109 protein-coding genes (2 of these 109 running past the window's edge) are annotated in these 108,499 nt (G+C 69.3%); 49 read left to right on the top strand and 60 right to left on the bottom strand.

The window, feature by feature from the left end:
* The 6 genes from ACYQ0J_RS07190 to ACYQ0J_RS07165 all read right to left on the bottom strand — a co-directional run.
* Nucleotides 1–505 carry the start of a cation:proton antiporter domain-containing protein gene (locus ACYQ0J_RS07190; protein ID WP_460171485.1) on the bottom strand. Its footprint begins 1,028 nt before the window's first position, so only the first 505 of its 1,533 coding nucleotides appear in the window; the start codon lies at nt 503–505; its stop codon lies off the left edge, out of view.
* A 148-nt stretch (nt 506–653) separates the two neighbouring features.
* Nucleotides 654–1,313 (bottom strand): DsbA family protein, encoded by a 660-nt coding sequence (locus tag ACYQ0J_RS07185; RefSeq protein ID WP_460171484.1) that lies wholly within the window; start codon nt 1,311–1,313, stop codon nt 654–656.
* Between the two features lie 35 nt (nt 1,314–1,348).
* Nucleotides 1,349–2,293, bottom strand: coding sequence for a polyamine aminopropyltransferase (speE, locus tag ACYQ0J_RS07180; protein WP_460171483.1), 945 nt, complete (start codon nt 2,291–2,293; stop codon nt 1,349–1,351).
* Between the two features lie 3 nt (nt 2,294–2,296).
* Nucleotides 2,297–2,698 carry an S-adenosylmethionine decarboxylase gene (speD, locus tag ACYQ0J_RS07175; protein ID WP_460171482.1) on the bottom strand — a complete coding sequence of 134 codons (402 nt, stop codon included), beginning with the start codon at nt 2,696–2,698 and terminating at the stop codon, nt 2,297–2,299.
* Between the two features lie 22 nt (nt 2,699–2,720).
* Nucleotides 2,721–5,336, bottom strand: coding sequence for a DNA translocase FtsK (locus tag ACYQ0J_RS07170; protein ID WP_460171481.1), 2,616 nt, complete (start codon nt 5,334–5,336; stop codon nt 2,721–2,723).
* A 40-nt stretch (nt 5,337–5,376) separates the two neighbouring features.
* Nucleotides 5,377–5,868 (bottom strand): OmpH family outer membrane protein, encoded by a 492-nt coding sequence (locus ACYQ0J_RS07165; protein WP_460171480.1) that lies wholly within the window; start codon nt 5,866–5,868, stop codon nt 5,377–5,379.
* 98 nt (nt 5,869–5,966) lie between these two features.
* Here ACYQ0J_RS07165 and ACYQ0J_RS07160 point away from each other — a divergent pair, with 98 nt between their 5' ends.
* A complete protein-coding gene (locus ACYQ0J_RS07160) occupies nt 5,967–6,404 on the top strand; it encodes a hypothetical protein (protein ID WP_460171479.1) in 438 nt (145 codons plus the stop codon).
* A gap of 82 nt (nt 6,405–6,486) precedes the next feature.
* On the top strand, nt 6,487–7,119 hold the full coding sequence (locus ACYQ0J_RS07155) for a CBS and ACT domain-containing protein (protein WP_460171478.1): 633 nt from the start codon (nt 6,487–6,489) through the stop codon (nt 7,117–7,119).
* On the opposite strand, the gene pheA is transcribed toward ACYQ0J_RS07155, so the two are convergent.
* Nucleotides 7,116–7,937 carry a prephenate dehydratase gene (gene pheA / locus ACYQ0J_RS07150; protein WP_460171477.1) on the bottom strand — a complete coding sequence of 274 codons (822 nt, stop codon included), beginning with the start codon at nt 7,935–7,937 and terminating at the stop codon, nt 7,116–7,118. The genes ACYQ0J_RS07155 and pheA overlap by 4 nt on opposite strands.
* 53 nt (nt 7,938–7,990) lie before the next feature.
* Here pheA and ACYQ0J_RS07145 point away from each other — a divergent pair, with 53 nt between their 5' ends.
* Genes ACYQ0J_RS07145 through ACYQ0J_RS07125 form a run of 5 tightly spaced genes read left to right on the top strand, consistent with a single transcriptional unit; the run spans nt 7,991 to nt 12,190 of the window.
* Complete coding sequence (locus tag ACYQ0J_RS07145) at nt 7,991–8,740, top strand: response regulator (protein ID WP_460171508.1); 750 nt, start codon at nt 7,991–7,993, stop codon at nt 8,738–8,740.
* Between the two features lie 3 nt (nt 8,741–8,743).
* A complete protein-coding gene (locus ACYQ0J_RS07140) occupies nt 8,744–9,766 on the top strand; it encodes a lipid II:glycine glycyltransferase FemX (protein ID WP_460171476.1) in 1,023 nt (340 codons plus the stop codon).
* Nucleotides 9,767–9,811: 45 nt separating this feature from the next.
* On the top strand, nt 9,812–10,369 hold the full coding sequence (locus ACYQ0J_RS07135; protein ID WP_460171475.1) for a hypothetical protein: 558 nt from the start codon (nt 9,812–9,814) through the stop codon (nt 10,367–10,369).
* Nucleotides 10,366–11,223, top strand: coding sequence for an LptA/OstA family protein (locus ACYQ0J_RS07130; protein WP_460171474.1), 858 nt, complete (start codon nt 10,366–10,368; stop codon nt 11,221–11,223). The genes ACYQ0J_RS07135 and ACYQ0J_RS07130 overlap by 4 nt, the downstream gene beginning before the upstream one ends.
* Nucleotides 11,224–11,239: 16 nt before the next feature.
* Entirely contained in the window at nt 11,240–12,190 is a 951-nt protein-coding gene (locus ACYQ0J_RS07125) for a hypothetical protein (RefSeq protein WP_460171473.1), read from the top strand.
* A gap of 37 nt (nt 12,191–12,227) precedes the next feature.
* Here ACYQ0J_RS07125 and ACYQ0J_RS07120 read toward each other — a convergent pair whose 3' ends face one another.
* Both ACYQ0J_RS07120 and ACYQ0J_RS07115 read right to left on the bottom strand, forming a co-directional pair.
* Entirely contained in the window at nt 12,228–13,718 is a 1,491-nt protein-coding gene (locus ACYQ0J_RS07120; RefSeq protein WP_460171472.1) for an ABC transporter ATP-binding protein, read from the bottom strand.
* Nucleotides 13,719–13,773: 55 nt separating this feature from the next.
* A complete protein-coding gene (locus tag ACYQ0J_RS07115) occupies nt 13,774–14,898 on the bottom strand; it encodes a BMP family lipoprotein (protein ID WP_460171471.1) in 1,125 nt (374 codons plus the stop codon).
* A 60-nt stretch (nt 14,899–14,958) separates the two neighbouring features.
* Here ACYQ0J_RS07115 and ligA point away from each other — a divergent pair, with 60 nt between their 5' ends.
* The gene (ligA, locus tag ACYQ0J_RS07110; protein ID WP_460171470.1) at nt 14,959–16,983 is read left to right on the top strand and encodes an NAD-dependent DNA ligase LigA; all 2,025 of its coding nucleotides are present in this window, start codon (nt 14,959–14,961) and stop codon (nt 16,981–16,983) included.
* On the opposite strand, the gene thyX is transcribed toward ligA, so the two are convergent.
* Nucleotides 16,980–17,786: an FAD-dependent thymidylate synthase gene (gene thyX, locus ACYQ0J_RS07105; protein ID WP_460171469.1), complete on the bottom strand. Its 807-nt coding sequence runs from the start codon at nt 17,784–17,786 to the stop codon at nt 16,980–16,982. The two genes, ligA and thyX, sit on opposite strands and share 4 nt — an antisense overlap.
* Nucleotides 17,787–17,966: 180 nt before the next feature.
* Here thyX and trpB point away from each other — a divergent pair, with 180 nt between their 5' ends.
* Together trpB and trpA are read left to right on the top strand one after the other, a co-directional pair.
* Nucleotides 17,967–19,184 (top strand): tryptophan synthase subunit beta, encoded by a 1,218-nt coding sequence (gene trpB, locus ACYQ0J_RS07100; protein ID WP_460171468.1) that lies wholly within the window; start codon nt 17,967–17,969, stop codon nt 19,182–19,184.
* Nucleotides 19,181–19,960: a tryptophan synthase subunit alpha gene (gene trpA / locus ACYQ0J_RS07095; RefSeq protein ID WP_460171467.1), complete on the top strand. Its 780-nt coding sequence runs from the start codon at nt 19,181–19,183 to the stop codon at nt 19,958–19,960. Before trpB ends, trpA begins: the two co-directional genes overlap by 4 nt.
* A gap of 43 nt (nt 19,961–20,003) precedes the next feature.
* Here trpA and mqnC read toward each other — a convergent pair whose 3' ends face one another.
* Entirely contained in the window at nt 20,004–21,146 is a 1,143-nt protein-coding gene (gene mqnC, locus ACYQ0J_RS07090) for a cyclic dehypoxanthinyl futalosine synthase (protein WP_460171466.1), read from the bottom strand.
* A gap of 31 nt (nt 21,147–21,177) precedes the next feature.
* Between mqnC and ACYQ0J_RS07085 the strand changes: the two genes are divergently transcribed.
* From ACYQ0J_RS07085 to metG, 4 genes are all read left to right on the top strand, one after another.
* Complete coding sequence (locus ACYQ0J_RS07085; RefSeq protein ID WP_460171465.1) at nt 21,178–21,663, top strand: adenosine diphosphatase; 486 nt, start codon at nt 21,178–21,180, stop codon at nt 21,661–21,663.
* A gap of 73 nt (nt 21,664–21,736) precedes the next feature.
* Nucleotides 21,737–22,201, top strand: coding sequence for a thioredoxin-dependent thiol peroxidase (gene bcp, locus ACYQ0J_RS07080; RefSeq protein ID WP_460171464.1), 465 nt, complete (start codon nt 21,737–21,739; stop codon nt 22,199–22,201).
* Nucleotides 22,201–22,884 carry a ribose-5-phosphate isomerase RpiA gene (gene rpiA / locus ACYQ0J_RS07075; RefSeq protein WP_460171463.1) on the top strand — a complete coding sequence of 228 codons (684 nt, stop codon included), beginning with the start codon at nt 22,201–22,203 and terminating at the stop codon, nt 22,882–22,884. The genes bcp and rpiA overlap by 1 nt, the downstream gene beginning before the upstream one ends.
* 91 nt (nt 22,885–22,975) lie before the next feature.
* The gene (gene metG / locus ACYQ0J_RS07070) at nt 22,976–24,835 is read left to right on the top strand and encodes a methionine--tRNA ligase (protein WP_460171462.1); all 1,860 of its coding nucleotides are present in this window, start codon (nt 22,976–22,978) and stop codon (nt 24,833–24,835) included.
* A 56-nt stretch (nt 24,836–24,891) separates the two neighbouring features.
* Here metG and ACYQ0J_RS07065 read toward each other — a convergent pair whose 3' ends face one another.
* Nucleotides 24,892–26,211 (bottom strand): S41 family peptidase, encoded by a 1,320-nt coding sequence (locus tag ACYQ0J_RS07065; protein WP_460171461.1) that lies wholly within the window; start codon nt 26,209–26,211, stop codon nt 24,892–24,894.
* A gap of 77 nt (nt 26,212–26,288) precedes the next feature.
* Between ACYQ0J_RS07065 and ftsE the strand changes: the two genes are divergently transcribed.
* Both ftsE and hpf read left to right on the top strand, forming a co-directional pair.
* Nucleotides 26,289–27,017, top strand: coding sequence for a cell division ATP-binding protein FtsE (ftsE, locus tag ACYQ0J_RS07060; RefSeq protein WP_460171460.1), 729 nt, complete (start codon nt 26,289–26,291; stop codon nt 27,015–27,017).
* The gene (gene hpf, locus ACYQ0J_RS07055; RefSeq protein ID WP_460171459.1) at nt 27,014–27,574 is read left to right on the top strand and encodes a ribosome hibernation-promoting factor, HPF/YfiA family; all 561 of its coding nucleotides are present in this window, start codon (nt 27,014–27,016) and stop codon (nt 27,572–27,574) included. Before ftsE ends, hpf begins: the two co-directional genes overlap by 4 nt.
* A gap of 63 nt (nt 27,575–27,637) precedes the next feature.
* On the opposite strand, the gene ACYQ0J_RS07050 is transcribed toward hpf, so the two are convergent.
* On the bottom strand, nt 27,638–28,879 hold the full coding sequence (locus ACYQ0J_RS07050) for a murein hydrolase activator EnvC family protein (RefSeq protein WP_460171458.1): 1,242 nt from the start codon (nt 28,877–28,879) through the stop codon (nt 27,638–27,640).
* 1 nt (nt 28,880) lies between these two features.
* A complete protein-coding gene (locus ACYQ0J_RS07045) occupies nt 28,881–29,735 on the bottom strand; it encodes a cell division protein FtsX (RefSeq protein ID WP_460171457.1) in 855 nt (284 codons plus the stop codon).
* Between the two features lie 108 nt (nt 29,736–29,843).
* On the opposite strand from ACYQ0J_RS07045, the gene ACYQ0J_RS07040 reads away from it, so the two are divergent.
* On the top strand, nt 29,844–30,104 hold the full coding sequence (locus ACYQ0J_RS07040; protein ID WP_460171456.1) for a hypothetical protein: 261 nt from the start codon (nt 29,844–29,846) through the stop codon (nt 30,102–30,104).
* 10 nt (nt 30,105–30,114) lie between these two features.
* On the opposite strand, the gene ACYQ0J_RS07035 is transcribed toward ACYQ0J_RS07040, so the two are convergent.
* The 6 genes from ACYQ0J_RS07035 to ACYQ0J_RS07010 are packed head-to-tail and all read right to left on the bottom strand — an operon-like array spanning nt 30,115 to nt 36,006.
* Nucleotides 30,115–31,047, bottom strand: coding sequence for a vWA domain-containing protein (locus ACYQ0J_RS07035; protein WP_460171455.1), 933 nt, complete (start codon nt 31,045–31,047; stop codon nt 30,115–30,117).
* Nucleotides 31,044–31,964, bottom strand: a complete 921-nt coding sequence (locus ACYQ0J_RS07030) for a vWA domain-containing protein (protein WP_460171454.1) — start codon at nt 31,962–31,964, stop codon at nt 31,044–31,046. The genes ACYQ0J_RS07035 and ACYQ0J_RS07030 overlap by 4 nt, the downstream gene beginning before the upstream one ends.
* Nucleotides 31,931–32,800: a DUF58 domain-containing protein gene (locus ACYQ0J_RS07025; protein ID WP_460171453.1), complete on the bottom strand. Its 870-nt coding sequence runs from the start codon at nt 32,798–32,800 to the stop codon at nt 31,931–31,933. The genes ACYQ0J_RS07030 and ACYQ0J_RS07025 overlap by 34 nt, the downstream gene beginning before the upstream one ends.
* Nucleotides 32,760–33,797: an AAA family ATPase gene (locus ACYQ0J_RS07020; RefSeq protein ID WP_460171507.1), complete on the bottom strand. Its 1,038-nt coding sequence runs from the start codon at nt 33,795–33,797 to the stop codon at nt 32,760–32,762. Before ACYQ0J_RS07020 ends, ACYQ0J_RS07025 begins: the two co-directional genes overlap by 41 nt.
* A gap of 56 nt (nt 33,798–33,853) precedes the next feature.
* A complete protein-coding gene (locus ACYQ0J_RS07015) occupies nt 33,854–34,948 on the bottom strand; it encodes a zinc-dependent alcohol dehydrogenase (RefSeq protein WP_460171452.1) in 1,095 nt (364 codons plus the stop codon).
* Nucleotides 34,945–36,006 carry a class II aldolase/adducin family protein gene (locus tag ACYQ0J_RS07010; RefSeq protein WP_460171451.1) on the bottom strand — a complete coding sequence of 354 codons (1,062 nt, stop codon included), beginning with the start codon at nt 36,004–36,006 and terminating at the stop codon, nt 34,945–34,947. Before ACYQ0J_RS07010 ends, ACYQ0J_RS07015 begins: the two co-directional genes overlap by 4 nt.
* A gap of 44 nt (nt 36,007–36,050) precedes the next feature.
* Between ACYQ0J_RS07010 and ACYQ0J_RS07005 the strand changes: the two genes are divergently transcribed.
* Complete coding sequence (locus tag ACYQ0J_RS07005; protein ID WP_460171450.1) at nt 36,051–37,028, top strand: P1 family peptidase; 978 nt, start codon at nt 36,051–36,053, stop codon at nt 37,026–37,028.
* An 86-nt stretch (nt 37,029–37,114) separates the two neighbouring features.
* Here ACYQ0J_RS07005 and ACYQ0J_RS07000 read toward each other — a convergent pair whose 3' ends face one another.
* The 7 genes from ACYQ0J_RS07000 to ACYQ0J_RS06970 all read right to left on the bottom strand — a co-directional run bounded on the left by ACYQ0J_RS07000 (nt 37,115) and on the right by ACYQ0J_RS06970 (nt 41,123).
* The gene (locus ACYQ0J_RS07000) at nt 37,115–38,119 is read right to left on the bottom strand and encodes a S1C family serine protease (RefSeq protein ID WP_460171449.1); all 1,005 of its coding nucleotides are present in this window, start codon (nt 38,117–38,119) and stop codon (nt 37,115–37,117) included.
* A 50-nt stretch (nt 38,120–38,169) separates the two neighbouring features.
* On the bottom strand, nt 38,170–39,267 hold the full coding sequence (locus ACYQ0J_RS06995) for a YwiC-like family protein (protein ID WP_460171448.1): 1,098 nt from the start codon (nt 39,265–39,267) through the stop codon (nt 38,170–38,172).
* Nucleotides 39,268–39,299: 32 nt separating this feature from the next.
* Nucleotides 39,300–39,677 (bottom strand): hypothetical protein, encoded by a 378-nt coding sequence (locus ACYQ0J_RS06990; protein WP_460171447.1) that lies wholly within the window; start codon nt 39,675–39,677, stop codon nt 39,300–39,302.
* Nucleotides 39,674–39,970 (bottom strand): cupin domain-containing protein, encoded by a 297-nt coding sequence (locus ACYQ0J_RS06985; RefSeq protein ID WP_460171446.1) that lies wholly within the window; start codon nt 39,968–39,970, stop codon nt 39,674–39,676. Before ACYQ0J_RS06985 ends, ACYQ0J_RS06990 begins: the two co-directional genes overlap by 4 nt.
* Nucleotides 39,967–40,164 carry a DUF542 domain-containing protein gene (locus tag ACYQ0J_RS06980; RefSeq protein ID WP_460171445.1) on the bottom strand — a complete coding sequence of 66 codons (198 nt, stop codon included), beginning with the start codon at nt 40,162–40,164 and terminating at the stop codon, nt 39,967–39,969. The genes ACYQ0J_RS06985 and ACYQ0J_RS06980 overlap by 4 nt, the downstream gene beginning before the upstream one ends.
* A gap of 46 nt (nt 40,165–40,210) precedes the next feature.
* Nucleotides 40,211–40,636: an RrF2 family transcriptional regulator gene (locus ACYQ0J_RS06975; RefSeq protein WP_460171444.1), complete on the bottom strand. Its 426-nt coding sequence runs from the start codon at nt 40,634–40,636 to the stop codon at nt 40,211–40,213.
* Between the two features lie 88 nt (nt 40,637–40,724).
* Complete coding sequence (locus tag ACYQ0J_RS06970; RefSeq protein WP_460171443.1) at nt 40,725–41,123, bottom strand: YbaN family protein; 399 nt, start codon at nt 41,121–41,123, stop codon at nt 40,725–40,727.
* 192 nt (nt 41,124–41,315) lie between these two features.
* Between ACYQ0J_RS06970 and ACYQ0J_RS06965 the strand changes: the two genes are divergently transcribed.
* The 6 genes from ACYQ0J_RS06965 (at nt 41,316) to ACYQ0J_RS06940 (ending at nt 48,207) form a co-directional block, all read left to right on the top strand.
* Nucleotides 41,316–42,677 carry a plastocyanin/azurin family copper-binding protein gene (locus ACYQ0J_RS06965; protein ID WP_460171442.1) on the top strand — a complete coding sequence of 454 codons (1,362 nt, stop codon included), beginning with the start codon at nt 41,316–41,318 and terminating at the stop codon, nt 42,675–42,677.
* A 115-nt stretch (nt 42,678–42,792) separates the two neighbouring features.
* Complete coding sequence (locus ACYQ0J_RS06960; protein WP_460171441.1) at nt 42,793–43,458, top strand: c-type cytochrome; 666 nt, start codon at nt 42,793–42,795, stop codon at nt 43,456–43,458.
* Nucleotides 43,459–43,468: 10 nt separating this feature from the next.
* Complete coding sequence (locus ACYQ0J_RS06955; protein WP_460171440.1) at nt 43,469–44,899, top strand: cbb3-type cytochrome c oxidase subunit I; 1,431 nt, start codon at nt 43,469–43,471, stop codon at nt 44,897–44,899.
* Nucleotides 44,892–45,188: a hypothetical protein gene (locus ACYQ0J_RS06950; RefSeq protein WP_460171439.1), complete on the top strand. Its 297-nt coding sequence runs from the start codon at nt 44,892–44,894 to the stop codon at nt 45,186–45,188. The genes ACYQ0J_RS06955 and ACYQ0J_RS06950 overlap by 8 nt, the downstream gene beginning before the upstream one ends.
* A 148-nt stretch (nt 45,189–45,336) precedes the next feature.
* Complete coding sequence (locus tag ACYQ0J_RS06945; RefSeq protein ID WP_460171438.1) at nt 45,337–46,920, top strand: cytochrome D1 domain-containing protein; 1,584 nt, start codon at nt 45,337–45,339, stop codon at nt 46,918–46,920.
* Nucleotides 46,921–47,076: 156 nt separating this feature from the next.
* Nucleotides 47,077–48,207 (top strand): TIGR04053 family radical SAM/SPASM domain-containing protein, encoded by a 1,131-nt coding sequence (locus ACYQ0J_RS06940; RefSeq protein WP_460171437.1) that lies wholly within the window; start codon nt 47,077–47,079, stop codon nt 48,205–48,207.
* Between the two features lie 78 nt (nt 48,208–48,285).
* On the opposite strand, the gene ACYQ0J_RS06935 is transcribed toward ACYQ0J_RS06940, so the two are convergent.
* Nucleotides 48,286–48,837, bottom strand: coding sequence for a MarR family winged helix-turn-helix transcriptional regulator (locus ACYQ0J_RS06935; protein ID WP_460171436.1), 552 nt, complete (start codon nt 48,835–48,837; stop codon nt 48,286–48,288).
* A gap of 9 nt (nt 48,838–48,846) precedes the next feature.
* Entirely contained in the window at nt 48,847–49,293 is a 447-nt protein-coding gene (locus ACYQ0J_RS06930) for a cytochrome P460 family protein (protein WP_460171506.1), read from the bottom strand.
* 224 nt (nt 49,294–49,517) lie between these two features.
* Between ACYQ0J_RS06930 and msrA the strand changes: the two genes are divergently transcribed.
* The gene (gene msrA, locus ACYQ0J_RS06925; protein WP_460171435.1) at nt 49,518–50,048 is read left to right on the top strand and encodes a peptide-methionine (S)-S-oxide reductase MsrA; all 531 of its coding nucleotides are present in this window, start codon (nt 49,518–49,520) and stop codon (nt 50,046–50,048) included.
* Here the strand turns inward: msrA and ACYQ0J_RS06920 are convergent.
* From ACYQ0J_RS06920 to ACYQ0J_RS06905, 4 genes are all read right to left on the bottom strand, one after another.
* Nucleotides 50,026–50,388: a DUF488 domain-containing protein gene (locus tag ACYQ0J_RS06920; protein ID WP_460171434.1), complete on the bottom strand. Its 363-nt coding sequence runs from the start codon at nt 50,386–50,388 to the stop codon at nt 50,026–50,028. The two genes, msrA and ACYQ0J_RS06920, sit on opposite strands and share 23 nt — an antisense overlap.
* A gap of 13 nt (nt 50,389–50,401) precedes the next feature.
* Complete coding sequence (locus ACYQ0J_RS06915) at nt 50,402–50,797, bottom strand: hypothetical protein (RefSeq protein WP_460171433.1); 396 nt, start codon at nt 50,795–50,797, stop codon at nt 50,402–50,404.
* A 179-nt stretch (nt 50,798–50,976) separates the two neighbouring features.
* Complete coding sequence (locus ACYQ0J_RS06910; protein WP_460171432.1) at nt 50,977–51,423, bottom strand: type II toxin-antitoxin system VapC family toxin; 447 nt, start codon at nt 51,421–51,423, stop codon at nt 50,977–50,979.
* Nucleotides 51,420–51,710: a CopG family transcriptional regulator gene (locus ACYQ0J_RS06905; RefSeq protein ID WP_460171431.1), complete on the bottom strand. Its 291-nt coding sequence runs from the start codon at nt 51,708–51,710 to the stop codon at nt 51,420–51,422. The genes ACYQ0J_RS06910 and ACYQ0J_RS06905 overlap by 4 nt, the downstream gene beginning before the upstream one ends.
* A gap of 122 nt (nt 51,711–51,832) precedes the next feature.
* Here ACYQ0J_RS06905 and ACYQ0J_RS06900 point away from each other — a divergent pair, with 122 nt between their 5' ends.
* The gene (locus tag ACYQ0J_RS06900; protein ID WP_460171430.1) at nt 51,833–52,102 is read left to right on the top strand and encodes an indolepyruvate ferredoxin oxidoreductase subunit alpha; all 270 of its coding nucleotides are present in this window, start codon (nt 51,833–51,835) and stop codon (nt 52,100–52,102) included.
* Here the strand turns inward: ACYQ0J_RS06900 and ACYQ0J_RS06895 are convergent.
* From ACYQ0J_RS06895 to ACYQ0J_RS06875, 5 genes are all read right to left on the bottom strand, one after another.
* Entirely contained in the window at nt 52,099–52,326 is a 228-nt protein-coding gene (locus ACYQ0J_RS06895) for a hypothetical protein (RefSeq protein WP_460171429.1), read from the bottom strand. The genes ACYQ0J_RS06900 and ACYQ0J_RS06895 overlap by 4 nt on opposite strands.
* Nucleotides 52,320–54,386 (bottom strand): ferrous iron transport protein B, encoded by a 2,067-nt coding sequence (feoB, locus tag ACYQ0J_RS06890; RefSeq protein ID WP_460171428.1) that lies wholly within the window; start codon nt 54,384–54,386, stop codon nt 52,320–52,322. The genes ACYQ0J_RS06895 and feoB overlap by 7 nt, the downstream gene beginning before the upstream one ends.
* Nucleotides 54,383–54,610 carry a FeoA family protein gene (locus tag ACYQ0J_RS06885; RefSeq protein WP_460171427.1) on the bottom strand — a complete coding sequence of 76 codons (228 nt, stop codon included), beginning with the start codon at nt 54,608–54,610 and terminating at the stop codon, nt 54,383–54,385. The genes feoB and ACYQ0J_RS06885 overlap by 4 nt, the downstream gene beginning before the upstream one ends.
* A gap of 89 nt (nt 54,611–54,699) precedes the next feature.
* Complete coding sequence (locus ACYQ0J_RS06880) at nt 54,700–55,353, bottom strand: Crp/Fnr family transcriptional regulator (RefSeq protein WP_460171426.1); 654 nt, start codon at nt 55,351–55,353, stop codon at nt 54,700–54,702.
* Nucleotides 55,354–55,356: 3 nt separating this feature from the next.
* Nucleotides 55,357–57,156, bottom strand: coding sequence for a GAF domain-containing protein (locus ACYQ0J_RS06875; RefSeq protein ID WP_460171425.1), 1,800 nt, complete (start codon nt 57,154–57,156; stop codon nt 55,357–55,359).
* 95 nt (nt 57,157–57,251) lie between these two features.
* On the opposite strand from ACYQ0J_RS06875, the gene ACYQ0J_RS06870 reads away from it, so the two are divergent.
* From ACYQ0J_RS06870 to ACYQ0J_RS06810, 13 genes are all read left to right on the top strand, one after another.
* Entirely contained in the window at nt 57,252–58,046 is a 795-nt protein-coding gene (locus ACYQ0J_RS06870; RefSeq protein WP_460171505.1) for a c-type cytochrome, read from the top strand.
* Between the two features lie 2 nt (nt 58,047–58,048).
* Nucleotides 58,049–61,639, top strand: coding sequence for a nitrate reductase subunit alpha (locus ACYQ0J_RS06865; protein ID WP_460171424.1), 3,591 nt, complete (start codon nt 58,049–58,051; stop codon nt 61,637–61,639).
* An 11-nt stretch (nt 61,640–61,650) separates the two neighbouring features.
* On the top strand, nt 61,651–63,186 hold the full coding sequence (narH, locus tag ACYQ0J_RS06860; RefSeq protein ID WP_460171423.1) for a nitrate reductase subunit beta: 1,536 nt from the start codon (nt 61,651–61,653) through the stop codon (nt 63,184–63,186).
* Between the two features lie 9 nt (nt 63,187–63,195).
* Nucleotides 63,196–63,711 carry a nitrate reductase molybdenum cofactor assembly chaperone gene (locus ACYQ0J_RS06855; protein WP_460171422.1) on the top strand — a complete coding sequence of 172 codons (516 nt, stop codon included), beginning with the start codon at nt 63,196–63,198 and terminating at the stop codon, nt 63,709–63,711.
* A gap of 3 nt (nt 63,712–63,714) precedes the next feature.
* Nucleotides 63,715–64,392 carry a respiratory nitrate reductase subunit gamma gene (gene narI, locus ACYQ0J_RS06850; RefSeq protein WP_460171421.1) on the top strand — a complete coding sequence of 226 codons (678 nt, stop codon included), beginning with the start codon at nt 63,715–63,717 and terminating at the stop codon, nt 64,390–64,392.
* A 3-nt stretch (nt 64,393–64,395) separates the two neighbouring features.
* A complete protein-coding gene (locus ACYQ0J_RS06845; RefSeq protein WP_460171420.1) occupies nt 64,396–65,727 on the top strand; it encodes an MFS transporter in 1,332 nt (443 codons plus the stop codon).
* Nucleotides 65,721–67,052: an MFS transporter gene (locus tag ACYQ0J_RS06840; protein ID WP_460171419.1), complete on the top strand. Its 1,332-nt coding sequence runs from the start codon at nt 65,721–65,723 to the stop codon at nt 67,050–67,052. Before ACYQ0J_RS06845 ends, ACYQ0J_RS06840 begins: the two co-directional genes overlap by 7 nt.
* Before the next feature lie 135 nt (nt 67,053–67,187).
* A complete protein-coding gene (locus ACYQ0J_RS06835; protein WP_460171418.1) occupies nt 67,188–67,406 on the top strand; it encodes a DUF2249 domain-containing protein in 219 nt (72 codons plus the stop codon).
* Complete coding sequence (locus ACYQ0J_RS06830) at nt 67,379–68,200, top strand: DUF2249 domain-containing protein (protein WP_460171417.1); 822 nt, start codon at nt 67,379–67,381, stop codon at nt 68,198–68,200. Before ACYQ0J_RS06835 ends, ACYQ0J_RS06830 begins: the two co-directional genes overlap by 28 nt.
* Entirely contained in the window at nt 68,200–68,634 is a 435-nt protein-coding gene (locus tag ACYQ0J_RS06825; RefSeq protein ID WP_460171416.1) for a hypothetical protein, read from the top strand. Before ACYQ0J_RS06830 ends, ACYQ0J_RS06825 begins: the two co-directional genes overlap by 1 nt.
* A gap of 2 nt (nt 68,635–68,636) precedes the next feature.
* A complete protein-coding gene (locus ACYQ0J_RS06820) occupies nt 68,637–69,476 on the top strand; it encodes a protoglobin domain-containing protein (protein WP_460171415.1) in 840 nt (279 codons plus the stop codon).
* A 71-nt stretch (nt 69,477–69,547) separates the two neighbouring features.
* Nucleotides 69,548–70,699: a hypothetical protein gene (locus ACYQ0J_RS06815; protein ID WP_460171414.1), complete on the top strand. Its 1,152-nt coding sequence runs from the start codon at nt 69,548–69,550 to the stop codon at nt 70,697–70,699.
* Nucleotides 70,696–71,007, top strand: coding sequence for a metal-sulfur cluster assembly factor (locus ACYQ0J_RS06810; RefSeq protein ID WP_460171413.1), 312 nt, complete (start codon nt 70,696–70,698; stop codon nt 71,005–71,007). Before ACYQ0J_RS06815 ends, ACYQ0J_RS06810 begins: the two co-directional genes overlap by 4 nt.
* Here the strand turns inward: ACYQ0J_RS06810 and ACYQ0J_RS06805 are convergent.
* From ACYQ0J_RS06805 to hemE, 9 genes are read right to left on the bottom strand one after another with little or no spacing between them, the layout of a single operon-like run.
* Nucleotides 71,004–75,155 (bottom strand): PAS domain S-box protein, encoded by a 4,152-nt coding sequence (locus ACYQ0J_RS06805; RefSeq protein WP_460171412.1) that lies wholly within the window; start codon nt 75,153–75,155, stop codon nt 71,004–71,006. The two genes, ACYQ0J_RS06810 and ACYQ0J_RS06805, sit on opposite strands and share 4 nt — an antisense overlap.
* Nucleotides 75,106–77,937 (bottom strand): PAS domain S-box protein, encoded by a 2,832-nt coding sequence (locus ACYQ0J_RS06800; RefSeq protein WP_460171411.1) that lies wholly within the window; start codon nt 77,935–77,937, stop codon nt 75,106–75,108. Before ACYQ0J_RS06800 ends, ACYQ0J_RS06805 begins: the two co-directional genes overlap by 50 nt.
* On the bottom strand, nt 77,930–78,922 hold the full coding sequence (locus tag ACYQ0J_RS06795) for an HD-GYP domain-containing protein (RefSeq protein WP_460171410.1): 993 nt from the start codon (nt 78,920–78,922) through the stop codon (nt 77,930–77,932). The genes ACYQ0J_RS06800 and ACYQ0J_RS06795 overlap by 8 nt, the downstream gene beginning before the upstream one ends.
* A complete protein-coding gene (locus ACYQ0J_RS06790) occupies nt 78,915–80,600 on the bottom strand; it encodes an ATP-binding protein (RefSeq protein ID WP_460171409.1) in 1,686 nt (561 codons plus the stop codon). The genes ACYQ0J_RS06795 and ACYQ0J_RS06790 overlap by 8 nt, the downstream gene beginning before the upstream one ends.
* A gap of 15 nt (nt 80,601–80,615) precedes the next feature.
* Nucleotides 80,616–83,171 carry a bifunctional diguanylate cyclase/phosphodiesterase gene (locus tag ACYQ0J_RS06785; protein ID WP_460171408.1) on the bottom strand — a complete coding sequence of 852 codons (2,556 nt, stop codon included), beginning with the start codon at nt 83,169–83,171 and terminating at the stop codon, nt 80,616–80,618.
* 50 nt (nt 83,172–83,221) lie between these two features.
* Nucleotides 83,222–85,462, bottom strand: a complete 2,241-nt coding sequence (locus ACYQ0J_RS06780; protein ID WP_460171407.1) for a diguanylate cyclase — start codon at nt 85,460–85,462, stop codon at nt 83,222–83,224.
* Between the two features lie 35 nt (nt 85,463–85,497).
* Nucleotides 85,498–86,853: a protoporphyrinogen oxidase gene (gene hemG / locus ACYQ0J_RS06775; protein WP_460171406.1), complete on the bottom strand. Its 1,356-nt coding sequence runs from the start codon at nt 86,851–86,853 to the stop codon at nt 85,498–85,500.
* Nucleotides 86,841–87,794 (bottom strand): ferrochelatase, encoded by a 954-nt coding sequence (gene hemH, locus ACYQ0J_RS06770; protein ID WP_460171405.1) that lies wholly within the window; start codon nt 87,792–87,794, stop codon nt 86,841–86,843. Before hemH ends, hemG begins: the two co-directional genes overlap by 13 nt.
* A complete protein-coding gene (hemE, locus tag ACYQ0J_RS06765) occupies nt 87,791–88,816 on the bottom strand; it encodes a uroporphyrinogen decarboxylase (RefSeq protein WP_460171504.1) in 1,026 nt (341 codons plus the stop codon). Before hemE ends, hemH begins: the two co-directional genes overlap by 4 nt.
* A gap of 13 nt (nt 88,817–88,829) precedes the next feature.
* On the opposite strand from hemE, the gene ACYQ0J_RS06760 reads away from it, so the two are divergent.
* Nucleotides 88,830–89,747, top strand: a complete 918-nt coding sequence (locus ACYQ0J_RS06760) for a peptidylprolyl isomerase (protein ID WP_460171404.1) — start codon at nt 88,830–88,832, stop codon at nt 89,745–89,747.
* Here the strand turns inward: ACYQ0J_RS06760 and ACYQ0J_RS06755 are convergent.
* The 4 genes from ACYQ0J_RS06755 to ACYQ0J_RS06740 are packed head-to-tail and all read right to left on the bottom strand — an operon-like array spanning nt 89,742 to nt 93,480.
* A complete protein-coding gene (locus ACYQ0J_RS06755) occupies nt 89,742–90,590 on the bottom strand; it encodes a nitrilase-related carbon-nitrogen hydrolase (RefSeq protein ID WP_460171403.1) in 849 nt (282 codons plus the stop codon). The two genes, ACYQ0J_RS06760 and ACYQ0J_RS06755, sit on opposite strands and share 6 nt — an antisense overlap.
* Nucleotides 90,591–90,599: 9 nt before the next feature.
* The gene (locus tag ACYQ0J_RS06750; RefSeq protein ID WP_460171402.1) at nt 90,600–91,343 is read right to left on the bottom strand and encodes a sulfite exporter TauE/SafE family protein; all 744 of its coding nucleotides are present in this window, start codon (nt 91,341–91,343) and stop codon (nt 90,600–90,602) included.
* Nucleotides 91,340–91,999 (bottom strand): rhodanese-like domain-containing protein, encoded by a 660-nt coding sequence (locus tag ACYQ0J_RS06745; RefSeq protein ID WP_460171401.1) that lies wholly within the window; start codon nt 91,997–91,999, stop codon nt 91,340–91,342. The genes ACYQ0J_RS06750 and ACYQ0J_RS06745 overlap by 4 nt, the downstream gene beginning before the upstream one ends.
* 44 nt (nt 92,000–92,043) lie before the next feature.
* Complete coding sequence (locus ACYQ0J_RS06740; protein WP_460171400.1) at nt 92,044–93,480, bottom strand: MBL fold metallo-hydrolase; 1,437 nt, start codon at nt 93,478–93,480, stop codon at nt 92,044–92,046.
* A gap of 169 nt (nt 93,481–93,649) precedes the next feature.
* Between ACYQ0J_RS06740 and pdo the strand changes: the two genes are divergently transcribed.
* From pdo to ACYQ0J_RS06725, 3 genes are read left to right on the top strand one after another with little or no spacing between them, the layout of a single operon-like run.
* On the top strand, nt 93,650–94,339 hold the full coding sequence (gene pdo, locus ACYQ0J_RS06735) for a protein disulfide oxidoreductase (RefSeq protein WP_460171503.1): 690 nt from the start codon (nt 93,650–93,652) through the stop codon (nt 94,337–94,339).
* 1 nt (nt 94,340) lies between these two features.
* A complete protein-coding gene (locus ACYQ0J_RS06730; RefSeq protein WP_460171399.1) occupies nt 94,341–94,715 on the top strand; it encodes a rhodanese-like domain-containing protein in 375 nt (124 codons plus the stop codon).
* A complete protein-coding gene (locus ACYQ0J_RS06725) occupies nt 94,715–95,506 on the top strand; it encodes a TlpA family protein disulfide reductase (protein ID WP_460171398.1) in 792 nt (263 codons plus the stop codon). Before ACYQ0J_RS06730 ends, ACYQ0J_RS06725 begins: the two co-directional genes overlap by 1 nt.
* Here the strand turns inward: ACYQ0J_RS06725 and ACYQ0J_RS06720 are convergent.
* The 6 genes from ACYQ0J_RS06720 to ACYQ0J_RS06695 form a co-directional block, all read right to left on the bottom strand.
* Nucleotides 95,503–96,873 carry a SpoVR family protein gene (locus ACYQ0J_RS06720; protein WP_460171397.1) on the bottom strand — a complete coding sequence of 457 codons (1,371 nt, stop codon included), beginning with the start codon at nt 96,871–96,873 and terminating at the stop codon, nt 95,503–95,505. The two genes, ACYQ0J_RS06725 and ACYQ0J_RS06720, sit on opposite strands and share 4 nt — an antisense overlap.
* A gap of 3 nt (nt 96,874–96,876) precedes the next feature.
* Nucleotides 96,877–97,920, bottom strand: a complete 1,044-nt coding sequence (locus tag ACYQ0J_RS06715; protein ID WP_460171396.1) for a DUF444 family protein — start codon at nt 97,918–97,920, stop codon at nt 96,877–96,879.
* A complete protein-coding gene (locus ACYQ0J_RS06710) occupies nt 97,917–101,108 on the bottom strand; it encodes a serine/threonine protein kinase (protein ID WP_460171395.1) in 3,192 nt (1,063 codons plus the stop codon). Before ACYQ0J_RS06710 ends, ACYQ0J_RS06715 begins: the two co-directional genes overlap by 4 nt.
* Before the next feature lie 104 nt (nt 101,109–101,212).
* On the bottom strand, nt 101,213–101,761 hold the full coding sequence (locus ACYQ0J_RS06705) for a CPBP family glutamic-type intramembrane protease (protein ID WP_460171394.1): 549 nt from the start codon (nt 101,759–101,761) through the stop codon (nt 101,213–101,215).
* A gap of 5 nt (nt 101,762–101,766) precedes the next feature.
* On the bottom strand, nt 101,767–102,045 hold the full coding sequence (locus ACYQ0J_RS06700) for an Lrp/AsnC family transcriptional regulator (RefSeq protein ID WP_460171393.1): 279 nt from the start codon (nt 102,043–102,045) through the stop codon (nt 101,767–101,769).
* Between the two features lie 23 nt (nt 102,046–102,068).
* Nucleotides 102,069–102,758, bottom strand: a complete 690-nt coding sequence (locus ACYQ0J_RS06695) for a metallophosphoesterase (RefSeq protein WP_460171392.1) — start codon at nt 102,756–102,758, stop codon at nt 102,069–102,071.
* A 23-nt stretch (nt 102,759–102,781) separates the two neighbouring features.
* Here ACYQ0J_RS06695 and ACYQ0J_RS06690 point away from each other — a divergent pair, with 23 nt between their 5' ends.
* The 6 genes from ACYQ0J_RS06690 to ACYQ0J_RS06665 all read left to right on the top strand — a co-directional run bounded on the left by ACYQ0J_RS06690 (nt 102,782) and on the right by ACYQ0J_RS06665 (nt 106,537).
* A complete protein-coding gene (locus tag ACYQ0J_RS06690) occupies nt 102,782–103,216 on the top strand; it encodes a regulatory protein RecX (RefSeq protein WP_460171391.1) in 435 nt (144 codons plus the stop codon).
* Between the two features lie 9 nt (nt 103,217–103,225).
* Nucleotides 103,226–103,663: a type II toxin-antitoxin system RatA family toxin gene (locus ACYQ0J_RS06685; protein ID WP_460171390.1), complete on the top strand. Its 438-nt coding sequence runs from the start codon at nt 103,226–103,228 to the stop codon at nt 103,661–103,663.
* A 91-nt stretch (nt 103,664–103,754) separates the two neighbouring features.
* Nucleotides 103,755–104,027: a stage V sporulation protein S gene (locus ACYQ0J_RS06680; protein ID WP_014515944.1), complete on the top strand. Its 273-nt coding sequence runs from the start codon at nt 103,755–103,757 to the stop codon at nt 104,025–104,027.
* Entirely contained in the window at nt 104,024–105,223 is a 1,200-nt protein-coding gene (locus ACYQ0J_RS06675; protein ID WP_460171389.1) for an RsmB/NOP family class I SAM-dependent RNA methyltransferase, read from the top strand. Before ACYQ0J_RS06680 ends, ACYQ0J_RS06675 begins: the two co-directional genes overlap by 4 nt.
* Nucleotides 105,220–106,005 (top strand): pyrroline-5-carboxylate reductase, encoded by a 786-nt coding sequence (gene proC, locus ACYQ0J_RS06670; RefSeq protein WP_460171388.1) that lies wholly within the window; start codon nt 105,220–105,222, stop codon nt 106,003–106,005. Before ACYQ0J_RS06675 ends, proC begins: the two co-directional genes overlap by 4 nt.
* Before the next feature lie 4 nt (nt 106,006–106,009).
* A complete protein-coding gene (locus ACYQ0J_RS06665) occupies nt 106,010–106,537 on the top strand; it encodes a hypothetical protein (protein ID WP_460171387.1) in 528 nt (175 codons plus the stop codon).
* Here ACYQ0J_RS06665 and ACYQ0J_RS06660 read toward each other — a convergent pair.
* The 3 genes in view from ACYQ0J_RS06660 to dxr are tightly spaced (each overlapping or abutting the next) and all read right to left on the bottom strand, a layout consistent with a single transcriptional unit that may run on beyond the window.
* Nucleotides 106,534–107,163, bottom strand: coding sequence for a glycosyltransferase (locus ACYQ0J_RS06660; protein WP_460171386.1), 630 nt, complete (start codon nt 107,161–107,163; stop codon nt 106,534–106,536). The two genes, ACYQ0J_RS06665 and ACYQ0J_RS06660, sit on opposite strands and share 4 nt — an antisense overlap.
* Complete coding sequence (locus ACYQ0J_RS06655; RefSeq protein ID WP_460171385.1) at nt 107,164–108,174, bottom strand: M50 family metallopeptidase; 1,011 nt, start codon at nt 108,172–108,174, stop codon at nt 107,164–107,166.
* A protein-coding gene (gene dxr, locus ACYQ0J_RS06650) for a 1-deoxy-D-xylulose-5-phosphate reductoisomerase (RefSeq protein ID WP_460171384.1) crosses the window boundary here: on the bottom strand, nt 108,171–108,499 show its end. 775 nt of this gene lie beyond the right edge of the window; the window shows 329 of its 1,104 coding nt (coding positions 776–1,104); its start codon lies off the right edge, out of view — the gene reads right to left on this strand; its stop codon occupies nt 108,171–108,173. The genes ACYQ0J_RS06655 and dxr overlap by 4 nt, the downstream gene beginning before the upstream one ends.

Here is a 108,499-nt window from a genome sequence, read left to right as displayed (position 1 = left end):
CCATCCCGTGGCGCAAGAGGGGGAAGAGGAGGAGTAAAGCCGCCCACGGGCTCACCGCCCCACCCCCATAGAGGGTGATCAGCCCCACGGCCACCAGGTCCTGCAGGACCAGGATGCCGAGGCTCAGGCGGCCGTGGTAGGTGGTGAGCTCCTTCTTGTCCTCCAGGAGCTTGGCCACCAGCACCGTGCTGGAAAAGGCCAGGACCAGGGCCAAGGGCAGGTTCTTGTAGAGGAGGAAGGCCAGGGCGCTGAAGAGGAAGAGGTGAAGCCCCCCCGCTCCCAGCACCCGGGGGTCCAGGAAGTCCTGGAGCCGGAGCTTGAGCCCCACGCTGAAGAGGAGGAGGAGGACCCCGATCTCGGCGGCGTGGTGCAGGAACTCCGTCTCCCTTAGGCCCATTCCGTGGAGGCCGAACCCCGCCCCCAGGTACCCCACCAGGGGAGGCAGGCCCAGGCGGCTGGCCAAAAGGCCCAGGGCAAAGGCCACGGCTACCCAGAGGGCCTCCATGCCCCAAGGGTAGCAGAGATACCCCCTAGGTGCCTGCGGGCTCGCGGAGCGAGGTTAAGGGGCGGGCGCTCATACCACCCCAGGCTGGCACGCGCCAGCCTGGGGGCCCCGGAAAAAGGACCCGGTGGGGGGAACGAAACAGGGAAACTCAGTAGGTGGGCTGGGAGGGGAGGCGTTCCTTTTCCGCCAGGGCCTTGTCCAGAAGGGCCTTCCACTCCTCGTAGGGGAGGAAGCCCGTGCGCTTCTCCCCGGCGATGAAGAAGGTGGGGGTCCCGGTGAGGCCCAGGTCGGTGGCCAGCTTCTGGTCCGCCAGGACCCCATCCCGGTGCTTGCCAGAAGCCAGGCACTGGGCGAAGGTCCCCTCCTCCAGGCCCATCTGCCCCGCCAGGTCCACCAGGTAGCGGTCCAACACCGCCCCTTGCAGGTTGCCCCAGGAGCCTGCGGCGCGGAAGAGGACCTCGTGGTACTCGGAGTAGCGGCCCTGGTCGGCGGCGCAGGCGGCCGCCTCGCTGGCCCGGATCACGTTCGCCTGGCCGGGGAAGGGGAAGTCGCGGAAGAGGTAGCGCACCTTCCCGGTGTCCACGTACTCGGCCTTAAGCCGGGGCAGGACGTTCAGGGCGTGGTTCTGGCAGTGGGGGCAGAGGTAGTTGGAAAAGTCCACCACCACCAGGGGCGCATCCTCCCTTCCCAGGGCGAAACGGGCCCCCTGGGCGGGGTCCAGGCCCGCCCGGCCCTTGGGCCCCCAAAGGATCCAGCCCAGGCCCAAGAGGGCCAGGGCCACCACTACGAGAACTATAGCGCGCGGCATGGGCTCACTTTACCACGGCCCAAGGTGAGAAGGCTTCAGCCCCTATAGGGGGCCTGGCGGGCCTCCCCCTCGGGGGTGACGTAGAAGGGGTTTTGGTCGGTGGAGATCAGGGTTTCCCTTTCCACCGCCTCCTGGATGTCCTTGGGCAGGACGAACATGGCCTCCAGGTACGGGGCGGACAGGTGGCGCAGGGCGAGGCCCCGCTCCCGGATCCGGGCCTCCATGACCCCCTCGGAGAAGGCGGCGGGGTCGAAGGCGTCGGAGGCCAGGAGGAAGCCGAAGTTGAGGAAGAAGCCGGGGATGTGGTTCTTGTAGCTCCGCACGTAGCGGAAGGCCTCCCGCACCGTGCGGTGCACCACGGGGTGGACCCGGTGGTGGGTGAGCATGATCATCCCCGCCTGCATGCCCATGACCCCGCCCGGGTTCAGGCGGCTCTTCACCAGGCGGTAGAACTCCACGGTGTAGAGGAGCCTGGCGGGGTTGTCCTCCCCCACGGGGTCGGTGAGGTCGATGAGGATCACGTCGTAGGTGCTGGGGTTCTGCTCCAGGTAGGCCCGGGCATCCTCAATGACCAGGAGGGTGCGGGGGTCGTCGAAGGCTCCCTGGTGCCACTCGGGCATGTGTTGCTTGGCCACCTCCACCAGCTCCCCGTCTATGTCCGCCATGACCGCCCTTTCCACGGTGGGGTGCTTGAGCACCTCCCGCAGGGTGGCCCCCTCCCCACCCCCCACGATGAGGACCGTCCTGGGCTCGGGGTGGGCCAGCATGGCCGGGTGGACCAGGGTCTCGTGGTAGACGTACTCGTCCCGCTCCGTGCTCTGCACGTCCTTGTCCAGGACCAGCACCTTGCCGAAGCCCTTGGTCTCAAAAAGGAAGTAGTCCTGGTAGCGGGTGCGGCCCGAGGCGATGACCCGCTCCATCCGCCGCACCATGGTCTCGTAGGGGGTGATGTGCTCAAAGAAGTACATGCCGTAGTCCATGGCCTAACCTCCTTGCCCCGCGCCGAAGGCCCGGCGCTTGATGGCGTGCTCCGTGCCCCGCCAGTAGCGGAAGGCGGATTCCTCCTTGGCCCCGAAGGCCCGGGAGAGGCCTTTAAGCACCACCTCGGGGTCCACGCCGTCCCGGTAGAAGTAGAGGTCCAAGGTGGCGGAGGCGTTGTCCTCTGGCCAGGTGTGGATCATCACCGCGGCCACCGGGCTCACCACCGCGGCGGACAGCCCCTGGGGATGGAACTTGTACACCACGGACTGGGCCGAGCCCCTGGGGGCCCCCAGGCGCATGACCGCATCCAGGAGGGCCGCCTCCACCATCCTGGGGTTTTCCAGCACCTCCAGGTCGCAGCCGTAGATCTCCGCCACCCAGCGCCCGCCCGGCACCGTTTCCACAGAGGGCCATGATAGCACACCCCTAACCGAAGAAGTCCTTGAGCTGTTCCTTGGTGATGAGCACCTCCCGGGGCTTGGAGCCCTTGGAGGGGCCCACGATGCCCATGGCCTCGAGGGCGTCCATGAGCTTGCCGGCCCGGGCGTGGCCCACGGAGAGCCTCCTCTGCAGGCGGCTCACGGAGCCGTAGCCCTCCTCCACCACGATCTCCGCCGCCTTTCTCAGGAGGGGATCGGAGAAGTCCACCTCCCCCACGGCCCCTTCCGGGCCCTTTGGGGGCTCAAAGTCCGCCCCGTAGGCCTCGGCGAAGCGGTCCTCGTGGCTTTGTCCCCGCAGGAAGCCCGCCAGGCGCTGGACCTCTTCCTCGGACAGGTAGGGCACCTGCAGGCGCACGGGCTTGGTGAGGCCCGGCTGGTAGAAGAGGGCATCCCCTTGGCCGATGAGCTTCTCCGCCCCCTGGGTGTCCAGGATGGTGCGGGAGTCAAAGCCGCTGGAGACGGCGAAGGCCAGGCGGGCGGGGATGTTCACCTTGATGAGGGAGGTGAGGATGTCCACGCTGGGGCGCTGGGTGGCGAGGATGAGGTGCATGCCCGTGGCCCGGGCCATCTGGGCGAGGCGGAGGATGGCCGACTCCACCTCCTTGGGGGCGGTCATCATGAGGTCGGCGAGCTCGTCCACCACGATGACCAGGTAGGGCAACGCCTCCTCGGGCCCCACCTTGGCGTTGTACTGCTCCAGGTTCCGGGCCCCCACCTGGCTCATCAGGCGGTAGCGCCGTTCCATGTGGGCCACCGCCCCCTGCAAGACCCCCGCCGCCTCCTCCGGGCTCGTGACCACGGGGCGCACCAGGTGGGGGATGCCCTCGTAGGGGGTGAGCTCCACCATCTTGGGGTCTATGAGGAGGAGGCGCAGGGCGGTGGGCAGGTGCTTGAAGAGGAGGCTTGCGATGAGGACGTTGATGGCCACGCTCTTGCCGCTTCCCGTGGAGCCGGCGATGAGGAGGTGGGGCATCTTGGCGAGGTCCCTGACCCAGATCTCCCCCTCAATGCTCTTCCCCAGGACCAGGGGCAAAAGGGCCCGGGCGTTCTGGAAGGCGGGGGAGAGGACCGCCTCGGAGAAGCGCACCAGCTCCCGCTTGGGGTTGGGCACCTCCAGGCCCACGGTGTTCTTCCCGGGGATGGGGGCCTCAATCCGCACCGCCCCCACCGCCAGGGCCCGGGCCAAATCGTTCTGCAGGCTCTGGATGCGGCTGATCTTCTCCCCGGGGGCGGGCAGGAGCTCGTAGCGGGTGACGCTGGGCCCCCGGGCGTGGCCCACCACCTCGGCCTGGACGCCGAACTGCCTTAAGGTCTCGCCGATGGCCCGCTTGAGGCGCTCGGCCTCCTCCTCCAGGGACCGGGAGGTCCCCTTGGGCTCCGGGGGGTCCAGGAGGTCGGGGGTGGGGAGGGCCAGGGCGGCGCTCGGGCGCTTGACCGCCAGGGCCTTCCCGGCGGGCTCGGGCCTGGGGGGCGGGTCCTCGCGGCGGGAAGGGGGTTCGGGGAAGACCAGGTCCAGGTCCAGGGGTTCAGGCTCCGGCGGGGCAGGGGGCGGGGCGGCGCTCGGCCTGGGGGGCGGGCTTCCCGTGAGGAGGGCGCGCAGGGCTTCCCCTTGGGCCTCCAGGGGGAGGTCCAGGAAGGGAAGCCACCCGGCGAGCTCCCCTTGGCGCCTCTCCAGGTCCTCCAGGAGGCCGGAAAGCTCTTCCCAGCGGGCCTTGCGGGCTTCCCTCAGCCGCATCCCTTGAAGGAGCCCGCCGAGGGTGGGCCGGAAGGGGGGCAGGGGGAGGAGGGCTTTAAGGCGTGCGGAGAGGGCCTGGGCCTCGAGGAAAAGGGCCGCCCGCCGCTCCTCCAGGGCATCCCGCAGGGGGCCTTCCCCGGGAAGGGGCCGCGATAGCCCCTGGAGGAGGGCGCTCAGGCGGGGCTCCAAGGGGCGGTTATCCTCCTCCATCTGCCGCCTAAGCTCCGCCACCCGCTCCTCCAGGAAGGCCCGGAGGGCCTTTTCCACCCCCGGGAGTTCGGCGGGGGAGAGGCCTTGGGCCAGGGCCTTGAGGGCGGTGTGCCCGGGGTAGAGGCGGGCCAGCAGGGCGATGCGGCGGCGGACGAGGAGGGCCTTCAGGCGGTGCCGGGTGCGCCTTACCCCTTCCACCCCCAGGCGCAGGCCGGTGAGGAGGAGGTGAAAGGGGGGTTTACGCCGCCACAGGTCCAGGACCAAGGAGGCCAGGAGCAGGGGCAAGAGGAGGCCAAAGGCCCCGGCCCCGGCCACGAGGGCCTCCCGCCAGGCCCTTCCCAGGTGCCCCGAAAGGGGGCCCAGGAGGGGCAGGAGGGCGAAGGCCAAGAGGAAGAGGAAGAGGAGGTGGCGGAGGAGGGGCCCAAGGGGCTTGGCCCGGAAGAGGAAGCCCGCCAGGAGGAAGAGGCTTGGGGGAAGGAGGTAGGCGGGAAGGCCCACCTCCCCGTAAAACCGGGTTCCCAAGAACTCCCCCAGGGCCCCCGTCGTCCACGGGTAGTGGGGGGCCAGGAGGAAGAGGCCCGCCCCCACGGCCACGGCGCCCAAAGCCTCCAGGTCCCCCTTGGCGGGGGCAGGCTTCGCCGGCTTCCGCTTGCCCATCGGAAGAATTATAACCTAAATTGCAAGCGTGGCCCGACGCTCAGCGCTTGAGCTCGCGGATCACCGCCTGGGTGAGGTCGGTGTCCTCGTCCGCGTAGACCACCAGGCCCGACTGGGCCGCCACCTGACGGCTCATGACCACGGCGAAGCCCTGGGCCTTGGCCACCTTGGCGATGGCCTGGTCCACCTCCTCCAGGATGGGCTTCAGCACGGGGTTCTGCCGGTCCTGCCACTTCTTCAGGGTGTCCTGGTAGGTCTTCAGGAGGGCCTCGTAGTCCTGCCGCTCCTTGGCCGTGGCCTGGCCGGAGCGCACCTTCTGGTCCAAGGGCTTTAGCTTCTCCTCCAGGGGGGCGAGCTCCTTGCGGGCCTGGGCCTGGAGGTCCTGCACCTTCTTGTAGTCGGGGTGGGCCTGGACCAGGGCGTCCGCGTCCACGAAGCCCACGCGGCTGGCCACGTTCCTGTTCTGGGCCAGCATGGGGGTGAGGAGGGCGCCGAGGGCCAGGAGGAGGGCGGCTAAGGGGAAGCGCTTCATGGGAAGAAGCCTAACGCCCCCGGGTGAAGCGTACGTGAGAGAAAAGCCGCTTTCCCTTTGGCCTAAGAAGGGGTATCCTCGCCCGAGGAGGTGAGGCTATGCGTAAAGCGGTGTTGCTTCTTCTGCTGGCCGTTTTGGGGACAGGGGCCTTGGCCCAACGGGCGGTCTCCTTCCGCCTCTCCTTGCCCCCGGCGGGGCTGGGGTTGGGCCTCGAGGCGCCCCTGGAGCGCAACCTGGCCTTCCGCGGCTTCGTGGACCTGTTCCCCGGGGGACCCAGCTTCCTGGCCGCGGGGGAGGTCCTCTTCAAGCCCGACCTGGGCCAGGTGGACCGGGACCTGAGGGGGATCCGGCCCTACTTCGGCGGGGGGCTCGCCGGGCACTTCGCGGGCGCGGGAGAGGTGGGCCTCCACCTCTCCTTGGGGGTGGAGGTGCTTCTGGATCCCCGCACCGGGCTTTTCCTGGACGGGGAGTACTTCTACCCCTTCGGGGGGCCGGGCCGCTTCGGGCGCACGGTGATCGGGGCCAACCTGCGCTAAGCGCTTTCCCCCGCCCAGGCTCTCTGGGCGGGGGACATTCTTCTCCCGCCCTTGGGATAGACTGAGGCCCGGAGGTGAACCCATGCTGGTCAGGGACTGGATGACCAAGGACCCCCTCACCGTGGGCCCGGATACCCCGGTATTAGAGGCCATCAACCTGTTGAAGCAGAAGGGCTTCCGCCGCCTGCCCGTGGTCAAGGACGGGCGGCTTTTGGGCCTGGTCACCGACAAGGACCTCAAGGACGCCATGCCCTCCAAGGCCACCACCCTCTCGGTGTGGGAGATGAACTACCTCCTCTCCAAGCTCACCGTGCAGGAGGTGATGGCCAAGCCGGTGATCACCGTGGGGGCGGACGAGCCCTTGGAAAAAGCCGCCTTGGTCATGGAGGAGCGGAAGATCGGCGGCCTTCCGGTGATGGAGGGGGAGAGGCTGGTGGGCATCATCACCGTGACCGATGTGCTGCGGGCCTTCATTGAGGTTTTGGGCCTGCGGCTTGGGGGGCTACGCGTCACCGTGGACATCCCCGACGTGCCCGGGGCCCTGGCCCAGATGGCCCAGGCGGTCCCCCCGGCCAACATCGTCTCCATCGCCACCGCGGCCCACCTGGCGGGCTACCAACGCCTGGTCATGCGGGTGGTGGGCGAGGGGGTGGAAGGGGTGCCGGACCGGTTAAGGGCCGCGGGGGAGCGGGTGGTGGACGTCCGGCCCGGCTAGACCCCGTTGCGGTAGGCGGGGTAGGAGCCCAGGACCTTCAGGAAGGCGGCCCGCCGCAGGAGGCCCAGGAGGGCCTGGGCGGGGCCGGGGTCCTCCAGGTGCCCCTCGAGGTCCAGGTAGAAGAGGTAGCTGAAGGGTTTGTCCCGCCTTGGTCTGGACTCCAGCTTGGTGAGGTTGACCCCGGCCTCGGCGAAGACCCGGAGGGCCTCCAAGAGCCCCCCGGGGCGGTGGCGCACCGCGAAGACGATGCTGGTCTTGTAGGGCCCCTCCCCGCGGCGCGCCTCCTCCCGCCCGATGACGAAGAAGCGCGTGTAGTTGTGGGCGTAGTCCTCAATGTTCTCCGCCAGGACCTCGAGGCCGTAGAGCTCTGCGGCGCGCCGGCTGGCGATGGCCCCCACCCCGGGCTCGGGGTTCTCCGCCAGGGCCCGGGCCGCCCCGGCGGTGTCGTACACGGGGATGGGGGAGAGGCGCATCCGGGCCAGGAAGCCATCGCACTGGGCCAGGGCTTGGGGATGGCTTTTCACCGCCTTTAGGTCCTTGAGCTCGGTCCCCGGGGGGGCCAGAAGGCAGTGCTTCACCCGGTGGACGATCTCCCCCACCACGTGGAGGTCGCTCTCCAGGAGGAGGTCGTAGGTCTGGTTGATGCTCCCGGCGGTGGTGTTCTCCACGGGAACCACCCCCAGGTCGGCTTCCCCGCCCTCCACCGCCTCAAAGACCTGGTGGAAGGTGGGAAAGCCCACGGGAGTTGCTCCAGGAAAGGTCTTAAGGAGGGCCTCCTCGCTGTAGGCCCCCTCCGTGCCCTGGAAGGCGATCCTCATGCCCTTCATGGTACATGAAACCCCGTAGACAGGACCGGGCCCTCTCCCTTAGCATGGCCTCCGTGGCAAGGCTGCTCGTGGTGGACGACGATCCCCGCATCCGGCGCCTCCTGGAGGTGGTCCTCTCCGGCGCGGGCCACGAGGTGGTTCTGGCCGAGTCGGCCAAGGCCGCCCTGGCCTACCTGCGCCGGGAAACCCCCGATCTGATCCTCCTGGACATCATGATGCCCGATATGGACGGCCTCACTCTCCTGGGCCGCATCCGGGCCGTGCGCCGCCTGAGCCGGGTGCCGGTGATCATGTTCACCGGCGGGGGGCGGGAGCTGGAGGGGCCAAGCCGCGCCCTGGGGGCGGACCTCTTCCTGGAAAAGCCCATCAGCGGCCGTCGCCTCAAGGAGGCGGTGGAGAACCTGCTGGCCCGGGAGGGGTACGTCCTGCCCGAGGGGGACCGGGTGGCCTCCTTGGCGGAGGTGGGGGCCCGCCTGCGGCAGGCCCTTCCGGAGGAGGAGCGGTTTAAGGCCCTGTGGCTTAGGACCCAAAGCCGCCGCGCCCTCCTCGGCAACCTGGTGGCCAAGGGCTGGACGGAGGCCTTGTTGCGGCGGGTTCTGCCGGGAGCCTACGACCTCTACGACCTGATCGGCCACCTGGCCTACGGCTGGCCCCTCCTTCCCCTCTCGGAGCGGGCGAAGCGGGCACAGGACCCGCGCTTCCACCCCTTGGTGCAGGCCTACCTCGAGGCCCAGCGGCTTCCCCTGGAGGGGGACGGCCTCCTGGAAGAGCTGGCCCGCGCCCTGTACGCTTAGGGGGTGTCGGAGCTAGTGGTCTATACCGAGCCCGAGGCCTGGAACCATCTGGTGGCCCGCTTCCCCATCACCAGCGCCCTGCAGTCCTGGGGCTGGGGGGAGGTGAAGCGGACCACGGGCTGGGAGCCCAGGCGCTTCGCCGTCTACGGCCAGGAAGGGCTTCTGGGGGCGGCCCAGGTGCTCCTAAAGGCCCTTCCCGGGGGGCTTCGGGTGGCCTACGTGCCTAGGGGCCCGGCCCTCCACCGCCTCGAGGACCTCCCGGAGGTGGCCCGGCGCCTGGCCCGGGGGGTGCGGGGAACCCACCTCCTCCTGGAGCCGGAGGCGGGGCTTTCCGCCGGGGAGGAAGCCCCCCGCTTCCAAGGCCTTCTCCCCGAGGAGCCCATCCAGCCGGGCCACTCCCTCTGGCTGGACCTAACCCAGGGGGAGGAGGCGCTCCTCCGGGGCATGAAGGAGATGCACCGCAGGAACGCCCGCCTGGCCCTGAAGCGCACGGAGCTTTCCGTGGAGGGGGAGGAGGCCTTCGGCGACTTCTTCCGCCTCTTTGAGGAGACGAACCGCCGCGCCAAGCTCCTGCAACACGCGGAGGCCTACTACCGGGCGGTCCTGCGGGAGATGAACCAGCCCCTGGGGGAGGCCTTCCTCGCCTTTGCCCGCAAGGAGGGGGAGGCCCTGGCCGCGGGGCTCTTCGTGGCCTTCGCGGGCAAGGTGGACTACCTCTACGGGGGGAGCAGCCGCAAGCACCCCGAGGCCAAGGCCCCCATGGGCATGCACCTGGCGGCCATCCGCCACGGCCTGGAGAGGGGCTACCGGATCTACGACCTCTGGGGCGTGCCCCGGACCCCCGAGGGGAGCCACGCCGAGGGCATCTGGCGCTTCAAGGAGGGCTTTGGCGGCCAAAGGGTGCAGTTCCCCGCCTACGCCCTGCCCCTCTCCCCCTTGTACCGGCCCCTTAGAGCCCTCCTGCGCCTGCGCAAGACCTGGGTGAACCTCCGGGTGCGGGGCAACCCCCGGGACGTTCTGGGGTGAAGCCTCCTGTCATCTTTCTCAAGGGCCTCTGGGTAAGGTAAGGGCGTGGCGCGCCTGGTCCTCCTCCTCGCCCTCTTGCTCCTCGCCTCCTTGGGCCTTTTCCTGCGCCGTGCCCCGGAGGCCTCCGGGGAGCCTGCGGGGGTTCGGCTTAGGGGGGTGGAGTTCTTCCTCTTCCCCGAGGAGGAGGGGGTGGAGTGGCGGTTTCGCGCCCAGGAGATGGTGGAGGAAGGCGGGGTCTTCCGCATCCGGGGCGGCCTTATGGGGGAGCGGTACGCGGAGGGGAGGCTCGACCTGCGCCTCCTCGCCCCCGAGGTGGCGGTGGAGCCGGGGGACAACCTCAGGGCCCCCCACGCCCGGGTGGAGATCCTAAAGGGGTGCTACCGCCTGGAGCTCTCCGCCCCCGGCAAAGGGGAGGTGCTGATCCGCCAGAAGGAGGGTTTCATCGCCCCCTGGGTGCGGATTGAGGCCCCCAACCTGCGGGGCGAGGCCCAGGCCTTCCGCGCGGACTTCGCCCTGCAGCACATCGAGGCCGAGGCCCCCCGGTTCGCCTTCCCTGCCGGGGGGGCTTTCGGCCCCTGCACCGTGGAAGGAGGGAGTTCATGAAGCGATGGGTTTTTCTTTCCCTGCTGGGTTTGGCCCTGGCGGCCTCGGGGGTTCGCGTGATCCAGGTGGAGGGCGGGAGGCTTTCCGGGGACCTCCGCTTTGGCCCCTGGACCTTTGAGGGGGAGGTGCGGGGCCGGGTGAAGGACCTGGAGATCCGCGCCCCCAAGGCCACCCTCACCGCCCCCAAGGGCAAGACCATGCAGGAGGCGGAAGGAGAAAGGGAGGCCCGCTTTGAGGGGGGGGTGGTGGTGCGCCGGGGCCGGGTGGAGGCCAGGGGGCCCACCCTGGTCTACCGGGAGCGGACGGGGGAAGGGGAGCTTTTGGGCCCGGCCCGCATGCGCCAGGAGCCCAAGCCCGGGGAGGACCCCGTGGAGGTGGAGGCCAGCCGCATGACCTTCCAGGTGGACACCGACACCTCCACCAGCGAGGGCGCCCTCCTCCGGAGCGGGAACCAGGAGGGGCGGGCGGGTTTCGTCTACTACGAGGAGGAGCGGGGCCTTGCCGTCTTCACCGACCCCAAGGAGGTGGTCCTCACCCGCAGGCGCAAGGACGGGGACCTGGTGATCCGGGCCAAGGAGGTGCGGAGCCTCACCGGGTCCAAGCGGCTCATCGCCACGGGGGGGGTGCGCCTGGTGGACGGGGATCTGGTGACCACCGGGGAGAGCCTCTACTACGACGACACCACGGGCGAGGCCATCGTCCTGGGGAAGCCCGCGGTGAGCGAGAACAAGAAGGAGGGCTTTAGGCTTTCGGGAAGCACCCTCCAGCACAACGTGAACCGCCACCAGGTGCGGGTCTACGCCCGGGCCTTCCGCCTGCCGGTGGAGGAGTTCAGGAGGCTGGGGGAGCGGTGAGGGGGGCTTGAGGGCCATGGGCCCTTTCCCGGGCGGCCTGGCGTGGCGGGCCTTGGGCCTGGGGGTGGCCCTGGCCCTCCTCCTCGGCTGGGCCCAGGAGGCCTTCCGCCCCCAGGTGGAGCTGGTCCGGAAGGACAAGAAGGTGGTGGCCTGGGTCTCGGGAGAGGAGGGAAGCCTCTTCTACGCGGACTACGGGGACCTCCTGGTGGGGGAGCTCGTGGCCCTGTCCCCGGAGAGGGTCCAGGTGGGGGAGCGGGCCTTTTACCGGGATGCGGGGAGCGCGGTGGAGGAGGGCCTCGAGGTGGGGACGAGGGTGGAGGCGGCCTTCAACCCCGACCTGGAGCGGGATGGCCTGGCCTACCTCATGCGCCTGCGGCGCGCGGGGGAGGGGCGGGCCGAGCGCTACCTGCGCCTGGTCCTCGCCGACCCCAAGGGGGTGGGGGTGCGCCTGGGGGAGGAGGTGGCGGCCCGGGGGCCCTTGGCGGTGGTGGAAAGGGGGGGGCAGGAGGAGCTCTTCCTCTCCGGGGGGGAGGCCCGCTTCTTGGAGGAGGAGGGGCGCCTGGAGCTCCGCCCGGGCCCGGGGGAGGTCTGGGTCACGCAGGGGGCGGTGCGGGCCCAGGGAAGCCGCCTCCGCTACCGCAACGACACCGGCGAGGCCCTGCTGGAAGGCCCCGTGGCGGTGCAGCGGGAGGGGGAGAAGCCCCTACGGGGCCAGGCGGGAAGCCTCCGCTACCTCCTGGACGAGGACCGGCTCTGGCTTTTGGGCAGGGTGGAGTTCACCCAGGGGGGGCGGACCACCCGGGCGGAGCGGGCGCTCCTTAGGGAAAAGGAGGGGTACGCCTACCTCTACGGGGGCGTGGAAAGCCGGGACGAAAAGGGTTTCGTCCGCGGGGAGCGGGTGCGCTACGCCTTGAAGACCGGGGAGGTCCTGGTCCTAGGCCAGGTGGCGGGGGAGTTTAAGGAGTAGTACCCCCCGGGCCGGCAAGGGCCGGGATGGGGTGGCCTCAGGCGGTGACCCCGGCCATGAGGAGGCCGAGCCTTTCCTCCGTGGCCTCCTCCGGGGTGAGCTCCCCCACGATCCGGCCCTCGTACATGACCAGGATGCGGTCGGCGAGGCTTAGCACCTCGGAGAGGTCGGCGGAGACCAGGAGGACCGCCAGGCCCTGGTCCCGGGCCGCGATGAGGCGCTGGTGGATGAACTCGATGGCCCCCACGTCCACGCCCCGGGTGGGCTGGGCGGCGATGAGGAGCCTGGGGCCCCTAAGGAGCTCCCGGCCCACCACGATCTTCTGCTGGTTGCCCCCGGAGAAGCGCCGGGCGGAAAGCTCCGTGGAACGGGGGCGCACGTCAAAGCCCTCCACCAGCCTCTTGGCGTGGGCCTCCACCGCCTCGCCGTCCAGGAAGCCCAGGAAGCCCCGGAAGGGCTTGCGGTGCTGGTCGCCCAGGATGGCGTTTTCCCGCACGGAGAAGTCCAGGACGAGGCCGCGGGCGTGCCGGTCCTCGGGGATGTGGCTTACTCCCGCCTCCCGTACCTTGCGGGCCAGGGGGGGGAGGGGCTGGCCCAGGTACCGGACCACGCCCCGGTGGGGGCGGAGCCCGGCCAGGGCCTCCACCAGCTCCGTCTGGCCGTTGCCCTCCACCCCGGCGATGCCCACGATCTCCCCGGAGCGCACCTGGAAGCGCACCCCCTTGAGCCTGGGGGGGGCCTCGAGGTCCTCCACCTCCAAGACCACCTCCCCGGGCCGGGCGGGCCCCTTTTGCACCCGCAGAACCACCTCCCGGCCCACCATCATCCGGGCCAGGGCCTCGAGGGAGGTCTCCCGCGTCCCTACCGTGCCCACCACCTTCCCGTCCCGGATCACCGTGACCCGGTCCGAGACGGCCAGCACCTCCTTCAGCTTGTGGCTGATGAAGATGGCGGCGTTTCCCTTGGCCACGTAGGCCCGGAGGAAGCGGAAGAGCTCCTCGGCCTCCTGGGGGGTGAGGACCGCGGTGGGCTCGTCCAGGATGAGGATCCTGGCCCGGCGGTAGAGGGCCTTCAGGATCTCCACCCGTTGCTGGAGCCCCACGGGGAGGTTCTCAATCCGCTCGTCCAGGGGCACCTGGAAGCCCAGCTCCTCCATGAGGGCTTCGGCCCGCTTCCTCGCCTCCTCCAGGGTGAGGCGGAGGGGGCTTCCGGGCTCCAGGCCCAGGACCAGGTTCTCCAGCACGGTGAAAGGCTCCACCAGCATGAAGTGCTGGTGGACCATGCCGATGCCGTGGGCGATGGCGTCCAAGGGGCTCCTGGGGTGGTAGGGCTTCCCGTCCACCCACATCTCCCCCTCGTCCGGGGGCTGCAGGCCGTAGACGATCTTCATGAGGGTGGACTTGCCCGCGCCGTTTTCCCCCACCAGGGCCAAGACCTCGCCCCATTCCAGGTCCAAGGAGACGTGGTCGTTGGCGAGGACGAGGGGAAAGCGCTTGGTGATGTTTTTGAGGACCAGGGCCTTCTCCACGCCCGGAGTATACAAAAGGGCCGGGGGAGACCCCCCGGCCCTTCCCAGCGCTTCTTCAGCGCTTCTCCGGCACCTTGATCTGGCCCTTGATGATCTGCTGCTTGAGCACCTCCAGCTTGCTCACCACGGCGGAGGGAATCAGGGCCTTGTTGTAATCGTCCAAAGCGTAGCCCACGCCGTTGTTGCTGAGGCCAAACTCCCGCACCCCGCCCTTGAAGGCCTTCTGCACCACGCTCTTGATGACCTCGTAGGTGGCCACGTCCACCCGCTTCATCATGGAGGTGAGGCCGTGGTTCAGGGTGGCGGGGTTGTTGTCGGTGTCGCCCAGGTAGTTCTGGTTGGCGTCCACACCGATGAAGAAGAGGGGCGTAACCTTGGTGCCATCGGTGCCGCAGGCCTTGGTGTACTCGGCGTACTTGGGCACCTTGGCGTAGGGGTCCGCCTTGCGCACGAAGCGGACGGCCCCGCCTTCCTTCAGGCACTTGGTCTGCTTCACGTAGTCAATGAGCCCCAGGCCCGAGCCGCCGGCGGCCGCGTAGATGATGTCCGCCCCCTGGCGCACCTGGGCGGCGGCGATCTCCTTGGCCTTGGCGGGGTCGTTCCAGGCGGCGGGGGTGTTGCCCACGTAGCCCACCAGGACCTTGCCCTGGATCTTGTCCTCCTTGAAGGCGTACTCGGCCCCGGCGCGGAAGCCCGCCTCAAACTTGTGGATGAGGGGGATGTCCATGCCGCCGATGAAGCCCACCACCCCGGTGCGGCTCATCTTGCCGGCGATGTAGCCCACCAGGAAGCTCCCCTCGTGCTCGCGGAAGACCAGGCCCACGGCGTTAGTAAGCTTCCCCTCGCCGGGGACGGCGTCGATGACGGCGAAGTTGACCTTGGGGAACTCCTTGGCGGTGGCGGTGATGGCGGGTTCGTTGGCGAAGCCCACGCCGATCACCAGGTCAAAGCCCTCCTCGGCGAAGGTGCGAATGCCCTGCCCCACCTGGGAGGGGTCGGCGGGCTCGAAGTCAAAGAGCCTCACCCCGAAGTCCTTGGCCGCCTTCTGGGCGCCTTCCCAGGCGGACTGGTTGAAGGAGCGGTCAAACTTACCCCCCGCGTCAAAGGCGATGCCCACGCGGACTTGGGCCAGGCTCAGGCCCAGGGCCAACATACCCACCAGCGCAACGATACGTTTCATGCTTCACCTCCTGCGGCAGTTCGCCGGGAGGCATTATACCCGGTCCGGTAAACTCAAGGCATGACCTTGGAGGAAGCGAGAAGGCGGGTGAACGAGCTACGGGACCTCATCCGCTACCACAACTACCGCTACTACGTCCTGGACGCCCCGGAGATCTCCGACGCCGAGTACGACCGGCTTCTAAGGGAGCTTAGAGAGCTTGAGGAGCGCTTCCCCGAACTCCAAAGCCCTGACTCCCCCACGCTTCAGGTGGGGGCGAGGCCCCTCGAGGCCACCTTCCGCCCCATCCGCCACCCCACCCGCATGTACTCCCTGGACAACGCCTTCAGCCTCGAGGAGGTGGTGGCCTTCGAGGACCGGCTTGCCCGGGCCTTGGGGCGGGAAGGCCCATTCGCCTACACGGTGGAGCACAAGGTGGACGGGCTTTCCGTAAACCTCTACTACGAGGGGGGGATCCTGGTGTGGGGGGCCACCCGGGGGGACGGGGAGACGGGGGAGGAGGTGACGCAGAACCTCCTCACCATCCCCACCATCCCGAGGAGGCTAAAGGGGGTGCCGGAGCGCCTGGAGGTCCGGGGGGAGGTGTACATGCCCCTGGAGGCCTTCCTCCGTCTGAACGAGGAGCTGGAGGAGAAGGGGGAGAGGATTTTCAAAAACCCCCGGAACGCCGCTGCCGGGAGCCTGCGCCAGAAGGACCCCAGGGTCACGGCCAAGCGGGGCCTCAGGGCCACCTTCTACGCCCTGGGTTTGGGCCTCGAGGAGGCCGGGTGCCAAACCCAGATGGACCTCCTCCTCTGGCTCAGGGAGAAGGGCTTTCCCGTGGAGCACGGTTTCACCCGGGCCTTGGGGGTAGACGGGGTGGAGGCGGTCTACCAGGACTGGCTTAAGAAGCGGCGGGAGCTTCCTTTTGAGGCGGACGGCGTGGTGGTGAAGCTGGACGATCTGCAACTTTGGCGGGAGCTCGGCTACACGGCCCGCGCCCCCCGCTTCGCCATCGCCTACAAGTTCCCCGCCGAGGAGAAGGAGACGCGCCTCTTGGAGGTGGTCTTCCAGGTGGGGCGCACCGGGCGCGTGACCCCCGTGGGCGTCCTGGAGCCCGTTTTCATGGAAGGAAGCGAGGTCTCCCGGGTCACCCTGCACAACGAGAGTTACATCGAGGAGCTGGACATCCGCATCGGGGACTTTGTTTTGGTGCACAAGGCGGGCGGGGTCATCCCCGAAGTCCTCAGGGTGCTCAAGGAAAGGCGCACCGGGGAGGAGCGGCCCATCCGGTGGCCCGAAGCCTGCCCCGAGTGCGGCCATTCCTTGCTCAAGGAGGGGAAGGTCCACCGCTGCCCCAACCCCCTGTGCCCCGCCAAGCGCTTTGAGGCCATCCGCCACTACGCCTCCCGCAAGGCCATGGACATCCAGGGCCTGGGGGAGAAGCTCATCGACAAGCTTTTGGAAAAGGGCCTGGTGAAGGACGTGGCCGACCTCTACCGCCTTAGGAAGGAAGACCTCGTGGGCCTGGAAAGAATGGGGGAGAAGAGCGCGCAAAACCTCCTCCGCCAGATAGAGGAGAGCAAGCACCGGGGCCTGGAGCGGCTCCTCTATGCCTTAGGGCTTCCCGGGGTGGGGGAGGTGCTGGCCCGAAACCTGGCGGGCCGCTTCGGCTCCATGGACCGGCTCCTGCAGGCCTCTCCCGAGGAGCTTTTGCAGGTGGAGGAGGTGGGGGAACTCACGGCCAGGGGCATCTGGGAAACCCTCCATGACCCCGCCTTCTTGGACCTGGTGCGTCGCCTGAAGGAGGCCGGGGTGGAGATGGAGGCCAAGGAACGGGGCAGCGAGGCCTTGAAGGACCTCACCTTTGTCCTCACCGGGGAGCTCTCCCGGCCCCGGGAGGAGGTGAAGGCCCTTCTAAGGCGTCTCGGGGCCAAGGTGACGGACTCCGTGAGCCGCAAGACGAGCTACGTGGTGGTGGGGGAAAACCCGGGGAGCAAGCTGGAGAAGGCCAGGGCCCTAGGGGTGCCCACCCTCACGGAAGAGGAGCTTTACCGCCTCCTGGAGGAGCGCACGGGGGAGGGGCGGGAAGCCCTCCTCGCCTAGCCCTCCGGGCCGAAAACCTTCTCCAGGGCTTCCCGGACCCGGGAGCCGGAGAGCCCCAGCGCCCTTAGGGCCTTCTCGTAAAGCTCCGGGGTGAGGAGGCCCCGGAGGGCCTTGAGCTCGGTTTGGGAAAGGGTGGCCCCGTGGAGGACGTGCTCCGCAAAGGCCCGCCAGGCGAGGGGCACCCACTGTTGCACCATCTGGGCGATGGCCTGGGCGTACTGCCTTATCTCCCACTGAGCGTGGCGGTCCAAGCGGAGGGCCAGGAAGTGGAAGAGGTTGTGCAGGTCCTGCTTCCAGTAGAACTCGGTATAGAGGTTGAGGGGGAGGACCACCCGGGCCAGCTCCCGGGCGATGCCCTTTTGCAGCAGGGCCTGGTATGCCCGGTAGGCCTCCTCCTCCACGCCCCGGAGGAGGCCCTGGGCCTCCTCGTCGGGGAAAGCTCCCTCTGAACCTTGCTTGTTGTCCTTGGCCTGGTACCGCCAGGCCTCGGGCTCGTAGAACTCCTCCTTGAGGACGGAGTAGCGGCCCGAGACCTCGTTGACGCTGGCCGTGCGGTGGCGGAACCACTGGCGCACCACGAAGATGGGGGCCTTCACGTGGAACTTGAACTCCACCATCTCAAAGGGGGAGGTGTGGCGGTGGCGCATGAGGTAGTCGATGAGAGCCGCGTCCTCCCGCACCGTCTTGGTGCCCTCCCCGTAGGACACCCGGGCGGCTTGGACGATGGCGCGGTCGTCCCCCATCACGTCCACCAGGCGCACGAAGCCCTTGTCCAGGACGGGGATTTCCTTGGGAAGCTCCATGGCCCAAGTCTACTTGCCCTTTGCCGGAAAAGGCCCTACCCTAAGCGTATGCGGGCCAGAACCCCCTTTGCCTTCAAGCGGAGGCACGGGCGCTTCCGAGGCTAGGGCCGCTTTGCGCCGGGGCTTGGAGGCTTTAGGATGAGTGGGCCTGGGGCGCCTAGCGCCCCCTTGGAGTCAGATATGCTGAGGTTGCCGGATTTTCCTCTGCCCGACGAGCGGGGGCGGTTTGGCCCCTACGGGGGGCGGTATGTCCCCGAAACCCTGATTCCCGCCTTGGAGGACGTGGAGGCCGCCTACAAGGAGGCCAGGAAGGACCCGGATTTCCTGGAGGAGCTCTTCTACTACCTGAAGACCTTCGCCGGACGTCCCACGCCCCTTTTTTACGCCCGGCGGCTTTCCGAGTACTGGGGTGGGGCCCGGGTGTACCTGAAGCGGGAGGACCTCCTGCACACCGGGGCCCACAAGATCAACAACACCCTGGGCCAGGCCCTCCTAGCCAAACGCATGGGCAAGCGGCGGGTCATCGCCGAGACGGGGGCGGGTCAGCACGGGGTTTCCGTGGCCACGGTGGCCGCCCTTTTCGGCATGGAGTGCGTGGTCTACATGGGGGAGGAGGACGTGCGGCGGCAGGCCTTGAACGTCTTCCGCATGAAGCTCCTGGGGGCCGAGGTTAGGCCCGTGGCCGCGGGAAGCCGCACCCTTAAGGACGCCACCAACGAGGCCATCCGGGACTGGCTGACCCACGTGCGCACCACCTTTTACATCCTGGGCTCGGTGGTGGGCCCCCACCCCTACCCCATGATGGTGCGGGAGTTCCAAAGCGTCATCGGGGAGGAGGTGAAGGCGCAAAGCCTGGAGCTTTTCGGCCGCTACCCCGATGCCCTCATCGCCGCGGTGGGCGGGGGGTCCAACGCCATCGGCCTCTTCGCCCCCTTCGCCTACCTACCAGAGGAAAAGCGCCCCAGGCTCATCGGGGTGGAGGCCGCCGGGGAGGGGCTTGCCACCGGGCGGCATGCGGCCAGCATCGGGGCGGGGAAGCGGGGCGTTCTGCACGGGAGCTACATGTATCTTCTCTACGATCACGATGGCCAGATCACCCCGGCCCACTCGGTTTCGGCGGGCCTGGACTACCCGGGGGTGGGCCCGGAGCACAGCTACTATGCCGACACGGGCCTCGCCGAGTACGCCAGCGTCACGGACGAGGAGGCCCTCGAGGGCTTCAAGCTCCTGGCGCGGCTTGAGGGCATCATCCCGGCCCTGGAGTCGGCCCACGCCATTGCCCACGCCGCCAAGGTGGTGCCGGAGATGGACAAGGACCAGGTGGTGGTGATCAACCTTTCGGGCCGGGGGGACAAGGACGTGACCGAGGTCATGCGCCTTCTGGGGGGGGAGCTATGACCACCCAGGAAGCCTTCGCCAAGGCCAAGGCCGAGGGCCGCGCCGCCCTCATCCCCTACCTCACCGCAGGCTTCCCCAGCCGGGAAGGCTTTTTGGAGGCGGTGAGGGAGGTCTTGCCCTATGCGGACCTCTTGGAGATCGGCCTCCCCTACTCTGACCCCTTGGGGGACGGCCCCGTGATCCAGCGGGCCAGCGAACTGGCCCTGAGGAAGGGGATGAGCGTTCAGGGCGTCCTGGAACTCTTCCGCGAGGTGCGCTCCCTCACCTCTAAGCCCCTCTTCCTCATGACCTACCTGAACCCCGTTCTGGCCTGGGGGCCGGAGCGCTTCTTCAGCCTCTTCAAGCAGGCGGGGGCCACGGGGGTGATCCTCCCCGACCTCCCCCCGGACGAGGACCCAAGCCTCGTGCGCCTGGCCCAAGAGATCGGCCTGGAGACGGTCTTCCTCTTGGCCCCCACCTCCACGGACCGGCGGATAGCGACCGTGGTGCGCTACGCCACGGGCTTCATCTACGCGGTTTCGGTCACGGGGGTCACGGGGGAAAGGGAGCGCCTTCCCGAGGAGGTGCGGGACCTGGTGGGGCGCATCCGGGCCCACACCCCCTTGCCCGTGGCCGTGGGCTTCGGGGTTTCTAACCGGGAGACGGCGGCCCAGGCGGCGGTGGCGGACGGGGTGGTGGTGGGGAGCGCCCTGGTGCGGGCCCTCGAGGCGGGCCGTCCCCTAAGCCCCCTCCTGGAGGAGATCCGGCAAGGACTCTTCCCGAAGAAAACGGCCTGATCCCCCGCGCGCGGGAAAGCCGCTGCCTTTTAGGGGGGCGGCCCTAGGCCATGGGGAGCTCCGCAGGCTCGGGCTCCTTGAGGATGGCCTCGGGGTCCGGGTAGCGGAGGATGCGGTAAAGGGGGTCCCGCTCCGCGGGTTTAAACCCCGCGTCCACGATGTGGCGCACGATCTGGCGCACCGTGGCGTGGGTGCGGCCGTGCCCCCCCGCCGCCGAGACCACGTTCTCCTCCAGCATGGTGCTCCCGAAGTCGTCGGCCCCGTAGTAGAGGGCGGCCTGGGCCACCTTGAACCCCAGGGTGGGCCAGGAGGCCTGGAGGTGGGCGAAGTTGTCCAGGGCCAGGCGGGCGATGGCGAGGGTCTTCAGGTACTCGTGGGCCGTGGCCCCCGGGGCCTTGCCCTTGAGGCGCGTGTGCTCCACCTGAAGCGTCCAAAGGGCGAAGGCGGCAAAGCCGTTTTTGTGGCGCTTTAGGGCCTTATCCTGCTGGGTCCGGAGGCCGAAGAGGTGGGCGGCGCGCTCCCTAGGGCCCTCCCCAAACCCGATCACCATGCTGGCCAGGGTGTAGAGGCCCAGGGCCTGGGCCGCGTCCACGATGCGGTACCAGTCGGCAGTCTTGATGCGGGCGGGGGCTGCTTTTTGCCGCACCTCGTCCACCAGGATCTCCGCCCCCGCCCCCGGCATCCCGTCAAGGCCCGCCTCCTTCATCTTTTCCAGGATGGCCTCGGCCCTGAGCCCGGTGAGCCTTTCCAGCCCCAGGATCTCCTCGGGGCTGAAGGCGTCTATGCGCAGGTCGGGGAAGCGGCCTTTGAGGTAGCGGAGGAGGTCCAGGTACCACTCCAGGGGGAGTTCCGGGTTCACGCCCCCCTGCATGAGGATGCGCCTTCCCCCCACCTGGTAAAGCTCCTCCACCTTCCTCGCGATCTCCTCGTAGCTCAGGGTGTAGGCGTCTTGCTGCCTCTTGGTGCGGTAGAAGGCGCAGAAGGCGCAGGCCACGGTGCAGACGTTGGTGTAGTTGATGTTGCGGTCTATGAGGAAGGTGACCACCTGGGGATCGGTCTTCTGCAGGCGCACCGCGTGGGCGGCGGCGGCGAGCTCGGGGAGGGGGAGGTGGAAGAGGCTTAGGACCTCGGCCTGGGAAAGCCTCTCCCCGGCCACGGCCTTCTCCAAGACGTCCATGCCTCCCATGCTACACCCCATGCCCCGGTAAAATCGGGGCATGGAGCTCAAGCTCGTCCCCATTGAGAAGCCCGAGAACCTGAACGTCATCCTGGGCCAGGCCCACTTCATCAAGACGGTGGAGGACCTGCACGAGGCCTTGGTGACCGCGGTCCCCGGGATCAAGTTCGGCCTCGCCTTTTCCGAGGCCAGCGGCAAGCGCCTCATCCGCCGCTCCGGGACGGACCCCGAGCTCGTGGAGCTTGCGGTGAAGAACCTCCAGAACCTGGCCTCCGGGCACGCCTTCCTCATCGTCTTGGGGGAGGGGTTCTACCCCATCAACGTCCTCCACGCGGTGAAGGCCTGCCCCGAGGTGGTGCGGATCTTCGCCGCCACCGCCAACTCCCTCAAGGTGGTGGTGGCCGAGGAGGGGGAGCAGAGGGCCATCCTCGGGGTCATGGACGGCTTCACCCCCTTGGGGGTGGAGGACGAGGCCGAGGTGGCCTGGCGCAAGGACCTGCTTCGCCGCTTCGGCTACAAGCTCTAATCCTACCCCATGCTGGCGCAAGCCAGCATGGGGGCCCCGGTAAAGGGGGCGGGGGCCGGGTATAATCCCGCATATGGAAGGTTCTTTGGCCCCGGATTTCGCCCTTCCCGACCAGGAGGGCCGCCTCCACCGCCTCTCCGACTACCGGGGGCGGTGGGTGGTCCTCTACTTCTACCCCAAGGACGACACCCCAGGCTGCACCAAGGAGGCCTGTGGCTTCCGCGACCACATGGGAAGCCTAAAGGTCCTGGACGCGGTGGTCCTCGGGGTTTCGGCGGACGACGTGGCAAGCCACAAGCGCTTCGCCGAAAAGTACGGCCTGAACTTCCCCCTCCTCGCCGACCCCGAGCGGAAGGCCATCGGGGCTTACGGGGCCTGGGGGAAGAAGAACCTCTACGGCAAGGAGTACGAGGGGGTTTTGCGCCAGACCTTCCTCATAGACCCGGAGGGGCGCATCGCCAAGGTGTGGCGCAAGGTCTCCCCCGAGGGGCACGCCCTCGAGGTGGCCGAGGCCCTGAAGGCGCTCAGGGGGGCCTGATGGAGCGTCCCTTGGAGGCCTACAAGAAGGAGGCGGCCCACGCCGCGGTGGCCTACGTGCAGGACGGGATGGTGGTGGGCCTGGGCACGGGTTCCACGGCCCGCTACGCCGTCCTCGAGCTCGCCCGCCGCCTCAGGGAGGGGGAGCTTAAGGGGGTGAGGGGGGTCCCCACCTCCGAGGCCACCCGGGACCTGGCCCTAAGGGAAGGCATTCCCCTCGTGGACCTTCCCCCCGAGGGAGTGGACCTGGCCATTGACGGGGCGGACGAGATCGCTCCCGACCTCTCCCTCATCAAGGGGATGGGCGGGGCGCTCCTCCGGGAGAAGATCGTGGAGGCCACGGCCCGGGAGTTCATCGTCATCGCCGACCACTCCAAGAAGGTGCCCGCCCTCGGCCGGGGGCCGGTGCCGGTGGAGCTGGTGCCCTTCGGCTACCGGGCCACCCTCAAGGCCATCGCCGCTTTGGGGGGGGAGCCCGAGCTCCGCATGGACGGGGACGAGTTCTACTTCACCGACAGCGGCCACCTCATCGCCGACTGCCGTTTCGGCCCCATCGGCGACCCCCTGGGCCTCCACCGGGCCCTCTTGGAGATCCCCGGGGTGGTGGAGACGGGGATCTTCGTGGGCCTGGCCACCCGGGCCCTGGTGGCGGGGCCTTTGGGGGTGGAGGAGCTTCTGCCGTAGAATGGGGGCCATGAAGGGCATGCCCTGGGCCTAGGGCGGGGAGGCCTCCCCGCCCGGGGCGCATGCCCCGGTTTTTTTTGGAGGAGGGCGCATGGAAAAGGTCTTTTACATCACCACTCCCATCTACTACGTGAACGCCGAGCCCCACCTGGGCCACGCCTACACCACGGTGGTGGCGGACTTCCTCGCCCGGTGGCACCGCCTGGACGGCTACCGGACCTTCTTCCTGACGGGCACCGACGAGCACGGGGAGACCGTGTACCGGGCGGCCCAGGCGGCGGGGGAGGACCCCAAGGCCTTCGTGGACCGGGTGTCCGAGCGCTTCAAAAGGGCCTGGGAGCTTCTCGGCATCGCCTACGATGACTTCATCCGCACCACGGAGGAGCGCCACAAGAAGGTGGTGCAGCTTGTCCTGCAGAGGGTCTACGAGGCCGGGGACATCTATTACGGGGAGTACGAGGGGCTTTACTGCGTAAGTTGCGAGCGCTTCTATACGGAAAAGGAGCTCGTGGAGGGCCTCTGCCCCATCCACGGGAGGCCCGTGGAAAGGCGCCGGGAGGGGAACTACTTCTTCCGCATGGAGAAGTACCGGGAATGGCTTGTGGATTACCTCCGGGACAATCCCGACCTCATCCGCCCCGAGGGGTACCGGAACGAGGTGCTGGCCATGCTCGCCGAGCCCATCGGGGACCTCTCCATCTCCCGGCCCAAGTCCCGGGTCCCCTGGGGCATTCCCCTGCCCTGGGACCCGGACCACGTGACCTACGTGTGGTTTGATGCCCTCCTCAACTACGTCTCCGCCCTGGGCTACCCCGAGGGGGAGGCCTACCGGACCTTCTGGCCCCACGCCTGGCACCTCATCGGCAAGGACATCCTTAAGCCCCACGCGGTCTTCTGGCCCACCATGCTGAGGGCGGCGGGGCTTCCCATGTACCGCCACCTGAACGTGGGAGGGTTTTTGCTGGGGCCGGACGGGCGGAAGATGAGCAAGACCCTGGGGAACGTGGTGGACCCCTTCGCCCTCTTGGAGAAGTACGGCCGGGATGCGGTGCGCTACTACCTCCTCCGGGAGATCCCCTACGGCCAGGACACCCCCGTGAGCGAGGAGGCCCTAAAGACCCGGTACGAGGCCGACCTGGCGGACGACCTGGGCAACCTGGTGCAGAGGACCCGGGCCATGCTCTTCCGCTTCGCCGAGGGGCGCATCCCCGAGCCCGTGGCGGGGGAGGAGCTTGCGGAGGGCACGGGGCTTCCCGCCAGGCTCCGTCCCCTGGTGCGGGAGCTGAAGTTCCACCTGGCCCTCGAGGAGGCCATGGCCTACGTCAAGTCCCTGAACCGCTACATCAACGAGAAAAAGCCCTGGGAGCTTTACCGGAAGGACCCCGAGGCCGCCCGGGCCGTCCTCTACCGGGTGGTGGAGGGCCTGAGGATCGCCTCCATCCTCCTCACCCCGGCCATGCCGGGCAAGATGGCCGAACTCCGGCGGGCCCTGGGCCTCGAGGAGAGGGTAAGCCTGGAGGAGGCGGAGCGCTGGGGCCTGGCCGAGCCCCATCCCGTTCCCCAGGAGGCCCCCGTCCTCTTTCCCAAGGAAAGGGAGGCCAAGGGGGAGGCCAGGCCCAAGGAGGAAGCCTGGATCGGTATTGAGGACTTCGCCAAGGTGGAGCTCCGGGTGGCGGAGGTGCTTTCGGCGGAGCGGCACCCGAACGCGGACCGGCTTTTGGTCCTCAGGCTCTCCCTGGGGAACGAGGAGCGCACCGTGGTCTCCGGCATCGCCAAGTGGTACCGCCCCGAGGAGCTCGTGGGCAAGAAGGTGGTGCTGGTGGCCAACCTCAAGCCCGCCAAGCTCCGGGGCATAGAGAGCCAGGGCATGATCCTGGCGGCCCAGGAGGGGGACCGGCTGGCCCTGGTGACGGTGGAAGGGGAAATCCCCCCCGGGGCGGTGGTGCGGTAGGGCCCCTGGTGAGGGACGAGAAGGGGCCGGTGCACCCGGCCCCTCGCCCTTGGGGCCTAGCGGTTCAGCTCCTCCAGGGCCCGCTTCAGGATGGCATCGTTTTCCAGGTCCAGCACCGCCTGGCCCCGCTCCTCGGGGAGGGGACGGCTCCGCTGGGGCTCGGCGTAGCTGAACTTACCCTCGGCGTCGGCCTTCACCTTCACGGTCTTGCCGTTTAGAGTGACGGTCACCTCGGCCCCGGGGGGCGCCCCGGCCCCTTGCAGGGAGAAGGGGGTGGGGAAGCGGGTGTCCTTGACCTCTATGTCCGGCCTCAGCCCCTCCTTGTTGATGGCCCGGCGCTTGGGGGTGAGCCACTCAAAGGTGACCAGGGTGAGCTCGCCGCCGTTCGCCAGGGTGTAAGGGGTCTGGCCTACCCCCTTGCCGAAGGTCTTTTCCCCGAGGACCTTGGCCCGGCCGTAGTCCTGGAGGGCCCCGGCCACGATCTCGCTGGCGGAGGCGGAGTTGCCGTTCACCAGGACCACCATGGGGCCGTCCCAAAGGGGCCTGCCCGAGGCCTCGCACCAGACCCGGGTGAGGTTCTTGGTGCGGGTGTAGACGATGGGACCCTCCTTGAGGAAGGCGCTGGCCACGGCGCACCCCTGGTCCAGGAGGCCGCCCCCGTTGTCCCGGAGGTCAAAGATGAGCTTCCTCACCCCCTGGGCCTTGAGCCCGTCTATGGCCTTTTTGAGCTGGTCCTCCACCTTGAAGTTGGCGAAGGTCTCCAAGGCGATGTAGCCCACGTCCCCGATCTTGCCGGTGGAGACGGAGATGATCTCCACCTTCTCCCGCACGAGCTCAAAGACCAGGGGGGAAGGGGTGCCCTCGCGGCGCACCTTGATGGTGACCTTGGTGCCCTCGCGGCCCCGGATCCGGGCCACCACCTCCTGGAGGGGGAGGCCCGTCACGTCCTCCCCGTCCACCTCCAGGATCACGTCCCCTGCCCGCATCCCGGCCCGCTGGGCGGGAAGGCCCTTCATCACCCCTTCAATGCGGGCCCCGGTGCCATCGGGGTTGGCGGGGGTTAGGGTGGCCCCGATGCCGAAAAACTCGCCCCTAAGGTCCTCTTGGCGGAGGCTCGCCCGCTCTGGCGGCGAGTAGCTGGTGAAGGGGTCCTTAAGGGCGGAGATCATGCCCCCGATGGCCCCCTCCAGCAGGGCGTTGAGCTTCTCCTTGGGCAGGGGCTCCAGGTAGTCCTGCTGGATTCTTTGGTAGACCTCCAGAAGGGCCTGGCCGTTGGGGTTTTGCAGAAGGTTTTCCGCCTGGGGGCGGGGTAGCTGGGCGTAGACCAGGGCCGCCAGGACCCCGAGCCCCACGATGAGCCATGCGCGTCTTTTCATCCTCTCCCTCACCTGAACTCCACTATAGCGCTTTTCCATGAGAAGAAACCCCGGCCTCCTTTCCTTATAGTGGGGGCATGATCGCCTTTCACCGGGTGGGCTTGGAGTACCCGCGCACGGGGACCAAGGCGCTTTACAACGTGAGCCTCGAGGTCAAGAAGGGGGAGTTCGTCTACGTGGTGGGCCACTCGGGGGCGGGCAAGTCCACCCTCCTCTCCCTCATCCTGCGCCGGCTTTTGCCCACCCACGGGGCGGTCTACTTCTCCGGGCAGAACCTGAAGCACCTCCGGGGCGACCAGGTGGCCCTCCACCGCCGCCGCATCGGCATGGTCTTCCAGGACCACCGGCTCCTTTCCGACATGACCGTGGAGGAGAACCTGGCCTTCGTCCTCCAGGTGCAGGGGGTGCCGCGGAAGGAGTGGCCCGAGCGCATCGCCACCGCCCTGCGCCGGGTGGGGCTCGCCCACAAAAAGCGGGCCTTCCCCGAGGAGCTCTCCGTGGGCGAGGCCCAGCGGGTGGCCATCGCCCGCGCCCTCCTCCTGGACCCCCCCGTGATCCTGGCGGACGAACCCACGGGCAACCTGGACCTGGAGAATGCCCTCGCCGTCTTAGACATCCTGAAGGCGGCGCACCAGCGGGGGGCCACGGTGGTGGTGGCCACCCACAGCAGGGAACTCCTCGAGGCCTACCCGGCCCGGGTGGTGGTCCTGAAGGCGGGCCAGGTGGTGCGGGACGAGCGTCCCGGGGAGGGTAGTAGCATAAGGGTAAGGGAAAGCCCTGACCGGGGCGGAAAGGAGGAGGCATGAACGTCTACAAGCTCATCGGCCGCAACCTGGAGATCACCGACGCCATCCGGGACTACGTGGAGAAGAAGCTTTCCCGCCTGGACCGCTACCAGAACGGGGAGCTCATGGCCAAGGTGGTGCTTTCCCTGGCGGGTGGCCCCCGCGTGGAGCGCAAGGCCAAGGCCGAGGTGCAGGTGGACCTCCCCGGGGGGCTCGTGCGGGTGGAGGAGGAGGACCCGGACCTTTACGCGGCCATCGACCGCATGGTGGACCGGCTCGAGGTCCAGCTCAAGCGCTTCAAGGAGCGCCGCTACGTGGGCAAGCGCCACACCTACCAGGGGCCCCCGCCCCCCGAGGTGCGGGACCTGGAGGCCCTGCGGAAGCCCGAGGAGGAGGAAGGCCCCAGGATCGTGCGGGTCAAGCGCTTTGAGATGAAGCCCATGGACCCCGAGGAGGCGGCCTTCCAGATGGAGGCTCTGGGGCACGACTTCTTCGTCTTCCGCAACGCCAAGACCGAGGAGATCAACGTCATCTACCGCCGCAAGGACGGCAACTACGGCCTCATTGAGCCCGCCTAGCCCTGGGGCCTTGGGGTTCCCTACCGGGGCCCCCATGCTGGCGCAAGCCAGCACGGGGTGGGGTCAGTAGTAGGCCGCGGGGTCCACGAAGCGGGTCTCCTCCCCCAGGCGCACCGCCACCCGGAACTCCAGCTCCTCGGGGCGGATGAGGAGGCCCCCTCCCGTGTAGCCCAGAAGCTGGCCGCGCCGGACCCGCTCCCCCTCCTGCACCAGGGGTTCTTGGAGGTTGGTGTAGACGGTGGAGAGGGCTTCCGTGTGCACCAGCATCACCGTGTAGCCCAGGTTGGGCAGGTAGAGGATGCCGGCCACGTACCCCTCCGCCGCCGCCTGCACCGGGCTTCCGGGCGCGGGGCCCTGGATGACCTGGAAAGGCCCCTCCTGCCCGTAGGGGACCAGGATCCGCCCCCCCGGGATGGGGAAGGCCAGGCGGCCCACGGTGGCGGGCAGGGGGGGTGGGGGCACCACCACCGCCTGGGGCCTCTGCGCCTCCCGGCGCCTCCGCTCTTCTTCCCGGCGCCTTTCCTCCTCCTGCTTTAGGGCCAGGAGGCGCTGTCTTTCCCGGATGACCCGGGCTTGGAGCTCGGCCAGGGTGTTTTGCAGGCGCTGGCGCTCGGCGAGGGCATCGCGCAGGAGGGCTTTTTTCCCCTCCGCCTCCTGGCGCAAGGCGGCCAGGGTGGCCTCCAGGTTCTGGCGCTCCCCCTCGAGCCGGGCCTGGGTCTCGCCCAGGGCCTTTTCCTTGGCGGAGAGGTCGGCGAGGAGGAGGCCCAGGCGTTCCCGCTCCTCCCGGAGGGCCTTCAGGGTGGCCTGGAGGCGGCGCACCAGCTCGGCGTCCTGCTGGGAGATGTAGCCTACCCAGCGGGCCCGCACCGCCAGGTCCGTGAAGGACTGGGCCCTGAGGAGGGGGAGGTAGCGCCCCGCCTTCTCCCGGTGGAGGCTTCGCATGAGGGCCCGCAGCCGCTCCTTCAACCCCTCCAGCTCCCCCTCCAGCTTGGCGATGCGCCCCTCGGTCCGGCGCACCTCCTCCTGGAGCCGGGCGATCTCCCGCCTCAGGGCGGCCCGTTCCCCTTCCAGCCGGGTGATCTCCGCCTCGAGGCGGGCCTTTTCCCGCAACAGGTTTTGCACCCGCTGGGAGAGGCGGGAAAGCTCTTGGTTCAGGGCCTGGATGCGCCTCTGGCTTTGCTCCTCCAGGGCCTTGGCCCGGGTGGCCTCTTGCTCCAGCTGGCGCACGGTGCGTTCCTGGGTGGCCACGTCCTGCCCCTGGGCAAGGGGAAAGAGGAGAAGGATGGCCCACACCCAGAGGTGCACCCTAGACCTCCTTGAGGTAGGCCCTGCTGGCCACGAAGGCCCCCCCTGCCCCCAGGACCAGGGCCAGGGCCAGGACCAGGGCGCCCGTCTGCCAAAGGTCCTTGGGGCCCAGGACCGGGAGGAAGGGGAGGAGGCCCTGGAGGGCCTGGGCCAGGGCCCGGTAGAGCAGGCCCCCGAAGGCCACCGCCAGCGCCCCCGCCCCCAGGGTGAGCAGGGCCCCTTCCGCCACGAAGGGCCCCTGGATGAAGCGCCGGGTGGCCCCCACCAGGAGCATGATGGCCAGGGCTTCCTTGCGGCTTTCCACGGAAAGGCGGATGGAGCCCATCACGCTGAAGAAGGTGTTGAGGAGGAGGAGGCCCACCAGGAGGACCATGGCCAGGCGGCTTCCCGCGAGCACGCTCACCAGCCGTTCGGTGAGCTGCCCGCCGTACTCCACCTCCGCCACCCCGGGAAGCCTCCGCAGCTTCTCCGCCACGGCCCGCACCGCCCCGGGTTCCCTTAACCGCAGGCGCAGGGTGTCGGGCAGGGGGTTTTCCACCAGGTCCTTGGCCTCGGCCAGGTAGGGGTAGTCCAGGACCAGCTGGGCCAAGGCCTCCTCCTTGGGCACCAGGCGCACCTCCCCCACCTCGGGCCAGGCCTGGATTTCCGTGAGCAGGGCCTCCACGTTGGCGCCCCCTTGCAGGAAGGCGGCCACCTCCAATTCCCGCTCCAGGGTGGCCACCACCCGCTCCAGGTTCCAGAGGAGGAGTCCGAGGAAGTAGAGGAGGGCAAAGGACACGAGGGCGGTGAAGAAGGTGGCGAGGCTTGCGGTGGGGTGGCGCAGGATCTGCCTTAGCCCCTCGCGGAAGGCGTACACGCCCTATATCTTACGGCCCTTGGGTGAGAGGGGGCTTTGGCGGAGGGCCTCCTCCGGGGATGGTGGGTTTCCTCCTGCACAGGGGGAAAGCCCTGCTAACTTAAGGGCATGAAACCCTTCCTCTTGGGCCTGGCCTTGGGGGGGCTCGTGGGGGCCGGGGTGGCCTGGGTGGCCCAGGGGCCTAAGGGCGGGGAGGTGGCCGCCTTGGCGGTGCCCGCCCAGCTCCCGCCCCAGGGGGGCGAGGGCTGCGAGCCCCAGGTCTTCCTCTTCCTGAACGGGCAGTTCTTCCGCATGCTCCCCGGGCCCGGGGGAGAACCCCAGGAGCTTTTCCCCGTGGAGCCGGTCCCCAATCCCTTTGGGGGGTCGTGAGGGGCTCGTTCTAAGCGGGGCTCAGGTAGCGCCTGAGGGCCATCCCCAGGAGGGCCAGGAGCCCCCCTAGGGCGCCCAAAAGCCCCGTGGCCTCCTCTGGCTTCAGCTCCAGGCGCACGCTTTGGGCCAGCTCCCGGTAAAGGGCAAGGAGCTCCTTCTCCGAGGCCACCAGGAAGTAGCGCCCCTTGGTGAACTCGGCCAGGGACCAGAGGAGCTCCTCGTCCACCTCGTAGGCCCCGGCGAAGAACCCAAAGGCGCTCACGGGGTCCTCGGGGCCGGGGGTCCAACCCGGCACCCCCACCCCCACGGCGAAGATGCGCACCCCCATGCGGGCCGCCTCGGCCGCGGCCTCCAGGGGCTCGGTGCCGGTGCGGTTGCGCCCGTCGGTGAGGAGGAGGATGTCCCCCTTGCCCCCGGCCTCCCGGATGTTGCGCAAGGCCTCGAGGATCCCCTCCCCGATGGCGGTGGAGCGGCCGAACTCCAGGCTTTCCAGGCTTTCCAGGAGGCGCCGCCGGTCAGCGGTGGGGGGGTGGACCGTCTGGGCGTGGCCGCTGAAGGCCACCAGGCCCACCCTCAGGCCCCTGGGGGCCTCGCGGAGGAAGACCCGGGCGGCCTCCTTGGCGGCCTCGAGGCGGTTCGGCTTCAAATCGGCGGCCATCATGCTCCGGCTCACGTCCACGACCAGCACGGCCACGTTCTCGCTGGCCCGCCCGGGGAGGGGGAGGAGGGGACGGGTGGCGGCCAGGGCCAGGACGAGAAGGCCCAGGGCGAAAAGGGCCGTGGGGAGCCAGGGCCAGGGCCCCCTGGCCTCCCGGGCCGCCTCCTTGAGGAGGGGGGCCAGGGGGTGGGGCAGGCGGGCCCTGGGGCGGCGGCGGTAGAGGCCGAGGAGGAGGAAGGCCAAGAGGATGAGGAGGCTCAGGGCCTCGGGGGCCTGCAGGCTCACGGCCACCTCCCCTCGCGGGCCAGGTTCAGGTACGCCCCGAACCCCAAGAGGAGCATCCCCGCCACCACCAGGGCCTGGGTGAGGTCCTGGACCCGGAGGGTCCAGACATGGTGGGGCCTGAGCGCCCGGTAGAGGGGGCGGAAGTCCTCCTTTAATACCTCCCCTCCCGTGGCCTGGGCCAGGCGCAGCAGGCGCAAGGGGTCGGCGGGCACGAAGAAGAGGCCTTCCCCGATCCGGCTCACCGCCCCCCTGGGGTCCCCCAGGGGGCGCACAAAGACGGGAAGCCCCGCCCGGGCCAGGTCCACCGCCACCTCCAGGGGGTCCTGGCCGACGTTGGCCGCCCCGTCGGAGAGGAGGAGGATGGCGGCCGGGGGCTTGGCCTCGGGCAGGTCCCGCTCGGGGCCCTGGGGGCGCAGGGCGCGCTTGGCCTGGAGGAGCCCCTGCCCCAGGGGGCTTGTCCCGCCGGGCCGCAACCCTTCCAGGGCCTGGAGGAGGCTTGCCCGCTCCCGGGTGGGGGTGAGGACCAGGACCGCCTGCGGCCCGAAGCTCACGAGCCCCACCCGCACCGAGGGGTCCAGGCCCTTGAGGAAGGCCTGGGCCAAGGACCGGGCCTTGGCCAGGCGGCTTGGGGACTCGTCGTCCGCGGCCATGGAGTGGCTGGTGTCCACCACCAGGACCACCTGGGTCAGGTTCTCCCGCCAGGGCAGGGTGGCCTCGGGGCGGCCCGCGGCCAGGAGGAGGAGGAGGGGGGCGAGGAGGAAGGGCAGGCCCAGGGGCCTGGGCTTGGGGGCGAAGGCCGGGTCCAGGGCGCAGAGGAGCCGCCGCCTCCCCGCCCACTCCCCCAAGAGGAGGAAAAACCTTCCTGCCCCCAGGAGGACGAGGCCTAGGAGAAGGCCCTCGAGGCTTTGCAGGTGCACCTCCGCCTCCTTTCCACGAACCCGAGGAGCAGGGGGACCAGGTCGTCCTCCGTGGAGGCCAGGAGGAGGTCGGCCCCCGCCCGGCGGATGTCCCGCACCCGGGCCTGCCGTAAGGCCTCGGCCCGCCTGGCGTAGGCCGCCCGCACCCTCCCGTCCAGGGCGTTCACCTCCACCGTTTCGCCCGTCTCCGGGTCGTAAAACGCCACCACCCCCGCCTCGGGCAGGGACCGCTCCAGGGGGTCTTCCACCAGGACCGCCACCAGGTCGTGCCGGGCCGCCAGGCGGGCCAGGGAGGGATAAAAGGGGTCCAGGAAGTCCGAGAGGACGAAGGCCAGGCTCCGCCGCCTCGCCACCCGCCCGAGGAGGTCCAGGGCCTCCCCCAAGGGGGGGCCTGCCCCCGGCTTCAGGGCCTCCCGGGCCAGGGCCAGGGCCTGGGCCTTGCCCCCCCGGGGGGGCAGGAGGCCGGAGGGGAGGAGGGCCCCCACCCGGTTCCCGTGGCGCAGGGCGATGTAGGCCACGGCGAGGGCCAGCTCCAAGGCCAGGGCGTACTTCTCCCGCCGCCTGCTCCCGAAGCGCATGGAGGGGCTTCCGTCCAGGTAGAGCCACAGGGTGAGCTCCCGCTCCTCCCGGTAGCGGCGCACGTGGACCTCCCCGGTGCGGGCGGTGGCGGGCCAGTCTATGCGCTCCGCCTCGTCCCCGGGGGCGTAGGGGGCGATCTCGGCCAGCTCCAGGCTCTTCCCGTAAAACACCCCCCGGTAGTCCCCGAAGAGGAGCCCGTCCAGGGGACGCACCACCTTAAGCTCCAGGCGGGCCAAGAGGGCTTCGGGCGTCTCCATAGGGGTCATGCAGGGGCACGAAAGGCGGGGGGAAGCCTTGGAGCAGGGCTTCCAAGATGGCCTCCACGCCCACGCCCTCCGCCAGGGCCTGGTAGGAGAGGACCAGGCGGTGGCGGAGGACATCGGGGAAGAGGTCCCGCACGTCCTCGGGCAGGGCGTGGGCCCGGCCCCGCACCAGGGCCAGGGCCTTGGCCCCCTGGACCAGGGCGATGGAGGCCCGGGGGCTGGCGCCATAGGCCACGAAGGGGTGCAGGTCCTTAAGCCCCGCCCTTTCCAGGTTCCGCGTGGCCCGGACCAGGGTCACCGCGTACTCCGCCACCTTGGGGTGCACGTAGACCCGGTCCGCCAGGCGGGAAAGGGCGAGGAGCTCTTCCAGGGAGAGCACCTTCTCCACGGGAATCGCCTCGGCCGTGGCCATGCGGGCCACGATCTCTAGCTCCTCGTGGAAGGCGGGGTAGTCCACCACCACCTTGAAGAGGAAACGGTCCAGCTGGGCCTCGGGAAGGGGGTAGGTGCCCTCGCTCTCAATGGGGTTTTGCGTGGCCAGGACCAGGAAGGGCCGGGGCAGGGGGTAGGTTTCCTTGCCCAGGGTCACCTGCCGTTCCTGCATGGCCTCGAGGAGGGCCGACTGCACCTTGGCGGGGGCGCGGTTGATCTCGTCCGCCAGGAGGAGGTGGGTGAAGACGGGGCCGAGCTCGGTGCGGAACTCCCCCTCCTTGGGGTTGTAGATCCTGGTCCCCAAGAGGTCCGCGGGCACCAGGTCGGGGGTGAACTGGATGCGCTTGAAACTTCCCCCTATGGCCTCGCTCAGGGTCTTCACCGCCAGGGTCTTGGCGAGGCCGGGAACCCCCTCTATGAGGAGGTGGCCCCGGGCCAGAAGGGCCACCAGCATCCGCTCCAGCAAGCGGTCCTGGCCCACGATGACCCGCTTGACCTCCTTGAGGAGCGCCCGGAGCTTTTCCCCCGCCTCTAAATAAGCTTCCTCCTCCCAGGCCACGCCCACCCCCTGCGGTTTCCTCCCAGTATAACCCCGTAGGGGGCGGGCCTTTTCCCCTAAGGCACATTTGGCCGGAAGAGGGCCTTGCCCCGGGCGGCCAGGGCCTCCCGCCAGGCCTCCAGGGGGTAGGTGCCCCCCACCAGGCCCTCGAGGCCCTCTAGCTCCGGGAGAAGCCCCACGGCCTCCCCGAAGTCCTCCCGGGTGTAGGTGTAGCTCCCGAGAAGCCCCACCTCCTTGAACCAGAAGGGGGAGAGGTCCGCCCACTCCAGTCCCGGGGCCCCCAGGAGGAGGACCCTTCCCCCCTCCTGGGCCAGGGTGAGGGCCTGCCGGAAGCCCAGGCCGCTCCCCGAGGCCTCCACCACCGCCTGGTACCCGCCCCTATAGCCCTCAAAGAGGAGGTAGCGGTAGCTTCGGGCCCGCGCCAGAAGGGCCTCCTTGGCGCTGGGGAAGACCGCATCGGCCCCGAAGGCCCTGGCCCTCTCCGCCTGGTGGGGGTACTTGGCCACGGCGAGAAGCCTTCCCCCGTAGCCCAGGGCCCTTAGGAGCTTGACCGCCAGGAGGCCGAGGGTCCCCATGCCCAGGACCAGCACCTCCCCCGGCCAGGGCCTGAGCTTCTTGAGGCCCCTTAGGACCACCGCCAAAGGCTCGGCGAGGACGGCCCTTTCCTCGGGGACGCCCGGGGGAACGGGGTAGAGCCTTTCGGGCCGGGCCAGGACCCACGCCCCCCACCCCCCGGGGAGGTCCCGGTTGTAGCCCAGCATCCCCGGGGCCAGGGCGCCCTCCGCCACGTTCTGGCAGAGCCCTTCCTCCCCCCGCTGGCACATGGGGCAGGGGGGAAGGCCCCGGTCGGCGCAGGCCAGGAGGGGGTTCACCGCCACTAGAGCCCCCTCCACCTCCCCCAGGATCTCGTGCCCGAGGACGGCGGGGAAGGAGAAGAAGGGGCTGATGGATGGGGGGCTTTTCCCGTAGAGGAGGGCGAGGTCCGAGCCGCAGACCCCGCTCAGGCGGACCCTCACCCGCACGAAGCCTTCCCGCTCAGGCAGGGGGACCTCCGCCAGGCGCAGGGGCAAGAGCCCCTTGGGAAAGCGCTTGCCCAGAAGCCTCGCGCCGAAGAAGCGGGGGAGGGAGGGGGTGTAGAGGAGGGCCTTCATGTCATGGGCACGGTGCGGATGAGCTTGCCCTCAATGCGCTCCAGGATCTCGTCCAGGCTATGCCCGGTGATGGTGAGGCCGTGGTTCTTGAGGCCCACCACCGCCCGGGTGGGGTCGGGCGCTTGGCGCACCTTCTCCGCCACTGCCTGGGCGAGCTCGTACGTGCCGCAGGGGTAGTTGAAGGGGGTGGCGGGGACCCCTTCCATCCAGGCGTGCACGTGCAGGATGGCCCCCACCCCCGGGTGCTCCCGGTAGATCATCCAGTGCTCGATGGCGTCCACGCTCACCCGCCTGGGCTCCACGTGGGGGGGCACGGAGAGGAGGATGGCGTTTCGCTCGGGGTCGTAGTCCTTCACCATGAGGATGTCCCGGCCGATCTCCCGTAGGTTCGCCTTGTCCACCCCGCTCGCCGACATCCAGAAGCGCCTTTCGTCCTTGCGCACGGAGAGGTTGCCGTAGGAGAGCCCCCCGATGCCGTAGAGCCTCTTCACGTGCCTCAGGTCCTCGGGGGAGAGGATCTCCTCAATGGGGAAGGGGGCGGGGAGGAGGTCCCAGGCCTTGAGCTTCTTCCCCGCCCGGTACATGCTCTCCGTGAGCGCGTCCCCTTGCCAGAGCTCGGGCTCGAGGTCGGGCTCGAAGACGTTGTTGATGACCAGGCGGCTGCAGGCGATGGGCCTTAGGCGCGCCGCCACCCGCCCGTGGAACCCGTCCCCTTCGGGCTCGTCGTAGTGGCCGAGCTCCAGGGTGAGGAACTTGACCCCCTGTCCCGGGACGTAGGCCAAGAGGACGTTGGAAAGCGCCCGGACCAGGTAAGGGTAAAGCTCCCGCAAGGGGTCTTCCGGAAACGCGGGAAGCTCAAGGACCGAGGCCACGAAGGTGGCCTGGGCCCGCCGGCGGTAGGGTTTGGGGTTTTCCGGGGCGATGGCGTTTAGGACCAGGTTGGGGGCCTCCGCCTTGGGGTTATGGCGGAAGCCTTGGGCCTCGAGGGCTTTGCCCACCCCTTCTAAAAAGGCCTGAACCTTGGGCGAGGGTTCGCCGTGAACGAGGTACTCCCACATGGCGCCTCCTTGTTCTGTCCCCTAGGCTACCCCATACTGGGCTCATGGCGGAAGCCTTGTGGGGAAAGGAGGCCCTGCTTCCCGGGCTTAGGTTGGGGCACTTCACGGACGGGGAGGCCCTCACCGGGTGCACCGTGGTCCTGGCGGAGGCGGGGGCGGTGGCGGCGGTGGACGTGCGGGGGGCGGCCCCGGGGACGCGGGAGACCGACCTCCTGGCCCCGGAGAACACCGTGGAGCGGGTCCAGGCCGTCCTCCTCACGGGGGGAAGCGCCTTCGGCCTCGCCGCCGCGGAAGGGGTGGTGCGCTACCTCCGGGAGCGGGGAAGGGGGTTCCCCACGCCAGGGGGCGCGGTTCCCATCGTGCCCGCCGCGGTGCTTTACGACCTGGGGCGGGGCCAGGCCTTCAGGCCCCCGGGCCCGGAGGCGGGGTATGGGGCCTGTCTCGCCGCCAAAGGGGAGGTGGCCGAGGGGAGCGTGGGGGCGGGGACGGGGGCGGTGGCGGGCGGGGTGAAGGGAGGGGTGGGCCTCGCCGGGTACCTCCTGGAGGAGGGCTTTAGGGTCATGGCCCTGGCCGCGGTCAACAGCCTGGGCCGCCCCTTTGACCCCCTCACGGGGAGGCTTTACGCGGAAGGCCTCCTGGCCCCCGAGGAGAAAGCCCTCCTCCCCGACCTCTCCCGCTACCGGGGAAGCCCCGAGGACTACCGCTTTCCCTTCCTCCTCGGCCAGAACACCACCCTGGCCCTGGTGGCCACGGACGCCCCCCTCAGCAAGGCCCAGGCCAAAAGGCTTGCCATCATGGCCCAAGACGGCCTCGCCCGGGCCCTCCGCCCCGCCCACACCCCCTTGGACGGGGACCTGGTCTTCGCCCTGGCCCTGGGGGACGGAAGGGGGGTGGAGCCCCTTCTCCTCCTCCGCCTCGGGGCCTACGCCGCCGACGCGCTTTCCCGGGCCATCGCCCGGGGGGTGCTGTTGGCGGAGGGCTTCCCCGGGGTGCCTGCCTACCGGGAGCTGGGAAAGGCCTGAGCTTCCTTGGCCCCTTCGGCTCAGGAAGCCCCGCCGGGCCCTCCCGTCGGGGCCCCCATGCTGGCGTAAGCCAGCATGGGGTGGTATTAGCGCCCTGGGAAGGGGGCAAGGACCGCCTCCACCTGGAAGACCTCCCCGCCTCGGCGCACGGTGAGGCGGACCTTATCCCCCACCTGGTAGCGGCGCACCTCCCTTAGGAGGTCCTCAAAGGCGTTCACGGGGACGCCGTTCACCTCCAGGATCACGTCGGGGACCCCGCCTGACTCCAGGCCCCTTAGCCCCGCCCGGTGGGCGGCCCCGCCCGGCGCCACCTCCCCCACCACCACCCCGCCCGGGGGCAGGCCCAGCTCCCGGGCGAGCTCCGGGGTGAGGGCCCTGGGCCCCCGCAGGCCCAGGTAGGGCCAGTAGCGCTTCTCCCCCCGCTCTAGGGCAGCTAAGAGCTCCTTCCGGCCGAGGAGGGGGGTGAAGAAGCTGCGGAAGCCCTCCTCGGTCTGGCCGATGGCCACCGCCACCCCCAGCACCTTCCCCTCCGCGTCCAGCACCGGTCCCCCCGAGTCCCCGGGGGCGAGGGGCAGGGAGGTTTCCACCAGGCCCTGGGGCAGGAAGGCGGAGGGGTTGGCCTCGAGGCGGGTGACCCGCCCGTAGCGGGGGGCGATAAACTGGTTCCGGCCGTTCCCGATGTGGAGGACGGGCTCCCCCACCCGGGGCCTTCTCCCCGTCTCCAGGGGCAGGAGGGCGGGGGCCCGGGCCGGGGTGGCGAGGACGGCCAGGTCCCAGGGCTCGGCGAACCCCACCACCTGGGCCGGGGCCTGGGTGCGGTCCGCCAGGACCAGCCGGTACGGCCCCCCCTCCGCCACCACGTGGTAGGCGGTGAGGACGAGGCCTTCGCCGTAGAAGAAGCCGGTGCCCCGGGCCCCCTCGCTGCCCACGATGCCGAGGACGGCGGGGTGGGCCCGGGTGTAGACCTCCTGAAGGGCCTCGGGCCCGGCCTGGACGGGCTCGGCCCAGAGGACGGGGGGCCCTTGGGTGAGGAGGGCGTGGAGGGTAAGGAGGAGGGGTACCAGGAGGAGCAGGGCCTTTAGGCGGCGCATGCCCCCATTTTCCCCGGTTTTCCTCCTGGGCAGGGTGGGCCCGGCCACCCTCAGTGCCAGAGGAGGAGGAGGCCCAAGAGGAGGAAGCCGAGCCCGGGCCAAGGGTGGGGGCGGCGGAGGAGGAGGTGGAGCAGGACGACCCCGAGGAGGGCCAACAGGGGGTGGGGGAGGAGCTTCCCCCCGAAGGCCAGGTAGAGGAGGCCGAGGAGGGCGTTGAGGTCGTAAAGCCCCACCAGGAAGCGCACGCTCCGGGGCGTCTCCTTCCGGAGGAGGAGGTAGAGGCCGAGGAGAAAGGCGAGCGCCACCAGGCCCCAGCCCAGGGTGCGGTGCAGGGCGGGGACGCCCAGGAGGGCGGTGGGGAGGCCCGCCTGGGTGTAGCCCCAGGCGGTGGCCAGGACCACCAGGAGGCCAAAGCCCATCTGCGTCCAGCCGATGACCCGGGCGGGAACGGGGGGCCGGGCCAGGGCCAGGCTCCCGTAGAGGGCGAGGGCCGCCAGGGCCAGGAGGGTCGCCAGGGGGAGGAGGCCCTGCCGGGCGAGGAACAGACCGAGGAGGACCGCTCCCCAGAGGGCCAGGTGGGCGGGGTAGCGCTTGGGGCCCGCCCCGCGGGCGCGGAGCACCTGGGTGCGGGCGTAGTAGAGGGCGGCCACGTCCCTTAGGGCCAGGGCCAGGAAGCTTCCCCAGGCCACCTCGGCCCCAAGCCCCCCGGCCAGCACCCCCGCCGGGGCCAGGGAGGCCATGAAGAGGGCCGCGGCCACCTCGGGGAGGAGGTCACGGGATCGGTTCCCCAGGTCGGCCCAGGCCATGTAGGCCCCCAAGGGGAGGGCGAGGAGGAGGGGGAGGAGGAAGGGGCCTTTCGCGGTGAGGAGGGTGAGGAGAAGCCCGAGGAGGGCGAGGAGCAGGTAAATCCCGGCCACCTTCAGGGCCAGGTCCGTCCGCGGGTAGCGCTTGCCCCGGCTTAGGTCCTGGTAGAGGAGCTTCAAGGGGTGGCGGGCCAGGAAACCGAAAAGCCCCAGGAGGAAAAGCCCCAGGGTGTGGGGGCCCGGGGAAAGGAGGAGGCCCAGGAGGACGGGTTCCAGGGTGAACCCCCAGCCCCCGTGTTCCGTGGGGAGGGCCACCGTTTTCAGGGGGACATGTGCGGTCCGCATACCTGCCTTTCAGGGTAGGGGATGGAGGCCCCTTAACCCCAGAGCACCTCCAGCATCAGGAGGGCGAAGAGGGCCCCCGCCAGGAAGGAGACCCCGGCGAAGAACCCCCAAACGCCGGGCCCCAGGTTGAGGCCCCAGGCCAGGGCCATGCCGGAAAGCCCTAGGTTGGCGAGGCCCACCTGGAAGAGGGCAAGCCCGGGCCTGCGGAAGACCACGCCCCGGAAGCGGGGCAGGGCGTGGTAGGCCACGCCGTAGATCATGAGGGCCACGAAACCCAAAAGCTGCATGTGGGCGTGGGCGGGCCGCCAGGTGTGGGGAAGGACCCCGAGGCCCAGGAGGAGCCCCACCAGGTTGGCGGCCACGAACCAGAGGAGGGCGGCGGTGAGGGCCAGGCGGCTTGCCGGGATCATGGCCTCGGGGTGATGATGCCGAGGACGAGAAACCGCCCCGCCCCGGCCCTGGCCCCGTGGGCCTCCCCGGGCTCGCAGGCGAGGAGGGTGCCGGGGGTGGCCGCCACCTCCTTGCCCCCGGCGAAGAGGGTGCCCTCCCCCTCGAGGCAAAGCAGGTGCACCCTGGGCTCCCCCTTCCCCCGCACCTCCTGGCCTCCCTGGAGGCTGAAGAGGACCAGGCGCACCTCGGGGTGGTCGGCCAGGAGCTCCACCCCCCGCACCGTCCCGTAGCGGGCCTTTGCCAAGAGGTTCATGCCCTTCCCTCCAGGAAGGCCTCCAGGGCGCGAAGCACCGCCTCGGGCTCCTGCCCTGCTGCCTTGGCCGCCTCCTCCAGGGGCTCGGCCCCGCCGCAGCAGGTGTCCAGGCCAAGCCCGTTGAGGAGCCTCACCGCCTCGGGGAAGCGCTTGAGGATCTCGTTCACCGAAGTCTTCAGGGTGATCCCTTCCATGCCCCTAAGCCTCGCCGCCAGAGGGGTTTCCCGGCCATGACCTGGGTCATGCCCCCTGCGGGGCCTGGGGCATGAGGTCCTTGAGGGTGAGGGAGGCGAAGGCTTTGCGAATCTCCTGGTTCAGGCGCACCAGGTTCGGCTTCAGGTAGCAAAACCCCCGCCTTTCCTCCGTGGGGCAACGCTTCAGGGTGGCACAGAGGTCCAGGACCACGGGGCCGGAGAGGGTTTCCATCACCTTGAGGAGGGTGATATCCTCCGGGGCGGGCTTCAGCCACACCCCCCCTGCCCGGCCCATGCGGCTTTCCACCAGGCCCGCCCGTGCCAGCTTGGAGAGCACCTTGGCCATGAAGGCGGGAGGAGCCTTGAGCTTGAGGGCGATCTCTTGGGCGGAGAGGCCGGGTTCCTCCGCCAGGAGGAGAAGGGCGTGGAGGGCGTAAGACTCTTCCCGTTTGAGGAGCGTTCGCAGCGGCATGGTTTAATGCTAATCCCCCGGGTCAGCCCCGGGGGGTTGGGGACTTGCCTGGGGAGGCAGGGCGGCGTGGGACCCCTTGGGGGTTTTCCTAGCCTTTTGGGAGTTCCTGGTGTTCTGGGCCTTCCTGCGGCGCTGAGGTGGGGACCCGCTTCCAGATGAAGTAGAGGCCGTAGGCGATGAGGAGGAGTACCGCGGCCTGGCCCAGGGGGTGGGGTAGCCTGTAGGCGCTGAAGGCCGCCGCCGCCAGGGCCATCCCGGTGGCCAGGAGCTTGGTCCTACGGGGAATGCCCCGCCCTGCACGGTAGTTCCGCACCAGGGGACCCACCTGGGGCAGGGAGAGGAGCCAGGCCTCGAGGCGGGGATGGCTCTTGGAGAAGAAATAAGCTGCCACCAAGAAGAAAGGGGTGGCGGGAAGTACGGGGAGGAGGGCTCCTAAAAAACCCAGCCCGGTGAAGACGAACCCCAAGCTGAGGAAAAAGACCTTCATCGGATCTAGGATAGCTCTCCCCCGAGGGGCGGGCCTTGACGGAAATCAAAGACAGGGTAGCCAGCCATACCGGCAAACTGCTTTTGGGACTTTTGTCACAAGGACACCTGTCCTTAGGGGGTGGTGTTAAAACACCGACTGAAGGGTCCGAGTTAGGACCCCAGGAGGTGAAAGATGCGAAGGGCTTTAGGTATGCTGGCGGCTCTGGTGCTCGGTCTTCCCGCGATGGCGGCGGAGAGGCACTTCGCCCTCGAGACCCGCTCCAGCGTCTTTGAGATAGACCAGGGGGTTTACCTAAAGGGCTTCTCTTTTAACGACAGGAGCCCGGGCCCCATGCTGGTGGTGGAGGAAGGGGATACGGTGCACATCACCTTGAAGAACCTGGACACCGTGACCCACGGCCTTTCCATCCACGCGGCCAACACCCAAACCTCCAAGTTCCTGGGCAATGTCCAGCCAGGGGAGACCCGGGAGTTCACCTTCACCGCCGACTTCCCCGGTGTCTTCATGTACCACTGCGCACCCGGGGGGCACGGGATTATGGCGCACACCATGGGAGGGCAGTTTGGCATGCTCGTGGTGGAGCCCAAGGAGAAGTACCGCATGGAGCAGGAACTGGGCCGGGCGCCGGACCTCAAGCTCTACGTAATCCAAAGCGAGGCCTATGCTTCGGGGCGGGACTTTTACGATGGCAAGGCCCTCTACGTGATGTTCAATGGCAAGAACTTCCGCTATGTGCACGACCCCATCCCGGTGCGCCCCGGAGACTACCTCCGTATCTACTTCCTCAACGTGGGGCCCAACCTGACCAGCACCTTCCACGTGGTGGGTGGGGTGTGGGAATACCTGTACTACCAAGGCAATCCCCAGAACCTAATGGTGGGCTCCCAGACGGCCTTGGCCGGTCCCAGCGACTCTTGGGTCATCGAGTGGCGGGTACCGCCGGTGGAGGGGGACTACGCCCTGGTGACCCATGTCTTCGGTACCGCCATCAAGGGGGCCTTGGGGATTCTGCGGGCTAAGAAGGATGCCCCCCGCATTCACGAGGTGCGGGCCGAGGGGCTTCCCGGGGTGAAGGAAGCGCCTGCGAGCGCCAAGCGGGTGGTGGACCCTTACGGGCTGCCCCTTCCCAGCCGCGACCATACGGTACGGGTTCCCCTAGACCCAGCCCTTGTGCGGCCGGTAGCCGTGGGCACCAAAGCTTTGGCGCCCCTGCCCGTGACCGTGCAAATGGTGGGCAACTCCTTCTACCCCAAGGTGTTGGAAATCCCCGTGGGCACCACGGTGGAGTTCGTTAACGAGGATGTGTTTGACCTGCTGGATGGCGAGCGCACCGGTCGCCACGATGCGGTGGTGATCGACGTGCAAGGACCTGAACCCTTTGTGACCCCCAAGCTGGGCCACTCTGCCGGGGAGCGGTACCCCATCACCTTCACCAAGCCCGGGGAATACACCTACATCTGCAGCATTCACCCCTATATGAAGGGGGTCATCCGGGTCTACGAGCCCTTGGAGCAGCGGGCGGAGTCGCAGGAGCCTACGCCCCGTCACTAGCCTAGGCAAATGTCCCCAGGGAAGCACCTGGGGACATTTGCCCTTGACTTGAGTCATGGAAACCAAGCCCCCGAGGTCGGAGTTTATGAGCTGGAGGTGAAAGGAGGGTAAGGTTATGGAGATCGGCTGGATAGAGACCACTATTGGGGCCCTCTTCGCCACCGTGGTCCTCACCTTGTGGCTTTCCCGAGGGTCCGGATGGCTCGAGCCCCGCTTCTGGCGCAACGCCGCCGTGGTCAGCTCCCTCATCATGACCGGGATCCTCGTCTACCTCACCATTGACTCCCTGAACCAGATCCGGGAGGGCTCGGCCCGGGTGCCCGCCTACACGGTCATCAACAAGGAGATCGGGCTAAAGCGGGACTACGAGAAGCGGCGGGACATTCCGGTGGTGGGCGCGGAGGTGGGCTTCTTCGGCAAGGTCTGGAGCGAGGCCGAGGCCTACGCCCTGGTCAACAAGGGCAAGCTGACCTTGCAGAGCCGGAACTGCATGGACTGCCATACCCTCCTCGGCAACGGGGCCTACTTCGCCCCGGACCTGACCCGGGCCTGGCTGGATCCCAAGTGGGAGACCATGGTCAAGGGGATGACGGGCAAGGCCACCAAGGAGGAGGCCATGGCCGAGTGGCTCCAGCATCCCGACCGCTATCCCACCTTTGCCCGGCGCATGCCCAACCTCCGCCTCACGGAGGAGGAGGCCAGGGCCCTGGTGGCCTTCTTGAAGTGGATGTCGGCCATAGACACGAACGGCTTCCCCGACCGCTTCGCGGGGGTAGAGTAGGGGGTGCTCCATGACGGAAGCTTTGCCTAAGGGAAAGCTTTACGAGTCGCAGAAGCTCGCCCTCTGGTATTTCTGGGTGGCCCTGGCCCTCTTTGGGGCCCAGATCCTTTTCGGCCTTCTGGCCGCTTGGCAGTACCTGGACCCGGGCTTCCTCTACGGCAAGCTCAGCTTCATGACCAACCGGATGCTCCACATCAACGCCATGATCGTCTGGCTCCTTCTGGGCTTCATGGGGGGCGTGTACTGGTTCTTGCCCCTGGAGCTCGGGCGGGAGGTGGTGGGCATCCGGCTTGCCCGCATCGCCTTCTTCACCCTCATTGCCGCCGTGGGCGTGGTGGTTCTGGTTTACCTCCTGGTCCAGTACGGCCCCGGCAACGCCTTTACCCTTTGGTTCATCACCGAGGGAAGGGAGTATATAGAGGCCCCCCGCTGGGCGGACATCGGCATCGTGGCGGTTATGGCCATCTTCCTCTTTAACGTGGTGGCCACCGCCCTCAAGGCCCAGCGGATCACCGGGGTGGTGGCGGTCCTGATGTTTGACCTGGTGGCCCTGGCCGGGCTCTACACCGCAGGGATGCACTACACCCCCAACATCTCCATGGACCAGTACTTCTGGTGGTGGGTGGTGCACCTTTGGGTGGAGGCCACCTGGGAGGTGCTGGTGGGCTCCATCATGGCCATGGCCCTCATGCACCTTCTGGGCACCCCCAGGCGCATCGTGGAAACCTGGCTTTACCTCGAGGTGGCCCTGGTCTTCGGCACCGGCATCCTGGGCCTCGGCCACCACTACTTCTGGATCGGCACCCCCGAGTACTGGCTGGGCCTCGGCGGCTTCTTCAGCGCCCTCGAGCCCATCCCCCTGGTGGCCATGGTGGTCCACGCCGTTTACGACGCCGGGGTCCACCGCATGCAGACCGTGAACCAGCCCGCCCTCTTCTGGGCCATCGCCCAGGCCTTCGGCAACTTCATCGGGGCGGGGGTGTGGGGCTTCATGCAGACCCTGCCCCAGATCAACCTCTACTCCCACGGGACCCAGCTGGCCCCGGCCCACGGGCACCTGGCCTTCTTCGGGGCCTACACCACCGCCATCCTCACCGTCATCTACATGGCCCTGCACCAGGTGCGCAGGCCAGACCTTCCCCGGTTTGACTCCAGGCTCTGGAAGTGGGCCTTCGTGCTGATGGTGGTGGGGATCTTTGGCATGTCCGCGGCCATGACCGTGGCGGGCTTCACCCAGACCATGGTGGAGCGGGCCATCGGGGGCAGCACCTGGCAGGCGTATATTGAGGCCCAGACCCATCCCTGGTTCCAGAACGGCATGGTCTGGCGGTTTGTGTTTGGCGTCTTCTTCTTCGTAAGCTACCTGGTCCTCCTCTGGGACCTTGCCACCATCGGCAAGGGCGAGGCCAGGGCCGTGAAGGAGGTGGGGGCTCATGACTAGCGAGGCGGTGCGCGACCTCATGCTCTACGGCATGCTCATGGTCTCCGCCGCCGGCTTCTATGCCATGTTTTACGCCCTGGGGCGGATGTGGGAAAGGCCCTCCGTGGTGGCCTTCTCCTACGTGTTCGCCCTCCTTCAGGCGGTGGGGGCCTTGGGCATGATCCTCCCCCCCCACCTGGACCCCTTCTGGAAATACTTGATCGCCTTCAGCTCCCTCGTCTACCTCTTTATCCCCCAGGGCATGTGGTGGGTGGTGACCACCTTCCACGAGCGGGAACACGCCCACTAGGCTTGGCTTAGGCCCCCGGGGTCCCGAAGGACCCCGGGAGCTTCTTTACCTGCAGGGACTTTTGCCTTAGGACATCTGTACTACTTGGATACTTATATCCTAGTTCGTGGAGGTGAAACCCATGAAACGGGGGTTAGGTCTATTAGGCATGGTGGTGTTGGGGGCCCTGGCCTTGGCCCAGGCCCCGGCCCCGTTGACCCCGGCGGAGAAGGAGCAGGCCGGGCAGATCTACTTTGACCGTTGCGCCGGGTGCCACGGGGTCTTGCGCAAGGGGGCCACGGGCCCGGCTTTGGATGTCAAGAAGATGACAGAGCGGGGGCTTGAGTACTTAAAGGCGGTCATCTTCGGCGGGCTCCCCGGGGGCATGCCCGACTGGGGGCGGCAGGGCATCCTGAGCGAAAAGGACACCGAGCTCATGGCCCGCTTCCTCCTGGAGGAACCCCCCGCCCCTCCCATCCCCTCCTACGAGGAGATCCGCAAGACCTGGAAGGTGCATGTGCCCCCGGAGAAGCGGCCCAAGAAGCCCGAGCACAACCGCAACTGGCAGAACTTCTTCGGCCAGGTTCTCCGGGACATGGGCCAGGTGGCCATCATCGACGGGGACAAGAAGGAACTGGTGACCATCGTGCCCACGGGCTTCGCCACCCACATCCTGCGCTCCAGTGCCACCGGGCGCTACTTCATGGCCATCGGCCGGGACGGGAAGGCGAGCCTCATAGACCTCTGGATGAACCCGCCCCAGGTGGTGGCGGAGTCCAAGCCCTGCGTGGACGCCCGCTCCATTGAGTCCAGCAAGTTCAAGGGGTTTGAGGACAAGTACGCGGTGGTGGGCTGTTACTGGCCCCCCACCATGGTGATCCTGGACGGGGAGACCCTGGAGCCCCTCAAGATGGTCTCCACCATGTCCTACACCAAGGGGGCGGGGGAGTTCGTGCAGGAGGCGCGGGTGGCCGCCATCGTGGCCAGCCAGTTCAACCCCGAGTGGATCGTGAACCTGAAGGAGTCGGGCCAGACCTGGCTGGTGGATTACTCCCAGCTTTCCAAGCAGGGCCGGCCCCTCCCCATCACCATGATCGACACGGAGCGCTTCCTCCACGACGGGGGCTGGGCCTTGAAGCGCTACTTCATCGTGGCGGCCAACGCGGTGAACAAGCTGATCGTCATAGACACCAAGACCCGGTCCTTCCTGGCCGAGGTGGAGGCGGGGGTGCGGCCCCACCCGGGCCGGGGGTCCAACTGGACCCACCCCACCTACGGGCCGGTCTGGGCCACGGGGAACATCGGTAGCCCCGAGGTGACGGTGGTGGGCGTGGACCCGGAGAAGTACCCGCAGTACGCCTGGAAGGTGGTGAAAAGGATCCAGCTTCCCTACACCGGCAACCTCTTCATCAAGACCCACCCCAACAGCCCCTGGGTCCTCGTGGACTTCCCCATGAGCCCGAGCCCCCAGGCTGCCGCCAGCCTCTGCGCCATTGACAAGCGGAAGCTGGAGATCGCCAAGTGCTGGGAGGTGCCGGGAGCCCAGGAGCTCAAGGCCCGCATGGTCCACCCCGAGTTCAACAAGGGGGGCACCGAGGTCTGGGTCTCCGCCTGGGGGAGCAAGGACACCCCCACCTTCATCGTGATCTACGATGCCCTCACCCTGAAGGAAAAGGCCCGGATCACCGGGGACTGGGTGCGTACCCCCACGGGCAAGTTCAACGTCTACAACACCGCCTACGATATCTACTGACTTTAGGGGCGGGGAAGGGCTTTATACCACCCCATGCTGGCTTGCGCCAGCATGGGGGCCCCGGTAGAAGGTTCCAGCGGAAATTTTCGGTATAGGTCCTTCCCCGCCTTGACCCCGGTCATGGACGGCACGCTTTCTTCCCCGGAGGATGGCCTCATGGAGCGCCCCGACTTTGCCCAGTACCCCTACCTGGTGGCCTGGGAGGTGACCAACGCCTGCCTCCTCGCCTGCCGCCACTGCCGGGCCTCGGCCATGCCCCATCCCTTGCCGGGGGAGCTTTCCACCGAGGAGGGCTTGAGGCTCATCGAGGAGGTGGCCACCTACCGGCCCAAGCCCCTCCTCCTCCTCACCGGGGGGGACCCCTTGGCCCGGGCGGACCTCTTCGCCCTCATTCGGAGGGCCCAGGACCTGGGCCTCAAGGTGGGCCTCACCCCGGCGGCCACGCCCCTCTTAAGCCGGGAGATGGTCTTCCGCCTGCAGGAGGCCGGGGTCACCCGGCTCGCCCTCTCCCTGGACGGGGCGAGCGCCGAGACCCACGACGCCTTCCGCGGGGAGGCGGGGACGTTTAAGAGGACCCTCGAAGCCCTGGAGTGGGCCAAGGAGGCGGGGCTTCCCACCCAGGTGAACACCACCGTCACCCGGGAGAACTGGCCAGAGATCCGGGCCCTCCCCGACCTCCTGGCGGAAAAGGGGGTGGTCCTTTGGAGCCTCTTCTTCCTGGTGCCGGTGGGCCGGGGGGCGCTTTTGAAGCAGCTTTCCGCCAAGGCCTTTGAGGAGGTCCTCCACTGGCTCTACGAGATTTCCAAGACGTATCCCTTCCACGTGAAGACCACGGAGGCCCACCACTTCCGCCGGGTGGTCCTGCAAAGGCGCAAGGCGGAGGGTGGGGGAGACCGGGCCCTGGCCGCGGGGGAGAGCCTCCACCGGGAGTACTTCCAAGACGGCATGGAGCACTCCCGGCTCGGGGTCACCGACGGCAACGGCTTCGTCTTCGTGTCCGCCACCGGGGATGTGGCCCCCTCGGGGTTTTTGCCGGTATATGCCGGAAACGTGCGCGAGAAGCCCCTCCTGGAGATTTACCGGAATAGTTCCCTCTTCCGGGAGCTCCGGGACAAGGACCGCCTCAAGGGGAAGTGCGGGGTGTGCGAGTACCGCTACGTGTGCGGGGGAAGTCGGGCTAGGGCTTGGGCGGAGACGGGGGACTACCTGCAAAGCGAGCCCCGGTGCGCCTACGTGCCCCCGGTCTGGTTGGAAAGGGTGGGCAGGCACCCTTCCCCTTCCGCCTAGGGTTCCCCCTTTTCTTGCGGCCTGAAGTAGGCCCGGCTTACACCACCCCGTGCTGGTTCGAGCCAGCATGGGGTGGTATCACTTCCTCCCCGCGGGGGCGTGGTCCGGACAGGCGAGGCGGAGGTCCAAAGGCGCCAGGGGGATCTGGAGGAGGGCGCAGAAGAACCCTTCTTCCCGCCTCAGGTGGCGGCAGGTGAGGCAGAGGCCGGTCTCGGCCATCACCCCTCGGCGCACCAGGTGAGCGAGGAGGGCCATCAGGCCCAGGAAGAGCGCTTCCTTGTCCTCCACCTCCTCCAGGGCCTCCCGGAGGGGTTGGGCGTAGCCCTTTAGGGCCTCGGCCAAGGCCCGGCCTTCTTCCGTGGGCCTAAGGCGCCAGCGCCGCCTGTCCTTCTCTTCCCTTTCCCTCCGGAGGAGCCCTTTGCGCTCCAGGGCGGTGAGGGCCTCGCTCACCGTGGCCGGGGTGAGGGCAGTGAGGGCGGCCAGGTCCACCACCCCTTGGGGCCTTTCCGCCAAATGGAGGAGAAGGTGCGCCTGGGTGGCGGTGAGGCCCAGGCGGTGGGCTTCCCGGGTGAGGAGGGCCCTTTCCGCCTGGGCCAGGCGTTCCAGGAGGGCGAGGAACTTTTCCTCCACCCCTACAGCTTAGGGCCTGAAGGCGCTGAAGACGTAATCGGTGTTTGCCACCCCTTGGTGGCAGGCGTGGCAGGCCTTGGGGTCTATGGCGAGGGGCTTCTTGTCGGGGCCGAAGGCGTAGTAGCCCCAGCCGCCCGTCTCCCGGTAGCGCTCCGGGTCCTTGACCATGACCCCGATGAGCTTCCTTGGGCCCTCCACGAGGGCGTTCCCCTCCACTTTGGCCTCGAGGAGGTCAAAGACGATGACCGTGCCCTTGGGGAAGGGGGCCTTCTTGCCCTCCAGATAGGTCTTGAGCCCCACCTGGTTCACGTAGATGTGGTGGAGCCCCCCGAAGCTCTCGTAGAGGGGATGGCCGGGCTTGAGCTCCATGGTCTTCACGTGGGGCCAGAGCCGGTACCCCTCGGGGTAGGGGAGGCCCGTTTCCCCGTACTGCCCCAAGGCCATGAGGGCCAACACGGCCAACCAAGCTCCATAACACCTCATTCTCCACCTCCTTAGGACTCCTAAATAATACCTCCCCACCCTTCTCCCGTCAACCCCGGAAAGGGATACCCTTTTTTCCTGCCCCCATCGGCTCCGGAAACCCCCACCGAGCCTTTTTCCCGGGACCCCCATGCCGGCGCAAGCCAGCATGGGGTGGTAGGGGTGGCCCATCCCGCCTAAGGGGTAGGATGGGGGGGATGGGCGAGGAGATGGCCACCTTGGCGGGTGGGTGCTTCTGGTGCACGGAGGCGGCTTTTAAGCTCCTCCCGGGCGTCTTGGAGGTGGTCCCGGGCTACGCTGGGGGGCACGTGCCCCAGCCCACCTACGAGGAGGTTTGCACCGGGACCACGGGCCACCGGGAGGCGGTGCAGGTGCGCTTTGGCCCCGGGGTCCTCCCCTACGCCGACCTCCTCCGCTACTTCTTCGCCGTCCACGACCCCACGAGCGGGGACCGGCAGGGGCCCGACGTGGGCCCCCAGTACAGCCCCGCCATCTTCTACCACACGGAAGAGCAAAAGCAGGTGGCGGAGGCGGTGATGCGGGAGCTCGCCCCCCTCTACCCGAGGCCCATCGCCACCCAGCTTCTCCCCCTCACCACCTTCTACCCCGCCGAGGACTACCACCGGGACTACTTCGCCCGCCACCCCGAGGCCCCCTACTGCCGCCTCGTCATCGCCCCCAAGCTGGCGAAGGCCAGAAAAGCCCTCAAGGCCCTTCTCGGTCCTTAAGGCCCTCCAGGATGGCCAAAAGGGCCTGGGCGTTGTTGTAGCGGGCTTCCTTGGCCCCGAAGAGGAGGGTCACCGTGCCCTTCTCCCCCAGGGCCTTAAGCCGCGCCAAGGCGGGGTTTCCCCGGAGCTCTTCCCGGTAGCGGCGGACGAACTCCGGGTACTTTTCGGGTTCGTGGCCGAACCAGCGCCTCAGGGCGTCCGAGGGGGCAAGCTCCCTGGCCCACCAGTCCACCCGGGCCTTCTCCTTGGCAAGCCCCCGGGGCCAGAGCCGGTCCAGCAAGACCCTCACGCCGTCCTCGGGGGAGGGGGGGTCGTAGACGCGCTTGACCTGGAAAGGCATGGCCAGGCTTCCCTCAAAACCAGTCGGCTTCCGGCAGGACGCACTCCGGGCACTGGGCCTCTACAAAGCGGAGCCACTCCAGGATCTCTTCCTCGTCCCGTACGGGGCCCAGGTGGTAGACCTCGAGGAAGGCGTCCGCCACCAGGGCGCCCTCCTGGGGGATGGCCTCGAGGAGGGCCCCATCCGGGTCCAGGAGGAGGGGAAGGGGGCTAGGCCCTTGGGCCCGGGCCAGGAGGTAGGCCTGGGCCCCAAGGGCCTTGAGCTCCGCTTCCCGCGCCGCGAGGCCTTGGGCCAGGGCCTCGTCCCTGAGGAGGACAAGGGGCCTCCCCTTGAGGTCGGGGAGGTAAACCCTGCCCCCCTCCGGGGTCTTAAGGGCGTAGGGAGGGAGGGGTTTCCGCAGGCGGACCATGCTTCACCCTAGGCGGCTTGCCGCCTAGGCGTCAACGGACGGCCTCACCTTCTCGCATCTTGGGAGGGGCATGGAGTCATACCACCCCATGCTGGCACAAGCCAGCATGGGGGCCCCGGTAAAGGGCTCCGGCAGGGATCTCCGGCGGCAGGGAAACGGACGAAGCCGAAAAAAGGGCATCACACCCGCTTCACCACCAGACCCTCGGCTTCCGCCGCCCTCGCCTGTTCCTCGTCTGCCGTCCAGAAGGGTAGCTCCCAAGGTTCTACCCCTCCCACCCGGGCCACCACCAAGGCCGTGGCCAGGTGCAAGGCGTCGTAGGCCCGGAGCTTGTGGCGCAGGAGGAGGCGCTTGGCCTCCCGGAGAACGGGGGGCTTGGGAGGCACCAGGCGGTACTGCAGGGCGGCGTGGGCCTCCAGGGCTTCTACGGCCAAGCGCACCCCCTCCGGGGTAAGAACGCCTTGCCGCTCCTTGATGCGGAAGGCGGACACTGCCTCCACCACGGCCAGGGAGCTGGTGAGCACCGCCCTAACCTGCGTGAAGAGGGTCCTCACCTCCTCCGCTCCCGGCTCCTCCGGGTCGTAGCGCTTCACCAGGGCGGAGGTGTCCAGGTAGGGGAGGATCACCGCCCCTCCCGGTCCGCCAAGACCGCCCCGGAGAGGCCGAGCCTGCGCCCGGCCACCCGCTCCAGGTAGCGGCGGTAGGCCTCCTCCATCCGGGCCGGGGTCACGGCCCGCTCAGGGACCTCCAAGAGCCCCTCCTCCGCCAGGGCCAGAAGCAGGGGGGCCTCCTCCTCCGGGAGGAGGTCCAAGGCCAGGCGGAGGATCTCCGCCTCGGTGCGCCCCGTGGCCCGGGCCAGGCGTTTCAGCTTGGCCTCCTCCTCGGGGGTGAGGTAGACCTGCTTGCGCAGCATACAGCGCAATTATACATCACTTCGGCGAGTCCCCCAGGTGTGCCGGTCCCTTGCCTTACCCCTTGACCCCGGTCATGGACCGCGCCCGGCCCCGCCCTCACCCTGGGAGGTGGAGGTGAAGGATGCCGCACGTGATCTGCGAGCCCTGCATCGGCGTGAAGGACCGGAGTTGCCAGGAGGTCTGCCCGGTGGAGTGCATCTACGACGCCGGGGAGCAGCTTTACATCCACCCCGACGAGTGCATTGACTGCGGGGCCTGCGTGCCCGCCTGCCCGGTGAACGCCATCTTCCCCGAGGAGGACGTCCCCGAGGAGTGGAGGGTCTACATAGAGAAAAACCGCACCTGGGCCCAGACCCTGCCCAACGTGCACGTGCTGGAACCCCAAGGCTAGAGCCCCGGCGGTTGCAAGACCCAGTAGGTCTCTGCGGGGCCCTGGCAGACCCCTCGGAAGGCGCAGGCCCGGCAACCCACGCCGCAGGGAAGAGGCCGGGCGTAGCCCCGCCACCAGAGCTGCTCCAGGAGCAACTCGGCGCCCGCTTGGGTAAGGCCCAGAGCTTGGGCCAGTTGCCCGGGCGTGGTGGGGGTTCTCAGGAGATCCAGGGCCTTCTCTACCATACGCGGTTGGCGGCGAGGGCCAGGAGGTAGGCCAGAAGAAGCTGGTAGCCCACGGAAAGGGCGGCCACCCGCCCTCCCACCACCTGCCTGAGCGCGGCCAGGGTGGCCACGCAGGGCGTGTAGAGGAGGACGAAGACCAGGTAGGCCAAGGCGCCCGCCGGGGCCACCGCCTTTTCCAAAGCCGCCTGCAGGGGGGTGGGTTCGTGGGCCAGGGTGAGGCTAAATGGGGCAAAGAGGGCGATAAGGCCCTGCAGCGTGCCCCACACCGCCTGCCCCAGCCCTTCCCCTAGGCTTCTCAGGCCCTCCAGGAGGCCCAAGGGGGCGAGGGCCTCCCCGCCCAGGAAGCTCACCCCCAGGGCCCCCACCACCACCTCCTTGGCCACAAACCCGGGGATGAGGGCCCCCACCAGGCGCCAGTCCTCCAGCCCGAGGGGCCGGAAGAGGGGGGTGAGGGCCTGGGCGATGAGGGCGTAGGGGCTCTGCCCCAGGAGGGGGACGTGCAGGAGGGTCCAGATGAGGAGGACCGCCAGCAGGATGGGGCCTCCCGCCCCCCGGACGAAGCTTTCCGTGCGCATGAGGGAGAGGCGGAGGAGCAACCGGAGGGGGGGGAAGCGGTAGGGGGGAAGCTCCATGGCCCCCTCCCCTCGCCCGGCCCGCAGGAGCCTGCCCAGGAGGAGGGCGGTGAAAAGGCCCACCAAGAGGCCCAGGAGGTAAAGGCCGAAGACCACCAGGGGGGCTTCCCGGGGGAAGAAGGCGAAGGCGAAGAGGGTGAAGACGGGAAGCCTGGCCCCGCAGGCCAGGAAGGGGATGGCCAGGGCCACCCGCAGGCGGTCCAGGGGGTGGGAGAGGGCGCGGGTGGCGTAGACGGCGGGCACGTTGCAACCAAAGCCCAAGACGAGGGGGATAAAGGCCTTGCCGGGAAGCCCCGCCCACTGCATGAGGCGGTCGGCCACGAAGGCCATGCGGGCTAGGAAGCCGGAGGTCTCCAGAAAGGCCAGGGCCAGGTAGAGGAGGAAAAGGACCGGGGTAAAGGAGAGGACCGTTCCCACCCCGGCCACGATCCCCTCCGCCAGAAAGGAGCGCAGGAGGGCGGGGAGGGGAAGGGCCTCGGCCCACCCCGCGAGGACCTCCTGCCCCCGGCCGATGAAGTCCACCCAGGGGGCGGAGAGGGCGAAGGTGAACCGGAAGGAGAGGAAGAGGGCCAGGAGGAAAAGAGGGAGGCCCAAAAGGGGGTGGAGGACCAAGCGGTCCAGCCTCTCCGTGAGGGAGGAGGGGGTGCCCTGGCGCCGTACGGCCTTTTCGTAAAGCTCCTTGGCCTTTTGGTACCGCCCCTCGAGGGCCAGGAGGTAGGGGTCGTGGCCTTCCCGGAGGAGGGCTTCCCGCTCCCGCTGGACGGCCTCCCTGGCTTCCCTAGGCATGGGGACGTCTTCCCCCAGGAGGGCGGCCAGGGCCAGGCCCCGGTTGGGGAGGAGGGGCCGAAGCCGGCCCAGCGCCTCCTCCAGGGGGGCGGGGTAGCGGACGGGGGGGTCGGGCACGCGGGCCTGGAGGGCCTTTTCCAGCACCCCCGCCACCAGGCCCCTCGAGGCCACCGCGCCCGCCACGGGAAGGCCCAGGGCCTCCTCCAAGGCCTCCAGGTCCACCCTCAGCCCCTTGGCCTCCGCCTCGTCCAGGAGGTTCACGATGAGGGCCATGGGGAGGCCCAGCTCCATCAGCTCCAGGGTGAGGACCAGGTTTCTTTCCAGGTTGCCCGCGTCTAGGACGTTTAGCACCCGGTCCGGAGGGTTCTCCAGGAGCTCCTTCAAGACCACGGCCTCCTCGGGGGAGGTGGGGAGGAGGGAGTAGGCGCCCGGCAGGTCCACGAGCTCCACCCGGCCTTCTCCCAGGAAGAGGTGGGCAAAGAGGCGCTCCAGGGTGGTTCCGGGCCAGTTGCCCACCTCGAGGTCCGCCCCCGCCAAGGCGTTGACCAGGGAGGACTTGCCGGTGTTGGGGTTGCCCACCAGGACCCAGCGCTCCTCCCCTCGGAGGACACCTTGAGCCGGGCCGCAACGGGGGCAACTCATGCCTCCTCCAAGACCTCCACCAGCACCTTCCCTGCCTCCTCCCGGCGCACGAGGAGGAAGGCTTCCCCCGCCCGCACCTCCAGGGGGTCGCCTAAGGGGGCTTTCAGAAGCACCTCCACCAAGGCCCCTGGCCTGAGGCCTAAGGCGAGAAGCCTGCGGTGCTCCGGAGGCACGTTCAAGACCCGGGCGCGGCGGCCAGGGGACAGATGAGCCAGGGAACGCATGGCAGACCTCCTAAGCCGAAGCTACGGGGCGGCGCTAAAAATGTCAAGTAATTCGCTCGGATTTATTGAGTTAGAAGCGATAATCGTTCTCATCGGATGACCTCCGCCAAGGCCTGGGGGTCGGGAATCTCTACCCGCCGTCCGGAGAGCCGGATGAGCCCCCGGCGGTAGAGCTCCCCCAGGTTGCGGGACACCGCTTCCGGCACCGTGCCCAAGAGGGCCGCAAGCTCCGGGTTGGTGGGCAGGCGGAAGCCTTGCCCTTCCTCGGCCAGCCTTTCCAGCAGGAACTCGCAAAGCCTCTCCCGCACCTCGTGGAAGACCAGGCGGTCCAGGAGGTGCAGGAGGTGGCCCTGGCGGCGGGCCAGGTAGCGGATCAGGGCCCGGGCCAGGGGGGGGCGGGCGTCCAGAAGCTGGAAGAAGCGCTCCTTGGGGATGGCCAGCACCTCGCTTTCCTCCAGGGCCTCGGCGCTCGCCGGGTAGGTGGGGCGGTCCAGGAAGAGGGCCACCTCGGCCAGGACCCGGCCCGGGCCCTCCACGTGCAGGGTGAGCTGCTTTCGCCCCTCGGGGTCCAGCTTGTAGACCTTGACGAGCCCCCTTTGCACCACGAAGAGGGCCCGCACGGGCTCCCCCTCCAAGAAGAGGAGGTCCCCCTTCTTCAGGCGTAAGACCCGGGCCTCCCCCTCCAGGGCCTTCACGTCCTCCAAGGGCAGCTCGCGGAACAGGGCCACCTGGGCGAGCTCCATGCCTCACTCCTTTAGGGCCGAAAGCCGCTTTCTGGCCTCCTCCAGAAGGGGCTCCAGGCGCAGGGCCCGGGCGTAGGCTTCCTTGGCCACCTCCTTGTAGCCTAGCGCCTCCGCCAGCTCCCCCAGGCGCAAAAGCCCGGAGAGGGCCCTCTCCTGCAGGTAGGCCCTTTCCACCTCCGCCCACTCCCCGTAGGGGTCGTCCCCGAAGAGGGGGCCCTTGTAAAGCTCCAGGGCCTGGCGCAGGGTCTTGAAGGCGGAAAGCCCCTCCTCCAGGTCCGCCTTGCGCATGAGCTCTTCAAAGCGCTCAAAGTCCAGGAAACGCTTTTCCGGCAAGCGCAGGCGGTAGTACTCCCCTTCCCGCTCCACCACGCCGGGTATGGCCTTGCGCAGGTGGTAGACCAGGGCGTAAAGCTCCTGCCGGGCCTTTTCCGGGGGGAAATCGGGGAAGAAGGTCTCCAGAAGCTCGTCCGCATAGAGGGCCCGGTCCTTGTTGGCCAGGAGGAACTTGAAGAGGCGGTAGGCCCCGCTTCGGCCAAAGCTCTTCGGGGAGAGCTCCTCCCCCCGGTAGCGCACCCGGAAGCCCCCCAGGGCGTAGACCTCCAGCTCGGGGGGCGCCTCCTTGGCCGCGGTGAAGAGCAGGGGGGTGGCCAGGCGGGCGAGCCACAAGGCGGGGGCGGCGGGGCCGGTGGGGGGCTTGGGGGGGCGGGCGTGGAACAGGGTGCCCACCGCCACCACCTCCCCGCCCGCCCAGAAGGGGAGGCAGGTTCTGGGCCTGCCCTCGGCCTCGGGGCAAGGGGGAAGGCCGTTTTTAAACCCCACCACCTCCCCCCGCCAGGCGGGGCAGTCCTGCATGGCGCAGGGGGGAACCAGGCCCATCTCCAGCCGCTCCCCGGAGCGTCCCACCACCCGGACCCCGGTGGCCTCCGTGAGGTGCCGGAGTTGGCGCAGGAAGGCGTGCCGGGCCTCGGAGACCTCCCCCCGTTGCAGGTGCGCCCCCAGGGCGAAAAGCCCCACCTCCCCCAGGCGGGTGAGGAGGGTGTAGAGGGTGCTGGCGAAGAGGGGGCCGATGCGGGAGAGGGCCTCGAGGACCTCCTCGTGGTCCGCCTGGGGGTTGCGGGAGGCCAGGTTCAGGACCCCGATGAGGCCTTGGGGAAGCTCTAGGGGAACGCAGATGTAGGTTTGGTAGCCCAGCTGCTTCACCTTCTGCCGCAGGTAGCGGGGGTCTTCCCGGAGGGTGTGGGTGACGAGGGGTTCGCGCCTCAGGGCCACGATGCCCGGGTAGCCTTCCCCCAGCTGGAACCAGGGCCTTTCCAGGAAAGCCTCCCGGTGCAGGCCCTCGTAGGCGGTGAGGATCAGGTGATGGCCCTCGGGGTCCGCCAGGAAGAGCTCTGCGGCCTCCATGGCCAGGGTCTGGCGCAGGGTCTTGAGGAAGCCCTCCAGGGCCTGGGGAAACCCCTCGGGGTGGCGGAGGAGGTGCTGGGTCAGGCGGGAGAGCTCCAGGAGGAGGTCCGGGGGTTCGGCCCGCTCGGGGTAAAGCTCCACCAGAAAGCCCTCCCCCTCCCGGTAGCCCTGGCACCGGAGGCGCCTCCCCTTGAGGAGGAGGGGGGTGCTGGCCCGGTAGGCGCCCCGCCTTAGCTCCCGCTGGACCGGGCAACGGGCGCAGAGGGGGCGGCCAAAGGGGTCCTGCCCCTGGACGAGGGCGGCGCAGGGGAGGTTTGTCCCTTCCAGCCCCAAGGACGGGTCGGCCTCCAGGACGGTCGCCCGTCCCTCCCGGTCTAGGCGCACACGGGCCAAGGGCCTCATCGCTTCCCAGGGTAGGCCCATCTCCTAGGACAGATGTCCCGGTGGGGGAAAGTGGCCGCCAGGGCGTCCCCCAAAACTGGGAGCCGGAGGTGAGGATGAAGGGTGCAAGGCTTATTCCCCTAGCCCTGGTCCTGGGGCTGGCCCTGGCCCTGGCCCAGGACGGGAAGGCCCTTTACGGCCAGTACTGCGCCAGTTGCCACGGGGCAGAGGGCCAAGGCATTCCCGGGGCCATTCCGCCCCTGGCGGGGAACCCCCGGGTCCAGGATGAGGCCCACGTGGTGAAGGTGGTGCGGGAAGGGCTCTCCGGGCCCCTGGAGGTGGGAGGGGTGACCTATAACGGCGTCATGCCCCCCATGCCCCAGGTCTCCGAGGCCCAGGCCAGGGCCATCGCCCAGTACCTGAAGGGGTTGGGCGGTGCCCCGGCCGAGGCGGCGGCCCCGGCGCCCCAGGTCCAGGGGGACCCCGCCTTGGGACGGGCCCTCTACCTGGGGCAGAAGGCCCTCCAGAACGGCGGGGCCCCCTGCCAGGCCTGCCACACCGTGACCGGCGTGGGCTTCTTCGGGGGGGGGTCTATGGGCAAGGACCTGACCGATGCCGCCAAGCGCTTGGGGGGCGAGGCGGGCCTCGCCGCCCTCCTGGAGAACCCCGCCTTCCCCGTGATGCGGGGGGCCTACGAGGGAAAGCCCCTGACCAAGGAGGAAGCCGCGGCCCTGGCCGCCTTTTTGGTGCAGGTTTCCCAGGAGGCCCCGAGGCCTTCTTCCCTCTACCTGGGGCGCTTCCTGGTGGCGGGGTTCGTGATTTTGGCGCTCCTTCTCCTCTACCAGGCCATCCTTTGGCAGCTTCGGCCGAAAAGCCTGGCGGAAAGGATCCGCGCCCAGCTTAGGAGGTGAACATGAGGGACTGGATCAAGGAGATAGAAAGCCCGGCGGAGCGGAAGTGGGAGGAGTTCTACCGCAACCGCTTCCAGCACGACAAGCGCGTGCGCACCACCCACGGGGTGAACTGCACGGGGTCTTGCTCCTGGGAGGTCTTCGTCAAGGACGGGATCGTGACCTGGGAGCTTCAGGCCACGGACTACCCGAGCCTCGAGGCGGGCCTTCCCCCCTACGAGCCCAGGGGATGCCAGCGGGGCATCAGCTTCAGCTGGTACCTCTACAGCCCCATCCGGGTGAAGTACCCCTACGCCAAGGGGGCCCTCCTGGACCTCTGGCGCGAGGCCAAGAAGGCCCACGGGGATCCCGTGGCCGCCTGGGAGGCCATCCAGAGCGACCCCCACAAGCGCAAGCGCTACCAGAAGGCCCGGGGCAAGGGGGGGTTTAGGCGGGCCAGTTGGGAGGAGGTCCTGGAGCTCATCGCCGCGGCGGTGGTCTCCACGGTGAAGCGCTACGGGCCCGACCGGGTCATCGGCTTCTCCCCCATCCCCGCCATGAGCCAGATCTCCTACGCGGCGGGAAGCCGCTTCCTCTCCCTTCTGGGCGGGGTGCCCATGAGCTTCTACGACTGGTACTGCGACCTGCCCAACGCCTCGCCGGAGATCTGGGGGGAGCAGACCGACGTCCACGAGTCCGCCGACTGGTACAACGCCCGCTTCATCGCCGTCATGGGCTCCAACCTCAACATGACCCGGACCCCCGACACCCACTTCATCTCCGAGGTGCGGCATGCGGGGGCCAAGCTCACCGTCTTCAGCCCCGACTTCTCCCAGGTTTCCAAGTACGCCGACTGGTGGATCCCCATCAACCCTGGCCAGGACGGGGCCTTCTGGATGGCGGTGAACCACGTCCTCCTGAAGGAGTACTACGCGGAGCGGGAGGTGCCCTACTTCCAGGACTACCTGAAGCGCTACACGGACAGCCCCTTCCTGGTGGAGATCAAGGACGGCCGCCCGGGGCGCTACCTGAGGGCGAACCGCCTCGCCGAGTACGCGGAGGAGGAGAACGGGGACTTCAAGTTCCTCCTCTTTGACGAGGCCAAGGGCCCCAGGATGCCCATGGGGACCTTGGGCTTCCGCTGGCAGAAGGAGAAGGGGAAGTGGAACCTGAAGCTGGAGGACCCCAGAACCGGGGAGCCCCTAAACCCCCGCCTGAGCCTCCTCGGGGTGGAGGACGAGGTGGCCTTGGTGGAGTTTGACGACTTCGCCTCGGACCGCAGGCTCCGTCGGGGGGTGCCGGTCAAGTACCTCACCACCAAGGACGGGGAAAGGGTGGCGGTGGCCACGGTCTTTGACCTCCTCATGGCCCAGTTCGGGGTGGGCCGGGGCCTCCCGGGGGACTACCCCGCCTCCTACGAGGACGACCTCCCCTACACCCCGGCCTGGCAGGAGAAGTGGACGGGGATCCACCGGGAGACCCTTCTCCAGTACGCCCGGGCCTGGGCGGAAAACGGCCTCAAGACCAAGGGGAAGAACCTCATCATCATCGGGGCCGGCATCAACCACTGGTACCACAACAACCTCATGTACCGGGCGGGGATCGTGGCCCTCATGCTCACGGGGAGCGTGGGGGTGAACGGGGGCGGCCTCGCCCACTACGTGGGCCAGGAGAAGCTGGCCAACCAGGCCTCCTGGGGGCCCATCGCCTTCGCCACCGACTGGGGTTACCCGCCCAGGCAGCAGAACACCCCGAGCTTCCACTACGTCCACTCCGACCAGTGGCGCTACGAGCGGGGCTTCGCCGCCTACGATAAGACGGCCCAGGGGCTTTCCGACCACACCATAGACCACCAGGTGCGGGCGGTGCGCAAGGGGTGGCTTCCCTTCTTCCCCCAGTTCAACAAGAGCCCCCTGGAGGTGGTGGCCGAGGCCGAGGCCAAGGGGGCCAAGACCGAGGCCGAGATCGTCCAGTACGTGGTGGAGGCCCTGAAGCGGGGGGAGCTCCGGTTCGCGGTGGAGGACCCCGATGCCCCCGAGAACTGGCCCAGGGTCTGGTTCATCTGGCGGGGGAACGCCATCGGCACCAGCGCCAAGGGGCACGAGTACTTCCTCAAGCACTACCTGGGAACCCACACCAACACCGTGGCCGAGGAGGTGGCCGAGGGGCACGTGACGGAGGTGGTCTACAGGAAGCCCGCCCCCGAGGGGAAGCTGGATTTGGTGGTGGATCTCAACTTCCGCATGGACACCAGCGCCCTCTACTCGGACATCGTCCTCCCCGCCGCCACCTGGTACGAGAAGGACGACCTGAACACCACCGACCTCCACACCTTCATCAACCCCCTGCAGGCGGCCGTGCCCCCCGCCTGGGAGTCCAAGCCCGACTGGGAGATCTACAAGGCCATCGCCAAGAAGGTCTCCGAGCTCGCCCGGGTCCACCTGCCTAGGCCCGTGAAGGACCTGGTCATGATCCCCCTGCAGCACGACACCCCAGACGAGCTGGCCCAGCCGGAGGACCGGGACTGGAAGCGGGGCGAGGTGGAGGCCATCCCCGGCAAGACCATGCCCAAGTTCCGGGTGGTGGAGCGGGACTACACCAAGCTCTACGAGAAGATGGTCACCCTGGGCCCCGGGGTGGAGAGAAACGGCGTGGGGATGCACGGGCTCACCATCCCGGCGGAGGACTTCTACCGGGAGCTCGCCGAGCGCCAGCCCCGCCTCCACGAGGGGGAGAAGCGGCCCTCCCTGGAGGAGGCCCGCCAGGTGGCCGAGGCCATCCTCTTCCTGGACCCCGTGTCCAACGGGGAACTCGCCTACCGGGCCTTCCTGGACGAGGAGAAGAAGACGGGGGTGAAGCTCACCGACCTCGCCGAGGGCAACCGCCACGTGCGCATCTCCTTCAAGGACCTGGTGGCCCAGCCCCGGCGCCAGCTCACCACCCCCACCTGGAGCGCCATCATCAACCACGGCCGCGCCTACAGCCCCTACACCCTGAACGTGGAGCGCCTCATCCCCTGGCGCACCCTCACGGGGAGGCAGCACTTCTACCTGGACCACCCTAATTACCTGGCCTGGGGCGAGCACCTGCCCACCTACAAGCCCCGCCCCGAGGTCCACATGCTCCAGGAGACGGAAAGGACGGCCAAGGAGGCCCAGGGGAAGCTCATGAACTACATCACTCCCCACGGGAAGTGGTCCATCCACTCCACCTACTCGGAGAACCACCGCATGATGACCCTCTCCCGGGGCGGCTACCCCGTGTGGCTGAACGACAAGGACGCGGCGGAACTGGGCATCCGGGACAACGACTGGGTGGAGCTTTTCAACGACAACGGGGTCTTCGTGCAAAGGGCCATCGTCTCCGCCCGGATCCCTAGGGGGACGGTCTTCGTCTACCACGCCACCGAGCGCACCGTGGGCATCCCCAAGAGCCCCCTTAGGGGCAAGCGGGCGGGGATGAACAACTCCATCACCCGCGCCCGGCTCAAGCCCGTCCTCATGTCGGGCGGCTACGGCCAGTTCACCTACGCCTTCAACTACTGGGGGCCTGTGGGGGTGAACCGGGACACCTGGGTCTATGTGCGCAAGCTGGAGACCCCCCCGGAGTGGTAAGGAGGGAACCCATGAAGGTTAGAGCCCACATGTCCATGCTCTTCCACCTGGACAAGTGCATCGGCTGCCACACGTGCTCCATCGCCTGCAAGAACCTCTGGACCGACCGCAAGGGCGCGGAGTACATGTGGTGGAACAACGTGGAGACCCGCCCCGGGGCCGGTTACCCCACGGGCTGGGAGGACCAGGGGCGCTTTAAGGGCGGCTGGGAGTACAAGGACGGCCACCTGGACCTCCGGCTGCACTCCCGGGCCCAGGGGCTTTCCCGCCTCTTCTTCAACCCCGCCCTGCCCTCCCTGGACGACTACTACGAGCCCTTCACCTTCCGCTACGCCGACCTCTTCACCGCCCCCGAAAGCGAGGACCAGCCCACGGCCATCCCCGTGTCCATGGTGACGGGGGAGCCTATGACCCCGGAGGCGGGCCCCAACTGGGACGACGACCTCTCGGGAAGCCCCCTCTACGCCAAAAACGACCCCAACCTGAAGGCCCTGGACCCCGAGGTGCAGGCCCAGCTTTCGGAGATCGAGGGGGTGGTCTTCCAGTACCTGCCCAGGATCTGCAACCACTGCCTGAACCCCGCCTGCGTGGCCGCCTGCCCCTCGGGGGCCATCTACAAGCGGGCGGAGGACGGGGTGGTGCTGGTCAACGAGAACAAGTGCAAGGCCTGGCGCATGTGCGTGGCCGCCTGCCCCTACAAGAAGGTCTACTACAACTGGGCCACGGGCAAGAGCGAGAAGTGCATCCTCTGCTTCCCCCGCCTGGAGACGGGCCAGGCCCCGGCCTGCGCCCACTCCTGCGTGGGGCGCATCCGCTACATGGGGGTGCTCCTTTACGATGCCGACCGCATTCCCGAGGCGGCCATGGTGCCGGACGAGGAGCTCGTTGAGTCCCAGCTCTCCCTCATCCTGGACCCCTTTGACCCCGAGGTGATCGCCGCCGCCAAGGCCGAGGGGATAGACGAGGGGTGGATCAAGGCCGCCCAGAACTCTCCCATCTACAAGTTCGTGAAGGTCTGGCGGCTGGCCCTGCCCCTCCACCCCGAGTACCGCACCCTGGCCATGATGTTCTACGTCCCGCCCCTCTCCCCGGTGGTGGCCACGGTGGAAAAGGCCTTAAGGGCGAGCCAAGGAAACGGGGGCCTGGTGCGCCTGGACCTTCCGGAGACCGACCTGGACTTTGAGCTCTACGCCAGCCTGGAAAAGGCCCGCATGCCCGTGAAGTACCTGGCCAACCTCTTCGCCGCGGGCAACGAGGCGCACATCGTCCCCGTGCTCAAGAAGATGCTGGCGGTGCGCATCCTGAAGCGGCAGGAGAGCCTCGAGGGCCGCCCCACCGAGAAGGCCCTGAAGGTCCTGGCGGACGCGGGGCTCACCCTGGAGGAGGCCGAGGCCATCTACCGGCTCACCACCCTGCCCACCCTGGAGGAGCGCTTCGTGCTTCCCCCCTACCACCGGGAGATGGCCGCCGAGGTCTGGAAGGACCCCCTGGCCCACAAGGGCGAGGCGGGCCTGGGCTACATCCAGCCCCCCTTGCGGGGCGAGTAGGAGGGCACCATGCCGGGCAACCGCAACCTCCTCGAAACCCTGGCCCTGGCCCTGGACTACCCCATGCCGGGCCGCCTGGAGGAACTCTGGCGGCGCTGGATTGAGTGCCCCAGGGGCCCCGCCAAGCAGAGGCTGGAGCGCTTCTTGCGCCAGGTGGAAGAGCTCTCCTTGGGGGAGTGGGAGGAGCTTTACACCCGCACCCTGGACCTCACCCCCACCACCGCCCCCTACGTGGGCTTCGCGGTGTACGGGGAGAGCTACCAGCGGGGGGAGCTTCTCGCCGCCCTGGTGCGGGCCTTCCGGGAGCTTGGCCTGGACCCCGGGAGCGAACTCCCCGACCACCTGGCCAACGTCCTCCGCTACCTGGCCCGGTGCGAGGCCCCCCTGCCGGAGCTGGTGGAGATCCTGCCCCGGGCCCTCCAGGAGATGCACAAGACCCTCAAGACCCTGGACGCCAAGAACCCCTACCTCCTGGTCCTGGAGGCGGTCCAGGAGGCCCTGCAGGGGGACTTGGCAAGGAGGTGAAGGATGAACTGGAACGCCTTGCTCTTCGCCGTCTTCCCCTACATCGCCCTCACCCTGGCGGTGGCGGTGACCGCCTACCGCATGGTCTATAGGCCCTTCTCCGTCTCGGCCCAGTCCAGCCAGCTTTTGGAGCAAAAGCGCCTCTTCTTCGGCTCCACCGCCATGCACTGGGGTCTGGTGATCGTGCTCCTGGGCCACCTCTTGGCCCTCCTTGTGCCCAAGGGGCTTCTCCTCTGGAACGCCGTGCCCCTCAGGCTTTACCTCCTGGAGATCACCGGGCTTGGCCTCGGGCTTTGGGCCCTCGTGGGCACCTACGTGCTCTTCGCCCGGAGGCTCTCCGTGGCCCGGGTGCGGGCGGCCTCCACCTCCATGGACTATTTGGTGCTGGTGCTCCTCTTCGTCTCGGTCTTAAGCGGGGTGCTGACCGCCCTCTTCTACCGCTACGGGAGCTACTGGTTCCCCGCGGTCATGACCCCTTACCTCTGGTCCGTCCTCACCCTGAACCCCAGGCCCGAACTCCTCCAGGACCTTCCCTTCTGGACCCAGCTCCACGTCTTCAACTTCTGGCTCCTCGTGGCGGTCTTCCCCTTCTCCCGCCTGGTCCACATCATCACCGTGCCCCTGGGCTACCTCTTCAGGCCCTGGCAGATCGTCATCTGGGTGCGCAAGCTTGCGAGGTGAGCCATGGTTCATGACCCCATCCAGCTGGAAAGAGAACGCCCCGACCGCCTCCGGGTGCTCTGGTTCTCCACCCTGGGCTTCACCCTCATGTTCGCGGTGTGGCTCATGTTCGGGGTGCTGGGCGTGCCCATCCGCAAGGAGTTCGGCCTCACCGATGTGCAGCTTTCCTGGCTCTCGGCGGTGGCCATCCTGAACGGTTCCCTGTGGCGGCTTTTTGCCGGGATCCTCACCGACCGCTACGGGGGGCGGCTGGTCTTCACCCTGATGCTCTTCTTCACCGCCCTTCCCGCCTACCTGGTTTCCCGGGCGGGGAGCTACGAGGAGCTCCTCCTCTACGCCTTCCTGGTGGGCTTTGCCGGCAACAGCTTCAGCGTGGGCATCGCCTGGAACTCCGCCTGGTTCCCCAAGGACCAGCAGGGCTTCGCCCTGGGGGTGTTCGGCGCGGGGAACGTGGGGGCCAGCGTGACCAAGTTCATCGGCCCGGCCCTCATCGCCAGCCTCCCGGCCGCGGGCTACCTGGGCGGGCTCATCCCCGGGGGCTGGCGCTTCATCCCCTTCCTCTACGCGGTGCTCCTTTTGCTCATGGGCTTCCTCATGTGGGTGGGCACGCCCCGGGAGGACAAGCGCCCGGGGCAGGGGAGACCCTTCTTGGCGATGCTGCAGCCCCTCCGCCACGTGCGGGTGTGGCGCTTCAGCCTCTACTACGTGGTGGTCTTCGGGGCCTACGTGGCCCTTAGCGCCTGGCTTCCCAAGTACTACGTGGACGTCTTCGGCCTGCCCCTGCACGAGGCGGCCCTGCTCACCGCTCTCTTCATCTTCCCCGCAAGCCTTCTCAGGCCCCTGGGGGGCTACCTCTCCGACCGCTTCGGGGCGCGGCGGGTCATGTACTGGACCTTCGGCATCATCCTCCTGGCCTCGGGGGTACTGATGATGCCCGAAGGGCACATCGTCCTCTACACCAAGCAAGGGGCCAAGGAGGTGATGCAGTTCACCATGGGCGTGGGGCTCTTCACCCTCCTGGTCTTCCTCATCGGCGTGGGGATGGGGATCGGCAAGGCCGCGGTTTACAAGCACATCCCCACCTACTTCCCCAAGGACGTGGGGGCGGTGGGCGGCCTGGTGGGCATGCTGGGGGCCTTGGGGGGCTTCTTCCTTCCCCCCCTCTTCGCCTACGCCCAGGCCTGGACCGGCCTGCCCCAGATGACCTTCTTCGTCCTCTTCCTCCTAACCGCCATCAGCTTCCTCTGGATGCACCTCACCGTCCTCAAGCTTTTGCAGCAGGAGGCCAAGCACCTGAAGGACGACTTTGAGCTGAAAGGGGACCGCCCATGCTAAAGCTTGCCAAGGGCACTTGGATTAGGGATTGGAACCCGGAGGACCCCAAGCGCTGGGATCCGGCCCTGGCCTGGCGCACCCTCTGGATCACCACCTTCAACCTCACCCTGGCCTTCATCACCTGGTTTGTGGTGAGCGCCCTGGTGGTGCGCCTGCCCAAGGTGGGGTTTGAGCTCTCCACCACCCAGCTCTTCTGGCTCACGGCCATGCCGGGGCTGGCCGGGGGCACCCTGCGCATCATCTGGACCTTTTTGCCCCCCGTCGTGGGCACCCGCCACCTGGTCACCTTCTCCACCCTGCTCCTCCTCATTCCCCTTTTGGGCTGGAGCTTTGCCGTGCAGAACCCCGAGACCCCTTACTGGGTCCTCCTGGTCCTGGCCTTTTTGGCGGGCATCGGGGGAGGGAACTTCTCGGGGTTCATGCCCTCCACCAGCTACTTCTTCCCCAAGCGCCTTCAGGGGACGGCCTTGGGCCTGCAGGCGGGGATCGGCAACTTCGGGGTTTCGGTGGTGCAGTTCGTGACCCCCTGGGTCATCGGCTTCGCCCTCTTCGGCTCCCTTCTCGGGGGGCCCCAGACCTTCACCCCGGCGCCTGGGGTTTCCAAACCCATCTGGCTCCAGAACGCCACCTTCCTCTGGGTGCCCTTTGTCCTCTTGGGGGCGCTCCTGGCCTGGGTCTACCTGAGGAGCGTGCCCATCCGGGCCAACTTCCGCGAGCAGTTTGACATCTTCCGCGACAAGCACACCTGGGTGATGACCAGCCTCTACATCATGACCTTCGGCTCCTTCTCCGGGTTCTCGGCCATCTTCCCCCTCCTCATCCGCGAGGTCTACGGGCGGTTTGACGGGGCCCCGGACCCCTTGAGGTACGCCTTCTTGGGGCCCTTGGTGGGCTCTATGGCCCGGATTATTGCGGGGCCCATCTCCGACCGTTTTGGCGGGGCCATCGTCACCCAGGTTTCCGCCATCGGCATCTTCCTCTCCGCCCTTCTGGTCACCCTCTACACCCGGCCGACCTCCTTGGAGCAGTTCCCCATGTTCGTGGTGGCCATGCTCCTGGTCTTCTTCTTCAGCGGGGTGGGGAACGCCAGCACCTTCAAGCAGATGCCCATGATCTTCCCGCCCCGCCAGGCGGGAGGGGTCATCGGCTGGACCGCGGCCATCGCCGCCTACGGGCCCTTCCTCTTCTCCACCCTGGCCGCCTACACCCAGCGGGCCACGGGGGACTTCACCGCCTTCTTCTATGGGCTCATGGTCTTCTACGCCCTCAACCTCTTCCTGAACTGGTACTACTACGCCCGCAAGGGGGCGGAGAAGCCCTGCTAAATACCCTGCCGAGGCTTTCGCCTCGGCGGGGGCCCCAAAGGGAGGTGCCCATGCCCCGGGCGGGGCTTCCCCGCCCGGGTTTGCTGTTGACCCAGGTCATGGCGAGGCCCGGGAGGGGGCGGGCAGACTCAGGGCATGGAGCTGGACGTGCGGACCTTACCCCCGAGGGAGCGGCACCCGAGGATCTTTGGCCTTTTTGATGCCCTGGCGCCGGGCGAGCATTTCGTCCTGGTGAACGACCACGACCCCAAGCCCCTCTACTACCAGCTCATGGCTGAGCGCCCGGGGCAGGTGGACTGGACCTACCTGGAGGAGGGCCCGGAGGTATGGCGGGTGCGGATCGGGAAGAAGTAGTCCGCCCCGAGATGAAGGTGGCGGAGGTCTTGAGGCGCTGGCCCCACCTCCTCGAGGTCCTGGTGGCGGCAAGCCCCGCCTTCCAGAAGCTCAAAAACCCCCTCCTCCGCCGCACCATGCCCAATTTGGTCACCGTGGCCCAGGCGGCGAGGATCGGGGGGCTTACCCCGGAAGAGCTCGTGGCAAGGCTCAACCGGGCCCTAGGGGTGGAGGCGGGGCCCACCGCCCCCGTGGCCGAGGAGAGCCTGGTGGGCACCCCGCCCCCTCCCTGGCTTGCCGCCCCCGTGGGCTTCCACCTGGACGTGCGGCCCATCCTCCAGGCGGGCGGGGAACCCTTCCAGAACATCATGGCCGCCGCCAAGGAGGTAGCCCCGGGAGAGCGGCTCGTGCTGGAGGTGTTCTTTGAGCCCGTGCCCCTCTACCGGGTCCTGGCCAAGCAGGGGTTTTCCGCCTGGTGCGAGCGGGTGGGGGAGCGGCACTACCGGGCCCACTTCTACCGCCAGGAGGCGGGGGAGGGGAGGAAGGGGGAGAGGGGCCATGCCGCCCCCCTCACCGAGGCGGACTGGAAGGACTTCCAGGCCGAGGTCTTCATCGAGGAGAACCTGGAGCCTCCTCTCCCCATGATGCGGGTCCTCGAGGCCCTGGCGGGGCTTCGCCCCGGGGAGAAGCTCCTCGTGCACCACGTGCGGAGGCCCATCCACCTCCTGGCCCGCCTGGAGGAGGAGGGGCACGCCTACGCCCTTAGGGACCTCGGCCCCGGGCAGGTGAAGCTCCTCATCCGCAAGGGAGGCTGATGGGGTTTTGGCACTTCCTCTTCGTGCGGGCGGCCCTCCTCTACCTGGTCTACACGGCGCTTCTCGGCACCCTCTTCTACCTCTTCCCCTCCCTTACGGGGCCTTTCCGCCCAAGCCACGTCCACGCGGGCCTCGTGGGCTTCTTCCTGCAGATGGTCATGGGGGTGGCCTACTGGATGATGCCCAGGCCCGGGGGGCTCCGGCAGGACCGCCTGGAGGGCCTCACCTTCCTCCTGTTGAACGGGGGGCTTCTTTTGCGGCTTCTCCTGGAGCCCTTCCACCTCATGGGGCGGGAGGGGCTTCGCCCCTGGCTTGGGCTTTCCGGGGGGCTTCAGCTTGCCGCCACCCTGGTCTTCGCCTACGCCATGACGAGGCGGGTGGTCACCGCGGATATGCTGAGGAAAATGCGGGAAGAACGGGAAAGGAGGGGTTAGGGGTGGAAGCGCTTTTGGCCGAGGAAACCCTGGTGCTGGACCTGCCCCCTTTGCCCGAGGAGGTCTTCCGGGACCTCCTCGCCTTCGGGGGCTTGCGGGAAGAGGACAAGCGGGCCATGCGCCTGGACGCGGAGAGGCTCCTGGAGGGGGCGGCCTCCTTCGTGGCCAGGGCCTACGACCGCCTAAGCCGCCACCCCGGCACTGCCAGGGCCCTGGGCTGGGAGGGGAGGGTGCCGGAGGGGGAGCTTTACCTCCGGCGGGCCTTCTTCTCCGCCTGGTTCGCCCGCACCCTCGGCGTGGACACCTCGGCGGAGTTCGCCCGGGAGGTGTACCGGGCCGGGCTCTGGCACGGGGGGCTCGGGCCCAAGCGGGCCCACATTCCGCCCGAGTACGTGGGCCTTTCCTTCGCGGCGGTGGGGCAGTACCTGGCGGAAAGGGTGCGGGACGTGCGCCCCTGGCTCGTCTACCTCTCGGCCCAGGAAGAGGTGATGCGGAAGGGGTTTGACGCCGCCCTCGCCCTCGAGGAGGGAGGGGCCGAGGTGCGCTTCCAGGCCTTGGGCCTCGCCCACCCCGCCCAGCCCGAGCCCCTCCCCTTGCGGGCGGAAAGCGTGGGGGAGGCCCTGGAAAAGGTCTTCGCCGTGAACCCTGCCCTCCGGGACCTGGCCTTGGAGGCCTTCCCTTCTGAGGAGGAGGTGGGGCTATGGCTGGAGCCCAAGACCCTCTACCGCCTGAGGCCCCGCTGGGCGGTGCTCCTGGAGGGGCGGGACGTGCGCTACCTGGAGGGCCTCGCCACCCCCCTCAGGCCGGGGGACCGGCTCACCCTCCTCCCCCCGGGGCGCTGAGTACCCCGCCGGGGTACTTGGCCATGACCTGGGTCATGGCCATTTCCGAGGGAGCCGGTCAGGATTAGGGCGTGATCGTCACGGCCCAAAACCGCGCCATCCCCCTCGCCATCCCCGCCGGTTTCTTCTTCCTGGGAGAAGCCTTTTTCCTCGCCTTCGCCCTTCTTTTCGCCCTCTACCCGGAGGCCCTCACCCTCCCCCGGCACCCCTTGGGCCTGGCCATGGCCCACCTCTTCCTCCTGGGCCTGGGCGTGGGGGTCCTCCTTGGGGCCATGCACCAGCTGGTGCCCGTGGTCCTGGAGGTGCCCCTCTTCCGCCCGGAATGGGGCTACCCGGTCATGCTCCTCTGGGCCCTGGGGGTGGGCCTTTTGGCCACGGGCTTTGCCCGGGACCCTTCCCTGGTGCCCTGGGGCGGGGCTTTAGCCCTTTCGGCCCTCCTCTTCTTCGCCTACCACATGCTCCTCACCTTCCTGAAGGCCCCCCGCTGGAACCGGGTGGCCACGGCCTTGGCCTGGGTGGTCTTCTACCTGGTCCTCACGCCCCTCTTGGGCCTCCTGCAGGCCCTTTCCCAGCGCTACGGCTTCTACGACCCGGAGAGGCTCGCCTGGCACCTCCTCTCGGGCCTTGGCGGCATCTTTCTCCTTTCCATCGTGGGGGTGGGGTACAAGCTGGTCTCCATGTTCACCCTCACCCACGGGGTGGACGAGGGGGCCTTGGGGCTTTTCCTGTGGGCCGCCAACCTGGGGATCCTGGGCCTGGCCATGGGGGAAGGGCTCGGCTACCTCCTCCTCCTCCTCGCCTACGCCCTCGCCCTCTACGATGCCCGCCGCATCCTGAAAAACCGCATGAAGCGGGCTTTGGACATCGGGGTGCGGCACTACTTGGCGGGCCTTTTCTTCCTGGGCTTAAGCCTCCTCGCCCTTCCCCTTTCCCCCGGGGTCAGCGCCCTTTGGTTCGCCCTGGGCTTCGTGGGCCTGGTGGTGACGGGGATGCTCTACAAGATCCTGCCCTTTCTGGTCTGGACCCACCGCTACGCCCCCCGGGCGGGCAAGGAAAAGGTGCCCCTCCTCAAGGAGATGCTCCCCGAGGGGGCGGGCTACCTGGCAGGGGGGCTTCTCGCCTTTGGGGCGCTTCTCGCCCCCTTTTCCCCCTGGGCGGCCTGGGCCTACGCCTTGGGCGCCCTTCCCCACCTTTACGCCCTTTGGGAGGTGATGCGGCGATGAGCGAAAGGAACCCTTTGGAGGAACAGGCCTGGAAGCTTTTGGAAAACGTCTACGATCCGGAGCTGGGCCTGGACGTGGTCAACCTGGGGCTCATCTACGAGCTGAAGGTGGAGCCCCCCCGGGCCTACGTGCGCATGACCCTCACCACCCCGGGCTGCCCCCTGCACGACAGCATGGGAGAAGCGGTGCGCCAGGCCCTTTCCCACCTTCCCGGGGTGGAGGAGGTGGCGGTGGACCTCACCTTTGACCCCCCCTGGACCCCGGCCCGGCTCTCCCCGGAGGCCAGGCGGCTTCTCGGCTGGGCCTAGGCCTCCTCTTCCTCCACGAGCCGCAGGAAGGCCGCCACCACCTCGGGGTCAAACTGCCTGCCCGCCTGCTCCCGGAGGTAGGCCAGGGCCTTCTCCCTGGGCCAGGCCTTGCGGTAGGGGCGGTCCGAGGTGAGGGCGTCGTACACGTCCGCCACGGCGAAGATGCGGGCGGAGAGGGGGATCTCCAGCCCCTTTAGCCCCCTTGGGTACCCCGAGCCGTCCCAGCGCTCGTGGTGGGCGTAGGGGATCTCCAGGGCCTTTTTCAGGTAGGGGATCCCGGAGAGCCACTCGTAGGCGTAGGTGGGGTGCTTCTTCATCACCGCCCACTCTTCCTCCGTGAGGGGGCCGGGTTTGCGGAGGATGGCATCGGGGATGGCGATCTTGCCCACGTCGTGGAGGATGGCCCCGCGCCTTACGTGTTCCAGGTCCTCCTCCGGCACCCCCAGGGCCTGGGCCAGGCGCAGGGTGAGGCGGGTGACCCGCTCCGTGTGCCCCCCCGTCTCCTGGTCGCGGAGCTCCACCGCCTTGGCCCAGCCCCAGAGGGTGAGGTCGTAGGCGGCCTCCAGCTCCCGCTGGCTCTTCTGCAGGGCCTGGAAGGTGAGGGCGTTGTCCAGGGCGATGGCGCTCTGCCCCGCCAAGGCCTCCAGGAACTCCTCGTCCTCGGGGGGGAGGTCCCAGGGCCTGCGGGTGAAAAGGGCCAGGACCCCGAGGAGCCGCCCCTTGGCGAAGAGGGGGAAGGCCCGTTCCGCCACCAGCCCCTCCTTCCGGGTGAACTCGGGGTGGGCCCCCGGTTCGCGCTCCAGGTCGGGGGCGTGGACCACCTCCCCCAGGAGGGCGGCGCGGCCCACGTGCCCCTGGCCCAGGGGCACCTCCTGGGGAAGCTCGGGCCTTGGGGTCAGGAAGCCCTGGCTGGCCACGAGCCGGAGGACCCGGATCTTGGGCTCGTAGAGGTAGAGGGCGGCGGCGTCCAAGGGGAGGCGCATCACCTGGGTGAGGAAGATGTCCAGGATGACCTCCAGGTTCAAGGAGGCCAGGATGGCCTGGTCAATGGCCCGCAGGGCTTCCAGGTGCTCCACCCGCCGGGCCAGCTTCTGCCGCAGGCTCGCCCGGCGCACGGCGTTGCCCAGGGTCTCGGCCAGGAGGAGGGCCCGCTCCACCTCCTTCGGGGTGGGGAGGCGGGGGTGGGGCCAGGCCAAAAGGAGGACGCCCACCGCCTCCTGGCCGGCCAGGAGGGGGGCGGCGAGGCCGCTCCAGCCTGTGGGGATGTAGGCCCGGGCCGCCTCCCGGACCCGGGGGTCCTGCTTGAGGTCCGGGCTCACCACCACCTCGCCCCGGAGGGCCCGGCCCGCCAGGCTCTCCTCGTCCAGGCGGGGGGCGGTGGGGATCTCGCTGAACCAGCCGCGGCTGGCCCTGGCCACCAGGCGGGCGGGGGAGGCCTCATAGAGGAGGAGGGCTCCCGCCCCCGCCTCCATGGCGGCCAGGGTGGCCTCCAGGCCGTGCTCCAGTATGCCCTCCAGGTCCTCGGTCTGCCTCAGGGCCAGGGAGACCCGGGCGAAGGCCTCCAGGGCGAGCTCCCGTTCCCGGGCCTCGGTGACGTCCAGGCCCACCCCCAGGATGCCGGGCCTGCCCTGGAGTTCTACCCGGGCGGCGGAGTAGTCCAGCCAGCGCACCTCTCCCTCCTTGGTGAGGATGCGGAAGAGGTAGCGGGCGGGCGGGGCTTCCCCTTGGAGGCGGGCGAGACCCCGCCTGCGCACCTCCTCCCGGTCTAGGGGGTGGACGAACTCCCAGATGGGCCGCGACCGGATCTCCTCCAGGGTATGGCCGGTGAGGCGCAGGACCTCCTCGTTGACGAAGACGAGGCGGGCGCTTTGGGGGTCTTTGGGATCCTCCGCCTGCCACAGGAGGATGAGGGCCGGGGCGGTTTCCGCCAGGGTGCGGAAAAGGGCCTCGGACTCCCGCAAAGCGGCCTCCCGGGCCTTTTCCTGGGTTATGTCCCGCTTGATGGCGATGAAGTGGCGGATTTCCTCCCCCGTGCGCACCGGGGTGATGGTCATGCGCTCGGGGTAGAGGGTGCCGTCCTTGCGGCGGTTGACGATCTCCCCCTCCCACACCCGGCCGGAGAGGATGGTGTCCCAGAGGTTCTGGTAGAAGGCCTGGTCGTGGAGCCCGGACTTGAGGATCCGCGGGTTTTGGCCCAGGGCCTCCTCCGGGGCGTAGCCCGTGAGGCGGGTGAAGGCGGGGTTCACCCAGGTGATACGCCCTTCCCGGTCGGTGAGGACCACCGCCTCGTGGGCTGCCCGCAGGGCCTCCTCCAGGAGCCTGCGGGTGGCCTCGGCTTGGAGCTTTTCCGTGACGTCCAGGGCCACCACCAGGGCCGCGGGCCGGCCCTGGTACTCCAGGGTGTGGGAGTGGATCTCCACCTGGATCTCCCGGCCGTCCTTGAGGCGGTGGGTCCAGGGGCCCGAGACCTGGAGGGGGGGCCTGGGCCCCTTCAGGTTCTCCAGGAGGCGGGGCCGTTCCCCTTCGGGGCGGATCTCCAGGATGGTCATGGAGAGGAACTCCTCCCGGGTGTAGCCGTACTTCCGCACCGCGGCCTCGTTCACCTCCAGGAAGCGGAGGGTCTCCAGGTCGTAGACCCACATGGGCAGGGGGTGGGCCTGGAAGAGGAGGCGGAAGCGTTCCTCCTGGGCGAGTTCCTGGGTCACGTCGTAGGTGTAGCCGGTGAGGAGCCGGGTTTCGGGGTCGTAGGCCACCGTGTCCCTGAGCCAGACCCAGGCCTTCTTTTCCCCGTGAAGGAAGCGGTAGGTGCAGACTTGGACCTCCCCGGGGCGGGTCACAGCCCGGCGCACGGTGTCTTCCACCTTGGCCCGGTCCTCGGGGTGGACCTGGGAGAAGTAGAAGGCCGGGTCCTGCAGGAGGGCCTCCGCCGGGTAGCCCAGAAGCTCCCGCGCCTGCCTGGGGGCGGCGTAGATCAGGGGGGCGTAGGCGGGGTCCTGGCCCTCCTCCACCCGGGCCTGGTACACCTGGCCTGGAAGGGCTTCCACTACGCCCTTCAGGCGGGCCCTTTCCTCTTCCAGCTCCGTTTCGTCCTGCACGTTCAAGACGATGGCCCCTACCGCTTCGTCCTCCAGGAGGTTCCTCCCCCACACCCGCGCCACCCGCACCCGCCCTTGGGCGTCCAGGATGCGCAGACGGTACTCCCGGGTGGCCCCCGGGTGGCGGAGGAGGTCCTCCAGGGCGGCCTCGGCGTAGGTGCGGTCCTCGGGGTGGACGAAGTCCAGGATGAACAAGGCCTCGCGGGTGTAGCCCAGGGGGTCATACCCCAGCACCTGGGCCACGTTGGGGGAGGCGTAGAGCATCTGGCCCTGGGGGCCGAGGAGGTAGATGAGTTCCCGGCCGTTTTCCACCAGGGCGCGGAAGCGCCTCTCCTGCTTCACCCGCTCGCTCACGTCCACCAGGCTCATCTCGTAGGCCACCACCTCCCCCTCCCGGTCCCGCACCGCCCGGGCGTGGACCTGGAGGTAGAGGGCCTGGCCCTGGTCCCGCCTCAGGGCGAGCTGCGTTCCCTGGGGCAGGGGGGAGGCGGCGAGGCTCTCCAGGAAGCCTTCCACCGCTTCGGGCTCCAGGGCGAGGTGGGCCAAGGGGGTGCCCCGGAGGGCCTCCTTGGGGCGGTTCAGGAGGTGGGCGAAGGCCGGGTTGCATTCCAAAATCCGCCCCTCCTGGTCCAGGCGGAGGAAGGCTAAGGGGCTTTGGGCCAGGGCCACCTGGAACCAGCGGACCTCCTCCCGACGCCTCAGGGCCCGCTCCACGGTCTTGCGGAGCTTGGCGAAGTGCTTGGGGTGTTTGAGGACGTAGTCCTCCAGGCCCCGTTCCATGGCCTCGAGGGCCACCTCCTCGGTGGCGGTGATGGTGAAGAAGATGACGGGCACCCCAGGGTGGCGGGCCTTGACCGCTTCCAGGACCTGGAGGCCGTCGCTGAAGCCCAGGTGGTAGTCGGTCACCACCAGGTCAAAGCCCCCCTCCTCCAGGGCCTGCTCCAGCTCGGCGGCGGTCTGGGCCACCCGGACCTCCACCCCCAAGGGGGCGAGGGCCCGGCGGCTAAGAAGAAGGTCGTTGGGGTCGTCCTCCACCAAAAGGAGGGTGGGCATCAGGGGCATTGTACCCCGGGGCGGGCCGCAGCTCCAGGAGGAACTCGCTCCCCTGGCCCGGGGTGCTCCGGGCGTAGACCCGCCCCCCCATCTTCTCCACCGCCCGGCGCACCAGGGCTAGCCCCAGGCCCATCCCCGGGCGGGTGCCCACCCCCTCGAGGCGGACCAAGGGGTGGAAGATGCGCTCCAGGTCCGGCTCGGGGATGCCGGGGCCGTTGTCGGCCACGTGCACCCGCACCCATTCCCCCGCTTCCTCGGCGAAGACGCGCACCTCGGGCTCCCTGTCCGGGGCGCGGAACTTGAAGGCGTTGTCCAGGAGGTTGGCCAGGACCTGGACCAGGGCCTCCTTGTGGCCCAGGACCAGGGGCAGGGGGCCTTCCACCCTCAAAGCCTTTCCCTGGTAGGGGAGGGCGGCCTCCTTCAGGGCTTCCTCCAGGTTCACGGGGGCCAGGGCCAGGTCCTTTTGCGCCAGGCGGGCGTAGTCCAGGAGGGCCTCGGTCCTGCGGTCCAGGGTCTCGGCGGCCCGCTTCAGGGCCTCCAGGTAGTCCTTGGCCTCCGGGGGCAAGGGGAAGTCTTCCAGCAGGGCCTGGGCCAGGCCCTCTATCTGCCGCAAGGGGGCCCGCAGGTCGTGGGCCACCCCCTGGGCGAAGGTCTCCAGGTCCTTCGTGCGCTCCGCCACCCGGGCCTCGAGGGCCAGCTCCAGCTCCTTGCGCTCGGTGACGTCCAGGACCGTGGCCAGGACCAGGGGCTTCCCCTCTATCCGCACGTGGTGGCTCACGAGCCGCACCCAGCGCACGCCCCGGGGCGTCAGGATGCGCACCTCAAACCCGGGCTCCACCGCCTCGCCCCGCTCCAGGGCCTGGCGGCGGGCCAAGGCCCTTTCCCGATCCTCGGGGTGAGCCTTTAGGAGGGCGTCAAGCCCCACCACCTCCTCCCGGCTGAAGCCGGTGAGGCGCAGGAAGGCGGGGTTGGCGTAGACCACCTTCCCCGTGGCCGGGTCGCCCAGGACCAGGCCGGCCTCCATGTTCTCCGCCAGGGCGCGGAAGCGGGCCTCGCTCTCGGCCAGGGCCTCCCTCAGGGCCACCTCCTGGGTCACGTCCCGGGCGCTACCGAAGAGGCTCTGCATCTCGGGGCGGTAGGTGACCCGGTCCTCCAGCCAGACGAAGCGCCCGTCCGGGCGGCCGAAGCGGTAGAGGCGGACCGCTTGGCCCTCCTCCAGGGCCTTCGCCGTGCTGGCGGCCACCTGGGGGCGGTCCTCGGGGTGGAGGCGCTCCCACCAGAGGCCGGGGTCGGCCAGGAAGGCCCGCGGGGGGTAGCCGAGGAGGTCCTCCACCTGGGGGGAGACGTAGACCAGGTGGCTCTTCAGCGGGTCGGCCGAGACCGCCACCTGGTAGACTACCTCCTGGAGGTTCTCCAGGAGCGCCTGGAGCCTGGCCGTCTGCTGCCGCAGGGTGTCCTCGGCCCGGAGGAGGGGGGTGAGGTCGCGGAGAAAGCTCACCACCAGCCGGCCTCCGTCCAGCCTGCGCCGCAGGCAGAGGAGGACCCGGCCGTTTTTCAGGGGCACCCGCGCCTCCCCCTCCCCCAGGGCCAGGAAGCGCTCCGGGTCCAGAAGTTGCTCCAGGACCGCCTCGCGCCCGGCCCCCTCCGGCAGGTCCAGCAGGCGGTAGAAGGCCCGGTTGGCGAAGACCCGGTGGCCCAGGGCATCCTCGGCCAGGATGCCCTCCTCCCCCCCTTCCAGGAGGGCTTCCTGCAGGAGGGCCCGGGCTTTGAGCTCCGCCTGGGCCAGGGCCAGGGCGGCCACGGTCTGGTCCAGGGCCTGGCCGAAGCGGGCCAGCTCGTCCTCGCCCTGAAGCCCGGTCCGCGCGGAGAGGTCCCCCCGCCCCAGCCGCTCCACCGCCTCCATGAGCGCCCGCATGCGGGCCAGAACCCCCCGCTCCAGGAGGAGGCCCGCCAGGAGGAAGAGGAAGAAGAAGGCGGTGAGGAGGAGGGCGAGGCTTTGCCAGAGGTGGGCCTTGGCCTGGGCGTGGGCGAGGGAGAGGGGAAAGCCCAGCCTGAGCTGGCCGATCTCCATGCCGCTGGCCGTGAGCGGCAGGAGGGCGTAAAGCCGCTCCTCCTGGTCCAGGCCCCGGAGGCGCGCCACCCCGGTGCGGCCCAGGGCGGGGTCCTGGTAGACCTGCGCCCCCCGCCAGGCCGTGCCCTCCAGGCTCCGGAAGAGCACCCGCCCCTCCCGGTCCACCACGGTGAGGACCCCTCCCGCGGGCAGGGGGAGGCTTCGGGCCAGGCGGTCCAGGGCCTCGAGGTCCCAGGAGGCGAAGACGACCTGGTCCCCCAGCCTGCGCGCCAGGACCAGGACCGGCCGGCCCACGATGCCCCCCAGGGTGTAGCCGCTTGCCGCCTGGCCCCGGGCCAGGGCCTCCGGGTACCAAGAGGCCCAGGGCTTGACCGGGGAGGACAGGGGGACGGCGCTGCAGCGGATGAGGCCGTCCGCGTCCACCCGGCCCAGGTTGGCGAGGTCGGGGAAGGCGGGGAGGAGGCGGGCGAGAAAGGCCGAGCAGGTGGCCGGGTCTCCCCGGACCTCGGGGGCGGCGGCGGCGCTTTCCAGGGCGGTAAACCCCCGCTCTAGCACCTCCTCCACCGCTCCCCGGGCCAGGGTGGCCAGGCGCCTGACCTCCTCCTTGGCCCGGGCCTCCTCCTCGCGGAAGTCGCGGTACGCTCCCCAGGCGAGGACCAGGAGGGCGGGCAGGAAGGCCAGGAGAAGGGTGAGGAAGAGGCGCTTACGCATGGAGGGCGAGGAGGGCGTCCACCACCTGGGGGTCAAACTGCCGGCCCCTCTGGGCCCGGATCTCGTCCAGGACCTTTGCCAAAGGCCAAGGGGGTTTGTAGGGCCGCTCCGACAGGAGGGCATCCATCACGTCCACCACCCCTACGATACGGGCCTCGAGGGGGATGGCCTCCCCCTTGAGCCCGTCCGGGTACCCGGTGCCGTCCCAGCGCTCGTGGTGGCTCCGGGCGATGCGCTCGGCCATCTGGGTGAGGGGCGATCGGCCCCCGGCCAGGAGCCTGGCCCCGATCAGGGTGTGGGTCTTGACCACCTCGTACTCCTCGGGGGTGAGGGGTCCGGGCTTGCGCAGGATGGCGTCCGGGATGCCGATCTTGCCCAGGTCGTGGAGGGGAGCGGTCTTGTGGAGGCGCTCGGTAAAGCCCGGGTCCAGCCCCAGGGCTTCGGCCAGCCGCCTGGCCCACTCCGCCACCCGTTTCACGTGCTCCCCGGTTTCGTCGTCCCGGTACTCCGCCGCCCGGGCCAGGCGCCACAGGACCTCCTCCTGGGCGAGGAGGAGGTCTTGGGTTCGCTCCCGGACCCTGGCCTCCAGGACCTCGTTCTGCCGGGCCAGGGCCTGGTGCAAGGCCCGCATCTCCAGGAGGTTGCGGGCGCGCAGCCGCACCTCGAGGGGGTCCAGGGGCTTGGTGAGGAAGTCCGTGGCCCCCAGGTCCAGGGCCCGCAGCCGGGCCTCCCGGCTCACGTCGGCGGTGAGGACCACCACGGGCAGGAAGCCGGGCACGCGTTCCCGGATGAGGCGGAGGACCTGGTAGCCGTCCAGGTGAGGCATCATCAGGTCCAGGAAGACCAGGTCCGGCTGAAAGCGCTCCAGGGCCTCCTCCACCTCCCGGGGGTCCGTCAGGCCCAGGGTCTCGGCCTCGCCCTCCAGGAGCTTCTCCAGGAGGCGCACGTTCAGAACCTCGTCGTCTAGGATGAGCACCTTAGGCATCTTCGCCACCTACCTTGGCCAGAAGTTGGTAAAGCTCCCGGAGGTCCAGGGGCTTGGTGAGGAAGGCCAGGGCCCCCTTTTGCAACAGGCGCTCCCGGGTGCCCGGGCTGGCCTCGGCGGTGAGGATGACCACGGGGGTTTCCGCGGTTTTGGGGTCCGCCTTGAGCCGGGCGAGCACCTCCTCCCCCGGGAGGTCGGGGAGCTGCAGGTCCAAGAGGATGAGGTCGGGCTTCTGGGCCCAGGCCAGCTCCAGGCCCAGGCTTCCCTGCATGGCCACCAGGAGCCTGACCCCGGGCATTCGGGCCAAGGCCTTTTCCAGAAGGCGCAGGTTGGAGAGGTTGTCCTCCACGTAGAGGAGGGTGAGGGGGCGGGTGGGCAAGGGGGCTTCGACCGGGGGGTGGGGCGGGGGGGAAGGGGCCTCCTTGGGCGCGGCGGGGGCGAGCTCCAGGAAGAAGGTGGTGCCCTGGCCCGGGGTGCTTTCCGCCCAGAGCCTGCCCCCCATGGCCTGGGCCAGCTGGAGGGAGAGGGCCAGGCCCAGCCCCGCCCCCTCTCCCTCCCGGCCCAGGCGCTCAAAGGGCCGAAAGAGGCGGCTTAGCTCCTCCGGGGTCAGGCCCGCGCCCGTGTCCCGCACCCCGATCCGCACCCACTCCCCTTCCGGGGCGCAGAAGGGGTAGACCTCCCCCTCCTGGCGGTTGTACTTCACGGCGTTGGCGAGGAGGTTGAGGAGGATCTGCTTCAGCCGTTGCTGGTCGGCGAGGGCGTACACCCCTTGGCACCCGGCGGGGGGGTAGAGCCGCACGCCCCGCTCCCGGGCCAGGGGGGCCACCAGCTCGGCCGTCTCCTTGAGGACCCCCTCCAGGTCCACGGGCTCCAGGGAGAGGGGAAGCCGCCCCGCCTCCAGGCGGGCCAGGTCCAGCACCTCGTTGATGAGGTCCAGGAGGTGGCGCCCCGCCTTCAGGATGTAGCGCACGTTCTCCCGCTGGCTTTCCGGCAGGTCCTCCATCTCCAAAAGCTGGGCGAACCCCAGGATGGCGTTCAAAGGGGTGCGGAGCTCATGGCTCATGCGGGAGAGGAACTCCGCCCGGGTGCGGGCGTGCGCCTCGGCCCGGGCCTGTTCCTTTTGGGCCTCGAGGAGGGCCTTCTCCGCGGTGATGTCCAGCATCACCCCCACGAGGCCGTGGTCCACCCGGCGGGCCAGGTCCCGCACCCAGACGTAGCCCCCGTCGGCCCGGCGCAGGCGGTACTCCAGGCGGATCTCCTGGCCTTCCCGGAAGGCATCCTCCACCCGCGGGCGGTCTTCCGGGTGGACCAAATCCCGGAAGAAGGCGGGCGTCCAGAGGTGGGCGGGGTAGCCGGTGAGGGCTTCCACCCCGGGGCTCGCGTACAGGCGGCCCTGGGCGTCCAGCCACCAGAGGGCGGCGGGGATGGCCTCCACCAGCCCCTGGAACCTCCGCTCGGCCTGGGCCTGGCCTCGCAGGGTGGCCTCGAGGCGGCGGGCCAGGGCGTAGACCAGAAGGCTGGAGAGGAGGACGAAGGCCAACCCCTTCCCCGTCTGCCACCGGGTGAGGGCGTGGGGGTCTGCCAGGAAGAGGAGAAGGAGCCGGTCGCTGACCAGGATCCAGGCCAGGGAGAAGAGGGCGTAGACGAGGGCAATTTTCCAGGCGCCGTTTAGCCCCATGGGCCTCCCCTCATTCTAGGGGGCGGGAGGGCCCAGGAGGTGCCCTTGGCCCAGGCGGAAGCCCAGGTCCCTCAGGTAGGCCAGGGTGGCCTCGTCCTCAATGCCCTCCGCGATGGCCTCCAGGCCCAGGGCCTGGGCCAGGGCGAGGAGGGCGGCCACCAGCCGGGCAGGGGGGGTGTCGGGCCTGGGGGGGTTCCCCAGGGCCCGGGTGAAGGCCTGGCCCAGCTTGAGCCCGTCCACGGGGAGGGAGGCCAGGCGTTCCAGGCTGGAGTAGCCGCTGCCAAAGTCGTCCAGGTAGACGCGCACCCCCAGGGCTCGGAGGATGCGGAGGCTTTCGCTGGCCTCCCGCCCCCGTTCGTCGGGGATGAGGGTGGTTTCCGTGACCTCCAGGACCAGGCCTTCCGGGGGGCAGTCCGTTTCCTCCAGGATGGCCGCCACCCGGGCGGGGTAGCCGGGGTCCAGGAGTTCCTGGGGGCTCACGTTCACGTGCACGGGCAGGCCCAGGCCCTTCCGCTCCCGGCAGGCGCGCCGGAGGACCCAGGCCCCCAGCTCCCCCATGAGGTGGTGCCGCTCCGCCAAGGGGATGAGGACCGAGGGCGGGGCGGCTTCCCAGCGCAGGAGGGCCTCCTTGGCCACCTCCTGGCCCGTGCGCAGGTCCACGATGGGCTGGTAGGCCAGGCGGAGGCCCTCCCCCCGCCTCAGGGCCTCCGCCAGGGCCTCCAGGAGGGCCATCTCCTGGCGCAGGCCCTCCTGGAGGTGGGCCTCGTAGAAGGCCAGGCGGTTCTTCCCCTCACCCTTGGCCCGGTACAGGGCCAGGTCGGCCCGGCGCAGGAGCTCCCCGGGGGAAAGCCCCTCTTCCCCCAGGGCCAGGCCGATGGAGACGGTGAGGTGGTAGGTGCGTTCCCGCACGGGGATGGGCAGGCGCACCACCTGGAGGAGCCTTTCCGCCACCCCCACCGCCTCCTCGGGGCCCCGGATCCCGGTGAGGAGCACCAAGAACTCGTCCCCGCCTTGGCGGGCCACCAGGTCCCGGGGGCGGAGGGCGGCCCGGAGCCGCGCGGCCACCACCCGGATGGCCTCGTCCCCGGCGGCGTGGCCGTCCAGGTCGTTCACCAGCTTGAGGCCGTCCAGGTCCAGGTAGAGGACGGCCAGGTGGGAGGCCTCCTCCCTCAGGGCCTGGGCCAGCTTCTCCAGGAAGAAGAGGCGGTTGGGCAGGCCCGTGAGGGGGTCGTGGTAGGCCAGGTACTGCAGGCGGCCCTCCAGCTCCATCCGCCGCAGGAGGAGGCCGAGCTGGCTGGCGAAGGCCTGGGCCAGCTCCGCGTCCAGGGGGGTGAAGGCGTCCTCTCGCTGGAAGTTGTCCAGATACAGGAAGGCCTTCCGCTCCCCGGAGAGGTAAACGGGCACGGAGAGGATGGCCCGGATCTCCCGCGTCCTCCCCTCCTTCTCCATCACCTCCCGGCGCTTGGGGTCAAGCCTCCGGTTGAAGCGTTCCAGGTCCTTTCCGGAAAAGATCTGGGCCTCGCTGTGGCCGGTGAGGGCCAGGGGTTCGCTGGGGTGGAGGCGGACCTGGCGCAGGGCCTCCAGGTTGTAGCCCCTGGCCGCCACGAAGTGGTAGTACCCGTCCTCCATGAGCACGGTGACGCTCCCCGCCTGGGCGCTCGGGATGGTGTCCAGGGCCGCCTCCAGGATCAGGCCGAAGATGGAGTCGGAGAGGCCCTCGGCCATGAGGGTCTCGTAGACCCGGAGGAGGTTGCGGCGGAAGGCGCTCCAGCGGGCCTCGCGCTCCTCGGCCTGGAGGCGCTCCCTTAGGTCCACCCCCAGGGCCAGCACCTCCAGGGCCTCGCCCCCCGGCCCCGGGACCGCCAGGAGGGTCCACTCCGCCTGGGGAAGGGGGAGGGTTTGGGGGCGGCCCGGGTGGGCCAGGGCCTGGGCGAGGGGAAGGGGCGGGGGCTGGGGAAAGGCCCTTTGGAAGGCGGGGTTGGCCCAGAGGAGCCTCCCCTTGGGGTCCAGGCGGGCCAGGTAGAAGGGGGAGAGGTTTAGGAGGGTTGCCAGCCAGCGGTGGCGGGCGAAGAGGTCCAGGGTGCGGGCCACCGCCTCGGCCACCGTGCGGAGGAGGGCCTCCTCCTCCCGGGTGAAGGCCCTGGCCCGCCGGCAGTCGTCCACCCCCAGGAAGCCCCACAGGGCCCCGTCCACCCGCACGGGCACCACCAGGAGGCTTTGGATCTCCTGGGCCTCCAGGAGGGGCCGCTCCGCCTCGGGGAAGGTGGCCACGGGGCCGGCGATGGCCCGGTCCTCCAGGAAGGCGGCAAGCCAGCGCCCATACCCCGCCGCCTCCATGGGCAGGTCCTGCAGGGTGGGGTTGCGGAGCTGGGGGGTGGCCTCCGGGCCCGCCCACTCGGCGAGCTGGCTGGTGTACCAGGTGCCCTCCCGCTCCTCCAGGCGGAAGAGGTAGGCGCGGTGGGCCTGTAAAGCCCTCCCCAGGGCGCTTAGGGCTTCCGGTAGGCCCTCGAGGCCCCGCCGCAAAAGGGGAAGGAGGGCTTGGGCGATGCGGGCCACCTGCACTCCGTCCATAACCGGACCCCCTATAGCCTACACCCTAGGGCGAGGAAGGGTGTCCCGGTTCACACCAGGACGGTGAGCCCCTGGGCCTTGGCCCGGTACATGCGGGTGTCGGCGGCGGAGAGGAGGGCGTCCGCGGTCCTGCCGTCCTCGGGGAAGCTGGCCACCCCGATGTTCACCCCCAGGCAGAACCCGTCAAAGCAGAGGGCCTCTATGGCCCGGGCGTAGCGGAGCACGGCCTTTAGGGCCCCCTCCTTGCCCGTGTGGGGGAAGAGGGCAGCGAACTCGTCCCCGCCCCAGCGGAAGATCCGGTCCCCGTTGCGCCGCTCCTGGGACAGGGCCTCGGCCACCCGCATGAGGGCGAGGTCGCCCACCGCGTGGCCCAGGCGGTCGTTCACCTGCTTGAAGCCCTTGAGGTCCAAAACGGCCAAGGAGAGGGGGTAGCCATAGCGCTCCGCCCGCCTGAGCTCCTCCAGGAAGGCCCGGTCAAAGGCCCGGCGGTTGGGCAGGCCCGTGAGGGGGTCGGTGAGGGCGGCCTCCTCCAGGAGCTTCCGGGTGCGGCTTTCGTGGAGGAGGGTGGCGAGGGGGGCGGCGAAGAAGCGGGCCACGCCCAAGGAGTCCTCCCCGAAGGCCCGGGGGTCGTGGAGGTTTTCCAGGTTGAGGTAGGCCAGGACCTCCCCCTTGTAGGGGATGGGCAGGCAGAGGTTGGCCTGGATTTCCCCCACCCTGCCCGCGGTGTCCATGACCTCCGGGGGGGCGGTCTGGTGGCTGATCTCCGCCAGGGGGCGCTCCTCCCGGCTAAGGGTCCGGGGTTCGCCCCGGCGCGCCTTGGCCTCCCCTTCCCCGTACCACAGGGCCATGGCCTCGGGGGCGAAGGCCACCGCCTTAAGCCCCTCCAGGTCGTACCCTACTGCCGCCCGGTAGCGGTAGGCCCCCTCTTCCAGCACCAGGAGGCTACCGGCCTCGGCGCCCGGCACCTGCCGGATGGCCTCCTCCAGCACCTCTTGGTAGAGGTCTTCCAGGGGTTTTTCCAAAAACTCCAGGAAGAGCCGGTTCACCGCCTGGTGCCGCGCTTGTTCCGTGAGGCGCTCTAGGCCCAGGCCCAGGGCGCGGCACGCGAGGAGGAGGAGCTCGGTTTCCGCCGGGCGCCAAAGCCTTTCCTCCCGCTGGCCCAAGACCAGCACCCGGCGGCTTCGGGGGGCGCCTGGGGAGGGCACGGGGAGGGCGGCGAAGGTGTGCCAGTCCAGGGCCTGCAGGGCGGGGACTACCCGGGTTGCCCCCGCATACTGGGCGGTGAAGACCGGGCTTAGGGTCTCGTAAACCTGCCAGGCGAGGCCCACCCCGTAGGGGAGGCCCTCTTGCAGCACCTGGAGGAGGCTTTCCTCACGGACGCCCACGTGGGCCAGGCTCGCCATCCGCCCACCCCGGGCCTCCCAGAAGGCCCCCGCCTCCAGGCCCAGGGTATCCACCAGGAGCCTGAGGGCCTTCTCCCCCGCCTCCTCGAGGGAGGTGGCGCTCACAAGCCGCTCGGAGAGGGTGGAAAGGAGGCGCCGCTCCAGGAGGTCGGCGAGGCGGTCCAGCTGGAGGCTTACCGCCTGGGCAAAGCGGATGAGGCTCTCCACCTCCTCCGGGGAGAAGGGCCAGGGGCGTTCCAGGTTGAGGACGGCCACGGGCCGCCCCCTTTCCAGGAGGGGCAGGGCCAGCTCCGCGAGGGTGGGGAGGGAAGGGGCGGGGATGTACCCGGGCTCGCGGCGCACGTCGGGCACGTGGACGGGGCGCCCTTCCCGGAAGGCCCGCCCCACGATCCCCGTGTCGGGGATCTCTTCCAGGTCCAGGGGAGGGGTGGCGGCCAGGCGCCGGAAGCCCCCCTTCCGGGGAAGCCACACCCCCACGTGCCCTCCTTGGCCCAGGGCGGCCAGGTGGTGGGGGAGGCGGGAGAGGAGGTCCTCCAGGGTCTCCGCCTGGGGGAGGGCCTCGAGGGCTTGGGTGAGGAGCTGGTGCACCCGGGCCAGGGTCTTGGCCCGGTGGTGGGCCCGCCGGAGGCTCGCCCCCACCTGGTGGGCGAGGAGGGCGGAGAGGAGGAGGAGGCCCAGGGCCACCAGGTCAAAGCCCGGAAAGGAGAGGAGGAGGCCGGTGCCCAGGAGCACGGCCAAAAGCCCCCAACCCAGCCCGTAAGCGCTCGCCAGGATGGCCACCGCCACCATGAGCCAGGGGAGGATGTAGGGGTCGGCATACCCCAGGAGGCCCGAGAGGAGGGCTAAGAGGAAAGAGGCCAAGGCGATGGCCAGGTAGGCGGGCGTCATGTTTGGCCCATGCTACCCCACGCCCTCCGCCCTGGCTAGGGGGTGGGGGAGAGGGCCAGGTAGGCCAGGGCCCTGGCCGCCGCCTTGCGCCCCGAGCGCACCACCTCGGGCAGGCCCACGCCCTCCAGGTAGTTGCCCGCCAGAAAGAGGCCGGGGGCCTTGACCAGGGCCATCTCCAGGCGCTCTACCCGGTCCAGGTGGCCCACCCGGTAGGCGGGCATCCCCTCGGGGAAGCGGAAGGCGAAGGTGTGGCTTGGGCGCACCTCCCGGCCCAGGAAGCGCCTCAGGTCCTCCAGGGCCAGGCGGGCCAGGTCCATCTCCGAGCGCCGGGCCACCTCCCCCGAGAAGTAGGCCCGGACCAGGCTCCACCCCTCGGGGGCCCGGCCCGGCCACTTGTTGTGGAGCCAGGTGAAGCCCCTCACCCGGTACCCTTCCCCCGGGGCCAGGAGGAGGCCGTGGCCCAGGAGGGGCAGGGCCTCGGGGAAGGCCAGGCTCACCGTGGCGGCGGGGGTGTGGGGAATGCCCTTGAGGAGGGCGGTGGCCTCGGGGAGGAAGGGCCTTAGGAGGCTTGCGGCCACGGGGGCGGGGGTGGCCAGGATGAGGGCCTCGGCCTCGAGGGCCCCTTGGGGGGTGTAGAGGCGCCAGCGGTCCCCCCCGGGCTCCAGCCTGAGCACCGGGCTCCCCAGGCGCACGGCCTCCGCCACCTCCTCGGCCATCCTCTGGGTGAGGGCGGAAAGCCCCTCGGGGAAGGAGAAGAAGAGGCCTCCCCCTTCCCGGCTTCCCCGGGCCTTCCGGGCCCGCATGGCCCCCAGGATGAGGCTCCGGTGCCTCCGTTCCAGCTCCAGAAGCTGGGGAAAGGCGGCCTTCATGGAGAGCTCGTCGGGCTCCCCCCCGTAGATGCCCCCGGCCAGGGGGGCCACCAGGGCGCGGTAGACCTCGGGGCCGAGCCGCCTCTCCACGAAGGCCCTGAGGCTTTCGTCCTCCTGGCCTCCCCGGGGGAGGAAGAGGTCGTAAAGGGCCCGAAGCTTGCCCATGGGGGAGAGGAGGGAGGTGCGGGCCAGGGCCTTCAGGTCCCCCGGGACCACCTGCATGAGGCCCTCGGGGAGGGGGTGGGCCCTCCCCCCACGCAGGATGAGGGCGGAGGGCTTGGCGGGCAGGGTGCCGATGGGCTCTAGGCCAAGGCGGGCCGCAAGCTCCAGGACCTCCTTCTTGTAGCGCACGCTGGCGTCGGGGCCCGCCTCCAGGAGGAACCCCCCTTGCCGGAGGGTGCGCACCTTGCCCCCCAGGCGGAGGCCCGCCTCCAGGAGGAGGAAGGGGATTCCCGCCTCCTTCAGGGCCAAGGCGGCGCTGAGGCCGGCGAGGCCCCCACCCACCACGGCTACCTGAGCCACGCGGCCTCCGCCAGATCCTTAAGGACCTGGATGTAGTCCAGGTCCGCGTTCAGGCTCCGGGCCCGGAGGAGCCTGAGGCCCACCTCGGCCGCGGTGGCCTGGGCCTCGAGGTCCAGGTCGTAAAAGACCTCCAGGTGGTCCGCGGGAAAGCCCACCGCCTGGACCACCGCCTCCTCGTAGCCCTCCTCCTTTAGCCCGCGCAGGAGCTCGTTGATGTCGGGGCCAAGCCAGGGCTCGGGGGTGCGCCCCGCGGACTGGTAGGCCACCTGGAAGCGGGGGAGGGAGAGCTTCTTGGCGATGAGCTCCGCCGTCTTTTCCACCTGGCGGGGGTAGGGGTCCCCCCGCTCCACGGCGGAGAGGGGGATGGAGTGGGCGGTGAAGACGTAGGCGGCCCGCTTGGGGTCCTTGAGCCGCCAGATGGCCTCCTCCAGCCTCCTGGCGTAGGCGGCGATGAGGCCGGGGTGGGCCTCGTAGCTCTCCACCCAGACGAACTCTATGGGCTCGGGAAGGGCCTTCAGGGCCCCCTCCACCTTCTCCTGGTACTCGGCCACGCTCCTTAGGGAGTAGTGGGGGGCGGCCACCAGGGCCACCGCCCGCCTGACCCCGTCCTCGTGCATGGCGGCCACCGCCTCCCCGATGGAGGGGTGCCAGTGCTTGGTGCCCACGTAGACCCGGGCCGGCCCCTGGGGGGTGCGGGGCGGGAAGGGGCCCTGGAGGCGCTTGGGGTAGGGGGGGGCCTCGAGGTTCAAGAGGGCCTGGAGCCGAATGGCCTGGACCAGGGTGATCTCGTTGAGGGGGCTCTTGCCGATGGCGGCGTAGCGCTCTTCCAGCTCGCGCAAAAGCTCCTCCGAAGGCTTCCTGCCCCGGCGGATGTCGGTGTAGTAGGGCGCGATCTCCTCGGGGGTGTAGGGGGTGCCGTAGGCCATCAGTAGGACGTTCATCCGCTTGCCTCCCTCACGAGTTCTACCACATACCGCACGTTTTCCACCGGGGTCTTGGGCAGGATGCCGTGGCCCAGGTTGAAGATGTGCCCAGGCCGGCCCGCGTTTTCCTCCAGGATGCGCTGGACCTCCCGCCTGAGCACCTCCTTGGGGGCAAAGAGGACCGCCGGGTCCAGGTTGCCCTGGACGGGGGTGTCCCCCAGGACCTCCCGGGCCCAGGGGAGGGGGGTGTGGTGGTCCAGGCCCAAGACGTCCCCCCCGGCCTCCCGCATGTCCGGCAGAAGCCCCATGGTCCCCACGCCGAAGTGGATCACGGGGACGCCCAGGGGCCTGAGGGCCTGGAAGAGCCTCGCCATGTGGGGCTTCACGTAGCGGCGGTAGTCGGCGGGGGAGAGGGCCCCCACCCAGGAGTCAAAGACCTGGAGGAGGTCGGCCCCCGCCTCCACCTGGGCCTTCAGGTAGCGGGCCATGGCCTCGGTGAGCTTTTCCAGGAGGCGGTGCCAGAGGGCTTCCTCCCGGTACATGAAGGCCTTCACCTCCAGGAAGTGGCGGCTCGGCCCCCCCTCTATGAGGTAGCTCGCCAGGGTGAAGGGGGCCCCGGCGAAGCCGATGAGGGGGACGGGAAGCTCCTCCTTGAGGAGCCTGATGGTCTTTAGGACGAAGGGCACGGCCTCCTCGGGCTCCAAGGGCCGGAGGGCCGCCACGCTCCTTTCGTCCCGGACGGGGTGGTGGATCACGGGGCCCTTCCCCTCCACCAGGGAGAGCTCCACCCCCATGCCGTAAAGGGGGGTGGTGATGTCGGCGAAGAGGATGGCGGCGTCCACCCCGAGCTGCCGCACGGGGAGGAGGGTGACCTGGGCACAGATCTCGGGGTTCTCCACGATCTCGGGCAGGGTGTAGCGCCTGCGGATCTCCTGGTACTCCTTCTGGTAGCGGCCCGCCTGGCGCATGAACCAGACGGGGGGCCTCGGGGTGGGCTCCCCCCGGGCCGCCCGGAGGATGAGGTCGTTCACGCTTCCCATGCTAGCATGGGGCATGCGCGCCCTTTTCCTCGCCTTCCTCCTGGCCTTAAGCCCCTTGGCCCTCGCCCAGGAAGACCCCGTGGTGGCCCAGGTGGGGCCGGAGGCCCTCACCAAGAGCCAGTTTGAGCTCCGCTTCGGCCTCTTCGCCAAGAGCGCCCTTCGGCAGCTGGGCCTGCCCGACTCGGAGGCCTCCCGGGACCTCCTCGCCCAGTACCGCGCCCCCTACCTCGAGGCCCTGGCGGAGGAGCGGGCCCTCCTCCTTTTGGCCAAGGCCAAGGGCTTCTGGCCCGAGGCGGGGGTGGTGGAGGCCAAGGTGTGGCAGCTGAAGGAGGCCTTCCCCACGGAGGAGGCCCTGCTTTCCGCCCTCCGGGAGGCCGGGGTGCCCAGCCTGGAGGCCTACCGCCTCCTCCTCGCCGAGGCCATGGCCCTGGAGGCCCTGGAGGCCCACTACCGCGAGCGGCTAAGCGTCTCCCCGGCGGCCCTCAAGGCCCTTTGGCTCCTCTCCCCCGAGTACCGCCACCCCGTCCTCTACTGCGCCCGGCACATCCTGCTGCCCACCCTGGAGGCGGCCAAGGAGGCCCTCGCCCGCCTGGAGAAGGGGGAAGCCTTCCCGGAGGTGGCCCAGGCCCTCTCCCAGGACCCCGGCTCCAAGGAGGAGGGGGGAAGCCTCGGGTGCGAGCCCGAGGGCACCTACATCCCCGCCTTTGAGCGGGCCCTCCTGGCCCTGAAGCCGGGGGAGGTGTCCCTCCCGGTGGGCACGGAGTTCGGCTTCCACCTGATCCTCCTGGAGCGGGTGGTGCCCGCGGGCCGCTACCCCCTGGAGGAGGTGCGCCAGGACCTGGAGGCCCAGGTGAAGGACCGGGCCTGGCAGGCCCTGGCCAAGGCCCTCATCCGCCCCTACCCCATAAGGCTTTACCCCGAGCGCCTATAGCTGGAGCAATAGGGCCTCGTCCCCGGTGGGCCCCCGGGCCAGGAGGAGGGCCTCCCCGGGGGCGTAGATGCCGCTTCGCCCCTCAAAGGAAAGGCCCAGGATCTTCCCGTTCAGCATGGGGTTGAGGAGGAGCCTCAGGTGTTCCCGGCCCACGAGCCTTTCCCGGGCCGAGGCCAGCCACACCTCCCCCTCCCGGCGGCTCCGATCCCAGGGCCAGGGGCGCTCCCAGGGGGCGGGGTTGGCGGAGGGCTGGAGGAGGACCTCCGCCCCCCAGGCGTCCAGGCGGGAGAGGTGCTTTTCGTGGAAGCCGTCCAGGCAGATGAGGATCCCCACCTTTCCCGCCCGGGTTTCCACCAGGTGGGCCCCGAAGGCCCCCCGCCTTAGCCAGCGCTCCGGGGGGGTGAGCTCCATCTTGGGCACCTGGGCCAGGAGGCGGCCCTCCGGGTTGAAGAAGAGGGCCAGGTTCTGGAAGAAGGGGGTGCGGCTGAACCGTCCCCGGGCCAGCTCCTCCTCGTAGGGGGGGGAGAGGAGGGTCCCGGCGAGGAGGTAGGCCCCGTAGGCCCGGGCCGCCTCGGCCATCACCCGGTGGAAGACCCCGTAGGCCCGCCCCGCCCGCCGCCAGGGGAGGAGGGGGTTCTTGAGGAGGTCCGTGGGGCCGATATCCCCCTCCAGGTGAAGGAGGAGGGGGAGGCCGAAGAGCTCGGGGAAGGCGGCGAGCCTGGGGGGAGGGGTGGCCTCGAGGGGCTTGAGGAGGGCGTAGACCCGCTCCCGGAAGGCCTCCTCCGTGCGGTAGGCCTCGGGCCTCACCGCCGCCTGGACGGCCAGCAGGGTGCGGAAGGGCACGCCCCCAGTCTACAGGCTCTGGGCCACGATGAAGACCCCCATGACCACCAGGAAGAGGGCGAAGCCCCGCTTCAGGCTCTCCTGGGGCAGGCGCACCGCCAGCCGCCCCCCCACCACCCCCCCCAGGGTGCCCACCAGGACGAAGAGCCCCGCGGTGGCGTAGTTCACGGAAAGGCCCAGGGCGGGGAGGAGGTGGAGGTACTTGTAAAAGCCGGCGAAGGACTTGAGGGCGATGATAAGGAGGCTCGTCCCCACCGCCAGGTGCATGGGAAGCCCCCCCAGGAGGACCAGGGCGGGCACGATCAAAAACCCCCCGCCCACCCCCACGAACCCCGTGAGGGCCCCCACGGCGAGGCCGTCCAGGAGGATCTTCCAGGCCTTGCGCTCCCCCTTGGCCCTGAGGGGGGCGGGCCTCGCCATGAAGTAGGCGGCGAGGAGCATGACCAGGGCGAAGGTGAGGAGCTGGACCTCCCCGGAGACGAACCGGGAGGACCAGGCCCCCAGGTAGGTGCCCGCCATCCCCGGCAGGCCGAAGAGGAGGACGTTCCGCCAGTCCACGAGGCCCCTCAGGGCGTAGGGGACCGCCCCTAGGAGGGCGATCCCCCCCACGATGAGGAGGCTTTCCGCGATGGCCTGCTTGGGGGGCTCCCCCAGGAGGTAGACCAGGACGGGCACGGTGAGGATGGACCCCCCGGAGCCCAAAAGCCCCAGGGAAAGCCCGATGAGGAGGGCGCCGAGGAGGGCCAGGGTCATCGCTCCACCGGAAGCCCCGCCCCCATCCAGGCGTAGGTGCCCCCTGCCAGGTTGTAGACCCGCTCCCCGGGGAAGCCCTGCTGCACCAGGAAGTCCGCGGCCACCCCGGAGCGGTTGCCCGAGTTGCACACGAGGAGGATGGGCCGGTCCTGGGGAAGCTCCGCGAGCCTTTGGGGCAGGGTGGCGAGGGGGATGTTCACCGCCCCCGGCACGTGGCCCTCCCGGTACTCCCACGGCTCCCGCACGTCCACCACGAGGGCTTCCTGAAGGAGGGCCTTGGCCTCCTCCGGCCCCACCTCCTGGAAGGGGGTGGCGGCGTAGCCCACCTCCACGGGCGTGGTGTCCAGGGGCAGGCCCGCGCGGTACCAGCGCACGATGCCCCCCTCCAGGTTGAGGACGTTGCCGTACCCTTGGGCGCCAAGCCAGGCGGCGGCCTGCCAGGAGCGGTTCCCCGTGCGGCAGTAGAGGACCACGGGGCGGTCCTGGGGGATCTCCCCGTAGCGGGCCATGAACTCGGAGAGGGGGAGGAGGGTGGCCCCGGGGATGCGGGCCTGGGCGTATTCCTCCACCTCCCGCACGTCGATGAAGGGCACGCCCTCCTCGTGGAGGCGCTTGGCCTCTTCCGGCGTGAGGTTTTTCACCTGGGTTTCGTACATGGGTCCTCCCAAGGGGCGGGGGCCTACCCCCCCCGCCCGGGTCCTCAGGCCTCCACCAAGGCCTCGCCCTTTTCCACCGGGAAGCCCGCCTCCTGCCAGGCCCGTATCCCCCCGGTGAGGTTCAGGGCATTTTTGAAGCCGTGGGCCAAGAGGGCGCTGATGGCGGTGCTGGAGCGGTCCCCTCCCACGCAGTGGACGATGAGGGGCCGGTCCTTGGGGAGCCGGTCCAGGTGGGCGAGGACCCGCCCCGCGTGGAGGTTGAGGGCCCCCGGGATGTGGCCCGAGAGGTACTCGTCCCGCCCCCGCACGTCGAGGATGAGGGCCTTGCCCTTTTCCCAAAGCTCCCTGGCCTCCTTGACGGTGATCTGGGGGACGGTCTCCAGCTCGCCCTCCGCGTAACCCTGGAGGCTCGGGATGTACCCCACCACCTCGTCCAGGCCGATGCGGACGAGGGCCCGGGTGAGGGCCTCCACCTCCGAGGGGTGGGCCAGGAGGACGAGGGGGCGGTCGTAGGGCAGGAGCCAGCCCGCCCAGGTGGCGAAGTTCTTACCCGCGGGGATGTTGATGCTCCCCGGCAGGTGCCCCCCGGCGAAGGCGAACTTGTCCCGGGTGTCCACCAGGATGGCCCCATCCTTGAGCCAGCGGGCGAACTGGGCTGGGGTGAGGCGGCCCGGGTGGGGGAGGCCGCCCAGGATGGCCATCCCATCCCGGTTCAGGCGCTTCATCTCCTTAAAGTAGGTGGGGGCCTCGGGCTGGCCCTGGAGGAGGGCCCGCACGAACCCCTCCTCGTCGCCCTTCTCCAGGTACTCCGCCCACCAGGCGTGGCGGCGCTCGTACCCCACGGTGGTGGCGGGGAGGGCCCCCAGGGCCTTGCCGCAGGCGGAGCCCGCCCCGTGGCCGGGCCAGACCTGCACGTGGTCGGGGAGGGTGAGGAACTTCTCCTTGAGGCTCCGGAACATCCGCCTGGCCCCGGGCTCCGCCGTGCCCTTGATCCCGGCCGCCTCCTCCAGGAGGTCGGGCCGGCCCACGTCCCCCACGAAGACGAAGTCCCCGGTGAGGAAGAGGAGGGGCTCCTCCGTCACCGCCCCGTCCGCCACCAGGAAGGAGAGGTGCTCGGGGGTGTGGCCGGGGGTGTGGACCGCCCGCACGCGGATGTTCCCCACCCTGAACGCGTCCCCGTCCTTGAGGAGGACGTGGGGGTACCCCTCCAGGCCCTTATACTTCCAGTTCTCGTCCCCCTCGTCGGAGAGGTACAGGGTGGCCCCGGTGGCCTTCGCGAGCTCCCTGGCCCCCGAGAGGTAGTCCGCGTGGATGTGGGTCTCGGCGATGGCGGTGATGCGGAGGCCCAGGGACTGGGCGAGCTCCAAATAGGTGTCCACGTCCCGCTTGGGGTCCACCACCAAGGCCTCCCCGGTGGCGGCGCAGCCCAAGAGGTAGCTCATCTGGGAAAGACCCTCCTCGTAAACTTGCCGGAAAACCATGGCTTCACCTCCGGGATGGGACCTTTGTCCCCACGGGCCCCAATATACCCCATGGGGGTACATCCGTCAAGCCAAGGGCTTATCGTGAAGCCGGGCTCTATCATCAAAAGGGCGCCTCTGCTATAGTCGTTAAAGGATGTACCCCTACGGGGGTATCCGGGAGGAAAACATGGCGCTACTGGGACCGAAGGAACAGGAGATCGTGCGCGAGCGGCTTGCCAACCTGGTGCGGGACGTGGAGCTGGTGCTCTTCACCGACACCTCCACCCTCATCGCCCCGGGGAAGGAGCCCTGCCTCTACTGCAAGGAGACCAAGCAGCTCTTGGAGGAGCTTTCCGCCCTTTCCGACAAGCTCCACCTGGTGGTCTACGACCTGGCCACCCCCGAGGGGAAGGAGCAGGCCGAGGCCTACAAGGTGGAGGCCGCCCCCACCTTGATCCTGCGGGAGAAGGGTTCGGAGGCCATCAACCTGCGCTACCGGGGTATCCCGGCGGGCTACGAGTTCGCAAGCCTCCTCGAGGACATCGAGATGCTGGGCCGGGACGGCCACGGCCTGCCGGAGCACGTGGTGGAGGAGCTCAACAACCTCCCCGAGGAGGTGGTGCTCCAGGTCTTCGTCACCCCCACCTGCCCCTACTGCCCGCAGGCGGTGCGCACCGCCCACCGCATGGCCTACGCCTCCCCCAAGGTCTTCGGCGAGATGATTGAGGCCAACGAGTTCCCCGAGCTCTCCAGCCGCTACCACATCCACGGGGTGCCGGACACCATCGTCAACCACGGCAAGGAGCGGATCCTGGGGGCCCAGCCCCTCTCCCAGTTCCTCCAGGCCATCCGGAAGGCCGTGGGGGTCAAGGCCTAGCATGACCCGCCGCGCCCTCTTAGGCCTCCTCGCCCTCTCCTTCCTCGCCGCCTGCGGCCCCAAGGGGAGCTACCAGAACGTGGGCCCGGAGGAGCTTTACCGGGCCCTCGAGTCCGGGGCGGTGGTGGTGGACGTGCGCACCCCCATGGAGTTCGCCCAGGGGCACGTGCCGGGGGCCATCAACCTGCCGGTGGAGGCCATCGCCTCCTGGGCGGACCAGGTACCCAAGGACCGGCCCGTCTACCTCTACTGCCGAAGCGGCAACCGCAGCCGGCAGGCGGCGGAGTACCTGAAGCGGAAGGGCCACGCCAACCTCTACAACGTGGAGGGTGGGGTGCTGGCCATTGAGCGGGCGGGGTATCCCCTGGTCCGGTGATGGACGCGCTCCAGGTGGGACCCTTGGCCATCCCCTGGGCGAGAGTCCAGGTGGCCCTGGCCCTCCTCGTCCTGGTGGGGGTGGCCGAGGTCCTGGCCCGGCGGGTGGACCGGCGGCTTTCCCCTTGGGCCCACAATGCGGTTTTGCTGGGTTTGGTGGGGGCCCGGCTCGGGTTTGTCCTGGAGAACTGGGCCGTCTTCGCCCGCGATCCCCTCTCCGTCCTCTACGTCTGGCAGGGAGGGTTTGACCCGGTCTGGGGTATCCTGACCGCAGGAGGGTATACGCTCATGGCTTTGCCCAAGCACCTTTGGCGCTACGCCCTGGTGGCGGCCCTGGCGGCTGGCCTGGGGCTAGGGCTCTTCCTCACCCGGAAAGGCGGGGCGCAGGAGGTGCGCCTCCCCGGGCTCACCCTGGCCTCCTTGGGTGGCACCCCGGTCAACCTCCAGGAGTTCCGGGGCAAGCCCCTGGTGGTGAACACCTGGGCCACCTGGTGCCCCCCGTGCCGGCGGGAGCTACCCATGATGGTGCGCGTGAGCCAGGAGAACCCCGGGGTCCGCTTCGCCTTCGTGAGCCAGGGGGAGGGCCCGGCCGTGGTGCGAAGCTTCCTGGAGGCCCAGGGGCTTGCCCCCGAGTGGGTGCTCCTGGACCCGGAGACCCGGCTTTCCCAGGCCCTGGGGGTTCAGGGCCTCCCCACCACCTTCTTCTTTGACCGGGAGGGCCGCCTGGTGGCCCGGCACCTGGGGGAGCTCTCCGAGGCCCTGCTCCTGGGGTACCTCCGGGTCTTGCGCTAGCCCGCGGAAAGCAGGGTCTCCTTCCCCCCCACCACCGTCTTGAGGTGCACGGGGCGGCCCCAGAGGCGGTGGAGGTTTTCCAGCACCGCCTTGGTCTTCCTCAGGTCCAGCTCCACCCCCTCGTAGACCTGGGAAAGGAAAAGCTCCCCCCGGTTGGCGTAGTTGGCGTCCACCAGTTCCACGATGGGGTAGCCCATGTTGCTGAGCCGAAAGAGGAGGGCCTCCTTGGCCTGGGCGAAGTGGGCCAGCTCCTCCGGGTCCACCAGGCGGTGGCGCAGGGCGAACTCTGGGGTAAGGAATTCTTCCAGAAAAGGGATGTCCGTGTACACGGTGCGCACCTGGAAGAGCTTCCTCAGGCCCTCCCCGGTGGGGGCCTCGTAGGCGAGGCGCTCGCCCAGGGGCAGGGCCTCGTACGCCGGGCCGAAGCGCCCCTTGTCCCAGCGCTCCTCCACCTCCTTCAGGAGCAGGTAGCCCAGGCGGTAGGGGTTGAACCCGTGGGGGGCGAGGAGGCCCGCCTGGAGCTCGGCGAACTCCACCGCCTCCTCCGGGGTGAGGAGGGGGAGGAGGAGCTTGGTGTGCCAGTAGGTGGCCCAGCCCTCGTTCAGGATCTTGGTGGCCGCCTGGGGAAGGTAGTAGAGGGCCTCCTCCCGGATGATCTCCAGGATCCCCTTCTGCCAAGGGGCCAGGGGCGCATGCCGGGCCAGGAAGCCCAGGACGTCCCGGGTGGGCCTGGGCGGCAAGGGCTTGGGGCTTGCGCCCTCCTCCGCCTCCTTGGGGGGCTTGGGGGGAGGGTTCACGTAGGGGTCCAGGTAGGGGCGCACCCGGAGGCGCTCCTGGGGTTCCCCTTCCTCCGCTTCCTCCCGCCTTTGAATGTAGGGGAGGTGGGGGTCCACGAGGTTTTCCAGGGAGAGGGCCATGTCCAGAAACTCCTCCACGCTCCGGGCCCCGTGCCGCTCCATGGCCCTTTCCACGTAGGCGGCGTGGTGGGCCATCTCGGAGAGCATGTCCTTGGGGATGGGCTTAAAGGCCAGGTTGTTCCGGAAGAAGTCCGCGTGGGCGTAGACGTGGGCCATGACCAGCTTCTGGGCCAGGAGGGTGTTGCCCTTGAGGAGGTAGGCGTGGACGGGCTCGGTGTTCACCACCAGCTCGTAGATGCGCCCCAGGCCGTACCGGTAGGTCTCCCGGTAGCGCAGGTACTCGCTCCCCCAGCGCCAGTGGGGGTAGCGGCGGGGGAAGCCGCCGTAGGCGGCCAGCATGGCCATCTCCTCCGGTCCCACCTCCTCAAAGAGCACGGGGGGGAAGGTGAGCCCGGCCTCCTGGGCCCTTTCCGCCAGCCTTTCCGCCCACAAGCGCAGCTCCTTCCGCACGGCCTAGCCTCCCAGTAGCCGCCTGAGGGCCACGGGCAGGTCCTCCTTGCCCCGGACTTCCGCGGTGGCGAGTCCCTCTTGCCTGCCCAAACTTTCCTGTAGGTCATCCAGGAAACGCCCCTGGCCGTAGGGCCCCTGGACCTGGGCGTAGCCGTAAAGGGCCAGGGTGGGGAGGAGGCGCTTCAGGGCCTCAAGGGCCAAGGGCGTGTCCCCCTGCCAGTTCTCCCCGTCGGAGAAGTGGTACAGGTAGCGGTTGTAAAAGGCCCCGGGGTAGGCCTTCAGGATCTCCTCCGCCAGGAGGAGGGCGCTGGAGATCCGCGTCCCCCCGCCCTCCCGGGCCCGGAAGAACTCCTCCTCCGTCACCTCCCAGGCCTCGGCGTCGTGGAGGAGGTAGTGCCTTTCCAGCCTGGGGAAGTGGCGCTTGATCCAGAGGGTGATCCAGAAGGAGAGGGTCTTGACGAGCCTAAGCTCCTCCTCCCGCATGCTGCCGGAGACGTCCAAGGCGAAGAGGACCACCGCCTGGGCGTGGGGCCTCGGCTTGGTCTTGGGGGCCTTGAAGCGGAGGTCCTCCCGCTCGGGGACGAGGAGGGGGTCTTCCTCCCGGTACTCCCCGCTTTGCAGGGCCCTTTTCAGGCTCTCCTTGAGGGTGCGGCGCACGTGCCGGAGGCCCCTTGGCCCCTTGCGGGCGAGGGTGGTGTAGCGGAAGGCCTCCTCCGTGACCTCCCCCGTCCCCTTGGGCACCAGGCGGGGAAGCCTCAGGGCCTCCCCCATGAGGTCCAGGAACTCCTCCAGCTCCAGCTCGGCCACGGGCACGTGCCCGCCCGGGCCCAGGGTCTCCTCCCCCGCCCCCCCAAGGCCCAACCCCTCCCCCAGGGCCTCCCCGTAGACGATCTTGGGCAACTCCAGCTGGGGGAGGGGGATGGAGACCAGCCGCCCCTCCACCTGGCCGAAGAGCTCCTCCCGGGTCAGGAACTCCCGGGCCCTCTTCTTCACCTCCCCGCGGACGATCTCCTTGAAGCGCAAGAGGTCCCGCTCTATGGGTCTCATCGCTCGCTCCGGGCGAAGATGGAGGCGGCGAACTCCAAGACCCCGCCCGCGCAGTGCTCGCAGTAGCCGTGGTCGCGGATGAGCCGGGCCTTGACCACATCGATCTTGGCCTGGGTCTCCGGGTCCACCACCCCCGAGACCAGGGCGGAAAGCCGTATGGTGTCCTTCTGGTCCTCGAAGAGCTTGAGCTCCAGGGCCCGGCGCAGGCGGTCGTTGTCCTTATAGGTGAACTGCCGCCCCTCTAGGGCCAGGGCCCCGATGTAGTTCATGATCTCCCGGCGGAAGTCGTCCTTGCGGGACTCGGGGATCTCTATCCGCTCCTCAATGGAGCGCATGAGGCGCTCGTTGGGGGGCTCGGGGGCGCCGGTGTAGGGGTTTTTGACCCGCTCCCCCAGGACGTAGGCCTTCACGTGGTCGATGTAGTTGTGGAAGAGGCGGTTCAGGGCCTCCTCGTCGGCGGCGATGGCCCGCTGCACCTCGTTCTTGACGATTTCCGCGTACTCGGCCTTGACCTCCTGGAGGAGGGCCTTGTAGCGCTCCCGCGTCTTCTCGTCGCTGATGAGGGAGTGGTGCTTGAGGCCTTCCTCCAGCTCGTTCATCACCATGAAGGGGTTGATGCAGGGCTCCTCGCTGGTGACGAGGACGTTAGAGATCTTGTCCTGGATGTACCGGGGGCTGATCCCCTCCAGGCCCTCCCGCTTGGCCTCCCCCATGAGCTCCCGCACCGCCTCCTCCGTCCAACCGGGGAGGAGCTTGCCGTCGTAGAGCTTGAGCTTCTGCATGAGGGTGAGGCCCGCCCGCTTGGGGGGCTCCAGCCGGGTGAGCACGGCCCAGGTGGCGGCCATCTCCAGGGTGTGGGGGGCGATGTGCTTGGCCCGCACCTTGGCGAAGTCCCGCCGGTAGATCCTCACCTCGTCGGAGACCCGGAGGATGTAGGGGATGTCAATCTTGATGGTGCGGTCGCGCAGGGCCTCCATGTACTCGTTGGCCTGGAGCTTGCGGTACTCGGGCTCATTAGTGTTGTGGCAGACCACGTTCCCCACGCCGCAGGCGAAGTTGTGGAGGCCATCGCAAGCGATGTCGTAAACCCATTCCCCTCCTGCGGGACGGCGGAGGAGGCGGTGGGTGTACCGCTTGTGCCTGCCCCCGGGCTTGCCCTCCCCGGAGACGTAGCGGATCCGGTAGGCGGGGGTTTTTCCGGGCCTTGGGTAGAGGTAGACGCTATAGTCGTGTCCCAGTAGGCTCAGGAGCACCCCCACCTGGGCCGCCAGCGTGGGGGAAATGGTCTTGAACTCCCCGTATAGCCGCTGGTAGGCTTCCGAACCCTTGCGCTGCTCCCGGCTCAAGGCCCGGGAGCCATCGGTCTTGAGAAGCTCTTCCCACGCGTGCTCAAGGTAGGGGCGGGGCAAGGCGAAGAGGAAGTCGGGAAGGCGCTTGTTGGCGGCTCTCTTGCCGCAGTGATACTCGGCGAGGAGGCGGATGGCCTCGGCCCCTAGGTAAAGCCTCCAGGCGGAGTCCCGCTTGGAGCCGGAGTGGATGTAGCCCTTAGCGTCGGAGATCCGCTCGTAAGCGGCCTTGACCCGCTCTAGCTCCTCCCGGTTGGCCGAGGAGATGACGATGCCCCCGTTGCGGGCGTTTCCGTGCCCTTCCGTGGCGTACCAGATGAGGACGGTGAGGAGGGCTTTTAGATCCTCCTCGTCCTGAGGCAGGTGGTAGAGAGCCTTGAGGGCGGTGGCGTGGCGGGGAAGGGCAAGCCGTGCAAACCCTGGCGGGGTAGGACGGGTGAGGCGGCGGGCAGCCACGGCCAGGGCGAGCTCCTCCTCCATGGCAAAACCTGGTACGCCCTCCACCACGTTGATCGTCTGGGGTGGAGGAGCAAGGGGGGGAAGCTTGCGGAGGCCGAGCATCTCGTGCCCTTCCTCAGGGTAGAAGACCCGCCCTTCCCGGTCGTAGAGGGAGTGGTTGGGGGTGGTTTCCACCACGCCCCATTTCTGAGCGGAGGTAAGGAGTTCCCCGAAGAATGGGTGCCGGTAGAGGCCCAAGACCCGGGCCCAGCGGGCCTCCTTTCGCTCCGTGTCGTAGGCCAGCACCTCGAGGTCCTTGGGCCGCTCCCCAAAGCGCGTGTAAAGCCCTTCCAGCGTGGTCCAGCCGGGCCTCCCCCGGTGTCGGTAAAGGATGGGGGTCCAGCCCGCCACGCTGTGCCCGAGGATGATCTCGTCTATGTCCGTCTGGGCGAACTTCTTGGACTTGATCTTGTGCTCTTGGCTTGCGGTGAGGAGGTCGTAGAGGAAGGCCACGTCCAGCTTGAGGATCTCAATGAACTCCACCAGGCCCCGGTTGGCGATGTTGAGCTCCCCGTCGAAGTTGAAGGCCCGGGGGTCGGAGTCCGAGCCGTAGATGGCCACCTTGCGGTAGTTGATGTCCCCGGTGAGCTCGGTGGAGTCCTGGTTCTTCTCGTCCTTGGGCTGGAAGGTGCCGATGCCTATGCGGTCCTTTTCCGAGAGGACCAGGCGCCTGACCACCACCTCCTTCTCCAGGACGGCCGCCAGGTCCCCCCCGTGGCGGGCCAAGGCCTCCCGCATCTGGAAGCGGCAGACCGGGCAGAGGTCCCCCTCCACCTCCAAGGGGTAGGGGTAGTCCGGGTGGAGGGCCTTGAGCTCCGCCAGGAAGTCCTGCCGGATCTCCTTGGGCAGGAGGAGGAGGGGTTCCTCGTGCATGGGGCAGGGGAGGGGGCCCTCGGGGGTCTTCCAGTAAAAGGTGAAAAGCTTCCCCTCCTCGGTGCGGCTGTAGGCCTCCAGGCCCTTCTTGAGGAGCCTGGCGATGGTGCTCTTGGCCGAGCCCACGGGGCCGTGGAGGAGGAGGATGCGCCTCTCGGGGCCTAAGCGGTGGGCCGCGGCCTTGAGGGTGGCCACCAGGCGCATGAGGGGCTTGTCCAGGCCGAAGATGGCGTCCTTGCCCCCCTCAAAGGGGTCGTCAAAGAAGCGGTAGTGGAGGAGCTTTTCCTTGAAGAGGGTGTACTCCTCCACCCCGTGGGCCAGCACCATGTCGTGCACCCGCTGGAAGCTGGTCCTGAGGGGCCTGGGGTCCTCCTTGAGGAGGCGCAGGTAGTCGGCGAAGGAGCCCTCCCAGCTTAGGGCCCGGTAGGCCTCGAGGTCTTGGCGGCGCCGGATGCGTTCCAGTTCGCTCATGGAAGCCCTCCTCCATAGGCCAGGGGACCTCTTTGATAGCTTCGGCTTCATTATAGCACCCTCCCCGGGGAGAATGTGGCCCTCGTTCCCAGGGAGGAAGGAGGCTAACCTTTTCGCAACCGGTAAAACCCCCAGGCGTTGTGGAGGAAGTGGGCCAGGATGCCAGGGTAGAGGCTTCCCGTGAAGAGGTAGGCGGCCCCCAGGAGGAGGCCCGCAAGCCCCACGTAAAGGGGGTAGGCGAAGGCCCGCAAGGGGGCCGGGTGGAGGAGGGCGAAGAGCAGGGCCTGGAGGAAGAGGCCCGGGGTCCCTACCCGGGACACCAGGAGGCCCTGCACGAGCCCCCGGAAGAAGACCTCCTCCGCCACCCCGGAGAGGAAGGCCAGGAGGAGGAGCCAAAAAGGCCCCACGCCCCCCGCCCTCAGGGCCTCCCCCAGGGCCCCGTGGAGCCTTTCCGCCTCCCGGAAGGAGGCGGGGAAGAGGCGGCGGAAGGCCCCCTCCAGGGCCTGGAGGGCGAGGAGAAGCCCCAGGGCCAGGAGGAGATCGCGGAAGAAGTCCCCCTCTCCCCAGGGAAGGCCTAGGAGGAGCATGCCCGAGGCCCCCAGGAGGAGGAGGCCCGCCTGCAGGAGGAGGAGAAGGCCTAGGGGCGAGGGCAAGGCCCCTAGCCCTCGCCCAGGGCGAAGCCCTGGTCCAGGAGCTTCCTGGGGTAGGCGCGGAAGGCGAGCAGGGTCTCCGTGCGCTCCACGCCCTCGAGGGCCAGGATGCCCTGGGTGACGGCGTCGTCCAGCTCCTCTATGTCCTTCAGGCGCAGGAGGGCCACCAGGTCAAAAGGGCCGGTCACGGAGTAGACCTCGGCCACCTGGGGCAGCTCGGCGATGGCCTCGCCCAAGGCGGCGATGCGGTCCCCCCGGGCGCGGATGAGGACGAAGGCGGTGATCACCCCTTCATCATACCGGGCCGGGTTCAGCCCTCGGTTTCCAGGATCAGCTTGGGCCGGAAGCCCAGGGCGTCCGCGGCCACCAGGTGGAGGGGGATCCCGCGGTACTCCTGGGGCAGCCGCATGGGATCGGCCCCGTGCAGGTGCCCGTAGACGATGGCGGCAGGCCCCGCCTCCGCGGCCAGGTCCAGGAGGGGGGTGGCCTCCCCGCCGGGCCCGAAGGGGGGGAAGTGGAAGGCCAGGACCAGGTGGCGGTGGGGCTTGTCCTCCAGGTCCTTTAGGGAAAGCTTCAGCCGCTCCACCTCCCGGGCGAAGATCTTCTCGTCCTCCGGGGTGGGGGGCGGGTACTGCCAGCCCCGGGTGCCGGCCACCGCTACCCCCTCCAGCACCAGGGCGTCGTTCTGCAGGGCGTACATCCCCTCGGGCAGCACCGCCCGGAGGCGGCTGATGGAGGGCCACCAGTAGTCGTGGTTGCCCCTTAGGAGCACCTTTTTCCCCGGCAGGGCGGCGAGGTCCAGGAGGTCGGGGAGGGCCTCGGAAAGGCGCATGGCCCAGGAGATGTCCCCCGGTACCACCACCAGGTCCCCCTCGCCCACCACCTGGCGCCAGCCCTGGAAGAAGGCCTCGGGGTGCCCCTTCCATGCGGGCCCGAAGACGGTCATGGGCTTGGGATGAAGGCGGGAGAGGTGGGGGTCGGCGATGGCCAAGACCCGCATGGGCCATAGCGTACCCTAAAGGGGTGGGGAAGTCGGAGGTCCTGGCCTACGCCCTCTCCCTTCTGGCCCGCCGGGCCCTGAGCCGGGCGCGCCTTCGGGAAAAGCTCCTCGCCCGCTTCGCCCCGGAGGCGGTGGAGGGGGCCCTGGTTCGGCTGGAGGAACTGGGCTACCTGGACGACCGGGCCTTCGCCGAAACCTTCGTGGCCAGCAGGAGGAAGTACGGCCCCCTCAAGCTCCGCCGCCTCCTCCTGGCCCAGGGGGTTCCGGAGGAGGTGGTGGCGGCGGTCCTTGCGGAGATGGGGGAGGAGGCGGCCCTGGAGGCCGCGGTGAAGGCGCTCCGCCGCTACCCCCGCCGCCGGGACCAGGCCAAGGCGGTGCGCTTCCTCCAGGGCCGGGGCTTTCCCCTGGGGGTGGCCCTTCAGGCCTTCCGGCTTGTCAAGGAGGAGGAAAGCGGGTAAAAAGAGCCCATGCCCGAGGTGCGCGCCGAGCGTTTCATCCAAGCCCTCCCGGAGAAGGTCTACGCCCTGGCCAAGGACCTGGAGGGCCTGAAGCCCTACCTCAAGGAGGTGGAAAGCCTCAAGGTGCTCTCCCAGGAGGGGAACCGCACCCGAAGCGAGTGGGTGGCGGTGGCCATGGGCAAGAAGGTGCGCTGGCTAGAGGAGGAGGAGTGGGACGACGCCCACCTCAGAAACCGCTTCTTCTCCCCGGAGGGGGACTTTGACCGCTACGAGGGCACCTGGGTCTTCCTGCCCGAGGGGGAGGGTACCCGGGTGGTCCTCACCCTCACCTACGAGCTCACCATCCCCATCTTCGGCGGCCTTTTGCAGAAGCTGGTGCAGAAGCTCATGCAGGAGAACGTGGAAAGCCTCCTGAAGGGCCTGGAGGAGCGGGTGCTGGCCACCTAGTTGCAAGGGGGGACCTTTTGCTCTAGCATGGGCCTGAAGCCACCCGTGCCGTTCCCAAACGGGCTGGCCCAAGTGCTTTCAGGAGGTCAAAGTGGAAACGTTGCGCGTCTCTTCCAAGTCCCGCCCCAACTCCGTGGCCGGCGCCATCGCGGCGCTCTTGCGCACCAAGGGGGAGGTGGAGGTTCAGGCCATCGGGCCCCAGGCGGTGAACCAGGCGGTGAAGGCCATCGCCATCGCCCGGGGCTACATCGCCCCCGACAACCTGGACCTGGTGGTCAAGCCCGCCTTCGTCAAGCTGGACCTGGAGAACGAGGAGCGGACCGCCCTGAAGTTCAGCATCAAGGCCCACCCCCTGGAGTCTTGAAGGCGGAGAACCCCAGGGCCTTGGCCCTCTGGGTGCTCCTCGAGGTGGAGCGGGGGGGCAGGGCCCAGCTCCTTTTGGACAGGGCCCTGGACCGGGTCGCCTGGCCGGAGCGGGACAAGGCCTACGCCACCCACCTGGTCTACGGGGCCTTGCGCCGCCTGAGGCTCTTGGACTTCCTCCTGGAACCCCTCCTGAGGCGTCCGGAAGGGCTTCCCCCGGAGGTGCGGTGGATCCTGCGCCTGGGGGCCTTGGAGTGGCTCCTGGGCAAGCCGGACCACGCCCGGGTGAGCCCCTGGGTGGAGGAGGCCAAGGGCCGCCACCCGCGCCTGGCGGGCCTGGTGAACGCGGTCCTGCGGCGGCTCGCTCCCAGGGAGGCCCCCGAGTGCGTGCGCCTCTCCCTGCCCGACTGGCTCTGCCAGGCCTGGGGGCGCTTTTTCGGCGGCCTGGCCTTCGCCGAGGGGTTCAACGAGCCCGCCCCCCTCTTCCTCACCGCCTACCGCCCCGTAGGGGCCCTGCGGCCGGGGCCTGTCCCGGATAGCTACGTCTGGGAGGGCCCCAAGGCCGATTTCTCCGCCCACGGCCTCCAGCCGCAGAACCCCGCCTCCCTCTTCGCGGCCCAGCTCCTCGAGGCCCGCCCTGGGGAGCGGGTTTTGGACCTCTGCGGGGGGGCCGGGCTCAAGGCCTTTTACCTGGCGGCCAAGGGGGCGGAGGTGGTCTCCTACGACCTGAACGCGAAGCGCCAGGCGGCAGGGGCCAAGACGGCAAAAAGGCTCGGCCTTCGGGTAGCGTACCGCACCCAGGACCTCACGCGGCCCATCCCGGAGCGGGGGAAGAAGGTGCTCCTGGATGCCCCCTGCACGGGCACCGGCACCTTCCGCGCCCACCCTGAGCTCCGCTACCGCCTAAGCCCCGAGGACCCTGCCCGCATGGCCGCCCTCCAGCTCCAGCTCCTGGAGACCGCCGCGGCGGCCACGGAGGTGGGGGGGCTTCTGGTCTACGCGGTCTGCACCCTCACGGAGGAGGAGGGGGAGGGGGTGGCCCGGGCCTTCTTGGCCCGGCACCCGGAGTTTGGCCTCGAGCCCTTCCCCTGCCCCTTGCCGGTGCTCAAGCGGGGCCTGGGGGTGTACGTGGCCCCCGAGGGGGGGCTGGACGGGTTTTATTACCTGCGCCTGCGGAAGGTAGACTCTAAGGCATGAAGCTGGCCTTTGTGGGCCTGGGCAAGATGGGCCGGAGCATCCTGAAGGGGGCCCTGGAGCGGGGTTTTCTGCGGCCTGAGGAGGTGGGGGTGGTGGGGCGCACCCCCGAGCGCACCCGGGAGCTGGCCGGGGCCTTCGGCATCCGCCCCTTGGGCCTGAAGGAGCTTTCCCAGGCGGAGCGGGTCCTCCTGGCCGTCCAGCCCCGGGACTTCCCCCACCTGGCCCCGGAGGTGGCCTTTCCCGGGGTGGGGTACCTCTCCATCATGGCCGGGGTTTCCACGGCGGTGCTGGCCCGCAGGCTGGACACCCGGCGGGTGGTGCGGGCCATGCCCAACGTGGCCGCGGCCATCGGGGAGAGCTCCACCGCCCTCACCGCCCTAAAGGAGGCGCGGGAGGCGGGGGACCTGGAGTTCGCCCGGGCCCTTTTCGCCACCGTGGGGGACGTGTACGAGATCCCCGAGCACCTCTTTGACCCCTTCACCGCCATGTCTGCCTCCGCCCCCGCCTACCTGGCGGTGGTGGCGGAGGCCTTGGCGGACGCCGGGGTGAAGATGGGGATGCCCCGGGCCCTGGCCCTGCGCCTGGCGGCGGAGGCCCTGGCGGCCACGGGGGAGCTCCTCAAGGGCAAGCACCCGGGCCAGCTCAAGGACGAGGTGGCGAGCCCCGGGGGCACCACCATCCACGGGTTGCACGCCCTCGAGGCCCGGGCCCTGCGGGCTGCCTTCTACGAGGCGGTGGAGGCGGCCACCCGCCGGGGGCACGAGCTGGGCGAGGTGGAGTGAGGCCATGGGGGCCTGCCGGTTCCTGGCTGGCCTCGCCTTGGGCCTCGCCTTGGCCCTGGCCCAGGTCTTCCCCCAGGCCGGGGGGCGCTACGCCTACTCCGACGGCACCCTAATGGAACTCCTCCCCACCGGGGAGGGCTTTCGCCTCCGCTACCTGAAGGGGGGAAGGCTCTTCCGGGAGGACCGGCTGGTGCGGGGCCCCGAGGGGCTTTACCTGCAAGGGGTAGGCCTGCCCGAGGGCTACTACCCCTTTGAGCCCCCGCTTTGGCTCTACCCCTCCCGCCTGGACCTGGGCCTGGCCTGGGGGGGGAGCGCCCGCTTCCGGGGGCAGCGGGTGGCCCTCTCCGCCCGGGTGGAGGGCCTGGAAGGGGTGAGGGTGAGGGCGGGAGCCTTCAACGCCTACCGGGTCCGGGTGGCCTACACCACGGAGAAGGGGGGCACCGACCTCAAGGAGCTCTACCTGGTGCCGGGCCTGGGGGTGGTGGCCTACCGGGCGGGGGGGGCCTGGGTGGAGCTTTTGCGCCTGCCCTAGACCCGGGTCTTCAGGTAATAGCGGGCGATCTCCCAGTACATGCGCAGGCGGTGGAGGAGGCCGGGGAAAAGCCCCCGCTTCTCCTCCTTCATCACCTGGCTCACCCCGGGCAGGGGGAGGTAGCGCACCCGCCACCCCCGGCGCTTGGCGTGCCGGGTGAGGAGGAGTTCCAGGTCGTAGCGGGCGGCCGCTAGGCCCGGCACCTGGCGCAGGTCCTCCGTCCTCAGGGCCCGCTGGCCCGAGAGGAAGGGGGTGAGGCGCATGGCCAGGTCTGTGGAGAGCCGCCCCCCTTGGAAGACCCCCACGGTCATCTCCGCCTCGCCCCGGGCCACGGGCTCCAGGAGGGCCCGGAGGTGTTCGGGCCTCAGGCCCAGGAGGTCGGCGTCCAGGAGGAGGACCAGGGGGGTCGTCACCGCCTTAAGCCCTTCGGCGATGGCCCCCCCCTTGCCCCGGTTCTCCGGAAGGCGCACCACCAAGGCCCCGGCCCCTTCCGCCTCCGCCGCGGTGGCGTCCCGGGAGCCGTCATCCGCCACCACCACGGGGAGGCCCGCCGCCCTCGCCACCCGCACCACCTGGCCCACGGTGGCCTCCTCGTGGAAGGCGGGGATCAGGGCCGTGGCCTCCATCTAGCCCCCCAGGAGGCGGCGCAGGTCCTGGAAGGTGACCAGGACCACCAGGAGGATGAGGAAGAGGAAGCCCAGGTAGTGGACCATGGCCTCCTGCTCGGGCCGGATGCGGAGGAAGCGGGCGAGGAAGAGGAGGAGGATCCGCCCCCCGTCCAGGGCGGGGATGGGGAGGAGGTTAAAGAGGGCCAAGGAAAGGTTGATGGCCGCCGCCAGCTCCAAAAGGCGGAAGAGCCCCTCCTGGGCCGCCCGGCCCGTCTCGGCCACGATGCCCACGGGGCCCATGACCCCGCTATCCGCCCTGCCCGCCAGAACCCCGAGGACCCCCCCCACCAGGGCCTTGACCATGGCGGGGCCGAAGGCCAGGGTGCGGCTCGCCGCCAGGCCTAAACCCTCCAGGAAGCCCACCCGGCGGAAGGCCACCTCCGGCTGGTAGACCACCCCGAGCCGTTCCCAGCCCTCCCGCCAGGTGAGGGAGAGGACCACCTCCTTCCCCTCCCGCAGGAGGGTCAGGGTGTGCTCCCCGGGGATCTTCACCCGCTCAATCTCCTGGGGATGGGCCAGGGGCTTGCCGTCCACGGCCACCAGCACGTCCTGGCCCCTGATCCCCGCCCGCTCCGCCACGCTCCCCGGGACCACCTCCAGGATCACCGCCCGCCCCGTGGCCTCCGGCACCCCTTGGGCACTGAAGAGGTAGGCGAGGAGCCCCCAGGCGAGGAGAACGTTCATGGCCACCCCCGCCACCAGGACGAAAAGCTTCCCCAGGAAGGGGAGGACGTCATACCCCCGGCCCTTTTCCTCGGGGAGGAGACCCTCGATGTCCGCATACCCCCCTAAGGGGATGGCGGAGAGCCGCCACTCCGTGCCCCCCGCCTGCCGCCGCCAGAGCACGGGGCCGAAGCCCACGCTGAAGGCCTTGACCCGCACCCCCTGGACCCGCGCCGCCAGGTAGTGCCCCATTTCGTGGACGAAGACGCTTACGCCGATGATGACCAAAAACCAAACCAGGCTCATGCCCACCTCTTGGCCTCTTCCCGGGCCCAGGCGTCCACGGCGAAGAGGTTTTCCCATGTTAGGGGAAGCGGGGGGGTGGCCTCCAGTACCCGGGCCAGGATCTCGGGAATCCGGGGGAAGGGAATCCTCCCCTGGAGGAAGGCCTCCACCGCCACCTCGTCCGCGGCGGAAACCGCCACCTGGGCTAGGCCTCCCCGCCTTCCCGCCTGGTAGGCCACCTCCAGGGCGGGGAAGCGCTTGAGGTCGGGCTCCAAGAACTCCAGGACCCCGGGGAGGGGGAGGTCCTTCAGGGGGGTTTCCGCCCGCTTGGGGTAGGTGAGGGCGT

Source organism: Thermus sp. FJN-A, assembly GCF_054655095.1.
Note: the sequence above shows the minus strand (reverse complement) of the source record. Positions and strands in the feature narration are given on the sequence as shown.

Coding starts and splice junctions, on each gene's coding strand:
- ACYQ0J_RS07185 (WP_460171484.1), bottom strand. CDS start 1,313: ATGCCGCGCGCTATAGTTCTCGTAGTGGTGGCCCTGGCCCTCTTGGGC.
- speE (WP_460171483.1), bottom strand. CDS start 2,293: ATGGACTACGGCATGTACTTCTTTGAGCACATCACCCCCTACGAGACC.
- ACYQ0J_RS07170 (WP_460171481.1), bottom strand. CDS start 5,336: ATGGGCAAGCGGAAGCCGGCGAAGCCTGCCCCCGCCAAGGGGGACCTG.
- ACYQ0J_RS07165 (WP_460171480.1), bottom strand. CDS start 5,868: ATGAAGCGCTTCCCCTTAGCCGCCCTCCTCCTGGCCCTCGGCGCCCTC.
- ACYQ0J_RS07160 (WP_460171479.1), top strand. CDS start 5,967: ATGCGTAAAGCGGTGTTGCTTCTTCTGCTGGCCGTTTTGGGGACAGGG.
- ACYQ0J_RS07155 (WP_460171478.1), top strand. CDS start 6,487: ATGCTGGTCAGGGACTGGATGACCAAGGACCCCCTCACCGTGGGCCCG.
- pheA (WP_460171477.1), bottom strand. CDS start 7,937: ATGAGGATCGCCTTCCAGGGCACGGAGGGGGCCTACAGCGAGGAGGCC.
- ACYQ0J_RS07145 (WP_460171508.1), top strand. CDS start 7,991: ATGGCCTCCGTGGCAAGGCTGCTCGTGGTGGACGACGATCCCCGCATC.
- ACYQ0J_RS07130 (WP_460171474.1), top strand. CDS start 10,366: ATGAAGCGATGGGTTTTTCTTTCCCTGCTGGGTTTGGCCCTGGCGGCC.
- ACYQ0J_RS07125 (WP_460171473.1), top strand. CDS start 11,240: ATGGGCCCTTTCCCGGGCGGCCTGGCGTGGCGGGCCTTGGGCCTGGGG.
- ACYQ0J_RS07115 (WP_460171471.1), bottom strand. CDS start 14,898: ATGAAACGTATCGTTGCGCTGGTGGGTATGTTGGCCCTGGGCCTGAGC.
- ligA (WP_460171470.1), top strand. CDS start 14,959: ATGACCTTGGAGGAAGCGAGAAGGCGGGTGAACGAGCTACGGGACCTC.
- thyX (WP_460171469.1), bottom strand. CDS start 17,786: ATGGAGCTTCCCAAGGAAATCCCCGTCCTGGACAAGGGCTTCGTGCGC.
- trpB (WP_460171468.1), top strand. CDS start 17,967: ATGCTGAGGTTGCCGGATTTTCCTCTGCCCGACGAGCGGGGGCGGTTT.
- trpA (WP_460171467.1), top strand. CDS start 19,181: ATGACCACCCAGGAAGCCTTCGCCAAGGCCAAGGCCGAGGGCCGCGCC.
- mqnC (WP_460171466.1), bottom strand. CDS start 21,146: ATGGGAGGCATGGACGTCTTGGAGAAGGCCGTGGCCGGGGAGAGGCTT.
- ACYQ0J_RS07085 (WP_460171465.1), top strand. CDS start 21,178: ATGGAGCTCAAGCTCGTCCCCATTGAGAAGCCCGAGAACCTGAACGTC.
- bcp (WP_460171464.1), top strand. CDS start 21,737: ATGGAAGGTTCTTTGGCCCCGGATTTCGCCCTTCCCGACCAGGAGGGC.
- rpiA (WP_460171463.1), top strand. CDS start 22,201: ATGGAGCGTCCCTTGGAGGCCTACAAGAAGGAGGCGGCCCACGCCGCG.
- metG (WP_460171462.1), top strand. CDS start 22,976: ATGGAAAAGGTCTTTTACATCACCACTCCCATCTACTACGTGAACGCC.
- ACYQ0J_RS07065 (WP_460171461.1), bottom strand. CDS start 26,211: ATGAAAAGACGCGCATGGCTCATCGTGGGGCTCGGGGTCCTGGCGGCC.
- ftsE (WP_460171460.1), top strand. CDS start 26,289: ATGATCGCCTTTCACCGGGTGGGCTTGGAGTACCCGCGCACGGGGACC.
- hpf (WP_460171459.1), top strand. CDS start 27,014: ATGAACGTCTACAAGCTCATCGGCCGCAACCTGGAGATCACCGACGCC.
- ACYQ0J_RS07040 (WP_460171456.1), top strand. CDS start 29,844: ATGAAACCCTTCCTCTTGGGCCTGGCCTTGGGGGGGCTCGTGGGGGCC.
- ACYQ0J_RS07025 (WP_460171453.1), bottom strand. CDS start 32,800: ATGGAGACGCCCGAAGCCCTCTTGGCCCGCCTGGAGCTTAAGGTGGTG.
- ACYQ0J_RS07015 (WP_460171452.1), bottom strand. CDS start 34,948: ATGAAGGCCCTCCTCTACACCCCCTCCCTCCCCCGCTTCTTCGGCGCG.
- ACYQ0J_RS07010 (WP_460171451.1), bottom strand. CDS start 36,006: ATGTGGGAGTACCTCGTTCACGGCGAACCCTCGCCCAAGGTTCAGGCC.
- ACYQ0J_RS07005 (WP_460171450.1), top strand. CDS start 36,051: ATGGCGGAAGCCTTGTGGGGAAAGGAGGCCCTGCTTCCCGGGCTTAGG.
- ACYQ0J_RS07000 (WP_460171449.1), bottom strand. CDS start 38,119: ATGCGCCGCCTAAAGGCCCTGCTCCTCCTGGTACCCCTCCTCCTTACC.
- ACYQ0J_RS06995 (WP_460171448.1), bottom strand. CDS start 39,267: ATGCGGACCGCACATGTCCCCCTGAAAACGGTGGCCCTCCCCACGGAA.
- ACYQ0J_RS06990 (WP_460171447.1), bottom strand. CDS start 39,677: ATGATCCCGGCAAGCCGCCTGGCCCTCACCGCCGCCCTCCTCTGGTTC.
- ACYQ0J_RS06985 (WP_460171446.1), bottom strand. CDS start 39,970: ATGAACCTCTTGGCAAAGGCCCGCTACGGGACGGTGCGGGGGGTGGAG.
- ACYQ0J_RS06980 (WP_460171445.1), bottom strand. CDS start 40,164: ATGGAAGGGATCACCCTGAAGACTTCGGTGAACGAGATCCTCAAGCGC.
- ACYQ0J_RS06975 (WP_460171444.1), bottom strand. CDS start 40,636: ATGCCGCTGCGAACGCTCCTCAAACGGGAAGAGTCTTACGCCCTCCAC.
- ACYQ0J_RS06970 (WP_460171443.1), bottom strand. CDS start 41,123: ATGAAGGTCTTTTTCCTCAGCTTGGGGTTCGTCTTCACCGGGCTGGGT.
- ACYQ0J_RS06965 (WP_460171442.1), top strand. CDS start 41,316: ATGCTGGCGGCTCTGGTGCTCGGTCTTCCCGCGATGGCGGCGGAGAGG.
- ACYQ0J_RS06960 (WP_460171441.1), top strand. CDS start 42,793: ATGGAGATCGGCTGGATAGAGACCACTATTGGGGCCCTCTTCGCCACC.
- ACYQ0J_RS06955 (WP_460171440.1), top strand. CDS start 43,469: ATGACGGAAGCTTTGCCTAAGGGAAAGCTTTACGAGTCGCAGAAGCTC.
- ACYQ0J_RS06950 (WP_460171439.1), top strand. CDS start 44,892: ATGACTAGCGAGGCGGTGCGCGACCTCATGCTCTACGGCATGCTCATG.
- ACYQ0J_RS06945 (WP_460171438.1), top strand. CDS start 45,337: ATGGTGGTGTTGGGGGCCCTGGCCTTGGCCCAGGCCCCGGCCCCGTTG.
- ACYQ0J_RS06940 (WP_460171437.1), top strand. CDS start 47,077: ATGGAGCGCCCCGACTTTGCCCAGTACCCCTACCTGGTGGCCTGGGAG.
- msrA (WP_460171435.1), top strand. CDS start 49,518: ATGGGCGAGGAGATGGCCACCTTGGCGGGTGGGTGCTTCTGGTGCACG.
- ACYQ0J_RS06920 (WP_460171434.1), bottom strand. CDS start 50,388: ATGCCTTTCCAGGTCAAGCGCGTCTACGACCCCCCCTCCCCCGAGGAC.
- ACYQ0J_RS06915 (WP_460171433.1), bottom strand. CDS start 50,797: ATGGTCCGCCTGCGGAAACCCCTCCCTCCCTACGCCCTTAAGACCCCG.
- ACYQ0J_RS06905 (WP_460171431.1), bottom strand. CDS start 51,710: ATGCTGCGCAAGCAGGTCTACCTCACCCCCGAGGAGGAGGCCAAGCTG.
- ACYQ0J_RS06900 (WP_460171430.1), top strand. CDS start 51,833: ATGCCGCACGTGATCTGCGAGCCCTGCATCGGCGTGAAGGACCGGAGT.
- ACYQ0J_RS06895 (WP_460171429.1), bottom strand. CDS start 52,326: ATGGTAGAGAAGGCCCTGGATCTCCTGAGAACCCCCACCACGCCCGGG.
- feoB (WP_460171428.1), bottom strand. CDS start 54,386: ATGAGTTGCCCCCGTTGCGGCCCGGCTCAAGGTGTCCTCCGAGGGGAG.
- ACYQ0J_RS06885 (WP_460171427.1), bottom strand. CDS start 54,610: ATGCGTTCCCTGGCTCATCTGTCCCCTGGCCGCCGCGCCCGGGTCTTG.
- ACYQ0J_RS06880 (WP_460171426.1), bottom strand. CDS start 55,353: ATGGAGCTCGCCCAGGTGGCCCTGTTCCGCGAGCTGCCCTTGGAGGAC.
- ACYQ0J_RS06875 (WP_460171425.1), bottom strand. CDS start 57,156: ATGAGGCCCTTGGCCCGTGTGCGCCTAGACCGGGAGGGACGGGCGACC.
- ACYQ0J_RS06870 (WP_460171505.1), top strand. CDS start 57,252: ATGAAGGGTGCAAGGCTTATTCCCCTAGCCCTGGTCCTGGGGCTGGCC.
- ACYQ0J_RS06865 (WP_460171424.1), top strand. CDS start 58,049: ATGAGGGACTGGATCAAGGAGATAGAAAGCCCGGCGGAGCGGAAGTGG.
- narH (WP_460171423.1), top strand. CDS start 61,651: ATGAAGGTTAGAGCCCACATGTCCATGCTCTTCCACCTGGACAAGTGC.
- ACYQ0J_RS06855 (WP_460171422.1), top strand. CDS start 63,196: ATGCCGGGCAACCGCAACCTCCTCGAAACCCTGGCCCTGGCCCTGGAC.
- narI (WP_460171421.1), top strand. CDS start 63,715: ATGAACTGGAACGCCTTGCTCTTCGCCGTCTTCCCCTACATCGCCCTC.
- ACYQ0J_RS06845 (WP_460171420.1), top strand. CDS start 64,396: ATGGTTCATGACCCCATCCAGCTGGAAAGAGAACGCCCCGACCGCCTC.
- ACYQ0J_RS06840 (WP_460171419.1), top strand. CDS start 65,721: ATGCTAAAGCTTGCCAAGGGCACTTGGATTAGGGATTGGAACCCGGAG.
- ACYQ0J_RS06835 (WP_460171418.1), top strand. CDS start 67,188: ATGGAGCTGGACGTGCGGACCTTACCCCCGAGGGAGCGGCACCCGAGG.
- ACYQ0J_RS06830 (WP_460171417.1), top strand. CDS start 67,379: ATGGCGGGTGCGGATCGGGAAGAAGTAGTCCGCCCCGAGATGAAGGTG.
- ACYQ0J_RS06825 (WP_460171416.1), top strand. CDS start 68,200: ATGGGGTTTTGGCACTTCCTCTTCGTGCGGGCGGCCCTCCTCTACCTG.
- ACYQ0J_RS06810 (WP_460171413.1), top strand. CDS start 70,696: ATGAGCGAAAGGAACCCTTTGGAGGAACAGGCCTGGAAGCTTTTGGAA.
- ACYQ0J_RS06805 (WP_460171412.1), bottom strand. CDS start 75,155: ATGCCCACCCTCCTTTTGGTGGAGGACGACCCCAACGACCTTCTTCTT.
- ACYQ0J_RS06800 (WP_460171411.1), bottom strand. CDS start 77,937: ATGCGTAAGCGCCTCTTCCTCACCCTTCTCCTGGCCTTCCTGCCCGCC.
- ACYQ0J_RS06795 (WP_460171410.1), bottom strand. CDS start 78,922: ATGCCTAAGGTGCTCATCCTAGACGACGAGGTTCTGAACGTGCGCCTC.
- ACYQ0J_RS06790 (WP_460171409.1), bottom strand. CDS start 80,600: ATGGGGCTAAACGGCGCCTGGAAAATTGCCCTCGTCTACGCCCTCTTC.
- ACYQ0J_RS06785 (WP_460171408.1), bottom strand. CDS start 83,171: ATGGACGGAGTGCAGGTGGCCCGCATCGCCCAAGCCCTCCTTCCCCTT.
- ACYQ0J_RS06780 (WP_460171407.1), bottom strand. CDS start 85,462: ATGACGCCCGCCTACCTGGCCATCGCCTTGGCCTCTTTCCTCTTAGCC.
- hemH (WP_460171405.1), bottom strand. CDS start 87,794: ATGAACGTCCTACTGATGGCCTACGGCACCCCCTACACCCCCGAGGAG.
- hemE (WP_460171504.1), bottom strand. CDS start 88,816: ATGGGAAGCGTGAACGACCTCATCCTCCGGGCGGCCCGGGGGGAGCCC.
- ACYQ0J_RS06760 (WP_460171404.1), top strand. CDS start 88,830: ATGCGCGCCCTTTTCCTCGCCTTCCTCCTGGCCTTAAGCCCCTTGGCC.
- ACYQ0J_RS06750 (WP_460171402.1), bottom strand. CDS start 91,343: ATGACCCTGGCCCTCCTCGGCGCCCTCCTCATCGGGCTTTCCCTGGGG.
- ACYQ0J_RS06745 (WP_460171401.1), bottom strand. CDS start 91,999: ATGTACGAAACCCAGGTGAAAAACCTCACGCCGGAAGAGGCCAAGCGC.
- ACYQ0J_RS06740 (WP_460171400.1), bottom strand. CDS start 93,480: ATGGTTTTCCGGCAAGTTTACGAGGAGGGTCTTTCCCAGATGAGCTAC.
- pdo (WP_460171503.1), top strand. CDS start 93,650: ATGGCGCTACTGGGACCGAAGGAACAGGAGATCGTGCGCGAGCGGCTT.
- ACYQ0J_RS06730 (WP_460171399.1), top strand. CDS start 94,341: ATGACCCGCCGCGCCCTCTTAGGCCTCCTCGCCCTCTCCTTCCTCGCC.
- ACYQ0J_RS06725 (WP_460171398.1), top strand. CDS start 94,715: ATGGACGCGCTCCAGGTGGGACCCTTGGCCATCCCCTGGGCGAGAGTC.
- ACYQ0J_RS06715 (WP_460171396.1), bottom strand. CDS start 97,920: ATGAGACCCATAGAGCGGGACCTCTTGCGCTTCAAGGAGATCGTCCGC.
- ACYQ0J_RS06710 (WP_460171395.1), bottom strand. CDS start 101,108: ATGAGCGAACTGGAACGCATCCGGCGCCGCCAAGACCTCGAGGCCTAC.
- ACYQ0J_RS06695 (WP_460171392.1), bottom strand. CDS start 102,758: ATGCGGGTCTTGGCCATCGCCGACCCCCACCTCTCCCGCCTTCATCCC.
- ACYQ0J_RS06685 (WP_460171390.1), top strand. CDS start 103,226: ATGCCCGAGGTGCGCGCCGAGCGTTTCATCCAAGCCCTCCCGGAGAAG.
- proC (WP_460171388.1), top strand. CDS start 105,220: ATGAAGCTGGCCTTTGTGGGCCTGGGCAAGATGGGCCGGAGCATCCTG.
- ACYQ0J_RS06665 (WP_460171387.1), top strand. CDS start 106,010: ATGGGGGCCTGCCGGTTCCTGGCTGGCCTCGCCTTGGGCCTCGCCTTG.
- ACYQ0J_RS06660 (WP_460171386.1), bottom strand. CDS start 107,163: ATGGAGGCCACGGCCCTGATCCCCGCCTTCCACGAGGAGGCCACCGTG.
- ACYQ0J_RS06655 (WP_460171385.1), bottom strand. CDS start 108,174: ATGAGCCTGGTTTGGTTTTTGGTCATCATCGGCGTAAGCGTCTTCGTC.